Genomic DNA, 115,343 nt, shown 5'->3' on the forward strand with positions numbered 1-115,343 from the left:
ATTCGACCGTTGATCAATGGCATTCATGCGCTGGCAAAGGAAGAGCCTGTTCATGTCGAGACCAAGGGTATATTTAATGATCTGTCTCAAAGCATCAATTCAACATCTCGCATGCTTCAGGATAAGGATGATGCTCTTAAAGCGAGAGATGAAGCTCGATCCAACTGGATCGCAGGCATTTCTCACGATATACGGACGCCATTGTCCATGATTCTGGGTTACGCGAGCGAGTTGGAAGAGCAAGTGGATTTGCCAGCTGAGCAAAAACAGCAGGCATCCATTATTCGTCGCCAGGGTGAACGTCTGCGGTCACTGGTCAGTGATCTGAATTTGGTGTCCATGCTGGAGTATGAGATGCAGCCCTTGCAGTTGAAGTCGATTCGACTCTCTGTTCTGGTAAGACAGGTCGTGTCAGATTTTTTGAACAATGGCCTGGATGAACGTTATCCGATCTCGCTTCATGTTCAGGACGAAAGTCTTCAGGTTATGGGGGATGAGCGATTACTGTATCGTGCAGTAACGAACCTGATACATAACAGTATCAGGCATAACCCGGATGGATGTGCAATTGTGCTGGAAACGAGCCGTTCAGCGGAGGATTTATGTTGTGAATTTGTGGTATCTGATGATGGGATAGGAATTCCAAAAGAGTATCTGGACGATGTGGTGGTACTCCCTTATGCCGCAGGACGTGTACGGCCCTCCCGCCAGGGACATGGCTTGGGGCTTCCAATGGTATCAAGGATTGCAAAGGCTCATCGGGGAAGGCTTATTCTCACGAGTGACAGTGGGGAAGGGTTTAGAGCTGTATTGCAGTTGCCTGCTACTTAGAAAAACACCTGCCTTGGACAGGTGTTTAAAACTTTATACATGTAACAACGAACTATCGCAATTTTGTCATCGTCATAGTAAAAGTAATGTTTCTTGTCAAAATGACGCGAAAATCCAAAGAATGGATTTACAAAAAATAGCAAATTGTGCTAGGATGAATATAGGAAATAATTACATAAATTAAATATTTTGGGATTGTAAAGACTTGAATTCAACCTTGGTGTTTAGCTTTTTTTAAGCTATACATATAAAAAAAATTGAATGGAGGTTTTTTCAATGAAACAATTCAATCTCGAAGCATTGGGAGCAATTGAGGACATCAGTGATGATGAGCTGATGGTCATTACAGGTGCGGTATCTGTAATTGATGTTGAAGCAAGCGGCGGTGTATTCTGTACGGTAAGTCATGAATGTCATTATAATTCGGTTTCACCTTCTTCTTGGCTGACTTGTTGTTAATTTTTACTCTTATCTTCGGGCACATAGCTGATTTCAGTTATGTGCTTGATTTTGTTATATGAGGTTTTGGGCACGAACCATCCAATAGAAGGGGAGATAAAACGATGAACATACAGGAGCGGTTACATGACTCCCGGTGGAGTGATGCACTCTACTTAACGGAGAAATACAAGCAGTTTGTGCAGCGATATGCTGCCCAAGTTCCCAATGATCTCTTATTTAGCGAGGAAATTGCTGTTGATATAAATGAAAAAAATATAACTGCTGACGTTCAGCATGGGGACATGCCTGTGGAGCACACTTCCGAGTCGGGAAGGATGCAGAAATGGCTTGAAAAGTTTTTTCAGGACCAGGAGCTATTGTCCAATCGCTTCCAGGCTGAATCCATGAATATGGAGACGGTGCAGGCTATGTTTAACGATACAGGCTTCATGTACGACTTTGTGCAGATGCCCTGGCATCAGGAACTCTGCAGCACATTTCTGGAGAATGAGCATTTGGAGATCGAATATTTTATTGAGGGGAATACGGAAGAAATCCCGTTCTTTGAGTTTTCTAGACCCTTCCTGCAACGATCCATTCAGATCATGACGGACGGCTTGAATGATGGATATGAATGGCTGGACAAACGACGTGTTACTGGGCTTGTTCTGAAGACCGTCTCGGATAAAGTGTTCCACATGTCTGCCAAGACACTAATCTATGAATTAAATAAAGCGAGATTGCAAGATGAATTGAGAGGTGAGGATTCCCGGCAGCGGTATCTGCACTTTGTGAACCAGAACATGCAGTCCAGGGATCAGATTCTCTCCTTACTACTGGAATATCCTGTTCTTGCACGAGGACTTGTCGAGCACACTCTTCGGATCAGTCTGAATATGATGCGTGTTCTGGAGCGGCTGACAAGAGATCGTCGTGAACTGGAATCTTTTTTTGATTTCAAGCTGGATAAGCTGGAGGATATCGTATTTCTCGGGGATTCCCATAACGGTGGAGCTAGTGTATTGCGGTTGGCATTTGCCGAAGGGGTCAATGTCATGTACAAACCTAGGAACATGGCCATCGACACCGCTTTTGCCAGTCTGTTGCAATGGTTTAACGATCAGCGAATAGGATTACCCTTCCGTATTGCCAAATCGCTGGATCGCGCCGAATATGGCTGGCAGCAATTCATTCCCTATGAGGAAGTCACCAGTCTGGAGGGAGCGGAACGCTTTTTTGAACGGCAGGGGCAGTATCTCGCTATTTTGTATGCCGTTAATGCAACAGACATGCATATGGAGAACATTGTTGCTCAGGGCGAGCATCCCTTCTTCGTCGATCTGGAATCACTGTTGCATAATCAACCTTTCAAATATGAGGAGGAGAAGGCACACTATACAGCGCTGGAGAAGACCCTTTCGATATTGAATAATTCCGTGTTAAAAACGAGCATGTTACCAACGTTGGATTCCAACGCTTTGTATCACAGTGATCTGAGCGGACTTGCAGGGGATGTGGATCAGGTACTCAATACGTATGAGATTCATGATAAAAACACCGATACCATGAGAATCCAACGAAGCAAGGTGAGTGTGAGTCGATTTAGTCATTTGCCTTCATATGAACATACACCCATTAAACCTGAGCGATATATCCAAAGTTTGAAGGAGGGTTTCTATCGCATATACAGTGCTATTATGGAGCAAAAGGAGTCATTTATCTCAACAGTCCGCAATGACTTCCATGGTTGTGCTGTACGTACCATTGTTCGTCCGACCGTTACGTATTTTACGCTCATTGAAGCCAGTTCCCATCCGAAATATCTCAGAGACGGGTTGGATAAGAATCTGTTGTTCGACATGATGTGGATGATTGTGCGGCAGGATCGTGATCGTGAAAAACTGGTGAGATATGAGTGCCATGATCTATTGCATGGCGATGTACCCATGTTCCAGACGTTTATCGGTGAGCAAATGTTGTTCCACCACTACGACAACCAAGCGATTGACGGCGTGTTTTCCTCCGATATTTTAACGCAGACCGCGGATAAAGTGCGGGCGATGAATCCCAAAGACATGGATATGCAATGGGAGTTTACCGAGCGTACAATCCAGACTAAATATGTCCTGGAACGCTCATTCGCCATGGAGAAAAGCACGGAAAGCGTCCGACCGGAAATATTGAATGAACATCAAATACACATGACCAAAGAAGAATATTTGCAAGAAGCCGTGAGGATTGGGGAGTACATAAAAGATATTGCTATTATGGGAGATGAAGGTCTTTCGGTGTCATGGATCAGTATGGGTATGGATGCAGACGAGAAGCTGATCTACAAATCTTCCGAGTTGGGGTTATATAACGGGGTAACCGGTATTGCCTATTTCTATCTGTATCTGAGTCAGGAGACAGGTGACCACAAATATATGCAGATGGTTAATCTGTGCATTCAGACTGCCTGGGAAATGATTCGCAAAAGCATCGACAAAAACATCTCATTGTTCACTGGCTACGGGTCGCTTCTCTATCTGCTGGTGCATAAAGCTAACGTATGTTCCGAGCCGGGGATCAACCCGGATACGCTGGAATTACTCGATATCTTGGACGATATGATTGATAGTGATCAGCAATTGGATGTGATCTCAGGTTGTGCGGGCACATTGATGGCATGTGTGGACATGTATACGAGCTTCCAATCGCAAAAAGCGCTGGATGTGGCTGTGCGATGCGCAGACCGATTGCTGGATCTTGCCCAGCCGATGGATCAAGGTATGGCTTGGGTGACGTCAGCGATCAATAAAACGCCACTTAGCGGTATTGCACATGGCAACGCAGGTATCTGTCTGAGTCTGGCTCGTCTATACAGTGCTACAGGCAACAAAGCCTATCTTGAAACTTGTATGGAAGGACTGAAGTATGAGGAAGCCCTCTACAGCCCTGAAGTAAACAATTGGAAAGATCTGCGGTTCACCGATGGCAACATGCCGGAAGAACACTATGTTATGTACTGGTGTAATGGCGCACCCGGTCTAGGGATCGCCCGCGTAGGGATAGCGCAGCAATTGAGGTCATTGGGAGCTATGGATACGATAGAGACAGATATCCGCAGGGCGTTAGCCAAGACGATGGAAGAAGGGTTTACAGAAGTTAGCTATTCGCTCTGCCATGGGGATATGGGCAATCTGGAGCTGTTCCTTCTCGCAGCCGATTACTTGCAGGATGAAGAGTTGAAGGAGTTCTCGGTTCAGATGGCAAATTACATTGTGACACAGGTGAGACGTGATAACCATCATTGGAGATGCGGCATTCCGGGTCGTCAGCAAATCCCAGGACTGATGCTAGGGCTTGCCGGAATTGGATATCAATTGCTCCGACTGTACAATCGTGACCTGCCTTCAGTACTGATGATGGAAGGACCAAAGGGCAAGGGGATAAGGGATATGGCTCAGACATACGCTATGGAAACGGCGTCCGCTCAGCAGCAGATGACTACTATGGAGCAGTCATCCCATATGGGGCAACATCATGCCTGAACGGCCTGTATTCCGTCTGCGCCGGAAGAGACAACGCAAAATCCCTGTCAAACTGCAAATGAATCAATATGATTGTGGTCCCAGTTGCTTGCACATGTTACTCGCATATCATGGCTATGAAGCTGATTTCACCGATCTGAGGGAACGTTTTGCAATGCTGGGAAACGGCAGGGATGGTAGCTCCATGCTCAAAATGAAAGAGGTTGCTAAGACCTATCACTTGAAAGGGATAGCCAAAAAAGCGCCTGTTGAATCACTTAACAATGATTTTCTGCCAGTCATTTGTTTCTGGGAGGACAATCATTTTGTCGTGCTTGAGCGGATCAAGACGAGTGGGCACTTCATTATTGTTGATCCGGCTTTGGGAAGGCTGGTTATCAGTACGCAGGAGTTTGCGGAGAAATATTCAGGTATTTTTTTGCTCGTATATCCGGATGAGGGCTTTGTACCCTTGTCCGAGAAAAAGATTAGTAAAGTGGCGTACTTCAAGGATTTGATTCGCAGTAACAAAAAATATTTTGGTTGGACCGTTCTACTTGCTCTGGGGCTACAATTGGTTTCGGTGGCCTTTCCGTTCTTGATGCAGGTTTCGATTGATGCGGCCACTAGCGGTGAGGGCTACTCGTTATTTCCTGTCCTGATCACCAGCATTGTGCTGTTAACCCTATTTCAGATCGGTTTCAGTTATATGAAGGATATGTGCATCGTACGGCTTCAGGAATTGTTGGATTCCCAACTGACGACAAACTTTGTCTCTCATATGCTCAAACTGCCTTATCAATATTTTGAAATTCGTTCGCGCGGGGATTTGATGCTACGGATTAATAGCAATACGACCATTCGAGAGATTTTGTCCCAGAAGATGATCTCTACGCTGATCAATCTATTTTTAATTGTTGTGACCTTCACGTATATTGTAATCCAGTCCCGTTTGATCGCTTTTACACTGCTTGGTGTTGGACTGGTTCAAATTCTTGTTTTTGTATACACACGTAGCAGATTCAAGAAACTGACACAGACCCAAATTGTTGCCCAAAGTTTGGCTGGATCATTCATGACGGAAGTGTTGGAAGGCATCTCGACCATCAAATCACTTGGGATTGAAGAGCGTACCGGGGAAAAATGGAGAGCACTATTCATGCGTCAGCTCGCAACGGTCAAGGAAAAAGCTATTTTTCAGACAAGAGTAAATACCGTGACGAATACGCTGAGTTTTATGACTCCGATGCTCATTCTGCTGGTGGGACTATATCAGATTATGCAGGGGAATATGACACTTGGTATGCTCGTTTCATTCCAGTCCCTGGCCGCGCTGTTTCTGGGGCCGCTGAACTCGCTTGCTTTGATGCTGAACGAGTTCGTGATGGCGGATGCGCTGCTGGATCGAATCTATGATGTCATTCAAGCCGAGGAAAGTAATAAATTCAAGAAGAAAACACCGACCCTCCGAGATGTAAAGCTGAATGGGGATATTACAATTGATCAGGTCAGTTTCAGGTATACCGACTACGGGGAAGATGTGCTGAAAAATATTAATATTACGATTAAAGCAGGGCAAAGGGTCGCTCTGGTTGGCAAATCAGGCTCAGGAAAGAGTACCTTGGCGAAATTGCTGGTAGGGCTGTATACGCCCACACAGGGTAATATCTATTTTGACGGCGTGGTTGTAGAAGAACTGGAGCAGCAGGATATTCGCAGCCAGATCAGTATCGTGCTTCAGGATAACTTTGTGTTTAACAACACCGTGTATGACAACATCAGGCTACATGCAGAGGGTTCAACGCTGGAGGATGTAATGTTCGCAGCGAAGCTGGCGGATATTCATGACGATATTGAGAAGATGCCAATGAAGTATAACACACTGATCTCTGAAGCGGGTTCGAATCTGTCTGGAGGGCAGAAGCAACGTGTTGCTCTCGCACGAGCATTGGTAAGCAGACCCAAAGTTCTTCTGTTGGATGAGGCAACTAGTGCTTTGGATACTGTTACAGAAGCGACGATTGCCCATAATCTGAATATGTTGAAATGCACCCAGATTATCATTGCTCACAGACTCAGTACCATTCGAAGCGCGGACACCATATATGTACTGGATCAGGGTGTACTCGTGGATGCTGGAACACATGATGAATTGATTGGACGGTGTAAATCCTACAATGATCTCGTGTGTGAACAACTGGACGAAACCGGGGCCAGACAGTATGGATGAGGCTAGTGAGGATGATGTTGACGGAAGACAAAAGGCTTTCTTTTCTACACAATATGTGTTGAAGAGAATGCTTTTTTGTTATATATGGAAAATTCGAGAAGCTAAACTGATGCAAAATTCAGGAAATCGGGTAATATACACGCGAACACGCGTATGAATCATATTAGGAAGAAAGATACATAAAAACGATGCTCTCAGCCGATGTGGTCATGTTGATTTTGTACTATGATTCAGTTAACAGAAGCAGAAGGCATGGGTGAATGATCCTGATTCATTGGGTGCACATATACATTGAAATCATAAGAAGAAGGTGATTGGTATGAGGCCAATACAAAAAAAGGTATGTGTATTCTTAATAATTGTGCTATCTATCTTTATTTTGGGAGGCTGTCAGAACATGAAAGAAAGTGAGAAACAGGCACTTTTTCAAGAAGCAGAAGCGAAAGCGGTCAAATATTTCAAAGACAAGTATGAGATGAACGTTGTTATTACCAGCAAGGAGTTGCTACCCGAAATGGCACTGGACTCGATTGCAATGGAAGGGCATGTGGTAGAGCAGGAGGATCAGGAGTTCACTATTTCCTATGACTATAGTGATAAAAAAATCAAAAATTTTGGAATGAGCCCTGCCATCAAGGTAGCCATCATTGAGAAAGGCTACGATCCTTTTGCCAAGTAGATTGTATTGAATTTTGGGAGGTGAACATAACATGGGGGATACACCAAGAATTGATGATGAAACATACCGTCTGATGTCGGAACTGGCTTATGAAAATGCCAAAGCAGGTACTGAATATGCGAATCTACCAGGCTGGCAAGTGCTTGAGGATACGCATGGCAACGGTTATTCCGGGTTTGACGCAGTGACTTTTTACAATCCGGAAACGGGGCAGGCGGTCATTTCTTACCGAGGAACAGAAGGAAGTGCCGGATGGGATCGTAAAGGGCCTGATTTTCTGGCGGATGGTCAGATTGCGATCCCCGAACTGGGCAGAAAAATTGAACAATCTACCGATTTCACACCCGATTGGTTATCAGGTGGAATTCAAAAGGTAAAAGACGTCACCGGACTGACTCATTTGGATAATGCGGTGGGTGAGCTGGATAGACAGATTGATAAAAAGCTGAATCCTTTTCCAAATCAAATGTACGAAGCAGAAGACTACGCGAAGGATATGCAGAACAAATATAAGAATTTGGACTTCTCTCTGACAGGGCATTCATTAGGCGGCGGAAATGCTCAGTATGCAGCAGCGCATACGGGAATGACGGCAGTAACCTTTAGTGCGCCATCTGTAATATCCAGCTTGACTCCATCACTGAAACGTAAGGCAGAAGAGGGTGGATTCGATAATCAGATCGTAAACTTTGGTCACCCGGGTGACTTTGTCGCCAGTGGATTCTTTGGTGGCTATGATCGTCATGTGGGTTCCATGTATTACATCAACTCTAATTACAAGGACATGAATGACAACATGAGCATGGGAGATAAGATGGGTAACACCTTTGGTGGGAAGGAATACCACGACCTGAAGCAGTATCAGTTCGAGAATGGTTATATTTCCAATGATCTATACGACCCTACCACTGGTGAGAAAATCAATAAAACTCCCCGTGAACCTTCCAATATCATGACGGAGCTTGCGGATGTTATGCGTAGCTTTGGTGTGCAGACTAACAAGATGGTTGCAGGTGTTGGCTCAGTGGGGGGAGCTTCAGGTCTGATTCAGGTAACGCCGGAAGAACTGAAAAGTGTCGCTTCACGGTGGAAGCAAAATGCACAACAGTGCAATGCGGAGCTGAATCAGGTGCGAACCCGCATGGCCCAATATCTGCATACGAGCCGCAGTCGCAGACTGGAGCCAATTGTCACCCAATTGGACGCATCCATTCATGAGCTTGGCACATGGCATATGAAACACACCAGCCAGTTCCTGAACTTTATTGATGAGAAGGCGGATGCTTTCCGGCAGGCGGACGAGAGTCCGGTTCATTTTTAATTAGGATTTCTGGGTGGCTAGCGTTGATATCACGTACATAGGGGAGGGGAACACGAGTGGGTGGACAATTGCTGGTGGAATTGAATGATCTTCGGATTGCGGAAAAAGAACTTACACAGCTGCTGGCCCGTCTGCAAGCCGATGAGCAAGAAGCGCGGGCGCTATACAGTCGGCTGAACGATTGGAAAGGCCAGTCCGCAGATCATACAAGACAGCAGATTGAAGAGTTTTTTGCGGGCTTGTCCAGACGTATTCAATCCATTGAACAGCAGAAGAAAAGCTTGCTGCAATACATTGAGATCATGATCCAGACGGATCAGGAACGCTAAAGGGTGGTAAGGCTGATGCCAAATTGCGGATGGTAATCAGCGTGGATAAGAGTGTGACCGTGGAGCGGCATGATTAGTGCCTTAACCACGGATTGTAAAAAACATGGGTAGCCAATCAAAATGATGATAGCTAAAAAGCCTACGGCACATCGGGTTTGATCCCGTATGCCATAGGCTTTTTGTTATCTGAATTTTTCTCAGGTTTTCGTAAAACTGTAAGTTAGTTCTTAACGTTTTTTGCGACGTGTAGCCAACGCAATCCCCAAGAAGGACAGGATCAGGGCCAGAATGGATACGATCAATGTTGCTTGTTGAAGCTTCAGCGTACCCGGGTCTGTATCCGTGTTGTTTGGTTCACCTGTAACGGTGTCATTGAGTGCATCGCCCAGCGTGGTGTCATCGTTTGCTTTGCTATCGTCGGTAGCTGCATTATCTCCAGTGGCGCCTTCTGTACCTGCACTATCATGTCCATCGTTGGCATGACCTCCACCTGCCGCAGCATTACCAGCAGCAGCCGGATCTTCGCTAATCGTTGTGATACTGTGCGGGTTGGCATCACTTGGTTGGCCTGTCCATTCTACGATGCTGCCATCACTGTAGTATTGGAAGGCATCCCAAGCTATTTCAGCTTCCGCCTTAGGGTTCTGTGCAACGAAGTTGAACTGCTGGAATTGTCCTGCCAGAATGCCTTCGTTATCGCCGTCAATTTCCCACGTAATCGATGTTACTTCATTGGAATCGTTCTTCTCTGTGGTGATTTTCCAGCCTGCCAGTGGTTGATATTGCTTGAATGCAACACCTTCCGGAACTTTCATGGTGATTTTGGTTGTAGGCAGTTCTTTCTCGGATGGAATCTTAATCGTGTACGTCTGCCATGCACTTGTCTGTGCAACGGATGGGCTAACGGTAACATGAGCGCTAGCGAATCCGGCGAATAACATGAATGCTGCGGTACCTGTTGCGATAGTGGATGTTAGTTTGGAAATCCATGATGTTTTCTTCAAAATAAATAACCCCTCTCAGTTCTTATCATATATGATTCGGCCCATTTTCTTAAATGAGTGTCTACGTTCTGCAAAGGCCGTTTCGGTTACGAATTGTTCTTTCGATGACCGTTATTCCCGGAATTTATTGATCCAACTATATAAATTGAACTAAAGATGGTTTACACATGCACTCCGATGACAGAATAACCTTCCAATCGCTGTTATCCCCAGATTTTTTGATTCCCTTTTCTTAAAGGGGAAAATCTGGGGATAGCATATGCTTCCGAAGCAGCTTTCTTTCAGAAAGCTTTTAGGCGAACGCCTCGCTTCTTCACGCTATTTCTGTCCTCTCCGTTCTCGTGTAGACTCAGAAAGCTTTCAGCTTCGCTTCTCCAAAATCAAATTCGTTCCCTTCACTACATTTGCAGTTAGTAGAAACGCTCATTTTAAATTGGGTCACTTTTCAATATAAACGTTGTGTAACTATGGCTTGGCGGTGTCGATCTCAAATTCGGCATCCAGTGCATCCAACGTCTTGGTCAGGAGATGTACCTTGATATTCCAACGTCCAGGCATGGAGATGTAATCTTCAGCCTTGTACACACCGGTGTCGTTTTTCGGAATGGTAATCTCATAGATCCCCATATCCATGTCCAGATGTGTGAGTGACAGGGTGATCTGTTCCAGATCGTTAACGATACTTCCATCTGCCCGTTTCACATCGACTTCAAACTGATTCTCTCCCGTTACATTGGGACTCACCTGAAGTGTGATCGCCGAGCCGTCTTCTGTAGTCTTTGTCTCCTGATACGGTCCGACCGCAGCGGGTTGTCCTGGAGACAGGTGTGTCAGTACGGCAGCAAGAGCGAGAATGACAGCACCGGTGGCAAGTTCCGCTTTCAGGCTGCCGGATAATCTGCTTCCCGTTGCTGCTCTTGCCAATCTGGCATGACGCCACGCGAAGACAAGCATCACAATAAGCAGGGCGATCTTGCCGATCAGGACAAGGCCATAAGCTGTAGTGAACAAGGAAGTCAGCACAGGTGCTGGTAGAATAATCAGACTGCTGTATATCCCTGTAGCAACCAGAGCGGCTACGGCGCCAATTCCCCAGGCGGTAAACCTGCGAATAGCAACCCAGTAGACCTCTCCTCGCACCTTCGATGGCAGCTTATCCGCCAGTGGAGGCAAACATATCGCCATGGCAGTTAGTGCGCCAATCCAGAAAGCGGCACCGATCAGATGCACGAAGTCCATGGCAATCGCGAGAGCACGTTGATCCGCCGCAGCCGGATGTCCCGTCATGGCATGCGTGAACAGCCATCCAAGCACGAGCACAAGTGAGCCATAGGAAGACCAGATGCGAGCACGGATGGATCGATCGCGATCATATCCGGAGAGAATCGTGACGGCCAGCAGCATTACAATGAGTATTTGTAACATCCAGATCTGACCAAAGGATGTCAGCTTGAGCGCACTTCCGATCAGTGCCCAGCTTAGTTCGTTCAGAGCCACGCCAGATTCATATAACGTATTCAGTGGCAGGCTGACCAGAGCGGCAAAGGAAGCAGCAGCGTAGCTGATCCATAACAATCTGTAGCTGCCCGGAACGTCCATAGGTTCTCTTGTCATGGATGTCGGTGCGATTCGCAGCAGTAAGAATGCAAGTGTCCCCAGAATGACAGACAATCCGAGATACTGAATCCAGTCTGTCAGGGATACAATCCATTTCAGCGGCCCACCTGTTGAACCGGAACCGGATGTAAGATCACTCAGTCCGGCAGGAGAACCGGATGGTTCACCGATATGGAAAACATACGCCCCTTGAATTGGATGTCCATCGGCAGATACAGCTTTCCAGTTAACGGCATAAGTCCCGTTCCCGAGTCCAGCTTGCAGGCCAGTCTCCAGAATATGAGGGCGATCCACATCAATCTTTACATTTCCATCGTCTGCCTGATTGCCGTCAGGGCCGGTAATTTTGATATCATAAAAGGCCGTCTGCAAGGATTCGTTGAACTCCAGCGTCAGCCGCTCCGGAGCAGCTACGAGGATCTCATTTTCTCCTGGCGAAGCCTTAACAATATAAGCATGGGCAGATGCCCACTGTGGCATAACAAGGCAACATACGAGCAACAGACAGGTGACCAATGCCCAGTGCCGTTTGCCCCATTTCAGGGTAAAGCTTGTCAAAATCAAAAAATCATCACCCTCAGGTTATAGATTTGTAGTCATTCATGGTCCTTTAAACACAATCTAACCCATTATAACTTTGTCCAAAATGACTGCGTATGACTACATTGGGCTATAAAAAAACGATTTGGTCTACATAATTGTGACAAAAGCATGAATGCTATGTCATTTCTCACCTATGTCGGAAGCATCATTGACTCCGAATTAACAATGTTTATTTGCGAAGTTTACGTCCTGCAAGCCCGCTCTCTAGTGCGTAGCGGGTGAGTTGTACCCGGTTTTCAAGCTGGAGCTTCTGCAAAATGTTTTTGAGATGATTCTTCACCGTCTGGTCTGAAATACCGAGTTGATCGGCAATTTCCCGATTGGTATATCCCGCGGATACCCATTGCAGAATCTCAAGTTCCCGCGCCGTTAGCGGGTTATCTTGCACATCTTCACTGCGTGGTGCGGGGAACTCCTGCAAAATCCGGTAGGCCAGTTCCTTACTGAGCGGTGCGTCGTCACTGACGATGGCGCGCAGGTATTCAAGCCAGGTGGAAGGCGTTAGATTTTTGAGCAAATAGCCTTGAGCGCCTTGTTTCAGTGCTTCGAACAGAAACGTCACATCATCCGATACCGTGACCATAACAACAATAACATAAGGGAATCGCAGCTTGATCTGACGGGTGGCTTCCAGCCCATCCATGCCCGGCATCTGCACGTCCATCAGGATCAGGTCGGGCATCCATTGCCCGGTGAGTTCCAGCGCTTCCTGTCCATTCGAAGCTGTACCAATCACTTCAAACAGGCTGTCCTCGGATAAAATGCTACAGATCGCTTCACGCGCATGCGCATGATCATCAACAACCAATACACGTACATGTTCCATATTAAGCATGCTCCTTTCCTATCATCATTCGTGTATGCCCCGGTCTTGAATCGAGGGTGAAAGACCAACCCATCTCGGCAGCACGCTCCTTCGTAATTCGCAGTCCGTACCGATCCTTCAGATGAAGAGGATCTCCACTTAGTCCATTCCCATTATCCTGAATATAAATGAACCAGGCAATTGGGTTACCTTCCGCATGAACCTGAACGCGGGTAGCCTGCGCATGTTTGCGTACATTCAGTAGTCCCTCCCGGATACAGGCGAGCAGTTCCACTTGTTCCTTGGCAGAGAACGTTACACCCCTGAGGTCCCAATGAATCTGTGCACCAGGTACCGTTTCCTTGACGAGCACTTCAACCTGCGCATGTAGTGAAATAATTTCTGACGTTACCGTAGAGGAAGGAACAAAACGCAACTGGGCAATAGCTTGCCTTACATATGTATTGACTTCATGCACGGTTTTTTGAATCTCCTGGATCTCATGCTCATGTCCGCTGCCTGCCAGACTGCGGCCTGCTTTATCGGTCTTCACTGACAGCAGGAAAAGAGACTGAGATATGCCGTCGTGAAGTTCTCGCGCCAATTGGTCACGAGCTTCCAGCGCTGCTTTTGCTGCACGTTCCTGCTCCAGAGCAGCCCTGGCACCTTCGAGCATGTGGAACAAGCGGCTGAGCAGTGTCACGCTGACGAGGTAAACGATGAGGGGTGTTAACCAGTTTCCTGCATCCATCGAAAGGTATGGCATCAGAAACTGATGGCGAATGTATTCCCAGATGCCAACCGTGAATGTGGGGATCAGCAGAATCATCCATTTGATTTGTTTATAGGACATGAATTCAGAACTCCTTTGATCTAGGATTAGCTTAATTAGGTACTTTATTTATACAGGGATGGGACCATTATAACGCAAGCTTGTCCAAGACCCTAGTCTGTGTCTTTGGAGAAAGCTGGGGAGGATCAGGGAGTATTTAGAAGGATATCTAAGAATGACAAGGGGTGAAATATTGTCACGCTAGGTGAGGGTTGGTGTGACCAGCTGAGGGGGGCTGAGTCCGTTTTCCCTATCGGAGAAGGTCCTCTATACTTAATATAGAACGTGAATTCATTACAAAACATGTTAAGGAGTGAAGCAACAACATGAGTCAAGAAGTATTGGAACGTCGCAGTGAATTGCTCAAAAAGAACATTCATCAGATGCTTGTTCAAGACAATCAGCACGGTATCAGTCGCCAAGACAACATGTTTTTGCAGCAGATGATTAAAGAGCTGCATCAGACCTCACATGAGCTGAATACCAAATCTTAATGTAGAATCTGCACGAGAATGAAGTTGTCTGGTGTACGATTCATTCCATGAAAATGAAAATGGCGCTATCTCCGATCAGACCGGGGATAGCGCTTTTACTTTTTCTGGGCTTATAGAAGAAGTTCTGTTTATTTTACTGCAACTGTTGCTGAGCGGTTCTTTTCTCAATATATTGAATGAACAACTCGGCAAGCTCCGGATCGAACTGTGAACCCGAACATGAGCGTAGCTCCCGAATGGCTTCTTCCACGTTCTTGGTTTCCTGATACGGCCGCTCTGTCGTCATGGCATCAAAGGAGTCAATCACGGTCAGCATCCGGCAGAGCCGGGGAATCTCGTTACCCTTCAGGCCGTAAGGATAGCCTTTGCCATCATAGCGCTCGTGGTGAAGTTCAATATACGGAATCAGATCGGCGAAGCGATCGTTCGTGATCACCATTTTTTTGCCCCAGGTGACATGTCCTTTGATCGTTTCCCATTCTTCTGCGGTGAGCTTGTCCTTTTTGTTCAGAATGGACCAAGGAATCTCCAGTTTTCCGATGTCATGAATCAGTGCTCCCAGCACGAAGCGACGTTTTTCCGCATTGTCCAGTGCGAGCAATTCACTGATATCCAGTGCATATTTGTAGACCCGTTTGGAATGTTTAAACGTATCCATATCTTTGTATCTGAACAGATTGAGCTGCTGCTCGATGTCACGAACGTCCTGTACCAGATCAATCTCGTGTTCCATGCCATCATTGCTGCCGTGGCGGTGCACGTTGTTCTTGCCCTGTTTCTTCGCATAATATAGTGCTTTATCCGCCTGATCCACAAGCTGGGATTTGTTATACATATCCACCTGATAGGGTGCGACGCCAGCAGAGAAGGAGAGACAACCGTGTGGAAACACTTCAACGCCTTCAAACGGCGTGTCGTTCAGTTGTTTACGCAGCTTGTTCATGAACCTGTAGGATTCGTCCAACTCCATGCCTGGCATGAGCAAAGTGAACTCTTCTCCTCCATAACGAAAGGCGGTAACAGGTGTGCCTTCCGTCTTTCGCATTAGAAAATCCCCCAGCAGGGCTAGCAGACTGTCACCTTGAAGGTGGCCAAACCGATCGTTATACTTTTTGAAATCATCGATATCAATAAGTCCCAGACAGAGCGGGGTTCCCTGCGTTCGAGCGTTAGTCAGTTCGCTTTCTAACATGCTTTCGAAATAACTATGGTTGAACAGACCCGTACGTTGATCCGTGTTGGCCTTTTCCTCAATCGTCTGATACATCACGAACAACTGCCTGAATGCATGGGAGAGCAGAATGCTAAGACTTAGATACAACAACAGGCCAAGTACGCCATTGTGCACAACCAGAATTGTCAGGACCAGCGCCAGAATCAGCGTACACAGATAAACCAGCAGGGATTCGGTAACGAATGCCCGCTTCATCTGCTGTAATGCATCCTTTGTTGAGAAATGAAAGAATAAGCCAAGTGTGATCGTGTTGATGATGAAGTAGGCTGCGAGCGCTGCAAAATAAGGAATCAGGTTATAGCCGTCCAGAGTTCCAGATTGCCCGCCAGTCCACTCAAACACGGCAGCTGCTCCCGTAATCATGAGACTGTAGATGCTGAAATTAACAATGTGTTTCCACCAGGTTAGCTTGCGCTCTTTGATTAACAGGATGATGGAGACAGGAAGCAGTACGGATAAACTGAAAGCTCCGCCAAACATGAATATACAGGCAAGGTATACCGATGAATCCATGGATTGCTGATTGCCTTTGGGTGGAATCTGGAACGTGAAATAATCCAGAATTAACGCCGCACCCAGCATGGTGTAGACCATAACCCAATCCGCCGTGGTTAGATGAAGGTAAGACCACTTGTTCATGTATAGAAAAACACCGATCCCGGTACAACTAAGCAAAATAACATACATACTGCTTCGATCTGCCTTATGGATAAGGTTACGAATAAAGTTCATAAAAAATCTCCTGCTTGAGTTTAGTCTAATCTTGATGTGTATATAGTTGGTGTTCTTCTATAGGGATATACTATATAGATGTATAACATACCAAGTTGCCTGCCAAAAATCCAGACAGAAAAAACAGGCCGCTGGCAGCCTGTTTGTCTTGTTGGGTGGTATGGATACTAGCCGCCCAGCTTGTATCCCGAAGTTAACGCTACAACGACAGAAGCCACGATGATTGCGTTGATGACAATGCGGGAATATTTCACACCTTCAAATTTTTTCATGGAGAAGACCTCCCTTCCTTGGAGTCTACCTGTTTTCTTCAAGCCTGATGAGTTTTAGCAGGTTGCACAGCCTTTTTGTCCCGATTCACCATCATGTATTGAATAAAAAGGAATATGCCAATATTCATGACCACATCACCGATGCTGATGACCTGAGTCCGTGGGTAAGGGCTGGAGAGTGGGATGATATCACCGAGAAAAGGCAGATTTGTAGATGCATCCATCATAAAATGCTTTGATACGGCGCCGCCTTCCCGGAGCATGTCTACATAGTAGGGTCCCAGTACAGCGGAGGCTTCCACAGAAACAGGCATGCGCCCACCGTTTACAGCCATAACGGCAAAATTGAGAAATACCCCAATCCAGATGAGCATGAAACCGGTATGGTGTCTGTTGAGCCACAGGAAAGCGAGCCCTGTAATGTAGACGGCAGCAAAGAGATATCCATTAATGGATGCCACCCATTCGAATCGTTCCTGGAGATAGAAAATAAAGAACTGGATTAGCAGCAATACAGGGAAAATCCAGCCACTTCGCAGCTTGAGTGCTGCAAACTGGTTGAGCCCATGCCGCAACCCGCCCCGAAAAAATCCAACGATCAAGCCTAGTAGAATACCGTCATATACCATGGAGTAACTCCTGTTCGTGCGGAGATATGCAATATGATTGCGTGTTTGTGTACATAAAGGATTCGACCTTATATTGGTAATTCCTGCATGAGAAAAATGATTTTGTAGAAGAAATTTGCAAAATGCTGAACAAAAAACCGCCTTCACGAATCTAGGGGTCGAAACCCCTGTGAAATTCGGTAAGGACGGCTGCTTATGGTGCCAAAATACGAGCTTTAATTCGGTTGAAGACGGAATTTATTTTATTCAGATCCACCGTTCAGATAGTTGAAGAAAGGCTGGTCCACCCAGAAGTCATACGTCGTAATGTCCGCATCAGGTGCCAGCTTCAGGAAACCTTCCCGAATGGATTTGGCATTCTCTTTCAGAGAGAAGGACTGAGCGTAGTAATTGCCAAGCGCGATCTTATTATTGGAAATGACAGGGTAGTTCGCCAATGCGGTTGGTGAATAATACAGCGGTTGCCACCAGGAGCTGAGAATCAGTGGAGATGTACTGTCACTGTTCTTTTTGGCATATTTCAGCACAATGTCGTTGAAGCGAACTTTGTCTGCCACATTGTTGAACTCGAACTGGATATCATATTCCTTCGCAGAAGCAATATAGTTACCATTCTCGATCTGTGTCACTTTATAATCAGGCGTTTCCTTCGGCTCGCCCCATTCCTTCAAATAAATGAAGGCAGATGTCTTGGGTTGGAATTGCACATCAGCATCAATACCTTCGCTACGCAACAAACCAACCAACTGTACAGCATGTTGAATATTATCGTGGCCGTAAGTAAGTGTCAGTTCATCGATAAAGTTGGAATCAAAGCGGCTATCCTTCAGATTATAACCTGTTACGAGATCATCTCGCAGGGCCTGATCCACAATCTTTCTCAGCTCAGGTGATTCGATCAGATCCGCTGTGCGATATGCAGCATACAGTTTGGAATAGATGTCCGCATCGCCGGAACGCCCAATCTCATGTTTGTATTTCCCTTGACTGACCAATACGCGTCCAAGCAAAGTATCAGCGAAATCTTTACTTGCTACGCCACCCTTAAGGAGAGCGGGGTATAGGCTTTCAGGGATCAGGCCTGTATCGATCGCAGCAGCCAGCTCCTGTGCGGCTTGTCCCTGAACACGGTTTGGTTTAATGCCAACTTTGGCAAGTGCTTTGGCCGTTTTCTCTGTGGGATATGTATAAGCGAGTTCCTTGAATCCGGCTGCTTTCACCGCGATGAAGACGGCGGCATAAGTGCTCAGTTGATCCTTGGCACGTACTTCTGTACCCGTAAGAACCCCATTATTGTATAAGGCTACGGCAGCATCATATGAAGAATCACCAGAAGACAGATCGGTAAAGACAGGAGCGTTAGCTTCACTGTCACTTGCTTGAGTTGCTTCCGTGATGGCTGCAATGGCTTGAATGAAATCACCTTTGGTAATCTGTTGCGGCAATTGAATGTTGTATTTCGCTTGCAAGAATTGAGCAAAATCCGCTGCGCTTTCCGTGTAAGCAACTGGCGCCTGAGCTACCGGTCCTTTGACACTTTGTGAGGTGGTTGGTTTAGCCGGAGTTGCAGATGCTGCAGAAGCGGAAGCGGGCAAGCTAAGGCTGCCGAGTGTTACCGGAGCGGCGAGTAGGGCCGCCAACGTGATCTGGGTGATTTTTTTCAAATGAATAGCCTCCTTAAAATGGGTTGGAAAATAATCAGCTTTGGGTTATAATTCTGACAATTCCTATCAGAATATAATAATTGGATTGACTTTAGCACGGAGACGCGCTGGATGTCAACGGAAAAAAGCTTGATACAGAACGGTTTCCAAAGCTTGGTAGAAAGCGAATTGTCAATTATATTCTATTTGAGTGTATACGCTCAAAGATTTATTGACAAGGATCGACAGTATCCGCTAGGATAAGAAAAAAGAATGTTGAAAAGGGGTATTTTCAAAATGAAAAGAGGTTTATCGTTCGTCTTATCGATCATCATGTTGGCTATTTTGTTGGCAGCTTGTGGGAATTCGGCTTCCAAAGACGAACAATCCGCCCAAGGCAGTGATTCGGAGAAATCTCTTCGGATGGCCCTCGTACTTCCCGAAAAAATAGGGGTTAACCCTTTCTTTGTACAGATGGATGAAGGTTTCAAAAAAGCAGGCGAAGAATTCAAAGTAGATACCAAGACGATTGAATCGACAGACCCGGCAGCATTTGAACAAAATCTGCGTGCTGCGGTTGCCGAGAATTATGATCTGATTATTACAGCTACTTTCCAGGCAGAAGATGCATTGAAGAAAGTTGCAGCAGAGAATCCGGACAAGTCCTTTGCGATTGTAGATACAACCGTTGATCTTCCAAACGTTCGTAGCGTTGGTTTCCGTGAATATGAAGGGGCGTACCTGCTCGGCGCAGCTGCTGGATTGTCCACCAAAACAGACAAAGTCGGCATGATCGCAGCAATGGATGTACCATTGATCAAAAAATATACGGAAGGTTTCAAAGCTGGATTGGAATCCGTGAATCCGGGTGCAGAATTCCTCGTGAACTATGTAGGTGGATTTAATGACCCGGCCAAAGCAAAAGAATTGGCGCTGGTACAATTCGGCAAAGGCGCTGACTTCATCGCTGGCGCATCCGCTGTAGGGGATCTCGGCGTGTTCGAAGCAGCCAAAGAAAAAGGCTTCTACACTTCCGGTCAGGATACGGACCGTACTGTTGAAGACCCGGAACATATCGTATTGTCTCAATTGAAGTCAACGGATACGGTTGCTTATGAGACCGTGAAAGATTTCGTAGAAGGCAACTTCAAAGCTGGCGCTGTTAACTACGGTTTGAAAGAAGACGGTGTAGGCCTGACGTACGTTACACGTGACAGCGAATCTCCATTGAATGCTTTTGTCGGACAAGAAGTGATCGACAAGGTTAAAGCAATCAAGGATGATATCGTATCCGGCAAAATCGTAGTCAAAGATCCATTGCAACAATAGTTTTGAATGTTCTTTTCAATGAATGAGTGATGGAAATGATCAGCCGGCTGCCCGATCAGGCAGCCGGTTTTGCTGCTATTAAATGACCAGTATATGTTCAACTTATCGTTTACACGATTACGGCGATCGGAAGGTTATTCTGTCATCGTAGTGGCGAGTGTAACCTTTTTAAGTTGAACTGAGGGGAGCGAACGCAAGATATGCTGTTGGAGATGGAGCAGATTACGAAGAAATACGGCGGCTTCACCGCTAACCGGGACATCCGTTTTAATTTGCGTGAGGGAGAGATTCATGCCCTTGTCGGTGAGAACGGGGCTGGTAAAACAACCTTGATGCGTATGCTGTACGGTATGGAACAGCCCACGTCAGGCACAATCAAAGTCCACGGACGTGAGGTGAGCTTTGCCACGCCGTCCCAAGCGATGGCAAGTGGCATCGGTATGGTGCATCAGCATTTCATGCTGTTCCCTTCCTTTACGGTGGCGGAGAACATCGTGATCGGACGTGAACCGGCTAAGGCAGGCGCATTTGATCGCAAAAAGGCAGCAGCCCAAGTAAATGAGCTTGGCAGACAATATGGCATGCCAGTTGACCCATGGAAAAAAGTGTCCGAGTGCCCGCTTGGCATGCAGCAGCGTGTTGAAATTCTCAAGGTGCTGCATCAGGGCGCAGACATCATTATATTGGACGAACCTTCAGCGGTACTGACACCGCTTGAAGTGAAGGAACTGCTGGCGAATATGAAATCTCTCGCCAAGTTGGGCAAAACCTTTGTACTGATCACGCACAAGCTGCAAGAAGTCATGGATGTAGCCGATCGGATCACGGTGCTTCGGGATGGTCAGGTGACAGGCACGTTGGAAGCCAAAGATACACATGTGGAGGAATTGTCTCGTCTGATGGTTGGTCGTGAACTTGTGCGTATGGACAAGCAGCCATCGGTTCCAGCGGAAGCCGTGCTTCAGGTGGAAGGGGTTAATCTGTCCGGAGCGAAGGATCGTTCGGCGCTCAAGGACATCCACATGGAGGTACGAAAAGGTGAGGTCGTGGGTATAGCAGGCATCTCGGGTAACGGCCAGTCGGAACTGATTCAAGTGATTGCGGGACTGCGTAAGGCGGATAGTGGTCGCGTTATACTCTCCGGGCAGGATACAACCAACTGGCCGGTACGGCGCATTCGGGAGCATGGACTTGCTCATATCCCGGAAGATCGTTACATGTGGGGAGCGGCCAAGGATGCGAGTGTTCGCGAGAACGGGCTGATGGGACACCATCATCGCTTGCAGTCACGCGGTATTATCAAAGCCAAAGCAGCAAGAACAATGGTAGAGAGTTGGATCCAACAGTTCAGCATCAAGACGGGTTCTGCGGAGACCAAGGCACAGTTTCTGTCTGGAGGAAACTTGCAGAAGCTGATTGCTGCCCGTGAATTTGCACAGGATACACCGTTTCTAATTGCAGCTGAACCGACTCGTGGTGTGGATATCGGTGCTATGGAGACAATCCATGCTGAATTGCTGCGTAAACGCAGTGAGGGCGCGGGCATTCTGCTCATTTCATCGGAGTTGTCCGAAATTTTGCAATTATCTGATTGGATTATTGTCATGTATGAAGGCGAAATTGCCGGTGAACTGAGAGCAGAGGAAGCAACTGAGGAACAGATCAGCTTGTTAATGGCAGGAGGGAAAGAGCGGATATGAATCGGGTAAAAGAAACACTTCGCGGACTCGTACAGCCGCTGCTTGCCGTATTCATCGGTCTGATTGCAGGAGCTGTGGCGATTCTGATCGTTGGCGGTAATGTGGTGGATACGTATGCGGAGATGTGGAAAGGGGCCTTCGGCAACTTCTACTTCTTCACCAATACGTTGGCTCGTTCCACACCAATCATCTTGGCGGGGCTTGGCGTAGCATTGGCATTCCGTGCTGGATTCTTCAACATGGGAGCCGAAGGCCAGATGATTCTTGGCGGGCTTAGTGCCGCGCTCACGGCGCTCTATCTGCCAGGGCCAGGCTGGTTTGTGTGTATTGCTGCGATTGTGGCAGGTATTATTGCCGGGGGAATCTGGTCCCTGTTTGCAGGCTGGCTGGATGCACGCTTCGGGATGAACTTGTTGATCACAACCTTACTACTTAACTATATTGCCATTTATTTCGGGGGTTACATGGTCTCCTATCCATTTAAGGACCGCACAGGATCTGCAGCAATGGCTCAGACACCCATGATTGACCAGAGTATCTGGTTGCCGAAGTTGTTCCAGGGCATGGGGCTGCATGCAGGCTTCATTATTGCCATTGTAGCGGCCATTCTGATCTACTGGTTCACGCATAAAACGGTGACCGGTTACGAGATCCGCATGCTCGGCAGCAACCCGTCCTTTGCAACCTACGGTGGTGTTCGCCGCATTCGCATGATGATGCTGTCTATGGTCATCAGTGGTGGACTTGCTGGACTCGCGGGTGCGGGGGAAGTGCTCGGTACACAGTACCGTTTCCTTGATGGCTCGCTGTCATCGGCAAGTTATGCATGGAGCGGTATTATGGCCACGTTGCTTGCCCGCTCGCATCCACTCGGTACAGCTGTAGCAGCTATTTTGCTGGCTGCGCTACAGACGGGTGCCATGGGGATGGAACGGAACACGGATGTACCGCTGGAAGTTGGCAGTGTCATCCAAGCTGTATTGACGTTATTTGTATCAGCTCAGATCGGTTATTCATTCCTGAAGCGGAGAAAGGAGAAAAAGTCCAATGCAACAACTGTTTGATGCAGCCATGTTTGGCTCAACCTTGCGGATTATGACTCCAATCCTGCTTGCAGCGCTCGGTGGGGCTTTATGTTCTCGTGTCGGTCTGTTTAACGTGGGTCTTGAAGGACTGGTTCTGATCGGTGCGTTCTCCGCTATTGTCGGTAATTATCTGTTTGGCAATGTGCTGCTGGCGGTACTCTTTTCCATTATAATTGTGATGTTATTCTCGGCGCTCTTTGCCTTTATAAGCATTAATCTGAAAGCCAACGCCATCGTGGTCGGGATCTCGCTTAACTTCCTGGCTGCGGGGGTGACGACCTTTGCACTGCGTGCGATTTTTGATGTAAAAGGTGCATACTACGATAAAGACATGGTGGGACTTCCCAAGTGGGATATTCCGCTGATTAAGGACATCCCGTGGGTGGGTGATGTAATATCGGGACATAGTCCGCTGGTTTACCTCGGTATTGTGCTCGTGATTGCACTACAATTTTATCTGTTCAAAAGTGTATCCGGCTTCCGCCTGCGCTCCGTAGGTGAGAACCCGATTGCAGCACAGAGCATCGGGATCAAGGTACGTGGCATCCAGTATGGTGCCGTTCTGATGTGCGGTGTGTTGTGCGCTCTGGCTGGAGCACAGTTGTCGCTCGGTCAGGTAACGATGTTTACCGAAGGCATGACTGCTGGTCGTGGTTTTATCGCGCTGGTGGCAACGATGTTAGGGCAAGCGAATCCGCTTGGCGTCATGGGCTCCAGTGTGCTGTTTGGCTTCATGGAAGCATTGAGTATTCGTCTGCAAGGTTTCTCCCTGCCAACGCATTTCACATTGATGCTGCCGTATATTGTGACGCTGGTCGCAATGTTCTTTTTCAAAGACCGTACCTATGCACAGGATGCACTGAAAGCGGGCGGAAGCTCGCGTTAATTCTGAATGTCTATGTTAGAGACAGTAAAAGAAGGAGGAATTCCACTTGCATAACAAGGCTGAACGTTTGAAAAAAAGTAAAACCCCGGCACCCAAAACAGGTAACAATCACGGAGATCGACTGCCGCCAGGACAGATGCTGACGGAGAAATTCCCGATTCTGCATGAAGGGGAAGTGCCGGAATATGACCTGTCCACCTGGGACTTGAAGGTATTCGGTGAAGTAGAAGAGGAGAAGGTGTTCTCCTTAGCTGAGTTGCAGGCGATGCCACAGGTGAACACGGTGAGTGATATTCACTGTGTTACCCGTTGGTCGAAATTCGATACGCCGTGGGAAGGTATACGCTTCTCCGATTTTGTAAAACTTCTGGGGGTTAAGCCAGAGGCAAAATACGTCATGATCCATGCAGATCATGATTATGAGACAAATGTACCGCTCGAAGAGTTGATGCATGATGATGTATTGCTTGCATTCAAATATAACGGTGAGCCACTAACACCCAAGCATGGTTTTCCACTGCGTATGGTTGTGCCACAACTTTACTTCTGGAAGAGTGCCAAGTGGATACGTGGTCTGGAGTTTATGACAGAAGACCGGAACGGATTCTGGGAAGTGAATGGTTTCCACCATTTTGCCGATCCGTTCAAGGAACAACGCTTCTCGGGTGAAGATCTGCCGATTCCGGAAGACGAGTGGACGAAGAAGGAGTTTGATTAATATGTTGATGCCTATTTTGCAGATTCATTCGGAAGACATGCCGGCATATGCCATCGTCTGTGGTGATCCGGCACGTGCGGAGAAGATTTCCCGTAAACTGGAGCAGGCGAGAGAACTGGCGTTCAGTCGGGAGTATCGTACATTTGTTGGATTGTATGAAGGGGTACAGATCGCTGTGGTCAGCCATGGTGTAGGTTCACCTGGAGCAGCTGTCTGCTTCGAGGAATTGATTCGCGCGGGTGTAACAACTCTGATTCGTGTAGGTACAGCGGGATCGTATACAGCCGATTATCCTGCAGGCAGTGTGATTGTGAGTACAGCCGCTGTTCGTACGGATGGGTTGACTCGCCAACTGGTACCGGATGGTTTTCCAGCGGTAGCGGACATTGGGGTGACACAAGCGTTGATCGAGGCTGCTCGTGGGCAAGAAAGCACGGATGCTGCAACCTTTGCAGGCAAAGTGGGCGTTGGTATTACCGTAACACTGGATGCGTTCTTTGCAGGCGTGGAAGAGATCCCACATCGCAAATACAAGCAGGCTGGAGCACTTGCAGCCGAGATGGAAATTGCTGCGCTCTACATCGTCAGCACCTTGCGTGGCGCTCGCGCCGGAGCCATTGTCGCGATCGATGGATTCGCGGACAGTGATCTGGCAGCCGAGTATGATCCGCATACGGATGCAGTTGGACAAGCGGTGGAGCGCGAGATTAATGCAGCGCTACGCGCACTAGCCGCGCTTGCTCGCCAAGATCAGGTATAGGTTGGTTAAGGCAAGTATGCATTTTTGCTCATTGTTACAAGCAAAACAGTAGATGATGTCCATTTGAGGTGGACAATATAAAAAGGGCGTCCCGTAAGGTCATGAATATGACCCAAGGGGCGTCCTTTCCTTTTTAAGAGGGGGATGCAGGTACAGTAGCGAATTGTATTTGCATGGCATGTCATTAAATTAGGAGAGTGATTAAATATGGGCTGGAGTGAATTACGTGAAATTCCTAATGAATACAGCGATGAGGTACAGCGGATTGATGAACAACTTCTGAAACTGGTTGCAGCCAGAAAGGACATAACCGGAGCAGTCCAATACCAACCTCCTCAAAATATCATCGATGAATGGGTGAGCTTACTGGATATGAAGGAGGAAGATATCCGATATGTTCTCCGTAGCGTGCAACCGATGCCGCAAAGACATTACTTTCCAAGTGAACCTCTTCAATTGACGAGTGTGGTGCCGATTATGAAAAAAATGATCAAAGATTCGTGTGAGTATATGATCACGCATTCGATGCAATATGAAGGTGAAAGCCTCGTTTATGTGGAGATTCAATATAAGGGGAATGAAGCTGAGCGTATACAAATGGTTCCACATTTGGCTCTGGAAATATTCAGCGAACAGAGGCATATCACCATGAGACATGGCAGTCGTGGAGGAGGTGGGGAGACGCAAATTAGTTTCCGAGTGGTTCCTGCCCTTCCTTCTTCTCTGGAAAACGTTCGATTCTCCTTGATTCCCTCAATACCAGAAATGGAATACAAAGTAGAGGAAATCATTTTGGATAAACAGGTTGATTTCGATTAACGAAAGGGTTTAGAGATGGATTTAGCTTAACTTGGGGACGGCCTGTCCCTCGCTGAGAATGATAATGCAGAAAGTGGGCACGTTATATAAAGGAACATCAACATGAATACGAAAAAAGGGAGGACTCTATGATGACACAGAACAATCAACCTCAGGATGAGGCGGAAATTCGCAACAAGCTGGATGAAGACGGGGATTCCTTGATGGAGAAAAAGAAGATTTTGAGCGGAGTAGACATTGAGCCGCAGGCGGACGAATGGGCGGCGAAGCCATCACCTGTTGCTTTTAATGAAGGAAATGCTTCTTCGAAAAAATAAACAACATGAGAATCATATGGGCTTGATGGAATGAAGATAAATTTAGCGAAGCAGGTACCCTTATGGTATCTGCTTTTTGGTTGTATAATAATGTAAAATTCAGTAGACGAAAGAGTGATTGGGATGAGTACAGGTACGATTAACATCCGAAAGGCAGAAATGAGGGACTACTCTGGCGTGTCATTGTTGATGGATGAGCTGCACCAGCTGCATGTCGAGGCGCGGCCGGATCTATACAGAGCGTTGGAGACTAGAATGGAGAAAAAGGAGTTCATCGAACTGCTGGAAACGGACAAGCGTTACCTATATGTTGCCGAGTCTTCCGAAACGGGCTTGATTCTGGGTTACGGGAGCGCGCAGTTAAGTGTAATTCAGGATAACCCATTGATGGTGGATCGCAAGATGTTGTACATCCATGAACTTGTAGTGGATAACAAACATCGGGGCCTAGGAACAGGTAAACAGTTACTACAAGCATTCATCGAGTTAGGGAGAGAGCCTCAGGCAGAAAGTATGGAATTGTCCGTGTCAACGTTTAACTCTGGGGCACAGGCTTTCTATGAACAGATGGGTCTGGTCGTCCGCAGCAGCAGGATGGAGTATACCTTGTAAGATACATCGCTCTATTTAATTAGGAAGGATTCATCCATTTTTAATAAAATATCAGAATCCTCTTGAATACCCCCATGGGGTATGTTACTCTTAGAAAAGAACGAAAGAAAAGGGGTGTTCAGATGGATCATCAGAGCCATCCCGAGGAACCTTTGCAATCCTCCAAGTCAGATTCAACGGAAGCTTTGGCTACAGTCCATGAAGCAGTATCCTGTCATGCCGAGGGCAGTGATGGGAAGCATGTGCGCAAGAGTCACCATTCGCAGGAGATGAAGAGTAACCTGGTTTCTCGTTTGAACCGTGTGGAAGGTCAGATTCGCGGGATCAAGGGATTGATCGAGAAGGATACGTACTGTGATGATGTGCTGACGCAGATTGCGGCGGCTCAGTCTGCTCTTAATTCAGTAGGCAAACTTTTGCTTGAAGGCCATATGAAGAGCTGTATCGTTGAGCGTATTCAGGCTGGTGAACATGAGGTTGTGGATGAACTGCTGGTTACGATGCGGAAGTTAATGAAGTAAGCTGAATCAATTCACATATTTAATTTTATCATTTTAATATACCCCAAGGAGGAATTTAGAATGTCTAATGTTACGTTGAACGTTACGGGAATGTCTTGCAATCACTGTGTGAAGTCGGTTGAAGAAGCTGTGAAGAATACCGGTGCGAGTGGTAAGGTTGATCTGGCAGCGGGAACAGTAGCGGTGGAATATGATGAGCAGACGGTGAACGTGGATCAGATCAAAGCTGCGATTGAAGATCAGGGATACGATGTAGTCTAACGGGATCACAGGCTTAAACCGAACATGCTCATGGGCGAAAAAGAGGTCAGAGTACCTTTTCCCAAGAGTCAGGTTTAAGCCTAATTTTCTGTCTGATATATACCCCTCGGGGGTATAATGGATGCAACATACAAAAATTGAATCGACATGAAAGGAGCTGACATGATGGATAACTCAACGAATAAACCAATGGATAGATCATCCGAACCCACACCAATGCCACCTATGGCAGACGCACCAGGACTGAAGGCAACGCTGCACATCACGGGAATGACCTGTGCTGCATGTTCGACACGAGTGGAGAAGGGATTGTCCCGCATGGAAGGGGTTCAGCAGGCCAATGTGAATCTGGCCATCGAACAGGCAACCGTATCTTATGATCCAAAGACAACCAACGTGAATGCGTTGCGAGATAAGGTGGAAGCATTGGGCTACGGTACGGTGTCAGAATCGGTTGATCTGAACATCACAGGTATGACGTGTGCTGCTTGTTCTGCCCGGATTGAAAAAGGTCTTTCCCGACTACCGGGGGTATCTCAGGCGAATGTGAATCTGGCGCTGGAAACAGGGCATATCGAATATGCCGCTGGTGCATTGAAACCTTCGGATATTACCGCCAAGATCAAGCAGATGGGATACGGTGCTGAACTGCAATTGACACAAGAAGAGACCACATCGGTTCGTGAACGTGAGCTGCAACGCAAAAAGTGGAAATGGATGATATCTGCGTTGTTATCGATTCCTTTGCTGTGGGCAATGGTCGGGCATTTCTCGTTCACATCCGGAATCTATGTCCCAGATCTGTTCATGAACCCTTGGTTCCAGCTGCTGCTGGCAACGCCGGTACAGTTCGTGATTGGGTGGCAGTTTTATGTGGGAGCGTACAAAGCACTGCGCAACCGCAGCGCCAATATGGACGTCCTCGTCGCACTGGGTACCAGCGCAGCGTTTTTCTATAGTCTGTATCTGACGTTATCCAGTGGGTACTTACCTACTACAACCATGGACCATGGGGCAATGGGAACGAGCACAGCCGCCATGCCTTCGGTAGAACTCTATTATGAGACAAGTGCAATTCTGATTACGTTAATTCTACTGGGAAAATGGTTCGAAGCTGTGGCGAAAGGCCGCTCTTCACAGGCGATCAAAAGCCTGATTGAACTGGCTCCACGTGAAGCTCGTGTCATTCGTGATGGACAGGAAGTGATAGTTCCTGCCGAATATGTTGCGGTGGGTGATTTGGTCCTGGTGAAGCCGGGGGACAGCATCCCGGTGGATGGTATCGTTGAAGAGGGGCAATCCTCTGTGGATGAATCCATGCTTAGTGGAGAGAGCCTTCCCGTGGATAAAAAACCGGGAGATGCCGTTACAGGTGCTACGCTGAACAAAAACGGGGTATTACGACTACGTGCGACCCGAGTGGGATCGGATACGGCTTTGTCCCAGATTATTAAAGTAGTCGAGCAAGCTCAGGGCTCCAAAGCACCGATCCAGCGGATCGCAGATGTCATTTCAGGCATTTTTGTTCCGATTGTTGTCGGCATAGCTACGCTGACATTCCTGATTTGGTATCTGTTTGCAAGTCCGGGTGACTTCGCCGGTTCCCTTGAAAAAGCGATTGCCGTGCTTGTCATTGCTTGTCCATGTGCACTAGGGCTGGCAACGCCGACTTCTGTCATGGCTGGATCAGGACGTGCGGCTGAATATGGCATTCTGTTCAAGGGCGGCGAACATCTGGAGTCGGCACAACAGATTCAGACCGTGGTGCTCGACAAAACAGGTACAGTAACTCAAGGTAAACCGGTCCTTACCGATGTTGTCACGGCTCCGAATTGGACGGAATCTGATCTGCTTGAGCGAGTGGGAGCGGCCGAACAGAGTTCAGAGCATCCACTGGCAGAGGCGATTGTTGCAGGTATTCGTGCCAAGGGTCTGGAGCTAACCCCAACAGAGAAGTTCGAGAACATACCGGGATACGGCGTGCGAGCTTCAGTAAAAGGGCAGGAGATCCTGGTCGGCACGCGTCGTTTGCTTGCAGATGCACAGGTGAATGTCTCTGAGGAAACCGTTCAGCAGATGAACCGTCTGGAGGAACAAGGGCGTACAGCGATGCTGGTAGCGGTAGATGGTCAGTGGGCAGGGATCGTGGCTGTGGCTGACACCATCAAGGATACCTCTCGTGAAGCCATCGGTCGTCTTCAGGCGATGGGGATCGATGTCATCATGATTACGGGAGACAATGAGCGAACAGCTCGCGCTGTAGCTGAACAGGCAGGGATCGGTAAAGTACTGGCTGAGGTTCTGCCGGAGGGTAAAGCTGCGGAAGTGAAGAAACTTCAGGAGAGTGGCCTGAAAGTCGCGATGGTAGGTGACGGCATTAATGATGCTCCGGCACTCGCTACAGCGGATATTGGGATGGCGATCGGAACAGGAACGGATGTAGCGATGGAAGCGGCGGATATTACGTTGATGCGTGGTGATCTGAACAGTATTGCAGATGCCATTGAGATGAGCCGGCGCACGATGGGGAACATCAAACAAAACTTGTTCTGGGCACTCGGATACAACGTGATTGGTATTCCCATTGCGGCAGTTGGCTTCTTGGCTCCATGGCTGGCAGGGGCGGCGATGGCGTTCAGCTCCGTGTCGGTTGTCCTGAATTCGCTACGTCTGCAACGCATGAAGCTGAAGAGAAATGACTGACCTTTGTTTGGAGATATATTCAACGCCTCATTGTCAATGAAGTGAGGATGAATAAATACGCGGTTCGCTGCGGCGGACCGTGTTTTTTGTTGAGAAAAATACAGTTGAGTCGCCAGAAAGTAAGCCTGAATCGTTGGTATAGATGTTCTTTTCTTCGGGAAAAGGATAGCATAATGTTCTTTTGTGAAAATGGATCAATTGTATTCATGAATATAGCTTATATTTTCTGAATTTTTCAAAAAATGAGTTGACAATATGGGCATATTCACATAAAATTTAAACGATCGTTTGATTCAAACAACTGTTTAAATCAAATTAGAACTATTTGAGTAATGGAGGACACCTTTTATGTTACAGGCTTTACGTACATTGTTTAAAAAACCGCCAGTGATTGTAGGGATCGTAACAGCACTTATGTTCCAAGTGATCTTTAGCGTGATCTGGATGACCGCATATTCTGGAGTAAATGACCGTGCGAAAGAATTGACGGTTGCGATTGTGAACGAGGACGGCGAAATGTCCAAAGGAATCGCAGATTCGCTCGCAGGAACACTGCCTTTCCATACCGTATCCAATCTAAGTGCGGCTGAAGCGTTGGATCAGCTGAATCATCACCAAGTACACATGGTGCTGGATATCCCGGCTGGGTTTAACGAATTGCTTCAGACGGCTGGCTCAACCGCCGAGATTAAATACACCATTAATGAAGCGAACCCGGTTACGATCAAAAGCATGATGCAAGGTGTATCACAAAGTGTGACAAACACGATTAACAAACAAGCTACAGCACAAGGAGTACAGACGGTGTTAACCGCTTCAGGTGCGCCTGCCGATCAGGCTGCTGAAGCCGCTACAAACCTGACTACCCGAGTGGAAGGAACAACAACGTCCATCAACCCGGTTAACGGGATGAATAATCAGATGGTGCCAATGATGATGGTACTGGCTTCCTATGTAGGTGCCATGATCATGGGGATGAATCTCCAGACAGCCATGGGTATGTTGTCATCTACCTATTCCCGATTGACTTTGTTTGGCGCGAGAGTAGTCATTAACGTGGGTTCTGCATTGGTTGTTTCCTTGCTGGGATCATCACTGATCGTGGCATTGGGAGGACAGATTGCACAAGGATTCGTTGCATTCTGGTTGTTCCAGGCGCTCTTCCTGTGCACGTTCATGTTCTTCTCCCAGTTCTTCCTGATCTGCTTCGGACCAGCGGGAAGTCTGTTCAACATCATCTCACTGTCCTTGCAACTGGTATCCTCCGGTGCTATGGTGCCGCGTGAATTGCTGAACAGCTTCTATAGCGGCATTGGGCAGTACCTGCCTGCAACATACGCCGTTCAGGGTATTCTGAGCGTGCAGTTGGGAGGCCCAGGAGTTCAGTCTGCTGCGGGCTCTATCGTGATTGTACTGTTGGTTGCCGTTGCGTTGTCACTGGTCGTGACGTTGTTGAAAAAACAACGCATGCCAGCTATGGCTCCAAGCCCTGCTCAAGCAAACAACTAATACAGCAGATGTATACCATTGCATCATAGGATAGGACAAGCACCCCGATGATTTTCATCGGGGTGCTTGGTGTAATATAATAGACAAATGATTCGCTGGCTCCAGTCCTTGAGCTGGAGCGAATGAGATGAACGGACAAGAGGGAGCGGGACGGAATGACTGAACCGGAGTTGGATATCAAAACGAGGATATTGCTTGCAGCCAAGAAGCTTTTTGCACAGCAGGGGTATGACGGGACGAGTGTTCGTCAAATATGTGATGAGGCAGGTGCCAATGTGTCGCTGGTGTCTTATCATTTTGGCGGCAAAGAAAAGGTGTTCGAAGCATTATTTGAGCATTTCTTCCCTGGGCATATGATGAACGCGCTGGCTGAAGAGTCCATGTCCTCGCCTGTGGAAGGTATCCGACGAATTATTGGTGAAGTTGTGAAGTTCACGATGACGGATCGGGAGATGAGCGATATTGTGCAGCTTGAAATTACACTGCGGACACATCGTACAGCTACCGTATTTCGTTTTCTAGACCCTGTATGGACCCGAGTGAGGGAACTGTTGCAAGAAGGAAAAGACCAGGGATTGTTCCAGGTCGAGTCCGTATCTTATGCGATGCTTCAGGTTATGGGTGTGGCTTTAGCGCACAAACGGGCCAAGAATTCACGATTTGGCTTTGATTATCAGGATATGAATACAGACGAGCTTGCTGAGCAGACAATTGAGTTCGTACTACGAGGATTGGGAGTGAACAGCCATGAATGAAACCATTGATTTGATGATGAAACACCGCTCTGTACGCAAATTCAAGCCAGACCCGGTAAGTGATGAGCAGCTTGCAGCCATTGTATCTGCAGGGCAGATGGCTTCCTCTTCAAGTAGTGTGCAAGCCTATACCGTAATTGCTGTGACTGACTTAGAGCAAAAAGCCAAGCTGGCTGAATTGGCAGGCAACCAGGCCTATGTCAATGAATGTCCGGTGTTTCTTGTATGGTGTGCTGATCTGTATCGGCTGAGTGATGCTGCGAAACGTCATCTTCCTGAGAAGGAATCGTATGCCGATTCAACCGAGAATTTCATGGTAGCCACAATTGATGCTGCACTTGCTTCCCAGAACGCCGCTCTTGCAGCGGAGTCACTAGGGTTCGGAATTGTATATATAGGCGGGCTTCGTACCCGGATTGAGGAAGTAGCCGAGTTATTGGGATTACCGGAAGGGGTATTTCCGGTGTATGGCATGTGTATTGGTGTTGCAGATCAGGAAACGGGAATTCGCCCGCGTCTGCCACTGGATGCAGTTCTGCATCGTAATCGTTATAATGCCGAGCAGAGCATCAAAGGTGTTGAGCAGTATGATGAGACAACGACGGCGTACATGAAAGCACGAACTAACGGTGAACGAACGACTCCATGGTCCGAACTGATGGCGAAGCGCCTGACTGAGCCGACAAGGTTGCAAGTGAGACCGTTCCTGGAAGGCAAAGGATTCTTGAAGCGTTAAGTTGAACTGAAGGTAGTTACACTTGCCACTCCGATGACAGAACAACCTTCCGATCGCTGTTATCCCCAGATTTTTTGATCCAATTTTTGAGAAGGTGAAAATCTAGTGATAGCGTATGCTTCCGAAGTAGCTTTCTTTCAGAAAGCTTTTAGGCGACCGCTCTGCTTCCTCAGGTTATTTCTGTCCTCTACGTTCTTGTGTAAATGGTTAGTTCAACTGATATATAGTAAATTAGAAGTCAGTCGGTGGCGAAGCCGACTGGCTTCTTTGTGCTGTGCTGGCAGGACAAGCGAGTGTACTTGCTGTTACCTGATTGTAATCAAGTTAAGCCATAGAAACGCTTTGTGTTCTGATAAAAGAGACGGGCGGCCCGCTCGGTTCCCATGCCAGTGATCTCACTCCATGCCTGGATGACCTGTCTGGTCATGGCCGGGTGTGTCATTCGTCCCTGAAATGGTCCTTCGAAGGGCCAAGGTCCGTCGGTCTCGGCCATCACTTGTTCTGATGGATATTGCCGGGCGAGTTCACGAATCTCTTCTTCATACCGAATATCCGGCGTGAAGGAAATGAAATAACCGTTGTCCGCCATGCGCCTTACGGTTTGGCGAGAACCTTTGAACCAATGGAAATGAGCACGTCGGAACTGATATTGCTCCAGCAAATCACAGACGATATCCGCATCATCGTATACCGCATGAAGGACAAGTGGTTTGTTATGCTTTTTGGCAAGTTGGATGAAACGTTCAAGCAGTTCAATGTACCCGCTCTGATCGAAGCGTTGCCCTGCCTGCTCCGCTTCCTGACGATTGTAATAGGGAAGGCCAACTTCTCCTATGGCTGTGGCTTGTCCCATATGCTTCTCGATCCATTGGAAGAAGAGGTCCATTTCTGCAACGGACGGCAGTTCCTGTTCCGGATGGAAACCGAAGGCCGGATAGATGTTACGTGGATGTTGTTTTGCAAGCTCCAGATTGGTCTTGGCAGAAGCGAGATTCATGGACACGGCAATGACTGCTTCGACCTGCTGAGACGGAAACGATAGCAGCATCTCGCGTTGTTCGTCAGGGGTATACTGATCGAAGTGAATATGAGCATCAATTAATGGTGCAAAAGCTTGAGAATGCACGAGGGAATTCCTCCTTGTGTTCATTTATATTCTAACTATGTTACGCAGAATTTCTTATGGCGGATCACCCATTAAAGGAAATAAATAACTTAAAAACCCGCGCTATTATGATAGGCGGGCTTTCTGCTGTTCTTCTCTCATCCACTGAGCAATCTGCCGTTTACGCTCCAGGAAAGCGGATTCCTCCGTAATTTCTTCTCGTCTTGGGCGATCAAAAGGAACATGTACCTCGTGCAACACCGTTGCAGGTCGGTTGGATAATACATAGACCCGGTCTGCAAGTAGCAATGCTTCTTCGATATTGTGGGTGATGAACAGCACCGAGCGGCGGTTCTGTTCCCAGATATCAAGTAGCCAGCGCTGCATGTCGCTACGTGTCAGTGCATCCAGTGCACTGAAAGGTTCGTCCAGCAGCATCAGTTCCTGCGGACTGAGCAGGGCGCGCAAAAATGCAGCACGCTGCTGCATTCCGCCCGACAGCATATGAGGATACGCCTGCTCGAATCCGGCAAGACCCACGCTACTTAACCACTTACGAGCTTCCTCAAGTGCTTCGGCCCGAGGGGGTGCACTTGAGGCTACTTCACCAGCAAGCAGTACATTATCTTCAATGGTGCGCCACGGGAAAAGAGCAGGCTGTTGGGGCATATAACTGATCTTGCCACGCTGTCCGGTTACATTCTGACCGTTCATAAGTACTTGGCCTTCCTGTGGCTTCAGCAGACCGCCGATGATATGGAACAGAGTACTTTTGCCACAGCCAGAAGGTCCAACGATAGCAACAAACTCGCCTTGCTCCACAGTCAGGGACAGGCCGTTCAGAACCGGTAGCTTGCTGCGCCGTTCACGGAATGATGCATGAACATTAACAACGTCCAGTGCAGGTGGAACCGGAGCAGGAGTCGTGTTGGCAGGTCGATCAGGCGTAGCCGAGTTAAACTTTTCACCGTGCGTTGGCTCCATCGCGTGTGCTCCTCGTCCATGATGGACTTGTTCGTCCTGTTGCCGATTCATATGGTCATCACTTCCTAATATACAGATTACTTGCTTTACTACCGCTTCTGTGGCCGCCAGCGCACGAGCAGCTTCTCCAGCAGGGCAATGAACAGGAAGAGCAGCAAGCTGAGCGCGACAATAATCATGATCGCTACGAATAGGCGATCCGTACGATAAGCCGACTTTTGCAACATCATATAATAACCAATACCCTTGTCTGCACCGATCCATTCGGCGATGATGGCACCCATCACGCTATAGGTAGCGGCGATTTTGACACCGGAGAACACGGATGGCAGCGCATGGGGAAGCTCCAGCTTCCAGAAGATCTGGTGACGTTTCGCACCAGCCATGCGCATATAGTTCATCATCGCTGCATCTGTACGGGTCAAGCCGTCCATGGCCGCCACTGCAACGGGGAAGAAACAGACGAGGATGATGGTAATCAGCTTTGGCAACAGCCCGAATCCAAACCAGATTAACAGGAGCGGTGCGAGCGCAATGGTTGGGATATTTTGACTAAGAATAAGTAAAGGATACAGGGCTGACTTGAGAAAAGGGACCAAATGCAGCACCATCGCAATCAGTAATCCAACCGCTGTTCCAGCGGCGAATCCAATCAGCGTTAACTGAATGGTTGCGGAAGCGTGCATGCCAAGTCGTTCGGCCTGGGTTGCCGCTTCGCGGGCGATGTCGGACGGTGCAGGCAGCATCCATTTCTCAATATGGAAGATGGAGACGGCTCCCTGCCATATCGCTATAAAGAGAATAACCGCCACAATGGGCGGCCATACACTTTTGAAATAGGCAGGCATTAGCGATACTTCTCCGTCAGGGTATCCATGCTGAAGCCAGTAGGGCTATGGGCGATTTTGATCTGGGAGATGATGCTTGGGCTGCCAGCCTCCACAAGTACCTCGTGCATTTTACGTACAACTTCCAGCAGTTCCTCCAGTTCCCCCTCCATTGTGGTGTCGAGCGCGTTCACCTGATATTTCAGGCCAGATTGCTGAATAACTTCAATGGCGCGATCAACGTAAGGATAAGAGTTCTCGCCATTTGGCGTTTTGGGAATAACTTGAATGCTAAGTAGTGTGCTTGCCATGAGAGATCACGGCTCCTTTCGTGATATATAAAATGAACTAATGACTGTTACACTTGCCACTTCGATGACAGAATAACCTTCCAATCGCTGTTATCCCCAGATTTTTTTGATTCCCTTTCTCTAAAGGGAAAATCCGGTGATAAAGGCGACCGCTTCGCTTTTTCACGTTATTTCTGTCCTCTCCGTCCTCGTGTAAAATTTAAGTTCGTTTTATATGAGAAATTTTATTGGGGTAAGAACTCGTTTGTATATGCCTTGCTCACATCGATCTGTTCATCAAGCAGTTTTTTGCTAAACATCCAGTCGGTGTAGTTCTGCCACACTTCCTGTTTTTGTTCTCCCCAGCGCGGGGCGTCATCTGTGTACTTTGGACTAAGCCATTTCTGGCTTGCCAGTACCAATTCCTTATCCAGATCCGGTACGGCCTTGATCAGAATGTTGGCTGCGTCTTCGGGATGATCAATTGCGTATTGATACCCTTCGGAGGTGGCTTTCAGGAATGCTTTCACCAACTCAGGGTCGTTTTGGATCGTCTGCTCGTTTGTTACGAGGACAGGCGTGTAATAATCCAGTGCATCTGAATAATCCTTCACATATAACATGTCGATCGGTTCCCCGCGCAGTTCGGCTTCAATACCCGTCCAGGCGTAGAAAATCCACGCGAAATCAATATCCCGTTTTACTGCGGTGAAAAAGTCGGCATCACCCATATTAATGTTTTTTACTTTCGATACATCGGCTCCGTCGCCTTCCATAATGGATTGCATCACGGCTTCTTCGACTGGGGAACCCCAACCGCCATAGGTTTTACCTTCAAAATCTTTCGGTGACTTGATATTCCGATCCGCCGGAGCAGCGAAACCAGATGTATTATGCTGAATAACTGCTGCGATGGAGACGAGTGGAACACCCTGTGTGCGGGCTTGAGTTACACTCTCCTGATAACTTACGCCAAAAGGCACTTCATTCGAGGCAACCATTGTATCTGCGCCACCGGCACCTGGTTGTACAATCTCCACGTTCAAGCCTTCGGCCTTGTAAAAACCTTGATCTACAGCTGCATACAGGCCTGTATGATTCGTATTTGGTGTCCAGTCGAGCACCACTTTAATATCTTTCAGGGCGGCAGTGTCACCTTCGTTGTTGCTTTCCGTATTTGTGTTGCCGTTCTGCCCAGCTGGGGCAGCTTCTTTGCCACCACATGCGGCTACAGTCACCATAAGCACGCATAAGAGCAACAATCCCATCGTTTTACGCCATTTCATCTGTGGTCTCTCCTTCGGTATGTCCGGCCGATTGGCACGGGGTACTCCTTGGCTTCATATCCAATCATCTTGCATAAATCGACAGATTTATACCAGTTGAGATCTGGATGACGTTATTTTTGAACAAGTAAAACGTCCATCGATGTCATTCAAGGAAGCCAGACCGCGTTTAGCGGCAGTTTTTCTTGCAATATCAGGAAGGTGATGCTTCCAGTCTTATACTTTCTGATAGTAACAAAAAAAGCGCCCCGTATTCCGGGACGCGTGCAGGCGTTAGAGAGGTGGCGTTCAGCCATAGGGCTGTGCCATTTCGATATACTCCGATTCCTACGCTGGCATGATCCAGATCAGGTCTAAGGGTTAGTATCTTGGTGGGATACACTCTCAGCCGGCCAATTCCGACTCCCCTGGGAAACTATGAAGTTACGGGCATTACTAGGTGTAATTATAGGCCAGCGGGTGGAACGTGTCCAGTCATGAACTGGATAGGGACACGTATAAGTTATCAAACAGGCCGTTATACATATGTATAACAGCCTGCTTGGATGTGTTATTTTCAATAATTATCGTGGCGAATCATATAAGGCAATCTGACTGAGTGCAAAAGCATCGGATTTTGGGTCATAACCTACCTGTTTCTGAGTGGTTTCCAGATTCAATCGTTTAAACCGATTATTCGAGATCCCATGCAGTATGGTGAAGGGTTCCAGATCGGTAGTTGTAATTGCTTTGAACATCAAATCACACAAGTCAGCCGGACTAATATATGCGCTCATATCCCTTGCCTCCAGCACTGGTCCGTCCGGTTGAAAATCATCATATGCACCTATACGTATTGCTACACTTTGTAAACCTTCGGTATACGCAAAATAGGAAGCGAGCGATTCTCCAAAACATTTGCTAACCCCGTACAAATTCCGTGGGCGTGTTGGCATGTCCGGATAGACTTGAGCATCAATGGGATACCCCTCAATCGTCTGTGCACTGCTTGCAAGAATGACTCTTCGTACACCTTGGTCTTTAGCTGCACGGAATACATTAAATGTACCTTTGATATTGATGTCCAACAACGATTCATAAAATCCGGCATTCGGGGAAGGATCTCCCGCCAGATGTACAACCACATCCATGCCTTCGCAAGCATGCTGACAGGCTTCGGGGTCTGTCACATCCAGTGTCATGATCTCATGGCCGGTCCCTTGATACGTATGCAGTCTGTCGATATTTAAATCCGTTAGTCGCAGGTGAAATGCCTCTGACAAGTGTTGGGACAAGTCACGTCCAATTTTTCCGGCTGCGCCGGTAATTAAAATGTTCATAAATCAACTCCAATTCTTAGCGCTGGAAGAACTCAATCCATTCCTTTTCAGGTCCATAGATGAAGAAATAGCGATAACCGTTAGGCAGTGTGATAATCTCTCCGTCGATAAATTCGGCTTCGGTGGATTGGATGCGTTGGTACTCAGAATCAAGATCATGCACGTGGATCGCAAAATGGTGCACCGTACCTTCGGAAGGCAGCTTGTCGCTGTATCCTTGGATTAACTCAATCTCAGTCTCATTACTTCCATTAAAGCCAAGGAAGGCGAGCTTAATGATACCGTTGGTGTGGGTTACCCGGTCTTTCAATTCCAATCCAACAACCTCCGTATAGAAACGGAGTGTAGTTTCCAGATCACGAACGGCAATGCCGACGTGGTCAATGCGTTTTTGAAAACTCACAATCAAAAACCTCCTTATATATTGAAATTTTCTACCATTTTAAGGGATATCATAGAGCTGTACTACATGGTTGTCAAATCCAATTTTAAATTGGAAAAATCATAATTGTTCACAGAATGTTCACTTATGTGGAGGGTTTCCTTATCTCTATAATTACGAAGGTAAACAGAGAGGATGAGAGAATTGCCAACTAGCAAGAAGGAACAAATTATTTTCGGATTAATGATGTGTATAGGAATGGTCTTGGTCATGATGTTCTTCAATCTATGGCACAGTGGGTTACTCGGCAAGATGTCCCCGCTTGAAATACTGCTTCAATTCATATTATGTTTTGTCATTGCGTTTCTGGTGGAGTCTTTCATTGTTGGTCCTGTGGCGAGAAAGATTGCATTCTCCTTGCCCTTCGACAAGTCCAATAAGATTTTAGGTGTGCTCGTCATTTCATTTTTCATGGTGATTGGCATGGTTCTGATCATGTCCATGTATGGAATGATCTCGGCATATCTCGCTGATCAATTAAATGGGGGGTCATCCGTAATCCGCACGTATCTCCATACAATCGCTCGTAACTTCAGCCTGGCGCTTCCATATCAGTTGATCGTTCTGGGACCACTCGTCCGATATGTATTCGGTAAATTCATCAAGGATAACGGGCCTGTATTGCCTGTCGTTAATAAAAGTGTGTGATTTGGTTGACCATAAGTATTTCCTGGGCAATCTTATGCAAATGAATAAATCGAATTCTTTCCCTTGATTTAAAGTAATCAGAGGCAAAGATAGGATACTTTCCACCACGATTACAGCGCTAACGAATCGAGAACATCTTATTAGGCCAGTTTTTAGAGAATGAAAAATCTAACGAATCTCTGCGGCGTTATTATGCAAAAAACCTCCAAACGAGGAATTTAATTGAAGCTAACTATCTATAATAACGTCTCTAGGATTCGTTAGATTTCAAATATGCAGAAATGGAGGGGAATAGCGTGTGCTAGGTTCGTTAGAACAGAGTAACACTACAAAAAAATGCCCACCGTCAGGTCATGACAGTAGACATTACAATTTCTTTAATAGGTATTTCTAATCCTCAGGACTGGATCGACACAGAACTGTTAAGTCGCAGAATTCACTATATGTTTGTTCTGCCATTGATACGTGATTACGCTAATGACAAGCAGGCCAACTGCAAAGATCGCAAGCATCCATGCAGACTGATTAACCGCGAGATGATCAAGACTCCATCCCGTAGTCAAAGGCAGAATAGCACCACCAACCCCACCTGAGGCAATCAAAATGCTGGGTGTGGATTCTTCTGTTCCGGGCAGCAGTTTACTGGCGAAGACAAGGGCAATGGAGAATATCCCTGACATCGCAAGTCCAAGCAGTAAGATGATGAGAAATGCAGACCATATTTGGTTTGTAAATGGAAATACCATTAACAAGAGAACAGACGCAAGACAACTGTACAGGACATAGACGCGGTATTGGAATTTCTCTGCGATATAACCGGCGAAGAGCCGTCCCACGGACATGGCAATCCAGAAACAGGTGACACTAAGGGCTGCTCCGGCTTCCTTCATGTTCATTTTCTCAATCAGGATCGCCGGCATGAAGTTCGCAAGACTCATCTCTGTGCCAACATAGAGGAAGAAGAACAGGACGAATAATACCAGAAGAGTCCTGTTACGGCCACGATAGGTTGGACTGGATGTACTTGCAGATGCGGGATGCATCTCATCCGATGTCCCAGCACTGTGGGAATGTACTGAACCTTTATTTGAACTCTGTCGCTCTAGAAACTTATCGAGTTCACCGAATGATCCCTTCGCCCAGAATATAAAGGTCAGCGCTGCGCAGATGGCAACAACGAGAAATGACAGGCGCCAGTATCCAGCAGCAATCAGACCGCTGGCAATGAGCGGCATGACCATCGCTCCGATCCCGAATAACACTTCCAGTCGACTCATGGCAACGGCTGTATTGTCTTTGATTGCAGCGATGATAATGGTCCCAATAACAGCTTCAACCATTCCGAATCCAAAGCCGGCAGCGGGTGCAATGACGAACATCCAGCCCCATGGTGGCAGCAGCATGTAGGATAATTCTGCAATACAGAGCAACGCTGTGGCGATTAACAGGCCTCCCCGTTTACCAAAGCGTCTGTTCAGCCATGGAGATAACAATACACCACCCAGGAATCCGGCAAATTGGGCAAAGATCAGCGTTCCGCCTTGGCTATAATCTTTGCCGTAATGTTCAAGTGCAACCGGTAGAATGGAACCGAGCACAACGTGGGCAAGTCCAATCAGGAAATAGGACAGACATCCGATCCAAAGTAATTTTTTCATAAAGAACTCCTTCTACTTATATACATAAATTGAGGATCACAATAAAGCGCAATCTTGAAGACAAAGTCTATCATAACAGGACATGTTAAGTTGTGCCATGAATTCCTGATCGATACAGAAGGTTGCAATCTGGTCCGGCGTTCGTATATACTGAGACCAACAATTACAGATCGGACCATGCCGTTGAAGAGCATCCAACTCGGAGGCGTTTTCGCCAGGGGAGCGATATTTCCCCAAGTTAACCGGAACCGCCCGTTATCGCGGACCAAGAGGCTGGAAGCAGGATATCCTGATTCAGCAAGTTGGGTGGCACCGCGAGCAGAGCGCTCCTCGTCCCAAGGGATGAGGGCGCTCTTTGTATTTTTACAGCCAAAGGAGACGGTGACTATGTTAGAAATGAAATGGATTCGGGCACATGCAGAAGAGGTTCAGGCAGCGGCAGACGGGAAAAAAATCAAGATCAACATTCGCACATTGTTAGAGCGGGATGAGGAACGCAGGGCACTTTTGCAGGAATCGGAAGAAGGACGCAGATTGCGCAATACGTTATCCGCGGACATTGGCAGACTCATGCAAGCCGGGAATCGGGAACAGGCCGAGGGTTTGCGGGCTCAGGTGAAACAGATCAATGAACAGTTGGAACAGGTGGAAGCGAGGCTCGCCCCTGTGCAGGAGGAAGTAACCAAGCTACAATGGCTGGTACCCAATATCGTGTCCCCGGATACCCCCAATGGCTTGTCGGACGCAGACAATGTAGAGCTACGACGTGTGGGAGAGGTGCCAACGTTCGAGTATAACACCAAAGATCACGTGGAACTTGGGGAGTTGCATGATCTCATCGATATTCCCCGTGGAGTTAAGATTGGCGGTACGCGAAGCTATGTATTAAAAGGCGCTGGCCTGTTATTACATCGAGCAGTACAGCAACTTGCGCTTGATTTGCTTCTGAAGCACGGCTTCACACCGATGGAGGTTCCGCTGATGGTCAGGGAGGATGCACTGGTGAACACCGGATTCTTCCCAACCGGTCGAGATCAGGTCTATGAACTCGAAGGGGAGAACAAGTGGCTGGTGGGAACTTCTGAAGTGCCGCTGGTGTCGTATTATGCGGATGAGATTGTCGATGTTAAGGAACCGGTGAAGCTGGCCGCGGTATCGACGTGTTTCCGCAGTGAGGTTGGCTCCGGCGGACGGGATGTACGCGGATTATACCGTGTGCACCAATTTGCCAAAGTTGAGCAAGTTATTCTCTGTGCCCCTGATGCGGAAGAATCGGAACGCATGTTACAGGAGATTACAGGACACGCCGAAGAATTGCTGCAATTACTGGAACTGCCGTATCGTGTTGTCGCTGTATGTACCGGAGATATGTCGCAGAAAACGTACAAACAGTATGACATCGAGACCTGGATGCCAAGCCGCGGTGCATATGGAGAAACACATTCGTCGTCGAATCTGCATGATTTTCAGGCTCGCCGATCAAATATTCGTTGCCTCGATGCCGAAGGCAAGTTGGCGTATTGTCACACGCTCAATAATACGGCGGTGGCATCGCCGCGTATCCTGATTCCGTTGCTTGAGAATCATCAGCAGGAGGATGGAAGCATTCGCATTCCGGTAGCCCTGCGGCCATATATGGGCGGCGCCGAGAGCTTGATTTTGCCAGAGCAGGATGAAGTGAAGTAGAGAAGATAGGTAACGCTTTAGTAATTCAAAAAGGGGATGTTCCACACGTCATGTTGCATGTGACGATGGACATCCCCTTTTAAACGGTAACACTATTTAACGAACCGATCTCCTAATATTTTGTGCTGAATTTAACTGATCTGGTAAGTGCTTGAACCTCAGATATAGCTTGCTTCTTTGATTAAAATTTCTTCGTTTATGTAAGTAAATAAAATTATTTCTTAAATGTCAACGCAGCTTCCATTCACGCTCGTTAATGATTTCAATTTGTCCAGATTCAAGGGCGCGGCCTTCCCATATTATACAATGAAAATCATGAATTGTTCCAAGACTCTCACTTATGTTATTCAACTTTATGCAATTCATATCCGATATAATATAATAGAAGTAAAATATTGGATTATGGGAGATGGATATAGAAATGAGTAGAATCAAACTGGCGCTTCGAGGCACGCTTGCTCTAATTATGGTATTAACAATATTGGTCCCTTCGTTGGCCTTGGCGGCTACCGGTGACGTGAAATCGATTGAAATAACCAATAGCAGCCCGCAGAAGATGAGTGTTTCCGAAACAGCTACGCTTCAGGTGATGGCAACGGTAGAAGGTTTTGATAACAAACAGGATGTTACCGAAGGCGTGACTTGGTCCACCAGTAATGCAGCAGTCGCGACGATGGTGAAAGGCAAAGTCAAGGCTGTGGCCGCGGGCGAAGCAACCATTTTTGCAGAAGTAGACGGGTCTAAAGCCCAGTTGGTTGTCCAAGTGCAGGAGAAGATCAAAGGCATCAAAGCTTCACCGAAATCCTACAGTTTCGTTAAAGGCAGTGAAAGCACCCTTCCGAAAGTAAGCATTACCCGTGCGAATGGCAAGGAAGAGGATGTGACGTCTGAGATTGTGTGGTCCGTATCCACTTCTTCGGCTGTGCTGGAAAACGGTAAAATCAAAGGCGTTACACCCGGCAGAGTATTGCTGCAAGGCAAATACGGAACAACGATTGTGAAAGTCCCCGTTGCTGTGACGGATGAGATTACCAAAGTTGAGGTTACCCCTGCAACTATGCAGCTGAATATCAAGAAGTCCAAAGCGTTGAAGGTCATCGGGACCTACGCAAACGGCAAAACGATCAACCTTTCGAAACAGATCGTATGGACCTCTTCCAACACAAATGTAGCTATCGTGAAAAATGGAGCCGTTAAGACGCTGACAGAAGGACAAGCCACCTTGACAGGAACTTATCAAAATCAGACAATAAAAGCAGAGGTTACCGTTGTACCTTTGCTCAAAAAGTTGATTACAGGCCAGAAAAAACTGGTTTTGTCCCCACAGGGAAGTACAACGCTGAGTGTGATGGCACAGTATGATACGGGCAAAACCACTGTTGTGACCAACAGTGCGGTGTGGAGCAGCACAAAGCCGGGCGTAGCGACAGTAACAAATGGCAAGATCGTGGCTGTAGGCAAAGGTAAAACATCCATCACGGCCAAGTGGGGCAACAAAAAAGTGACGATCCCTGTTACGGTAAAATAAATCTTCATATTAATGAAACATCTTGCATGAATCAAAAGTTAGTTTCAGTACATGACACGTTAAAATCATCAATATCATCAAGGTAACAGACAACCAAGGGGCGTAGATATACGCTCCTTTTTTGGATATATAGAAATCAATATAAATTGAACTAAACATTTACACAAAACGTAGAGGACAGAAAGGACCTGAAGAAGCGGAGCGTTCGCCTTTATCACCGGATTTCCCCTTTATAAAAGGAATCAAAAAAATCTGGGGATAACAGCGATCGGAAGGTTGTTCTGTCATCGGAGTATGCAGTGTAAATATCTTTAGTTCAATTTATATCGCGAGATTAAGGAGTGAGCATGTTAATGACAGATCCATTGCAACCGGAAAACTGGCCTGACTGGGCGACAGAGGCGGTAGAGATTGCTCCGGCCAACCCCAATTGGGATGCGCAGGCTCAGGATGAAATCCGGCAACTCAAACGTCTTCTAGAGCAGTTTAATATTCATCAATTCGAACATATCGGAAGCACGTCCATTCCAGGGTTACCCGCCAAGCCCATTATTGATCTGATGGCAGAGGTACAGTCATGGGATGACATGGATCTGATTGCGGATCAGCTGAATCCGTTGGGCTGGAACTACGTTCCGCCTGAACTGGATGGACGGGAGTACAGACGATTCTGGGTCAGGGTTAAGGATGGCAAGAGAGCTGTACACCTTCATCTTATGCGCCCGGGAGAAGAACGCTGGGATCGTCAAATTCGGTTTCGGGATGTGCTGAGAAAACGCCCAGATCTGGTGGAAGCTTACGCCGTCCTGAAGACAAAGCTTGCTGATGAGAACAAGGAAGATAGGGAATCGTATACCGCTGCCAAAACGCAATTTATTTTACAAGTGCTTGATGAAGGCGTGTGATTGATTGAAAAGCGTACTTATCAGAGACAGGCTGATCTATTTCTTCGCAGTCATGATGACCATGGCGGCAGGACTCGCATCCAGACACTTCGGTGAACGATTGCCGGGTTGGGTGCATGAACATTTCGGGGATGCATGTTGGGCGGGCATGATTTATTTCGGAGTACGCATGGTGTGGCCTCATCGCAGCTTGGTATGGGCGATGTGTTTGAGCTGTGTATTCAGCTGGATGATTGAGTTCTCGCAGTTGATTCAGACGCCTTGGCTGATTGAGATACGCTCTACCGTATTAGGTGCTCTTATTTTGGGACATGGTTTTCTGGTGATCGATCTGATTCGATATACGGTCGGTATTCTGTGCATGGTTATGATAGATCGTTATTTCCTGAGAAATAAGATGGCTGGATCATGAACTCAAGTGAATCATGGAGGTGTGCTGCATGAATGTAGAAAAACTTTTTGCCGAATTGCCCGAATTCGAAACACAGCGGTTAAAACTGAGGCGGCTTACGATGGATGATCTTGATGAATATTATGCGTTTGCCTCTGATCCGCGAGTGAGTCAGCAAAGCTTGTGGAACTGCCATGAGACGGTGGAGGATTCAATTCAATATATTCAGCGGGTGCTGGATAATTATGAACGGAAAACGGTACATATCTGGGCTTTTGTTTTAAAGGAAACAGGGACCTTGATCGGGAGGGGTGGCATTTTTGATCTCAACGAACCCATGCAGAGTGCTGAACTAGGGTACGCGATAGACAGCAGTCACTGGGGTAAGGGGCTCGCAGCGGAAGCGATGCAACCCATCGTGGATTATTGCTTTCGGGAACTGGACTGCAATCGGTTGGAGGGGAAATGTAATGCAGGCAACATAGGCTCTGCACGCGTAATGGAGAAGCTGGGTATGTCGTACGAAGGTTTGCTACGCAAACAGTTGAAGATCAAAGGTGTATTTACGGATCAAAAATTGTACTCCCGTATCCGGGATGATCTATAATACTTCCAATGACTCATAGGGTACATCGCAGAAATTGAAGGAGGCAGAACCATGATCTATAGTATTATTTCCCGTTCGTTGTGGGAGCAAGTGTCAAAGGGGAGTGTGTATGCACCAGATAGCCTGGAGACGGACGGATTCATTCATTGTTCCACCAAGGAACAGATTCCATGGGTAGCCGGGCAATATTATGCAGGCCGCACGGATCTATTATTACTTAGTATTGATGAGAAGGCGTTAGAGCCAGAACTGGTGTATGAGGATCTCTACGAATTAAATGAACTATATCCACATATCTATGGAGAGCTCAATCTGGATGCGGTTCGCAAAGTCATTCCATTTGAACCGAATGCAGACGGCACATTCTCATTTCCTGAATAAAATAACATGTGACGTATCTTTCTGAACGTGATCAGGGGTCATATTACTTTTCCGAAGGGTGGTTAACGGATGGATATGAATCAGGTTTTTTTGGAGACAGCGGAGAAGCAATTCTTGTATTACAAGCAGCTCGGGGAAAAAGCCATGGCGCAACTGGAGTCCGAGCAATTGTTTCAATCTTGGAATGAAGACGCGAACAGCATTGCGGTAATCGTAAAACATCTATGGGGCAATATGCTGTCCCGTTGGACGGATGTACTGACAACAGATGGTGAGAAACCGTGGCGTGAACGGGACGCCGAATTCGTGAATGATATTTCTTCCCGGGAAGAGTTGCTCTCCAAATGGGAAGAAGGCTGGAATTGTCTACTCGAAGCCATTCGTTCGTTTACCCCGGAACAATTGTCTCATATCATATATATTCGGAATGAAGGTCATACCGTGATGGAGGCCATTATTCGGCAATTAGCACATTATCCGTATCATGTCGGGCAGATTGTATTTGCCGCAAAAATGCTCAAAGAAACAGCTTGGGACAGTCTCTCGATTCCGAGAAACGGGTCTTCTCAATATAATGGCGGCAAATTTGCCAAGCCGAAGGCACGCAAACATTTTACAGAAGATGAACTTCATATAGAAAAAGGTGAGGAACAACAATGACTCAAATTGCATTGATTCGCCATGGAAGCACAGCGTGGAATAAGGAAAAACGTTCGCAGGGACAGACGGATAATCCGCTGGATCAGGAAGGCAGGGAACAGGCAGTTTTACTTGCCGCGAGACTGGCCGAGGAATCCTGGGATGCCATCTATTCAAGTGACTTGGAGCGTGCAAGTGAGACAGCTCGCATCATTGGTGATCGCTTGGGCATTCAGGAGATTCATCTGGACCCTAGACTTCGCGAGATGGGCGGAGGACAGGTCGAAGGAACGACGGAAGAGGAACGGTTAGCCAAGTGGGGAGCGGACTGGAGTACCCTGGATCTTGGACGGGAGCTTGCAGATGCAGGGACTGTTCGAGGCAGTGCGGTGCTTGAGGATATTGTACAGCAGCACCCCGATGGAAGAGTGATTGTTGTCAGTCACGGGGCCGTTCTGCGGAATACACTGCGAGGTCTGGTGCCTGAACTGGATATTAGCGTGAAGCTCTCCAACACATCATTTACCCGGATCGCTAAGAAAGATGATACGTGGCAATGCGAACTGTACAATTGCAGCGTGCATTTGAATTCTTCCAGGGAGTCCTGATAGATGGATGCTCTGACGTTAAAACGCTAGCAAACTTTGTGGACAAAGGGGGAGATGGCGCATGACCAAACAGACGTATGCATGGACGGAGGAGATCCTATCTCCGCTGGGTGAGGTAGCGGTTATCATCCAGTGTGGAGATCAATTGTCTGACGCTGTGCAGCGCAGAGTGATGTCTGTCTGTGCTTTGCTGGAAAAAAACACTTTGCCAGCCATGATCGAATGGGTGCCTTCATATACGTCCGTTACGCTATTTTATGATCCGTTCATCTCCCCGTACCCCGAGTTATGCCGGATTCTGCTTCAGCAGTTGAATCAAATGAAGGAATCCGTACAAGACAACAAACCCAGAACGGTCACCATTCCCGTATGTTATGGTGGCGAGTGGGGCCCTGATCTGGACTATGTTGCCAGTGAACATGGACTGACCCCAGAAGACGTTATTGCGATTCATACATCCGGGGATTATCTCGTACATATGATTGGGTTTGCACCGGGTTTTCCGTATCTCGGCGGGTTGTCTGAACAGATTGCTACGCCCAGACGGGCAACGCCAAGGCTTCGGGTTGAGGCGGGCACAGTAGGTATCGGTGGCAAACAGACAGGAATCTATCCAGTGGACACACCCGGGGGATGGCAATGTATTGGACGAACGCCACTCCGATTGTTTCGGCCGGATGAGAACGTACCAAGTATGCTGGCAGCAGGTGATCGGGTTCGATTCAAACAGATTACGATGCAGGACTATCTGGCGTTGAAGCGGAAGGAGGGCGAACGATGAGTATTGAAGTGATTCGCCCTGGCCTGTTATCTACCGTTCAGGATGAAGGCAGAGCCGGCTATCGCCGGTATGGTATTCATCCTGGCGGGGTCATGGACTCCTTTGCAGCCAGAGCAGCCAATATGCTTGTGGGCAACTCCCGGCATGCGGCAGTGCTGGAGATGACGATGACGGGGCCAGAGCTTCGATTTCAGGAGAGCCAGCTAGTCTCATTATGTGGAGCTGATTTGACGGCAACGGTGGATCATCTGCCTGTACCTTTGTGGCGTCCTGTGCTGGTGCGGGCAGGAAGTGTACTGAAGTTTGGCCCATGTCGTCATGGTTTGCGTGGATATCTGGCGATTGCGGGTGGAATAGCTGTGCCTGAAGTGATGGGTAGTCGAAGTACAGACCTCAAGACAGGTCTTGGCGGTGTGGAGGGCCGAGCCTTGCACGTGGGGGATCTGTTATCCATAGGTGAACCTTCTGGTGAAGCGCAAGGTTGGATGCAGCGTATGGAGTATCAGGTAAAGGAGAGTGAGCGGGACCACCGAATATTGGCGCCTGCGTGGCTTTTATCTGAACGTGAAAGACCTGACTATTATGGGCAACCTGTTATTCGTGTGATGGAGAGCAAGGATAGTTTGCTGTTCAGCGAAGAGAGTCTTGCACAATTCTATGCCGAAAAATACGTGATTTCTTCGCAATCCGATCGAATGGGCTATCGCTTGCAAGGCTCCATACTGGAGCTGGATCAGCCCCTGGATCGGTTGTCTGAAGCCGTTACCTATGGCACAGTGCAGGTGCCACCGGATGGTCAGCCCATCATCTTGATGGCAGACCATCAGACGATTGGAGGTTATCCTGTCATTGCACAGGTAGCTCGGGTTGATATGCCAATCCTGGCTCAGGCTAGGCCAGCAACCCAAATTTCTTTTAAAAAGATTACGCATAATCAAGCCGGACAGTTGTATATGAAACAGGAAATCAATATGGAACTCATGGATAAGCTGATACGCAGAAGAATGGCAGGAATGGGGGGCACTTAATGAATACCTCGAAAACCTTGGATATCAATTGTGATCTGGGCGAAAGTTATGGTATATATCGCACGCTGTCGGACGAGGCCATTCTACCCTTGATTACATCAGCCAATATTGCCTGCGGATTTCATGCAGGAGACCCGGCTACAATGCGGCTGACGGTGGAGAGGGCATTGGAGCATCAGGTGGCAATTGGAGCCCACCCCGGGTTGCCGGATTTGCAAGGGTTTGGCAGAAGACGTATGGACATTACGCCACGGGAAGCATATGACATGGTGGTGTATCAGATTGGTGCGCTGGATGCATTTGTCCGGGCAAGTGGAGGGCGAATGCATCACGTAAAACCGCATGGAGCTTTATATAATATGGCCGCAGAAGATATGAAGCTTGCTGAAGGCATCGCCGAGGCGATCTATCAAGTGCAGCCTGATCTGTATTTGTATGGTCTGGCGGGCAGTGAGCTGATTCACGCTGCGGATCGCATCGGTCTGCGTAGTGTGAGCGAAGTGTTTGCGGATCGAACCTATGGGACGGACGGAAAGTTAACTCCTCGCAGCCAAGCTGGAGCCCTCATTGAAGAATCGGGACAAGCGATTGCTCAAGTGCTTCGGATGGTGAAAGACGGCGTGGTTGCATCCACGGATGGTACGTTGGTTCCCATTAAGGCAGAGACGGTCTGTATCCATGGTGACGGAGCATATGCTCTCGCATTTGCTCAAGAGATTCGTCGTGTGTTGGAATCGGAAGGCATTAAGTTATCCGCGCATACCACGGGATGATATTAATGTTCAGCAGAACAATAGTAGTATCAGGTTGTTCGGATTGAACTTTGAAATTTTGGAATGACAAGGAGTGAATGAACAGAATGAAACCCATACGCAACTCGGCAAAGGCTGTCATTGTGCAGGATGGACGATTGCTGGTCATCCGGCTGGAAGACCAATATGGTACCGCTTATGTGTTCCCAGGTGGAGGACAGGAGAAAGGTGAAGAACTCAAGGATGCGGTCGCACGTGAATGTCTGGAGGAGATTGGTCAGGCCGTGAATGTGGGAGAGCTGTTACATATCCGGGAGTATATCGGTAAAAATCATGAATTCGCCGAGTGGGATGCAGATATCCATCAGGTTGAATTTTATTTTGCGTGTAGCCTGATCGATCCGGAGGCAACCGTTTTTGAAGGCTCCAATCCAGATGACCACCAAGTCGCCGTGGAATGGATTGCACTTGAAGACCTGTCCAACATTCGTTTATATCCAAAAACAATTGGCGAATTGCTTCTTAAATCAGGCTCTTCTTCAATCTATCTTGGAGATCTGAATTAAATTAGCCATGAAGAAATATCGTGCTAACCCTTTTATGTAAACATTTTTATAAAGAACTTTTCCAATTTTGTCACGTTAACGTATCGGTTCATGGATTCACCATAGGTGAGGTGGGTACACTATAAGTACAGGCTTATTACACCTAACGTAAGTTGACTGTACTTATACACAGCAACGGAGCGGATAAAACCTAAAGAAACGAAACCTGCAAAGTTAAGTACAGGTTTCTGTTTGAACTTTAGCTTACCCACTCCTCAAATTGGAAGAACAGTAGACGTAGTGGAGGGGACGGAATCGATTCTGAGGAAGCAAAGCGTTCGCCTTTATCACCGGATTTTCCCTTTGAGAAAAGGGAATCAAAAAAATCCGGGGATAACAGCGATCCAAAGAACGATCCGTACCCGCAACGGCCGCCTACAAGAGTTCTTCAAATATCCCCCAAACCGAAAGGAGCACTTCCCATGAACCAGACTGAATTGGAACAAAACATTGTAAAAGCATTGGAAAACAACCCTTTTTGCAGCTTCTCCACTGTGGAGAATGGTAAACCAAAATCCCGCTATATGGCGCTTTTCAACGATGGACTGAACATTCATCTGGCAACGAACCGCCGTACACACAAAGTAGAGGAACTGGAGAATAATCCGAATGTTAGCCTGCTACTAGGTTATGAGGCTGGTGGTTCCAAGGAAGTAGTTGAGATTGAAGGAACCTGTGAAGTGACAAAGAACGAAGGCTTGCGTGAGCAAGTGTGGAACGACGAATTGAAGGCGTGGTTCGATGGACCTAATGATCCTAACTATGTCATTCTGGACATTACCCCGACTCGTATTGAATACACGGGGAAAGATCATGAACATCATGTGTGGGAACAATAATCCGAATATGAACATAACCTCTGCAAAGTAGCGTCCTTATGCGAAAATACGCGCAGAGTTTAATCCAACCGTGAAAGCCATTAAGGTTTCACGGTTTTTGGTATGGATGAATAACGCTGAATTGGATATACATGTAAGGCACATGTAATATACGTATTTCAAAGATAATAAGCACTAAATACCTACTAAAATGTTGAAAAAATTGTCGAAATCACGCATGATAATGTAAACTTACCTAGGTATGTGCGGGTAATGTAAAAAATAATGCTTTTCAATGACTGAACATTGCGTTATGATTTGGAATGTAAACGACAAGCACAGACATAAATAGATGTTCATGTGAGATAAACTTACCTGAAATTCCGATGCATGTCATCAGAGCGTCAGTACGCACAACCCATGAAATCTATCTTTTTTCTGCGCTCTTCGTTTGCCCATTAATGCATGATTCAATGTACATAACCGGGAGGGGTTATTTTGAAAATGAGAAAAAAAGTATTATCAAGCCTGACTGCCGCTTTGGTTGCATTAAACGTGCTTGCGGTATTTCCGGTACCTGTGTCGGCTGCGGATGCTGCCAAAGTTAAACTGCGGATCATGGAGACCACAGACATTCATACCAATCTGGTTAACTATGATTATTATTCCGACAAAGAGACAGACCAATATGGACTCGCCAAAACAGCAACACTGATTAAGAAAGCCCGTGACGAAGCGAAGAACAGCCTGCTGTTTGATAACGGGGATCTAATTCAGGGGAATCCGCTGGGAGACTACACTGCCAAAATTGATCCACTGAAAAAGGGTGAGACTCACCCTGTATATAAAGCGATGAATCTGCTCGATTATGATGCAGGTAACATCGGTAACCATGAGTTCAACTATGGTCTGGACTTCCTGGACATGACGCTGGAGGGAGCGAACTTCCCTTACATTAATGCCAATGTCTATGTAGACGATGGTGATGATGATGAGACAAATGACAAGAACTATTTCACACCGTATGAGATTTTGGATAAAAAAGTAACGGATGAGACTGGCAAAGAACATACGATTAAAGTGGGTGTGATCGGATTTGTACCGCCACAAATCATGCAATGGGACAGCGCTAATCTTGAAGGTAAGGTCATCGCCAAGGATATTATTGCTACCGCGAAAAAATTCATTCCAAAAATGAAGGCTGAAGGTGCCGACATTATTGTAGCCATCCCTCACTCCGGATTTGAGGATATCCCTCAAACGGATCTGATGGAGAACTCCGTACTGTACCTGAGCCAGGTAGAAGGCATTAATGCCATTCTGTTTGGACATGCTCACAAAGTATTCCCAAGTGCTGATTTTGCCGGCAAAAAAGGGGTAGACCTTGAGAAAGGGACAATCAATGGCGTTCCTGCTGTAGAGCCAGGGTTCTGGGGTGATCATCTTGGTATCATCGACCTGGATCTGGAACTGGTTGATGGCAAATGGAAAGTGGTAGATTCCAAAACGGAGGCTCGCCCAATCTATGACACAGCCAACAAAAAGCCACTGGTAGATGCGGATCAGGACATCATTGATGCGGTTCATGAAGAGCATGAAGGTACATTGGAGTATGTTCGTGGTCCGGTGGGCGAAACGACTGCACCTATCAACAGCTTCTTCGCTCTGGTTCAGGATGATCCATCCATTCAGATCGTAACGAATGCACAGAAATGGTATGTCGAAAAACATATGCAAGGTACGGAATATGAGAAAATCCCTGTATTGTCCGCAGGTGCACCGTTCAAAGCCGGTGGACGTTCAGGCGCTTCGTATTACACGAATATTCCTAAAGGCACCATTGCCATCAAAAACGTTGCTGACCTGTACGTGTATCCAAATACGGTACATGCTGTAATGGTTAACGGCGCAGAACTGAAAGAATGGCTGGAATGGTCTGCAGGCCAGTTCAACCAGATCGACCCGGCTAAAGGTGGACAACAACAACTGATCAACAATGACTTCCCAACGTACAACTTCGATGTTATCGATGGTGTAACGTATCAGATTGATGTGACACAACCAGCCAAGTATGACGGCAAAGCAACCGTTGTAAATGCATCGGCAAGCCGGATCAAGGATCTGAGTTTTAACGGTAAACCGATTGACCCAGCGCAAAAATTCATCGTAGCGACGAATAACTACCGTGCTTCTTCGTCCAAGCTGGCTAACCCGGACGGTAAACGTATCGTTCTGGCTGCACCGGATGAGAACCGTCAAGTGATCATCGACTACATCCGTGAGAATAAAACGATTAATCCGGCAGCGGACGGCAACTGGTCCCTGGCACCAATTAAGCCATCTGCTGGGTTAACCGCAGCAGCGCTGAACGATCTTGAAGTTGTGTTTGCTTCTTCCCCGGATGCAAAAGATCTGGTTGAAGCAAACCCGGCGATGTCTTTCATTGGTACAAATGATGATGGTTTTGCTGAATACGGCATGAAATTGACTGGAGAAGCAACAACAACTCCGAAACCAGGTACGGAGCCTGCTCCAACACCTACAAAGCCAACTAAACCTACGGAGCCGACTACTCCAACCAAACCAACGACCAAGCCACAGCCTGAGAAACCAGCGGGCGGCAAAGTGGTATATGTGGTGAAAAAAGGCGATAACTTGTACCGCATAGGTTTGAAATATGGTGTAGACTGGCGCAAGCTTGCGACAGCTAACCAAATCTCAAATGTGCATAACCTGAAAGTTGGACAGAAAATCGTGATTCCCGCTTCTTAAAGTTTAATAAGTTGAGGGAGACCGACAGTCATCAGACTGTCGGTCTTTTTTTCTGCAAATTTGAATATATTTGTTCCAAGAACCGTCATACAGGAAGTCATCAAAACAGTAGAGATTAATTTTAAGACCCATGATATAATATTTACAAACTTTGGGTATATACAAGTGAACATTAATGGACATGGAATCTAAATTGGCAAGGGGGGTCCTACATGAATTGCAGTGGCTGCAGTCCAATCTATCCTATAGAGGGCCAAGGTACCTTGTACTTGCGTCCCATTTCCCCCGCTTTGCTGGAAGCGCTACAAACGCCGGGAAGACTTATCGAGACGTCGGATGACATGATGTGGATGGATTTTTCGAATCTTGAGACGGTTCAGAATTTAATAAAAGAGATCGGCGAAATTGATCCGACATTACGTGATTCCCTAACCGTTCAGATTATGCCTATTTACGAACAGGTTAATGAAGAAAGCTGGATTAGTCTAACCATGCAGGAGTCCCGTTTCAAACATGCGGAGCTTGTTTCCATTATTCTGGAGCATCAATTCAGCAGTCATATGCAACCCATCGTTGATGCATCGGAGCAGATTATCGGATATGAGTTTTTGCTTCGTCCTGCTGAGAATGGAAAATCCTTTAGTTCCTATGAATTATTTGAAGTTGCGCGTGAGACCGGACTACATTCTTTTCTGGATCGATTGGCGCGTATTACTGCTATTGAGACCAGTGCCCTTTTTCTGCCGCATGGTGTCAAACGCTTCGTAAATTTCCTGCCTTCCTCCATATACAATCCCGAATATTGTCTGACACATACGTTTGAAGCGATTGAACGCCTTTCGCTGGACCCCAAAGATTTTGTGTTTGAAGTCGTGGAAACAGAGCAGATTCAGCATATGCCTATCTTGCAGCAAATCTTTGAGGTATATCGTTCCCGTGGAATGTCGGTTGCACTGGATGATGTGGGTGCCGGATATTCGACAATAGAGTTGATGAATCGGTTAGAACCGGATTTTGTCAAAATAGATCGAAGTCTTATTGATCGTTGTGATCAGGATTCGACCAAACAAGAGAAAATTCTTCATATTGTTGAGATGTCGAGTCGATTTGGAGGGCAAGTCCTTGCCGAGGGGATCGAACGAATGGAAGAGTTTGAATTCTGTCGTTCCATAGGTATTGAGCTTGCACAGGGCTACTATTTTGGTAAACCCTCTGCGCAACCCCCAGGCGGTCCTTACTCTAATACTTCATCTAATTCATGGAATAATTAGTAACCTGTACCTTGTACAAGTCGCTTCTGATCAGAGGTGGCTTGTTTGGCGTGCCTGCACATTTTTCTCTCAAATAAATACCCTCATTTAGCCGATATATAAGATAAGCCTTTTAGATTGATCCATACATACAAAGAAAGAGGGCATTTTTACATTTTGAGGGGGAGAAAGACATGAGTGAAACTCAGGATAATAAACCAATGAAAGCAGCGAAACCTGCCAAACCAAAACATAGTCAAAATAAAAAGAAGAAAAAGAAAGGTTTTGTCTGGAATATAAGGAACAAACTATTGGTCTCCTTCCTGGCCGTTCTACTCCTGCCAAGCTTGGCAGTCGGCTTAATCACACTAACGATGGCTGAAGATGGCGTACAAGGACAATTAGTGGATAGTGCCATGCAAAGTGTGAGCACTGCCAATACCATTGTAGAAAGCCAAGTGAATTACAAGATTCATGACATTAACTATTTCGCGGATGCTCTTGATCCGACCCTGATCAAAGGGGAGAACGATAGTCCCGAGCTTCAGTTGAAACTGGAGCAATATCTGGGCTTGCATCCCGATGCCATGAATATTTTTGTAGGAACAACAGACGGAGTCATGGTTCGAGGTAAACCAACAGCGAGCAGCACACGGGGAGATGCTTTTGACCCTAGGGAGCGGGAGTGGTACAAACTAGCGATGGAAAAGCCAGGTACAGCTGTTGTATCAGCTGTATCTGTTAATACCGATGGTGTTGCAGTTGTGTTTATCTCCAAAACATTAAAGGATCAATCCGGTGTCATCGGTTTATCTCTGGACCTGACAGACCTGCAAGAGCAGACATCCATTAAGGTGGGCAAAGAAGGCTACGTCATTATTATGGATGCAAACAAAAACTATGTCGTATCCCCTGTAGCAGATGCAGGTACGCCGGAAACGAGTGGCTTGCTGGATGAGATGTATGAAGGTCCAGAAGGTCAATTCGATTACGTGTTCAACGATCAGCCGAAGATGATGATTTTTTCAACAAATGAAGCAACAGGCTGGAAAATTGCAGGCACGATGCTCAAGAGTGAAGTAACTAATGCAAGTAAGGATATTCGCATGGCCACATTTATTGTTATTCTGGCGGCTACGTTCCTTACACTCCTCTTTATTATATGGTTTACACGCTCCATGCTGCGTCCAATTAAACGACTGCAGGAATCTGCCAGAGCCGTGAGTAAAGGTGACTTGACCGTGAAAATGGAAACAGGGCGTAAAGATGAAGTCGGAGAACTAGCGAAGTATTTTGAACGTATGGTCGATAACCTGCGGATGATGATTCTGGGCGTACAGGAAACGACAGAGCAGGTATCTGCTTCTTCTCAAGAATTGTCTGCCAGTGCAGAACAAACTACCAAAGCGATTGAACATTCAACACTGGCCATTCAGGAACTGGCTGAAGGTGCAGAGCAGCAGGTAAACAGCGTGAAAGACGGATCGGGACAGATGAGCCGAATGGCAGAAGATGTTCGAATGATGTCGGAGCGTGTGCAGTCGATTACGGCGAATATGCGGCATACGTCCGGAGCGGCTTCATCTGGGAATGAGGCAGCAGGACAGGCTGTGGAGCAGATGAACAGTATCCAGGAAACGGTGGAGCAGCTGGGGACGGTGGTTCAATCTCTGAATGCCCGTTCCGTTGAGATTGGTAGCATGGTTGATGTCATTGCATCCATCTCCAAACAAACAAACTTGCTCGCATTAAATGCTTCTATTGAAGCGGCAAGAGCGGGGGATGCGGGCCGTGGGTTTGCAGTTGTAGCCGGTGAGGTACGCAAACTGGCAGAAGAATCCGGAAGTTCGGCAGCGCAGATCGGTGAGGTGGTTCATAATATCCGTCAGGACATGGATGCCGCTCTAATCGCTATGAATGCGGCTCAGACCCGGGTAGGAGAAGGAATTCAGGCCGTGAATACGTCAGGACAATCCTTTGCTCAGATTCGGGAGGCGGTGGAAGATGCTGTTCATACATTGGATGACTTGTCCGCAACAACGAAACAACTGGAGAGCGGTGCATCCCACGTTGCCAAGGCGATGAGTGATATTTCGAATGTGACCCAGGAATCGGCTGCGAATACAGAATCCGTGTCGGCATCTTCGCAAGAACAACTGGCATCGGTAGAAGAGATTGCATCATCCTCGGCACATCTGAATAGCATGGCGGAACAATTACAAGGACTGCTTGGCATGTTCAAGATGGTAGAGGATACACCGAAGGATAAGGGAAACGATAAATCCTAACATTGGAACACCATAACTTACCACACAATTTATATTAAAAGAAAATAAAGATAGACAATGTTCCTGTTGCCCTGTATAAATATATCGTCTGGTCATTCCGCGCATAGAGCGGTGTAATCTTACAGTATAAGATTGAATTAACGAAATAATATATTGATACAGGGTACAGCAGGAGGCTCTATGGTATACGTAGCAATACTGATTTTTGTAGTAACGATCACCTTGGTGATCTGGCAACCTCGTGGATTGGGTATCGGTTGGACTGCCTCGGGTGGGGCATTACTTGCCCTGTTGTGTGGAGTCGTCAGCTTAAACGATGCCTCGGATGTGGCATCCATTGTATGGAATGCAACGCTGGCCTTTGTCGGCATTATTATGATTTCTCTCATTCTCGACGAGACGGGTTTCTTCGAATGGGCTGCCCTTCATATGGCAAGGCTGGCTGGAGGAGACGGTCGCAGACTGTTCTTCTACTCCATTCTGCTGGGAGCCGCGGTGTCTGCCTTGTTCGCGAATGACGGTGCCGCGCTCATTCTGACGCCAATTGTGCTGGCCATGGTGCGTGCATTGAAGTTTGATGAACGCATGGTGCTGGCTTTTGTGATGGCGAGTGGATTTATCGCCGATACCACGTCGTTACCGCTGGTCGTTAGCAATCTGGTTAACATTGTGTCGGCCGATTTCTTTGGCATTACATTTGTGGAGTATGCTGTACGCATGGTTGTGCCCAATCTGTTCTCAATCGTAGCGAGTACGGGGATGTTGTTTTTGTTTTATCGCAAAAGCATACCCCTTCGCTACGACATCTCCGCGGCACGTGACCCGAAGGAAGCAATACGTGATCCACGGATGTTCCGAATCGCCTGGTTCATGCTTGGGCTGTTATTGGTTGCCTATGCATCCAGTGAGTTTCTGCCGATTCCCGTGTCGGTTATCGTTGGCTCCGTTGCGTTGCTGTTCGCTTTGTTGGCACGCAAGAGCGAGGCTGTTGATCTGAAACGGGTAATCAAGGAAGCGCCATGGTCGATTGTGGTGTTCTCGGTGGGCATGTATATCGTCGTATATGGACTGCGGAATGCAGGGTTAACGGATCATCTGAGCCGCTGGCTGGATGCCATAGCAGAGCATGGTCTGCTGGCTGCTTCGCTCGGGATGGGCATTATCGCTGCTGTATTATCATCGGTGATGAACAATCTGCCGACCGTGTTGATTAACCTGCTAGCCATCCAGGGCGCGCATACCGAAGGTATCATTCAAGAAGCATTGATCTATGCCAATGTCATTGGTTCCGACCTGGGTCCCAAAATGACCCCAATTGGATCACTTGCCACATTGCTGTGGCTGCACGTGTTGTCCCGCAAAGGTGTAAAGATTACATGGGGTTACTATTTCAAAGCAGGCATCGTCCTCACGATCCCAACATTGTTGATCACGTTGGCCGGATTGGCGTTGTGGCTCTGGATTTTAGGTTAGTGCAATCGTATTTTACATTTTCAACTAGCACAGACCGTTAAGTGTCTGGAGTAGGTAGTGTTGTACGGATCGCGCTTATTGTTATGGATGTAGTGGTACTATACAAAAAAACCAACCTTTTTAGAAGGTTGGTTTTTTTGTGTTCTGTTTTCCTTCCCAAACGATTCTTAAATAGAATACTAACTTAGAATTTAAAAAAAGTGGGTATCATAAACGAATACACGATCACTTCCTAACTATTAGGAAAGAGTATAGGCTTGGTGGATATAAAGCGCTTGCATTAGTATGTGTGTAAGGAGGAAAGCCAAATGAGAAAACGTTACATTAAGCTATTAGAGCATTTAAAACAATCTGAGCATGATTTTGTGAGTGGAAGCGAATTAGCTAATCTATTTAATGTAACGACTAGAACGATTCGCAATGACATCAAAGAAATAAATGAAAATTATTTAGATAAAGCAATGGTTATTGGCAATACTCGCAAAGGATACAAATTAGTCGGGGATTTATCCAGCCTGTATAAAAATGAAGATGATGACGAAGAAAGAGCATTTCATATTATCAAAGCACTGTTATCGCAGACTGATTTTATTACGTACGAGGATCTGGCTAGAACGCTTTATTTTTCGACTCAAACGATCCGTAAAGACGTGCAAAAATTAGTGCAAACGATTCAAGCAGAAAAGCAGAACATCGAAATTGAAGCGATTATTTTCCAAGGTATCCGGCTTAAAGGAAGCGAAGTTGAGAAACGGATTTTGCTCAAAAAATTAGTCACTACCGATTGTCTTAAACACATGCCGATAGACGAAGCACTGCAATACTATTTTGGCGATTGGTTCAACGGATCTTCTATTCATTTTATCTACGCTTGTATTGAAGAAGAGGTGGCCAAGTATAATTTATTGCTAAGTTTTCAAGAATTATTCTCGATCTGTGTGAATGTTTTGATCAGTCTTAAACGAGTAAGTCTTGCACAAAAAATAACTGAACAGGATATGAGGTTGGATCATACAAGCTTTGAAGAATTAAAAATAGCCCAATCTATTTTGATCCGTCTGGCTCAAGAAATGGATATCCCTTTTGATGAATATGAGTATCAGTATTTAGGTTACCTGCTGATCGCATTGCAGATCTTACCTAAAAAAAATGAAGAAATCGGGCATGAACACGTGAATGAAATGGAACAAAAAATCAAATCAGTGATCCAAAAAGTTGGGGAGCAATATGGATTCATCAGCTACAAAAACCAAGAGTTACTTGATCGATTATTAGCTCATATTACCAAATTATTATACCCATTAAAGTATTATTTCCCTGTCGAAAATCCTTTTATTGCTCAAATAAAATCAGAATATACCAATGCTTATAATGTCGCAGTTGTGTTGGCAAAAGAATTGCAATTTTGTTTAAATATCAAAATACCTGAAAATGAAATCGGTTACTTGACGTTACACATTATGGGCATTATTGAGAACTCTCAAGATAACAGAAAACGGATTGCAATTATTTATGGCAAAAATCTATTAGTCGGCAAGCTATTGGAGCGTAAGATTAATCTCTATTTTCCGAATATTAGAATCGATAGTCTATTAGCTAATCATGAAATACATCTTCTTCCCGAAGGAATTGAAACGATTATCACAACGAGCGAGATTGCGGAACAACAGCAGTTAAATGTACAAAATATCATTCTGGTAAGTGAAATGATTACAAGTGATGATATGAAAAATATTTCGATTCAGTTAAATCGTGGACTACTCAAATATTATTTATCACCAGATGATGTTTTTTTCCTAAATGAAGACAATCCAATTGATTTGCTAAAAAAACTTACAGAACTAGGCGATATTCAGCATTTATATACCAGTATTGTGGAAAGAGAAAAAATGTCGAGTACCAATATTGGGAATTTGGTCGCGATGCCCCATCCATTTGATTGTGGAGATAACAAAAAACTACGTGTACTGGTAGCGATTAATAAGCAGAAAATGCTATGGGGTGATCAGATGGCGCAGATCATTTTTCTGTTTATTCCGCCGAAAAATCAGAAGGTGAATAACACCAAATTTTTCGAAGAAATTTACGATGTGTTTAAACAGACCAATATGACAGACAAACTACTTCATATCACCAATTACGATGAATTTTTGGAAGTCTGGTCTTCCAAATAAATCTAGGAGGAATTCAAATGTTAATTAATATGAAAGATTTACTTAAAGTAGCGTATGAAAATAAATTTGCAGTCGGATCATTTAATGTAGCCAATAGCGAGTTCGTCAAAGTGGTCATTACAGCCGCAGAGGAGCAGAATTCGCCTGCAATTATGCAGATTCACCCGAATGAAATTGATCTAGTCACTGATGGGTTTATAGCCTATGTGCGAGAAGCGGCATCCAAGTCTAAAGTGCCGTTTGTTATTCATCTGGATCATGGAGCGACGATCAAAGATATTACGCGTTCGATTCGCAATGGGTATACATCAGTCATGATGGATGCATCTCATTTACCTTTTGAGGAGAATATTGCGGCAACCAAGGAAGCGGTTGAACTGGCTCATCTGGTCGATGTATCTGTAGAAGGTGAACTAGGTACGATTGGGAGTAATGAAGGCAGCTCGGAAGGTGGAGCTGACGAGATTTTGTATACGAATCCAGAAGAAGCGGCGATTTTTGTAGAACAAACAGGTATCGATACACTTGCTGTCGCTGTAGGTACTTCACATGGTATTTATCCTCAATCCAAAGATCATTCGATCAAAATCGATCGTTTGAAACAAATTCATGAAAAAGTAAAAATTCCGTTAGTGCTGCATGGTGGATCAGATAATCCTGATGAAGAGATTAGAGAAGCAGTGAAGCATGGGATAGCGAAGATCAATTTATCAACCGATATGAAGCGAGCATTCTACAACCAATTAAGAGTGACACTCGATGCGAATCCGAATGCATATGAACCGGATCAACTGATGCCTGAGGCGACCAAAGCGGCAACAGAACTGGTGAAGAAAAAAATGGATCTGTTCGGTTCTACAGGTAAAGCATGCCTTTATAAACTGGGAGAAATTTAAGAGGAGAGATCCATCATGAAGATTTCTAATGTCTTAAAACCAGAAAATATCATATTAGATGTCACCGCTACGACCAAAGCAGAATTAATAGATGAATTGTCGCAAAAGTTAAACGATAACGGCTATTTAAGCGATATTGAGCAATTTAAAAAAGATATCTGGGCACGTGAAGAACAGGTTCCTACAGAAGTGGGATTCGGAATAGCCATTCCACATGCCAAGTCTACTGGAGTACAGTCCCCTGCCATTATTATGGGCAGATCATTAAGCGGTATTGAATATAGTACCGAATCATGTAATTTATTTTTTATGATTGCAGTCGATCAAAGCTCTTCATCAGAGCATTTGCAAACATTATCCAAAATTTCGACCTTTTTGATGGATGAACTATTTAGAGCGAAACTTATCCTTGCTCGAGATCAAGAAGAGATTGTCCGTTTATTTGAACAGGCAGAAGAACAAGATGCGCAGGCGCTTCATAGTCCTAAAAAGTATGCAGGCAAAAAAGTGGTTGGAGTTACAGGCTGTCCTACAGGAATTGCCCATACGTTTATGGCCGCGGAAGCATTGAAAAATGCGGCCAAGGAACTCGGTGTACACATTAAAGTGCAAACCAATGGATCAACAGGTGTTGGAAATCAATTGACTCCTGAAGATATTGCTGAAGCTGATGGTATTATTGTAGCGGCAGATGTTAAAGTCGATATGGATGTTTTTGGCGATCGTTCAGTGATCAAAACCTCTGTCAAAAATGGAGTCCATCATGCACAAGAGTTAATTGAAGATGCGATTGCTGGAAAAGGTGTCGTTTTGAATCAAGGCAACAGTAATCTTAAAGAAGCAAAAGAAAAAACACGCTTAAAGCAGCCTAAAATATACAGCCATATTATGAATGGTGTATCCTTTATGATTCCTTTTGTAGTCGCAGGCGGTATATTGATTGCGCTTTCGTTTATGTTTGGTATTCATGCGGCTGACCCAAATAGCCCGGACTATAATGCTTTCGCCGCTTTTTTAAGTACAGCAGGGGGTAGTGCTGCTTTTGCATTGATGGTTCCTGTATTAGCAGGGTATATTGCATATAGTATTGCTGACCGTCCAGGATTGGCACCTGGTATGATTGGTGGGATGCTGGCAACTATCGGAGGTTCCGGATTTTTGGGAGGTATGCTGGCTGGATTTATCGCCGGTTATACGATCATAGCTCTGAAAAAATTAGTCAAAGGCATTCCTGACTCACTGCAAAGCCTGTCACCTGTGCTGATCTTGCCATTAGTAGGTTCATTTATAACCGCCTTGATTATGTATTTTGTCATCAACAGTCCGATGGCTTGGATCAATGAGTCGTTACAAGGTTGGCTAAATGGTTTAACAGGTTCTAATGCTATTTTATTAGGAGCACTTCTGGCAGGAATGATGGCATCTGATATGGGAGGGCCGATTAACAAAACAGCATCTGCATTTGGACTGGCGATGTTCGCCAATCAAATCTTTGAACCTTCTGCTGCTCTGATGGTTGGAGGTATGGTTCCGCCACTGGGTATTGCATTAGCTACAACATTATTCAAGAATAAATTTTCAATCGAAGAACGTAATGCAGGCAAAGCCGCTTATATTATGGGTGCGTCGTTTATTACAGAAGCCGCGATTCCGTTTGCTGCAAATGATCCCTTGAGAGTTATTCCATCCAATATTGTAGGTGCAGCGATTGGTGGAGGAATGAGCATGGCTCTAGGTATTTCGTTACAAGCTCCTCACGGTGGAATCTTTGTTATTCCCATTGCGGCAAGTAATCCATTACTGTATATTGTCTGTATTTTAGTTGGTTCCATCATTACAGCTTGTATGATTGGATTGTTAAAGAAACCTGTATATCAACCAAAAAGTAATTCAAGCGACCCGTCAGATAAAAAAGCCTTAACAACTATGAAATCTGCATAAATTCTCTAACCAGCTGGTGCTCATGCACTGGCTGTGAGGCAGTTGTTTGTTCTATATAACGGATTGATTCAATATCTACATTAAGTATTTACACAAGGCCAGCCTTTTATAGGGCAGGCCTTCTTTGCATACTTCCCAGGCAGGAGATTGAAATGCCTGAGATTCAACGAGCGCTGACACAGCGAAGGGAACGGAACGATTGTGGAAAAGCGAAGCGTTCGCCTTTATCCCCGGATGTATTCCTTGGAAAAAGTAAATCATATAAATCCGGGGATAACAGCGATTGAAACAACGTCCGTTCCCGTAGCGACACTTCAGCGCCAAATTGAATCCCAGATATTTCAATATACAGCCGATATTTTTAACATTGCGTTTACAAAACACTGATTTTAAGATGACATACCGAAACTACAATGAGTAAAGAGTTGATGGTGAACAAACAAATTCACAAAACGCCATCACTACATTGGGGGAGGAAAACAAAACATGTTTAAAAAGTTGCCGTTTATTTTGATGACCTTAACGTTCGTACTGGTACTCGCAGCATGCGGATCGAAAAATGACGCTGGTACAGAGGGTGCCGCAAGCAATGGATCAGGAGAAGCTGCTACTGAGCTTAGCGGTAACATTCTGGCAGTCGGATCGACAGCATTGCTACCTCTGGTAGAACAAGCTGGACAGAAATTTATGGCAGTTGATGAATATAAGAACGTAACGGTTCAAGTTCAAGGTGGCGGTAGTGGTACTGGTTTGACACAAGTATCTGACGGACAAGCTACAATCGGTAACTCTGATGTATTTGCAGAAGAGAAACTGGAAGACGAAGCCAAAGTAAAAGAATTGGTTGATCATCAAGTAGCAGTAGTAGCTATGGCACCAGTTAGCAACAAAGATGCAGGTGTAGAAGATTTGACGAAGCAACAACTGATCGACATCTTCTCCGGTAAAGTAACAAACTGGAAAGACGTTGGCGGCGCGGATAAAGCAATTGTTATTGTAAACCGTCCGAGCAGTTCCGGTACTCGTGCAACTTTTGAGAAGTATGCATTGGGTGCAAAAATGGGTGATATCCAAGGTTCGATTCAAGAAGATTCTTCTGGTAACGTAAAAAAATTGGTATCTGAAACGCCAGGTGCTATTGGTTACCTCGCCTTGTCTTACTTGGATGACAGCTTGCAAGTGTTGAAATACGAAGGTGTAGAAGCAACAGTTGAGAACGTAGAAGCAGGAACTTATCCAGTATGGGCTTACGAGCACATGTACACAAAAGGTAAGCCAGATGCAGCAACACAAGCATTCCTGGACTACATCTTGAGTGACGAAATTCAACAAAACGACGTGACAGAACTGGGATACATTCCAATGTCAGGTATGAAAGTAAAACGCGATGCAGCAGGTAATGTGGTTGAGTAATCTTTGAACTTGCGCATACAGCGAAAGAGGCGGACTTAGGTCCCGCCTCTTTACGCGGTTTGCTCTAAAATAATCCCATATTTTGCATTAATTCTACTATAGAAGGATGGTTGTTATGGAACAGACCGAAGGGGGAACGGTAATGAATAACAAGTTGAAACCGCGCCGGCCCTTAAAAGAGAAACATTATTGGGAAGAGTGGACGGGACGGATCTATACGTCGATTTGTGTCGTTTTCCTGATCGTTGTCATGTTTTCCATTGTTTATTTTGTAGCGTCCAAGGGACTGTCCACATTTTTCCAAAATGGAATAAGCATCAGCGAATTCCTTGGTGGAAAAACGTGGAATCCGACCGGAGAACCTGCGTTCTACGGGGCATTACCGTTCATCACAGGTTCTTTCATTACAACCTTGCTTGCAGCATTGATCGCAAGTCCGCTTGGCCTGTGTGCAGCGCTCTTCATGACAGAGATTGTTCCGGGTAAAGGCAAAAAGATCTTGCAGCCTGCGATTGAACTCTTGTCCGGAATTCCATCCGTTGTATACGGATTTATCGGTCTGAGCGTCATCGTACCTTTGTTGCGTAGTATCTTTGGTGGAACAGGCGTCGGGATTGCAGCCGGATGTCTTGTTCTCGCGGTAATGATTCTTCCTACGGTGACAAGTATTATGGCAGATGCATTGTCCGCGTTGCCAAAAGGATTGCGTGAATCCTCCTATGCACTGGGTGCCACTCGCTGGCAAACCATCTACCGTGTCATTATTCCAACAACTTTGCCAGCTTTGTTGACAGGTGTCGTTTTGGGTATGGCCCGTGCCTTTGGTGAGGCTCTTGCTGTACAGATGGTTATCGGTAATGCACCGCATGTTCCAACATCCTTGCTCGAATCAGCTTCAACATTAACAAGTGTAATTACACTCAGCATGGGTAACACCACGATGGGTTCTGTTCATAACAATGCACTGTGGAGTATGGCGCTTGTCCTGTTGGTGATGACATTTGTCTTCGTCATTCTGGTTCGCCTGCTTGAAAGGAGAAACCGGGTATGAAAATGAAGGCAAAGACGGCAGATAAAATTGCAACATCCGTTATCGTTGTACTAGCCCTGTTCATTGTTATTCTATTGCTCGGTCTGCTTGGCTTCATCATGTATAGAGGCATTGGACATATTAGCTGGAACTTCCTTACAAGTGCACCACAGTTGCTTAAGGGTGGCGGCGGGATTGGTCCACAGCTCTTCAACTCCGTATTCTTGCTTGTTCTGACCTTGCTTGTTACCATTCCACTCGGATGGGGCGGCGGGATTTACATGGCGGAATACGCCAAACCAGGCAAGATTACCAGCTTCATTCGTCTGGTCGTTGAAGTATTGTCATCATTCCCATCCATCGTTATCGGTTTATTTGGTCTCTTGCTGCTAGTAAATCAATTTGGTCTTGGTTTCTCCCTGATCTCGGGTGCCTTGGCTCTGGCGATCTTTAACTTGCCACTGATGGTACGGACAACGGAGCAGGCCTTCCGGGCCGTTCCGAAGGAACAGAAAGAAGCAGGTCTGGCGCTTGGACTGTCCAAGTGGAAGATTATCACTTCGATTCTACTGCCTGTGGCATTGCCGAGTTTGATTACGGGTACGATCCTGGCATCGGGCCGGATCTTCGGTGAAGCAGCAGCGCTGATGTTCACCGCAGGTATGAGTAGTCCACCATTGGACTTTACAGATTGGAATCCGACGAGTCCAAGATCACCGCTTAACCCTTTCCGTCCGGCAGAGACACTTGCTGTCCATATCTGGAAAGTGAATAGTGAAGGTATTGGGCCAGATTCCAAAGAAGTGGCAGCAGGGGCATCCGCCGTGCTTGTCATTCTCGTGCTGGCGTTCAATCTAAGTGCACGCTGGATCGGTCGGGTTGTATTCCGCCGCATGACAGCTTCGAAATAAGGAGGAACCAACATGGCCATACCTTTTGGTACGGAACAGTTAAGCATATATTATGGACATTTCCAGGCGGTCAAGCAGATTAGCCTGACGTTTCCTGAAGCAAGCGTAACGGCTCTTATTGGGCCGTCTGGTTGCGGTAAATCCACGTTCCTCCGTTCGCTGAACCGGATGAACGACGAGATTGCCGGTTCCCGTACAGAGGGACATATCTGGATGGACGGTAACGATCTGAATGAGCCTGGAACCGATGTAATCAAGCTTCGCCAGAAGATTGGCATGGTGTGGCAGAAGCCAAATCCTTTTCATAAGTCCATCTACAACAATATCGCGTTTGGCCCCCGCTACCGTGGTACGAAGAGTAAGAAGGCACTGGATGAAATTGTGGAAAAAAGCTTGCGCCGTGCTGCGCTCTGGGACGAAGTGAAAGACAGACTGCATGAGTCAGCTCTGTCTCTCTCTGGCGGACAACAGCAGCGCCTATGTATCGCTCGCGCTTTATCTGTTGAACCACAGATTCTGTTGCTCGATGAGCCAGCATCTGCACTTGACCCGGTATCTACGGGTAAAGTTGAAGAGTTGATTACCGAGCTCAAGAAGGAGCTACGGATCGTTATTGTTACCCATAACATGCAGCAGGCGGCACGAATCTCGGATTACACAGCTTATTTCTATCTGGGAAGCATGATTGAGCACGGGGATACGGAGCATATTTTCACGAACCCGGACAATCGTCTGACGCAAGAATACATTATGGGTCGTTTCGGTTAATTGGATCATGGAGTGTAACATAGAGTAATAGACAAAGAGATTAAGAAATAATAGAGACAAAAGAAAGCACAATGCCTGGACGGTTGTTCGGGGGTTGTGCTTTTTTAATTTATAATTTTAGTGGGATTTTCTGTATGCGGGATAAACATTATGCTACGATATTTAGTGTGAAGAGAACGTTTACATGACTTCGAAGGAGATGTTGATAATCACTACGGATCAGATGTCTTACGACCATATGGCAGCTCAGATTATACAGAACTACACTATTGAGAAACCTGTCGTTTCATATATTCGTCATAATGAGAATCTGACGTATCATGTCATTGATGAAGCAAGCGGGCAGAAGTATCTGCTACGTATCCATCAAGCCGCATATGCAAGTATGACTGGCATTCAGCATACGCTTCCTGCGCTGGAGGCAGAGATGAACCTGCTTCATGAGTTAAACGCAACGACAGCATTGCGCGTGCAGCATCCGGTACGGAATGTATCGGGAGACTGGGTCACGGTATGGAAAAGTGAAGCGGGTAAAGAAATCTGCTGTACAGTACTGGAGTGGATTGAGGGAAGGGACATCCAGCAGGGAGAACGCCTGACAACAGAGCAGATCTATGATCTGGGGGCACAACTGCAGATGCTTCATCAATATGGGCGTGAGCAGAATCAGATAGATCGAACAAAGGTGCGGCCGGCATATGGCAATAGCCATGAGAACTTGGTCATGCTAGGGCAGCTAGAGGAAGGTGTCCGACTGGGGATTTTTACAACGGAAGACTTTGATCTGCTTCGTGAGACGTTTGAGAACATTAATGAGCAGTTAGAAACATACCCGCATCAAGCAGGGACATGGGGGATCATTCATGGGGATATTACTCGCAACAATCTGTTGATAACGGAGCAGGGAATTTCCATGATTGATTTTTGTCTACACGGTTATGGATATTATCTTTTCGATGCCGGAGGGGCAGCGCTTATGTTCAATAGGGAGGAACGTGACATATTTTTATCCGGTTATACCCAACAGATCGCACCACTGACGGATCGTGATATTCGATTGATGGAAGGGTTCATGTTGATCTTTACACTGGGTTATTATGCCTTTCAGATGGCGAATAAGTCGAGGCACGAATGGATGAAAGATCGCATGCCGAAGCTATGCAGCAAGTATTGCCGACCTTATGTGCAAAATGAGCGTATTTTCTATGAGTTGTGACGACATCTACTTGTTTGCTACATATACATAAAGGATGATCATGACCCGGCGAAGGCTGGCAGAGGAGGCATCCATGTATGGCTGTTTTATCAACAGGCCCCATTGAAAATAATGTTGTTGCGGGAAATGGGCGTCCTACCCAGAGAATTACGATAAGGCTGGATAATAGGAATACAATTAGTATTTATACAGTTCTTGTTCAAGGATATTATTTGGTAGGCGTACGTACATTATATATCGAAGAGTTGTTCAATGTTTTGCCTAATCAGGTAATAACCAAGGATTTTTATGCGGATTTGGACGGGTTTGAATTTGTTTTTACAACGGATGATGCTACTGTGGAGGATGTGCAGATTTCGGTCTGGGGGAAAAACCAGAATGGAGAACTGGTCACCGCCCATCGTCTCGTATCCGAGGAATTACTGGGGGCGTACAGTGGTATTTTAGGTGTAACTGGAGCCACCGGTGTTACAGGTGCAACAGGCGTGACAGGAACGACCGGAGATACTGGATCTACAGGTGCAACGGGAGTAACGGGAACGACAGGAGTCACTGGAGATACGGGAACAACTGGAGTAACAGGCGCAACGGGAGTAACAGGGGCGACTGGAGGTACTGGAGATACGGGAGCGACAGGACTGACGGGAACAACAGGGGTCACTGGAGATACAGGTGCAACAGGCGTAACAGGGACGACTGGAGTTACTGGAGATACGGGAGCGACAGGACTGACGGGAACGACCGGAGTCACTGGTGTCACAGGTTCAACAGGCGTAACGGGGACGACCGGAGGTACTGGAGATACGGGAGCGATAGGACTGACGGGAACGACAGGGGTCACTGGAGATACAGGTGCAACAGGTGCGACAGGTGTAACAGGGGCGACTGGAGTTACTGGAGATACGGGAGCGACAGGACTGACGGGAACGACCGGAGTCACTGGTGTTACAGGTGCAACGGGAGTAACAGGGACGACCGGAGTCACTGGGGTTACAGGCGCAACGGGAGTAACAGGGACGACCGGAGTCACTGGGGTTACAGGTGCGACAGGTGTAACGGGGACGACCGGAGGTACTGGAGATACGGGAGTGACAGGCGTAACGGGGACGACCGGAGTTACTGGGGCTACAGGTGCAACAGGCGTAACAGGGGCGACTGGAGATACTGGGGTTACAGGTGCAACCGGATTGACGGGAGCAACAGGAGTCACTGGTATAACAGGTGCGACAGGCGTAACGGGGACGACGGGAGTCACTGGTGCTACAGGTGCGACAGGCGTAACCGGAACGACTGGAGATACTGGGGTTACAGGTGCAACCGGATTGACGGGAGCAACAGGAGTCACTGGTATAACAGGTGCGACAGGCGTAACGGGGACGACGGGAGTCACTGGTGCTACAGGTGCGACAGGCGTAACCGGAACGACTGGAGATACTGGGGTTACAGGTGCGACAGGCGTAACGGGGACGACCGGAGGTACTGGGGTTACAGGTGCGACAGGCGTAACAGGGACAACCGGGACGGCCGGAGTAACGGGAGCAACGGGAGCGACCGGAGTCACAGGGGTTACAGGTGCAACAGGCGTAACCGGAACAACCGGGATGTCCGGAGTAACGGGAGCAACGGGAGCGACCGGAGTCACAGGGGTTACAGGTGCAACAGGCGTAACCGGAACAACCGGGACGTCCGGAGTAACGGGAGCAACGGGAGCGACCGGAGTCACTGGGGTTACAGGTGCAACAGGCGTAACCGGAACAACCGGGACGGCTGGTGTAACGGGAGCAACGGGAGCGACCGGAGTCACTGGGGCTACAGGTGCGACAGGTGCGACGGGAACAACCGGGACGGCTGGTGTAACGGGAGCAACGGGAGCGACCGGAGTCACTGGGGCTACAGGTGCGACAGGCGTGACGGGAACAACCGGGACGGCTGGTGTAACGGGAGCAACGGGAACGACCGGAGCCACTGGCGCAACAGGAGCTACTGGATCGACAGCAGCTTCTGCCCCTGCGGATTCTTCCTTGTTTGCTGATAGCCAGACCACGGCGTTGGGTCTTTCATTAGTAGCCGAAACGACGATTCAGACACTTAATGTACCTGTAGTGGCAGGTCAACGCGTGAAAATCGATAATAGTACACAAGTAGCAATAGTTGTAGGGTCTAACTGGAGTATTGCGTATAACATTAATCTGAGACGTAACGGAGTTTTAATTAATCAATTGCAACTCTCACGAACCGGTAATGCTTCGGGAACGTTGAGGTTTCTTTCCTCCAACACTTACGTGGATACATCCCCGACTACAACGACTAATGCATACACGATAAGTATCCAATTTACGACAACTAGCAACGTCACGAGTGCCTCAGCGGAAGTGAGAAATCTGAATGCTATTCGTTTCAGTTAAAATAGACATCGAACTTATGATAATTACACGTTACTTTTGTTGACATATATGATGTTGTACATTACTCTATGGGTATACTTGATCAAAAATTTAGAAATATACCAATTCGAATCGAATTAAGATAATACAGCGGATGATAACGAGCGGGAGAGACCTGAGTTAGCCGAGCAATATGGCTAGTGTTCAGGCACCGAAGGAGCAAGCTGCTGCGCACCCGGCGCAGTGGTTAATCTCTCAGGTAAATGTACCATCGTTGGACGCAACTCTGGAGAGTGCGCGAACTGCGCCACCCAAGGGGTATATGATCAGTCAGACCGGTGAACTTGTCTGTAATCGCAGGCAATGCACCTTGTCGTGAGACACTGCTGATCGTGAAACTCTCAGGTATCGAGGACAGAGAGAGGGCCTGGGGCCTTCTTCTGTCCTTTTTTGATGTCATCATATCCAAAATAAGGGACATTGTGGATGGAACTCCGGGATCGAAATGACGAATACATTTTACAAATATGAATCATGATTAATAATGGAGGGTTACAAGGTGCGATTTAAAGATGTTTTCTCAATTATTGGTCCGTCGATGACGGGGCCTTCAAGTTCACATACAGCTGGAGCGGCAAGGTTAGGGAGAATTGCTCGACAGTGGCTAGGATGTACGCCAGATCGTGCCCGGCTGACGCTGTACGGTTCATTTGCAGATACGTATCAGGGGCACGGAACAGATCTGGCACTGATCGGCGGTCTGCTGGATTATGTCACAGACGATCCGCGTATCCCGGATGCAGAGCAATACGCAGAGGAAGCGGGCATGGAGGTTGAGTTTTATACAAGTGGCCTGCCTGCTCCTCATCCAAATACGGTCAAAATTGAGTTGTGGCATGGAGAACGTGCCTGCTCCTTAATCGGTGCATCCATTGGTGGTGGAAGCGTATCCGTGCATTCGATGAATGATTTTCGTGTTCAGATTAGTGGTGAGTTTCCAACACTCGTTCTGCGACATGCGGATAAAGCAGGGGTGCTCGCATCGGTAACGTCCACGATCAGTTCATCCGGGGTTAACATCGGGTATATGCAGGTGGACCGGAAAGCCCGTGATGGCGAAGCACTTACCGCGATGGAAATGGATGGTGTGCCTAATCCTGATATGCTCAAGCGTCTAAAAGAGCTGGACCATGTGCTGGACATTCGTGTTATCGATTTGAAGAGAGGAGTTGATTCGGATGCGGTTTAAACATTTGCACGAGCTGAATACGATCTGTACAGCAGAATCCAAAACCATTGCTCAGCTGATGATCGAGGAGCAGGTTCAGGAGACCAATACACCGGAAGCGGATGTTGTGAAGCAGATGTCTGAATATTATCAGGTGATGAAGGAAGCGGTACGCAAAGGGTTAACGGAAGATACGACATCACGCAGTGGATTAACAGGTGGAGACGGCAAAAAAATGGCTGAGTACATTCGCAAGGGTGAGACTTGCTCGGGAGATGCTTCCGCACTTGCCATGGCGTATGCCCTGTGTGTATCTGAAGTGAATGCCTCCATGGGTCGGATCGTGGCAACACCAACAGCTGGTTCCTGCGGCATCATCCCCGGTGTTTTTATTAGCTCACAGGAGCGATTTGGCTGGACGGACGAACATTTGGTGAACGGGTTGTTCTGTGCGGGAGCGATTGGTTATGTTATCGCGAACAATTCATTTATCTCCGGAGCCGAGGGTGGCTGTCAGGCGGAAGTGGGTTCCGCTATCGGCATGGCTGCGGGTGCCATGGTTGAACTGCGTGGAGGTACACCGGAACAGGTCGTTCATGCCGTTGGTTTGGCGTTAAAAAATACACTGGGCCTTATCTGCGATCCGGTCGCAGGCCTTGTTGAAATCCCGTGCATCGTCCGTAATGGACTGGGTGCAGTTACGGCGCTGGCTGCGGCTGACATGGCCCTGGCCGGAGTGCGTAGTGCCATTCCGTCAGACGAAGTCATCGATGTCATGCTGGAAGTAGGCAGTGCAATGCCGAGCCGCCATCGGGAGACAGCCCAAGGTGGACTGGCCCAGACGCCAACCGGCCGCAAAATGATGCAAAAGCTGGCTAAACCAAAGGCAAAGCGTGCCGAGCCTGAGCCGGAGTCCCCTGCTGAAAATGACGTAGAAACTAAGGCATAAATCGGATTGATATGAATTAAATCTAACGCTAACTTGTGGAGCCTGCCTTTAGCCTTGATTATTAAAGGTGAAGAAGAGTCCTTACATGATATGAAAAGCCGGTACAAATCTTCCTGGTGAAGAGATGTATCGGCTTTTTTTGTCTTTTTCCAACGAAGAAAAACAAAAAAACATTGACGATCTATATATCGATTAGATATATTAATTGTTGTCATATATCAATACGATATATATAAGAGCGAAACAAAATTAAAGGAGATGGATAGAATGAAAGGTATTTTCCAGACGAGTCTGCTGTTTTTGAAAAACGGAGCCACCATTGTAGGTTTAATTACGGCTGTGCTGTTTCAGGTTTTTTTTAACATCATCTGGCTTAGCGGATACGACCAGGTTAACGAAAGAATGACTCAATTGGCTGTCACCATCGTGAATGAAGATGGGGTAGCGGCTGAACCGGTGGCCGAGTCTCTGGCAGCGGGCCTGAATTTCGAGGTCAAAACATCTGAATCGATGCAAGAAGCGAGACAGATGTTAACGGACCGGGATGTGTACATGATTATTGAGATTCCATCAGGTTTCATGCAGCAGGCAGAAGACTTGTCGAAGCCGATGGCAGTTAAGTATGTGATGAACGAATCAAACGTGGCTACCGTGAAAAGTGTGATGCAGAACGTAGCCGCACAAGTTACAGCGACATTGAACCGTGAAGTACAACAGGAGGTTATTCACGGAGTGCTGAATCAATCCGGTATGACTGCTGATCAGGCCGATGCGTTGGCGCTGGGGTTATCTTCACGTGTTGAGGCAGAGGTGGAGCGGCTGAATCCTGTTGATAATTTTGCTTCCTCGATGGTACCGATGTTGATTGTAACGGCTACGTTTACCGGAGCGATGTTGCTAAGCATGAATCTGCAGAAAGTTTCTGGTGAACTGAGTGGGCGAGCTGGGAAATGGGAGCGCTTCTGGGCACGTAACATCGTTAATCTTGGTGCGGCATTTATCGTTTCGCTCGTTGGTTCGGGGATGATGCACATTATGGGGGTATCATCAGCAGACGGTTGGTTCATGTTATGGCTGTTCCAGTTACTGATCACCATATCTTTTCTATTTATGGCTCAGTTGAGCCTGCTATTGCTTGGCAATGCTGGGGCTTGGTTAAACAGCGCGCTGTTGCCTCTATTGATGCTGTCTTCGGGATCAACGATTCCGCGAGATGTAATGCCTGAGTTCTACCAATTTATCGGTCATTATCTGCCAGCGACTTATGCCGTAGAAGGGATGATGAACCTTGTGCTCGGAGGAAACGGAATTGGCCGGGATGCGATGTTGCTCGCCGTAATCGGTGGTGTAACACTGACTCTGGGTGCGCTTTGCATCTGGATCAGACGCTCCGGCCCGGTACGTTCTGAAGCTCGTAGGGAGGACCAGCCTGCTGCTGTGCCTGTTGCTCTGAAAGCAACCGTTTCGTCATATGATCATTGAACAAGGGGTACTGATTGTGATACGTTAAGGGGAATGGAAAGGAGCGGTACACCGATGAACACGCAGCATGTCATCCTCGGAATACTGCACAATCAGCCAAGTTCCGGATACGAGATCAAGCAGTACTTTGAACAATATTTTTCATTTTTCTTTGATGCCAGTTTCGGCACCATATATCCTACACTTGCGAAGATGGAAAAGTCAGGATTGCTGACTAAGGAATCGGTGAAGCAGGAAGGGAAACCTGATAAGAACGTGTATTCATTGACCCCTGAAGGAGCAGCGCAATTTCACGCCTATTTAATGAGTCCTTTGGAAGCTGAGGTATTTCGTTCTGATTTTCTGATGCGGTTGTATTTCGGAGAGTTGGCGGATGAAGATACCGTAACGGGTTGGATATCCAGCCAGTTGAAGCGAAAGGAAATGTTATACGCTGAACTTCAGCGCCAGATGGAGGAATTCGGCGAACGTATTTCGCCTGCACAGCGTCTGTGTCTGCAAGTGGGGCTTGTACAATATGAGGCCACCATCCAGTTGCTCAAGGAACAGCTGGTTCGGCCAGAGTAATCCATGGCCATAATGAATAACGTCAAAATCAAATAGGTGCTCCACAGATCAGGAACAGATCTGGGAGCGCCTATTTCGTTTGATATGCCGATGAACTGAACAGACTCCAGTCTTGCATATGAGCAAGTATAGCTTGGTGTTTATATGAGACTAGTACTCAGTACGGCATATCCATACGCGGGCAATTCAATGGCGAGTACGCCATCTTCCTTGGCGGTACGATGGTTTCCGCCGAATAACTCGGTCCATTCCTCGTCACCGGCCTCCAGCTCGACAATAGCCGTCTCTTCTGATCGGTTGAACAGAACCAGAATACGTTCCTCCTCATTTTGCCGCTCAAATACCAGTTGGCTGCCATCGGGACGAGCCTGCAAGAAACGAACGGTGCCTTCTGCACGCAGGGCAGGATGAGCATGACGCAGGGAGATCAGTTTCTGATAAAAGTTAAACAGCTCTCGGTCCTGCTTTGCTTCATCCCATTCCATGCATTTACGGCAGCCCGGATCATGTTCGCCGTCCATGCCAATCTCGTCTCCGTAATAGATGCACGGAGCACCCATATAACTGAACTGGAATAACGCAGCCAGCTTCATCTTGCGCTGGTCACCTTCACACAGCGTGAGCAGCCGCGGGGTATCGTGGCTGTCCAGCAAATTAAACGCCACTTCGCTGGCCTGAAGCGGATAACGGGATAACTGTCGCCCGATGGAGTTTGCGAACTGTTCGGCGTGCATCGTATTTTTCACAAAGAAAGCATTCACGGCATCGGTAAACGGATAGTTCATGGACGCATCGAACTGGTCGCCTTGCAGCCAGGAGGAAGACTCGTTCCATACTTCGCCCAGAATATAGGCATCCGGATTAGCCGCTTTGACTACACGGCGGAAATCACGCCAGAATGCATCGTCCACTTCGTCTGCCACATCCAGCCGCCATCCGTCTGCACCCACTTCCTCGATCCAGTACTCGGCAACCTCCAGCAGATAGGCCTTAACCTCGGCATTCTCCGTATTCAGCTTTGGCATATGCGCTTCGAACCCGAAGGTCTCATACGTAGGAATGCCGTCCTTCACGTCCAGCGGGTATTCATGTACATGGAACCAGTCCTTATATTTGGATTGTTCTCCGTTCTTCTGTACATCTACAAACGGCGCAAATGTTTTCCCGGAATGGTTGAACACAGCATCAAGAAGTACGCGAATTCCGCGTGCATGGCACAGCTCGACCAGTCGTTTCACGGTATCTGCGTCACCAAAGTGCCGGTCTACCCGCAGGTAGTCTTCGGTATCGTATTTGTGATTGGTGGTGGCTTCAAAGATGGGGGTGAAGTAGATCGCATTAATGCCAAGATCGCTGATGTAATCCAGATGGTCGATCACGCCCTGAAGGTCACCGCCGAAGAAATTGAAAGGTGTAGGCTCACCACCCCACGGCTCTACCTTTTCCGGACTAATATCCGGGTTGCCGTTGGCGAATCGTTCAGGGAAAATCTGATAGAACACTGCATCCTTAACCCATGCAGGGGGTGTGAATACAGCTCCAGCATGAATATAAGGGAACTGGAACATACGACCCGGATCGTCTGGTTCTTTTTCCTGGAAGTCCGTCTCGGTCATCCAGATCTGTTCGTCTCCGTTTTTGAGCAGAAAAGAGTATTTCAGTCGGTGGTAGGGAGGTTTCACCTCACCCTCGAAGTAATCGAACATGGAGTCAGAGGTGAACTTTGTTAAGGGAACCAGTGCTTTGGTTGCATCCCACGCATATTTATCCCCGGTCAGGGCATGTACCTCGGTCAGATCATTCTTTTTGGCACGCAGGCGCAGATGGATTGTATCTTGGTCATAGGCATAGGCCCAGTTTCGTTTCGGTTGATGATAAATAGCTTCCAGAAACATAATGATTTCCTCCCGTCAGGTGTAGCACTGATATGTACTTGGTAGACTTGATTAATATGACATTCCCCACGTTAATGGATAAGCTATAATTAGCATGTATGGTAACGTAAAGGACTTCAACATTTGCTCAACAAGACATGAATCCATATGATATAGACAGCTTTTATCATGATGATGCTCAGATATATCATTAACCCATTGGGGGCAGAAAGGAAACGAATATTCGGATGAAAACCAAACTGTTATATATTGAAGATGATACGGAAATTGCGACTTGGGTCAGAGCCGATCTGGAGGAGCGCGGTTATGAGGTGGTATGGCTCGGCAGTGGTGAAGGCGCAGCGGAGGCTGCTGTCGGTTGCTCACTCATTATTCTGGATGTCATGCTGCCTGGGCTGGATGGATTTACGGTGGGCCAGCGACTGAAAAAAGAACATCCCGCCGTGCCCATTGTCATGCTCTCGGCCAGAACGTCCATTGACGATAAGTTGCACGGTCTTGATTTTGCCGATGACTATGTGACCAAACCATTTCACCCCGATGAACTGGCTGCCCGGATTGAAGTACAACTGCGTAAGGCAGGAACAGCGGTCTCATCGGATACAGCCCTGAAGCTGGATCATCTCTCCATCTATGAGAAGGACAACCGGATCGTCAATGAGGAGACGGGAGATGAGATTATTTTATCGGGAAAACAGTTCCACATCTTCGCCTACCTGCTACGACATATGGGCATGATTCGAACCAAAGAGCAGATCTATGAAGCCGTCTGGAACGAGCCCTATCTGGATGGGGACAAAACTTTAATGGTACATATTCGACATCTACGCGAAAAGCTGGAGCTTGATCCGGCCAATCCAGTAGTTATTCAGACAGTCCGTGGTGTGGGATATCGTGTGAAGAAGCCATGATTCGGTGGTTCAGAGAACGGAAGATCATGAAGGGAGAACGGAAGGGAGAACGAAGCATGGAGCAAAAGCAATCCGGGCGGCGCAAGCTTCGCTTTGGGCGGTCCTTGATGTCCAGATACATCATTCTGATCTTGGCGGCTGTATTATTTGTGCCCGTTGTGCTTCCGATCATATCCGTTATATATATTGTTGTAGTGAATAACACGGACACGAATATGAACCGTGCCGCTCCTTACGGTGATGTTACTAAGATCAGTAACCTCTGGTCACATGAAGCGAAGAACTTGGATGGTGCTTCGGATGAAGAGATTAAGGCCCGGTTGGAGCAATTACATGACTCGTATCCCAAATCTTCCATGTATCGTGTGAATGTGAGTGGTGAGACCCTCTTTATTCTTGGTGGTGAAGATGTAACGCTTCTGAAATCCACGTCGCCGGATGGCAGGACAGATACGACATTGAGATGGTCACTGGATTCCGGGCAAACGACAGAGACTTATATTCCAGCCTTATGGAATGTAAACAATACGGTGCAATTCATGAAAGTAGCTTCCTTTCGCGATCCACTGACCGTAGTTGCATATATTGGCGGAGCTGAGCAGGACAAAGGACAGGGATTCATGATCATTGAAGTGCCGCGGTCACTTCTGCAAATGAATCAGAGTAACTGGCCGATGGAACTCTTGTATCTTGGTATCGTAATGACCCTTATCTTTCTGATCTTCATCGTTATGTCGATTCTCTTCTTCGCACGCATTCGCAAACGACTTATTCGGTTGCAGACGGCCATGATGACCACAGGCAAGGAAGGCCTCCCGCTTCCGGTAGATATCCGCCGGTCAGACGAGATTGGTCAACTAGAGGAAGCCTTCAATCAGATGGTGCATCAACTGTCCGACAGCCGCCACCGTGAACGCGAGGAAGAACAATTGCGCAAACGTCTCATTGCGGGGCTTTCCCACGATCTGCGTACCCCGCTAACGGTGATTCGTGGACATATGCATGCTTTGCACAAGGAAGAGCTGAGCGAGCAAGGTGACCGTTCATTACATCGCATGGAAGCAAAGATGGAGGACCTCGGCGGGCTCATTGACAACATGTTATCCTACAATTTGCTCACGAGTGGGAAATATACACTGAAGCTGGAAGAGAAAGATATACTGCGGATCGTCAGGGAAACGGCGGCCGCCTGGTACCCAGTCTGGGAGAAGGAGCAATTTGAGATTGATATTGACCTCCCGGAGGAACCGCTGATCTGGCATATGGATGAACAGGGCATGCGTCGTATTCTTGATAATTTGTTCCAAAACGTGATCCGTCATGCCGACAGCGGGAAATATATTGGTATATCAACTCAGGAGATTCAGGGTGAGACGGCCATCGTTATTCAGGATCGGGGTCCGGGAATGCAACCGAATGCCGACACAAAAGGCACAGGTCTGGGTTTGTCCATTGTAGACCTGTTGATCCGTGAGATGGGTCTGCGCAAGAGGGTAGACAGTTCCGATACGGGTGTCCAGACATATATCTACAGTGGTAAGGGGAAACAGGGAAACAACAAACCGCTGAAATAGCTTTTTTAAACTAAACTTAAACTAGAGACTACTCTGGCTTTAACCTTGGAAGGTTACGATAGTTCTGAGGTGATCATACAGTGAGTGAAAATATTATTCAAACGGCTAATCTATGGAAAACATACCGGGACCGTGCAGCGGTCCGTGAACTTGATCTGCATATTAAAAAGGGAGATATCTACGGCTTCCTCGGTCCCAATGGCGCCGGCAAAACAACAACGATTCGCATGCTTCTCGGCTTGATTAAACCAACCAAAGGCGTGATCCGTGTCTTCGACAAGGACATCCGCAAGGATCGCATGGATATTTTGCGCCGTGTGGGCTCCTTGGTCGAATACCCGTCCTATTACGGACATCTGAACGCAGTAGAGAATCTGGAAACTTTGCGCCGCATTATCAATGTACCAAAATCCAGAATTGCTGAAGTGCTGTCCATTGTAGATCTGACCAAGGATGCCAAACGTTCAGTAAAGGGGTATTCCCTTGGGATGAAGCAACGTCTGGGTATTGCCAGCGCTTTGCTGGGTGAACCAGAGCTGCTGATTCTGGACGAACCAACGAATGGGCTTGATCCTGCCGGTATTCAGGAGATTCGGGAACTGATCAAACGCATGCCTCTGGAACACGGCATTACCGTTCTGGTTTCCAGCCACTTGCTGAGTGAAGTCGAACAGATGGCAAGTCGCGTTGGTATTATCCGTGAAGGCAAGATGGTGCTTCAGGATACTATCGCAAGTCTGCATAGTCAGACGGGTAGTTCTATCCGGTTAACGGTTTCCGAGCCGGAAGAGGCTATGAAGCTGGCAAAAGAACAGGGACAATTTGGTCATCAACAAGGTGCTGCATTAACGTTCCCTTATATGGATAACAGTTCAGTGGCACTGCTTGTGCGCCGATTAATTGAACAGGATCATGATGTGTATCGTGTAGAGGAACAGCGTCAGTCGCTGGAAGATCTGTTCATGCGGGTCATTGGCGAGGGGGCTTCCATATGACCGGGCGTGCATTATCGTCAGACTGGCTCAAGATTCGGGGGAAGGGGATCTGGTTTCTTGTCTTTCTGGCCCCTCTTGGATTGACAGCGATGCAGGCGCTTAATTTTGGCTTACGGTTGGACTATCTGAAAGAGCAGTATGCAGATAACCTGTGGGGCGGATTATTGGGCAATGTGGTTGTCTTTGTGCCCTTGTCTCTGATGCTGGGAGCAACCATTCTCAGCTCCATGATCGCTAATGTTGAGCATGAACAGGGATCGTGGAAACAGTTGCTCGCGATGCCCATTCCCAGACCAGCCGTGTATTTAGCCAAGTTCCTGCTTGCTTGTGTGCTGCTGGTGATCTCCTGCCTGCTGCTAACCGCAGGAATTGTGGGTCTGGGTCTGATCCTCGGATTCCATGCCAGCGAAATACCTTGGACACATGCGATCAAGCTGGGTCTATTGCCTTTGGCTGGTGCACTTCCGGTGTTGTCACTGGAGTTGTGGCTCACGATGGTTAACAAAAATCAGGCGCTTCCCGTCACGTTGGGCATCGTTCTCGCGATAACGGGTATGTTCTCACTCAGTATCTCACCAATCTTTCCGCTCGCATGGGCACAGATGGCCTGGAATGGGCCTAATCCATACCTGTATGCAGGCATGGGGGCAGGTCTAGGGTTATTAATCCTGTTGCTGGGTATGGTGCATTTTAGCCGGAAGGATGTGGCCTGATATGAGCTTTGCGACAACGTACTTCCGAATCTTGTCCGCTGAACGATTGAAAATGAGCAAATCGCCCATATGGCTCCTGATTCTGCTGAGTCCACTCATTGCGCTGCTCATCGGACTGTTGTCCACGCCATCGGGAAATTGGCAGGTATTGATGACCACGATGGTTTTCCTACACGGATTGTTATTGTTACCGATGCTGACTGGTGTGTTTACGTCCTTTGTCTGCCGTTTCGAACATGCAGGTGGAGGGTGGAAGCAGATGCTGGTTTTACCGCTCACACGTTCAGGTGTATATGCAGGTAAACTGACGATTGTACTCATGCTTCTGGCGGGCACGCAAGTATTGTTGCTGATGTCCATTCTGCTGGCAGGCATGTTTCACGGCATTACGATGCCAGTACCTTGGGGATTCTTGGTAGGCAAACTGCTGCTTGGCTTGCTGGCCTGTATACCCCTGGCTGCCCTGCAGATGTTCGTTTCATTGGTGTGGAGCAGCTTTGCCGCACCGCTCGCACTGAATTTTGCACTGACCATACCGAATATTCTCATTGTAAACTCGGCGACATATGGGCCGTATTATCCATGGGCACAACCAATGATTCTGATGACACCCGTGGACGGTGCAGGTTTCGGAGCCTACAATGTTCCACTGGTCACAATGCTGGCGGTTGTTGGAGGCAGTGCTGTTATTTTCATTGGAATCGGCATGATGTATTTTGCGAAAAAAGAAATCTGAATAATCCGTTACACCCTTGGTTATCGTAAGTCAAAATCCTCTTTAAGCAAAACATGCAAGCTCTATTGTATGTATGCTTCAGGAGGATTTTTTCTAATGTCTGACCCACCCATCATGAATGGTCAGCTCGCTAACGAATCTGAGGAGTCTTATTCAAGGATTTGAAGTGATCTCAGCAATCTAAGGAACCTGAGACATGTTATATCCAATGAAACAACCGTTTGCAGCGTATATGACAGGAGATTATGGGGATTGACGTGTCTGATGTTCCTTAAAATTTAAAAAGGGCACATGGACGCCAAATAAGGTGTCCTGAGTTCTTTAGAAAATTGCTTAGCCATTCGTCAGAATCAGCTGACTTGGAATTGAACTTCAAACTTGTTAGAGGCTTACATTGATCCTTGTATAAATTGTCTGCCTTTGCAGGCACCTCCTAAGTAAATCAAAATTCCAAGTATTACCTCACACATCGTGTGAATTGAATCATAGATTGCAAGCAAAATGAGACGAGAATCTGGTAAAATAAAAAAAGCTGTTTCTAGGCAGGCTTACATGGTTATTCGAGGGTAGGCCCATTTTAGTAAGGGATAATTAATCCCTGCTGTTAGATGAAGATATTGGCTGAGAAAAGAGGGGTAAGCCTTGGATATTAATAAAACGGAAACCCTGAAGCGCATTATTTCTGAGGGAAGTTCTTACCAATCACTGTTTTTTAACCATCCGGATGCCATTTATGTAATGGACATCCATGGAAACTATATTGATGCTAATCCCTCGGTAGAGCGGATATCTGGGTATACACTGGATGACTTGATTCGTATGAATCAGAGTGAGATCTGTCCTCCGGACAGTGAAAATTCACGCAAACAATACATTAAAGAGGTACTGGCTGGACGTTCAGTCAGTAATCCCATTACTTTTTATCATAAAGATGGTTCCCTGAAACAGGCAGAGATAACGTATGTGCCTATAACGGAGGGAAAAGAAGTTGTAGGAATCTATGGCATTGCCAAAGATGTTACCGATATCCTGGAAGTGCAACGTGAGCTTAAGGAGGCACAGGAGAAATATCAGGTGCTGGCTGACCATGCACAAGATCTGATTACAACTTGTGCTATGGATGGCGAGTTGTTATACGTTTCCCCTTCCGTGTACACCTTACTGGGTTATAAGCCGGAGGAAGTCATAGGAAAGTCCTTCAAGGATTATTGTTATTCGGGAGATTATCCGGACCCTATGGATCTTTCCAAGATCGGCAATGGCTGCAAGATGCGTGTGTTGCACAAGAAGGGACATTATATCTGGATGGAGACATTGGCGAAACCTGTTGCTGGAGAGCGTGGCAAGAGTGTCCAGATTGTAAGCATCAGCAGGGATATTACCCAGCATAAGGATGCGGAAAGACGTCTTCGGGAAAGCCGTCAGCGATACAGATCGTTGTTCGAACATAACCCGGCAGCTGTGTATTCATTGAATCTGGAAGGTAAATACAGCGCAGTGAACAGCAAACTGGTGCAAATGTTGGATATTCCGCGCAATAAGCTTATTGGCCAGTCTTTTTTATCCAATCTGGATAAATGCGAAGTGCAATATGGCAAACATTATTTTGACATGGTGAAGCAAGGCGAACCGCAATATTATGAGACCCGAATCGTCAATTCAAGTGGTCGGAAAATTGAAGTATCTGTTACGAATGTGCCCATTATTGTGGATAAGGAAATGGTGGGCGTCTATGGGATCGTGTCCGATATTACCGAGCGCAAGGAATACACGGAACGGATTCAGGAGCTCAGCAAGCAACATGAGCTGATTCTCAACACGGTTACGGAAGGAATATTTGGTTTGGATGCGGATGGAATCACCATGTTTATGAATCCAGCAGCAGCTTCGATGTTCGGTTATGAGGCGAAAGAATTCATTGGAAAAAACTCACATCCCATCATCCATCACACCCGTGCAGACGGAAGTCATTTGCCACAAGAAGAATGCCCGATCCACATGACCGTGTTGGATGGACGGATACGTTCAATCAAGGAAGATGTGTTCTGGCGTAAAGATGGCAGCAGTTTTCTGGTGCAGTATCAGGTGACGCCGATTATTGAACAGGGACAGATTCAGGGCGCGGTGGTTGTATTTAATGATGTGACTGGCGAACGTGAAATTGTACGTGCCAAAGAGACAGCTGAGCTGGCAGCTCAGGCCAAGTCGGAATTTCTGTCGATGGTTAGCCATGAGATCCGGACACCGATGAACGGGATCGTGGGGATGACAGAATTGTTGATCGGTACCGATTTATCGGAAGAACAGCGTGAATACGCCGAGATTATTCGAGACAGCGGCGATGCTCTGCTGAACATCCTTAATGATATTTTGGACTTCAGTAAGCTGGAATCCGGGAAAATGGCACTGGCTTATGAACCATTTGCATTACGCAAGATGTTGGAACAGGTTGCCGAACTGTTTAAACCGCGTGCAGATGAGAAACATCTGGAGATCAGATATCGTCTCAATCCGAGCATCCCTGAGTTCATGGTCGGTGACGCCATACGTATTCGGCAGATTCTGGTGAACTTGGTTGGCAATGCGCTCAAGTTCACAGATCAGGGAAGCATTGAGGTTGCCGTGGATATTATCAAGGGCAGAAAGCCTGAAGACAGTGTTCTTGATTTTGCGGTGCAAGATACGGGAATTGGCATCCCCGCTGACAAGCTGGATCAGTTGTTTCAGTCCTTCTCTCAACTACACCCGGTGATTAACCGGAAGTATGGTGGTACCGGACTGGGACTGGTCATCTCCAAGCGACTCGTGGAGATCATGGGAGGTAGTATCAGTGTCGAGAGCATAGAAGGGGAAGGCTCAACCTTCCGGTTTGCTGTTCCTGCGGCGAGTGTAGATGCTTCAGCAGAGCAGACAGCAAGTCAGTTCCATCATGATCGCACACGTCAGAGTGACAAGGTCGCCATGCGTATTCTGGTGGCGGAGGATCATCCGGTGAACCGGAAGATTTTACGAGAATATCTGGAGAAGCTCGGATACCACGCAGATGTATGTACTAATGGTGTGGAAGCAATTGATGCCATCTCTCAGAATGCTTATGATATTGTCCTGATGGATATTCATATGCCTGTGATGGATGGACTGAAGGCGACAGACCTTTTACACCGCCTAATTCCACAGGATCGCATACCTCCAATCATCGCAGTTACAGGCAATGCCAAACGTGAAGATAAGGAAGCTTGTCTGGAGATTGGTATGCGTGATTTTATTAGCAAACCGGTTATGCTGAGTGAGTTGAAGCGGGTGTTACAGCAGTGGGGGCCAAGGGACGAACCTCAGCTTGCACCAAATTGAACAACTACTCAAATCAATTATGAAATTGATTCATCTGGCTGTGAAAAATAATAAACGCAAACATGCCAATAAGACTCCTCGCATGGAGTGTTATTGGCATGTTTGCGTTGGCAGGCTTTTGAAGTTGAGCTGAAGCATACAACGTGGAGTTGTATACGAATGGCTTATACCAATGTCAGACGATTGATGTTACCTGATAGGATTTCACAGGAATTGTTGAATTTCTCACGTTCCGTTGCATCCAGATTCAATTCGATAATCTCTTGAATACCATTGCCACCGATGATTGCAGGAACACCGACGCAGACGTTATGTTGCTCGTACTCTCCATCCAGAATAGCCGATACGGCGATGATCTTGTGTTCGTCATTAAGGATGGAACGAGTGATATGCGCGAGGGCATTGCCGATTCCGAATTGGGTAGAACCTTTACGGGTAAAGATCTCCCAGCCGGCATCCTTTGTTTTGCGTGCAATATCCTCCAGATCCAGATGTTTGAAGCGCTCCTTGTGCTGATCCATAATGTGCATAATCGGTTTGCCACCGATGGTCACATGGGACCAGGCCACGAACTGGGATTCTCCATGCTCCCCGAGAGCATAACCATGCACACTGCGTGGATCGATGGAGAAGACTTCAGACAGCAGTGTTTTGAGTCGTGAAGAATCAATGGACGTGCCTGTACCGATGACGTGTTCGCGCGGGAGGCCGGATAATTTCCATACCATATAAGTTACTATGTCAACCGGATTAGCAGCGACGACAAAAATCCCGTTAAATCCACTGTTCATGATCGGGACCACGATGTCTTTGGCAATCGACTCCGCTTCCTCCAGAATATCCAGCCGTGTTTGTCCTGGCTTGGGATTCGCCCCGGCAGTTAAGATAATCACATCCATATTGCCACAATCGGCATACGTTCCTGCATATACTTTGGTGCGGTTATGTGTGAAGTCCATACAATGGGAAAAATCCAGTGCCTGTGCTACCGCACGGTCATACGTCCGGTCCACCATCATAATTTCCCTGCATATCGATTGATTAATCATGGAATACGCACAACTCGAACCGACAAGACCCGCCCCGATCACCGCTACTTTGCCTGATTTGCCTAACACTGCCGTTCAGCCCCCATTTAGATTGATATTTATCCGTTACTAATGCGTCCTATGTTAAGTATAGTCCTTTATTTTATGCTGGAATCCACTTCTACGTTACATAAGATAACACATGAAAAAGCTGTGCAGCAATGATATCCGCTATCGCGGGAGCGTATTGGAGTAACGGAGTTAACAAAATTGACATGAATAATTCATAATCATACGATTTGACGGCGTTTGCACCTGTGTATTCGACATGACAGCATTCATGTTCGTTGTCGGATTGGGGGTTATTTGTGCGGATCATATACCTGACAAAACTTCTTAGGAATCCGCAGAAACAGAACAAAACCGCCAAAGGGATTTGCCGAGAAGCTGACGAATACATACGGACAAGCAAAAGATAAGCATACTTGATCCATGAGACAGGTTGCCCCGATCCGATGACGGTTCCATAAAGGAACGCTGAAGCCATAATGTTTTTATCCAAGAATCAATTTCATAACTCACTAAAGGTATTATGAAATTGATTCCCAAAAGACTTCATTCCGGGAGGGAATTAATGATGATTGAAGAAGCAGGAGCAACGACGGAAACGGCCAAGAGCCTGGGCATAGGTGCCAGTACTCTTCGTAAATATGCGGCGGCACTGGAAGAACAGGGATACCGGTTCGAACGGTCCGCCAACAAATCGAGACTATTCAAGTCCGACGACATCGAGTGCATTGAACGCCTGATGACCGAACTCAGAGAGCATAATCTACCCCTGGCTGATGCTGTGGTGACTGTATTGGCTCCAGAAGTACCTGTAGCTGTAGTAGAAGTGGATGTACCGGTGGTGGGAATTGAAGGTCTGTCAGAGACGGAATGTGCAGCGACAGTCATGTCATCTGTACTCCCTGAAGAACCTGAAATAATGGGTAATCTGAGATCCTATGAAGGTCTGGGGCAACTGGTAAGTGAGGTGACCTATGGTGCTGTGGAACAACAGCAGGATGATCGGGTACAGCTGCTGCAACAGCGGGTCGATGAACTGGAGCTGACCCTTCAGCATCTGGCGGAGACACATATGGCGCTTCAGGAACAGATGGAGAAACAGCGTCTATGGATGAACGAGAAGCTGGAAGAGGAGCGGGATCGTGAACTCGTAACCAATCTGCGCAGTTTCCAGGGAAGAAAACGCAAACCCAAAGGAGTATCCCTGCGTATGTTGTTCGGGTTCCTGCCCAAGAAGCATAAGGAAGCTTGAGCAACAGGCATTTACCCATCGTGATTTTGCATTATGGGCCTGATATAATAAGCTCCATACAACATGAAGACTGGCAACGAACTGCTCAGTATAGATAAAGACTGAGTGGATTAGGAAGCTGGCGTGGGAGGATCTGTGGAGCTGCGACGAAGTTGGCAAAGATTGCTCGGACTATGGACGGATCGTCCTCGGCGGAAAGGCGCGACCATTGCTGAGCGTTATACAATACAGGAATTGCTGGGTATGGGGAGCTATGGGCTGACATACCTGTGTACAGATGACCAGAACGGCAGGGAAGTGGCATTGAAGGAGTCCAAACCTAGCAAGGGCAGACTCTCTGCGCACCTGTTGGAGCGGGAGGCGGACGTGATGAGACGTCTGCATCATCCGGCGATCCCTGATCTATTGGATGTGTTCACATCTGGGAGACGAAGTTATATCGTTACCGAGTATATTCGTGGACAGACGCTGGAAGATTGCATATTTGAGCAAGGTCTTCGATATACGGAGCGGGAATGTGTGGAATTGGCAGGTCAACTGCTGGCTCCAGTGGCTCATGTGCATGAGCAGGGATATATTCATGGAGATGTGCGAATTCCCAATGTTATTTTACGTGAAGGGACGGTGCATCTGATTGACTTTGGCCTGGCGAGACGCTTGGGGGAGCCGTTGTTGCCGGAGCTAAAGCGACGTATGCGTGAAGTCCCTGAGCCTGAAGATGAACCGGCTACACCGGATCATGATTTGCAGGATATCGGCCACTTTCTTCTCTTTATGCTGTATTCGGCTTATGAGCCAGAGAAGGGCCGTGAACCCGCCAGCTGGCAGGAGGAACTTAAGCTTACGCCGGAATTGCACCAGATGCTGGAGCGACTCCTTGGACTCCGGCCAAGTTATGAGGGTGGAGCGACGGAGTTACAGGCAGAGATCGAGAAAGTGTTGCTGAGATTACAATGAAATAGCTCTGTAGACCGACCTATACTAGTTATCCGTGACCTCTTCGTATGATATCTGCAGGGGTCTTTTTCCTTTTTGCTGAAAATGCAAAACGTATCAAAACAGTGGGTTAAATGATATAATGGATAACAATTACACGTTGAAGGAGGTGATTCATCTTATGCTTAAAAAACTGGAAGGCGATCATGCCGAATTATTCAAAACATGGTTTCATAGCAAAAAAGACACCATTGTGGATATTGAAGGTAAGCATTATTTAATCAAGCCGCTGGAAAACGTGGTTCAGGAAGAAATAGAAAGTGATCTGGAGCTCAAAGCTTTAATTATGCAAGCCAAAAAAGATATTTCTTCGGGTAGGGTCTACTCTACAGATGATATAATTGACGCAATTGAAAAAGGGAATTTATAGATGTTGATCCAGTGGACACCTTCAGCAAGACAGGCTCTCGCTCAAATCAGAAGTGTTCGTTTTACTCAGCAAAATTGATACATACTTATATAGAAACAATAAAGGGGTGTTCTGCTGGCCGTAAGTACGGCTGGCGAACACCCCTTTATTACATATTCATTTATTGTAGCGTCTAATAAGCTGGTGTGATCATTACTCTTTAAAAGCAGTCGTGAAAGCCGCTTAGCTGGAGCTATATTTTCTGCTTTTGTAATACCCGGAGCCACTGCGGCTGTCCCGGTATTTCACATCTGAAGAAGAATAGCGCTTGTAGGAACGCTTGCCTGAGGAGCTGCTGTGACGTTTATATGAGCGCCTGTCGGAGGAGCTATGACGTTTGCGGTGAGATGAAGATTTGGAATCGATAAGTTTGCCAATAATCTTTTTGAACATGAGCTTTCACCCTTTCGACTTCAACTGTTTTAAGCATATACGTGGCCAGATATGGAGGGGTTTCGATTTTTTCATGGATAATTGTATTCATTGGACAGGAGCTTGGCGTATAATAGGATGTTGCTGATTGCGCGGAATTTTTTATTTTGAGCGTTTAGCGTTACAATAGAGGACAGGATAAGATTTTAACGGACAGGAGCAGTTGTTATGATTACAATAAAGACCAAAGAACAGATTGAATATATGAAAAAAGCCGGAGAAATTCTCGCCGCATGCCATAGAGAAATTGCAAAGATGATTCGTCCAGGCATTACGACACAGGAGATCGACCAGTTTGCAGAAGCTTTTATGAAGAAAAATGGCGCTACGCCGGAACAAAAGGGATATAACGGGTACCAATATGCGACATGTGCGTCGGTTAATGATGTGATCTGTCACGGGTTTCCGGGAAAATATGCACTGAAAGACGGCGATATCGTTACAATCGACATGGTGGTTAATCTGAATGGCTGGCTGGCGGATTCGGCTTGGTCATATGCTGTAGGTGAAGTGACTCCGGAAGCACAACATCTGCTGGATGTAACCAAAAACTCTCTGTACAAAGGCATTGAACTTGCCGTGGTGGGCAACCGGATCGGAGATATCTCCAATGCGATTCAAGTGTATGCAGAAGGTGAAGGTCTGTCGGTTGTGCGCGAGTTTATTGGACACGGCATTGGGGAGAAGATGCATGAGGAACCACAAGTCCCTCACTACGGTCCGCCTCATCGGGGTCCGCGTCTCAAGGAAGGCATGGTTATTACGATCGAACCGATGCTGAATATTGGTACGTTCCGAAGTAAGCTGGATTCAGATGGATGGACTGCTCGTACTTTGGATGGAAGTCTGTCTGCCCAGTATGAACATACGATTGCGATTACGGCGGATGGTCCAGTGATTTTGACAGCACAATAATAGCCAAAAGCAGCTACAATGTGACGATATTTGCATATTTCAAGGCGGCCCACGTTTGTGAACCGCCTGTTTCGGTTTAAACTATTAAGAAGTGATAACACAGAGCCAGTGGTAAGTGATCTCAGCTGACAAGGGTTAACCTTGCGTCCACTTGGCAACAAGGAGGTAATTTTGGTGTCTTTAAATAAACAGATCGTACTTGCTTCTCGTCCCGAAGGTGCCCCATCCAGAGAGAATTTCAAATTCATTGATGCACCTCTTCCTGAACCGGAAGCTGGGCAAGTCCTGGTACGTACATTATATTTGTCGGTTGATCCATACATGCGGGGCCGCATGAAAGATACAAAATCCTATGCTGCACCGTACGCGTTAAATGAAGTGATCAAGGGTGGAGCCATTGGACAGGTTGTGGAATCTTCGGAACCGAATCTGCGCAAAGGTGACCTCGTATCCGGTATGTGGGGCTGGCAGCAATATGCCGCAGTGAATACGGCTGATCTTTCGCTAATTGATACCGAAGAAGCACCAATCACGGCTTACCTGGGTGCGCTGGGCCTGACGGGTCTGACGGCTTATTTTGGTATGGAGGATATCGGCAAACCGAAGGACGGCGAAACGGTTGTTGTATCGGGAGCAGCCGGAGCGGTAGGCATGATTGCAGGTCAGATTGGTAAAATTGTGGGAGCACGCGTGGTTGGTATTGCAGGCTCTGATGAGAAATGCGCTTATTTGAAAGAAAAGCTGGGCTTCGATGTGGTGTTGAATTACAAAAAGGAGCAGGATATGTCAGCGGCCATTGAACGGGCTTGCCCGGACGGTGTAGATGTCTACTTTGACAATGTGGGCGGGGACATCTCGGATGCAGTCTTGCGCCACATCAATCGGAATGCACGTATTCCGTTATGCGGTCAGATCTCGTCCTATAATCTGGAGAAGCCGGATATCGGGATGCGACCACAGACGCTGCTGTTAACAAATACAGCATTAATGAAAGGTTTCCTGCTGGGTGACTATACGAAATCCTTCAAGGAAGGCCGCGCCAAGTTGGCGAAATGGATCAAGGAAGGTCATATCCAGTATGAAGAAAACATTGTGGACGGGTTCGAACAGACGCCGGAAGCATTCATGGGTCTTTTCTCGGGAGATAATCTGGGCAAGCAACTGGTTAAGGTTGCAGATCCTGAATAGATATTGAATGGTTTACATGTACAATTAGGTTGAAAACGAAAAGACACGTTCTGCACACCGAGGGTGCAGCAGAACGTGTCTTTTTTATCTGTAAATCTATGCGTGGTCTATGTAGGTGACTAGTGTTCGGCGACCAGCACTTCTTTGTAGTGTTTGTACATATATACACGCCAGCGTACAATCATGCCAAAAGCCAGCAGGAAGAACAATCCGCCTGTTTGCGGAATACTTACATATCGCTGAATGACTTCATGCAGGATCAGGCGTACGGCCAGCAATCCAAGCAAGATAAATGCAAAGCTGCGAGAACGTGTGGCAAAAATTTCTTCACCTACTCGTTCAAACCGTGTACTGCGAATGAGGGGATAGGAGAAGAGGAACCAACCCACCAGAAACGCAATGAATGCCCAGAGTAGAGGAACATGAGTCTCCGGTACAACAAACATGAGAAATCCTGTGCTCATGCCGAGCGGAGGAATAAGGATTTTACGAATGGTCACCGGTCTGTGACTGGCTTTCATGCGGATGAAGATGGCAAGCAGTGCCATGACAAGCATGCCCACGGTTGCTCCGATTTGCAGGTAGTACGGACTGATTTGAGCCACGTAGAACTCCCTCTTTCTGGAATAATATGTTATCCGGAGATCCGGAACCCAATACGAATTGCCGGAATTTTCAGTTCCTATTATATCACAAACGCAGAAAGCCGATAGAAAGCTTAGTGTATCATATACCCGATATGTATTCACAGGGTGTATTTGAAAATTTTGTATTATTGTGCCCGTTGTAAGGCCGTTTATTCGATTAAGGGGAAATCATGCAATGATTGGACAACAATGGATGTATATCAAGCTTATCGGCTCACATCATAGAGGGTGGCTTGCAGGTAATACAGATTGGTTAGTACATGTGGTCAGCCTCATATGTGCAAGTGTACTAGCTTTTTTGCTGGTTATCTACAGTTACATCTTATGGATGAAATATAGCAGTAGACGCAGGGAAAAGGTTAAGACGGTACTGATGCAGGAATTACTTTCCGAAGATTCGGTGTTACAGCAGTATCTGGGCCAAGGACAAGTGAAAGCTGACTTAATGAATATGAGTGGAGATCAACAGAGTGTTTTGCAGCAGCTGTTATTGCAACGGCTTGCTCAAGGTCCGGAAGAGCACGAGATTCTGCGAGTTCGTCTGTTATCCTGGCAAGTCTTTGGAAGTTCATACCGGTCGGTTCTGAAGACGGGAAAGTGGAGTGAACGGGTCAACACGTTGTTATATATTGAACAGTTTCATATGATAGAGCTTCTGCCCAGGTTAGAGGATATGCTGCGGGTTACTTCCTGTACGCCGCTTGAACGCTTCATCATATTGCGCATATATGCCAGAACCGGTTATTTCAGAATCGTGAAGGAATTGATGCGTGAGCAATATGTATGGTCCGATACGCAGTATCTGCAGATTCTGCTGTTGCTTACCGATTCATCCTGGACTCGTCTGAAGGATCATTTTAAGGATGTACCTTACCAGGTCCAGTCTAATATCGTCCATGCCATTCGTATTCGAGATGACCAGACGGAGGGTGCCGTTGTACTACTGGAGAAGCTCATTCTTGGAGAGGATGCGTTGCTGCGTACCCATGCTTATCAGGCATTGGCTCAAGTGAGCAGAGGTCGCGAAGAGTTGCTGAAGGGGCTGTTGCTGGTATGGAACGCATCTGGTGAGGAAAGGCAACGCTCTGAAAGACTAACCGTGACCCAGCTTATGGGTACTGTTCATGCGGATGCTTTTATTCCTAGACTGAAGGTAATGATGGGTGATCCTTCTTTTCAGATCTGACAGGAAGCGGCGAACTCTCTTGCCCGGTACGAGCAGGGACTTGAAGAGCTCCGGGATACGGCTGTAAACCATCCGGATAGATATGCAAGGCAGATAGCGGAGGAAACGCTGGAAAGGATGCAGTATGGACGAAAGATGGATTGAGATGCTGCGGAGTTTTGTTTTGGCATGTTACGAGGGGATATTTATCTATCTGGTGTTAGCAATTGTGATGTGTAGTGTTCTGGTCGTTGCTGCCGCTCGCACATTGATCCGCCGGAGGGATCTGGACCCGCTGCAATATCATGAGATGTTGGATGAAGAACTGGCTCCTGCAGTATCCCTGCTTGTTCCGGTGCGGAATAGCGAGGATACGATCGTACAGCGAATCAGTTGTCTGCTGGATATGCAGTATGCACGTTATGAGGTTATTATCATTAATGATGGATCAGAGGATGAGACCATGCGGCGTCTAAAAGAAACCTATGATCTGATGCCCATTCGGAGTAAAGTTCATTATTCGGGACTCGGTCAGGAGACGGCTCAGATTAAATGTGTCTACCAATCCAGATTACATCATCGTCTGGTTGTGATCGACAAGGAGTATGGGGGACGAATGGACTCCCTGAATGCCGGTCTGAATATCTCGCAATATCCTTATATCGCCTCTGTTGGACCCAGGACAGTTCTGGAACGGGATGCATTGGTGAAGATTATGAAGCCCGTTATGGATGCTCTCCCAGGAGAAGAGGTCGTTGCTTGTAGTGGACGAGTAGATCTCATGGCCTCCAGAAATACGAATCAAACGGATTTAACCCACAACGGCGCAAGAAGGACGGGCAGTACGTTGTTGGTAATGCAGACCATTGAATACGTGCGTGCTTTTCTGATTAGCGGTGTGGGCCTTGTTCGTTATAATATTAATGTGCTTTTATTTACGTCTGAAGTATTCGGTATATTCAAAAAGAACCGGGTGTTGGAAGTTGGCGGTTACAAGCGCGATGACCAGGTCGCTCACATGGAACTGGTGATGCGGTTACAGAAACATATGAAGCAGATCCGGGAGCGTGGCCGTATTATATATATTCCCGATCCGATCTGCAGGGTAGAAGTACCCGGTACATGGCGTCAGCTGTGCAGACAGCGTATCGGTTGGCACATGCAGCTTGCAAGCAGTCTATGGACTCAGCGGAGCATGATCTTCAATCCGGCCTATGGCTGGATGGGGATGGTATCCATCCCTTATTTTATTTTGATCGAATTGTTGGGGCCTGTGTTGGAACTGGGAGCGATCGTGCTGTTCATTGCAGGCATAGGGCTACAGTGGGTGGATATTAACCTATGCATCATTCTCGTTCTGCTACTGACCCTCTATGGTTCCTTGTTGTCCGCAAGTGTGGTGATGTTCGAAATATGGTGTTCACGCAAGGCATATACGTCCCGAGAGGTGACACGTCTGCTGTTGTATGCATGTACGGAGACATTCTGGTTCAGACCGCTGAATAACATATCCCGTATATATGGCATGTTGCAGGCTATGGGATTGCGGAAGGCAGAGGAAAAGGACAGCAGACATGGATTAGGGTAATCTAACGATCGATCCTGACAATACCTTGGAACAGAGCAAGGAGGAATACGCTTCATGAAAAAAAGTTACAGGCCAGCCACGATGTGGACGTTGGCTTGTTTTACAGTGGTATCGGTGGTGCTGGTTGTCCCATGGATTATGTGGCAATCCCAGGCCCCGGTTTCACTGAACATCATGATTATTGACAAGAGCAGACCGGACTTGTCCTATCAGGGGCACAAGGGGTTGGTTTGGCTTCTGAATCAACAGAAGATTGTACAGCACACAGGGGAATACTACTCGTATGAAGAGGATTATTACGGTTATGATCTTCAGAACGGGCTTCCACGGATGAAGCAACTGCTGCCTGATGAGGTGACAGATACGGATCTGATCTATCTGACGGCGAATCGGAGTAGTCTGTCTGCACAGAAGAGTGAAGGGAAACAAGGCGGAATCTATGAAGGATTAACGATATATGATGTGCAGAAAATCCGCGAGGCTGCGTATAAAGGGGTAACGATTGTTGCCGAATACAGTGCATTGGCAAATACGGCTTCCAAGATGACAAGAGAGCAACTATACCCCATCTTGGGTGTGGACAGCAGTGGATGGCAAGGGAAATCGGTATCTAATCTGCAAAGTATAGAAGAAGTACCCCGTTGGATTCGGACGAACTATGAGCAGCAAGAGAAGAAGAAATGGTCTTATCACGGAGCGGGTATGCTGCTGATCCATATGGATGGACAGGTCATGGTACTGGCGAAAGGTCCGGATGTGAAGACAGGCAATATACAGATTGCATTTACACCGGAAGGTAGTGATTGGAGCGGCATAACCCAGGATATACATTATAGTGGCTGGTTCGATATCATTGTGCCGCAAGAGAAGAACTCCATACTGGCCTGGTATAAGACGGATCTGACGGAGACAGGTGAGCAGAAGCTGGTGGATGCAGGAATTCCTGCGGAATTTGCTGCACTGGTCCGGTACGACGACTATAATCGGTCGTATTACATGGCAGGGTCCTTTGGAGAGATGAAGCATTATTCCTTCTGGCGCCGAATCCGGGGATGGGAGGTCGTCCGGTCCAAACTTACGCCAGATCAGAAAGATATTCCGGACATGTTCTACTGGAAAGTGTACGTGCCCGTGATGAAGCATATTTTGAATGAAGTGCAGGATGGACGGCAGCAATGGCCATAGATAGATTATCGAGAACCGTTTCGATGGAAAAAGGGAAGCCAAAGTCCATTCCACCTTTCGAGAGGAACGGGAGATGTACATAATAGAGAAGTGCGTGTTGTGAGTGGCAAAAGTGTGGTTGAGAGACAGGGCGGATCAAGTAAGGATCAGATTGCCAGGTGAAATGGGACTGGGACTGGGTCGATTGAATACGTTTCAGACCCTTTCCACCATGAACAATGGGAGTTGTAGCTAGATCCGAAACAAGAATTATCCCGCTGCGGCGTACATGTAGTGAGATCTATTAAATGATTCGTATTAGGACACGTATTAAAACAAGTACTAAAGTGTGCATCACGACCAGGGTAAGATCCTTATCTAGAATCGCAACAATGTGTGCACTGAACTGTAGCGTGATCTATACATGAATAGTAATAAAACATGTACTACTATGTGTATTGCGAGCAAGGTAACATCCTTATCTAGTCATGTACCTGCATCCGCTTGATCAATACAATTTGGAGCATGATCGCTCCGTATTTAGAGACCATAACACAATGTGTGTCTGGACTTATGCGCCAATATGATGAGTGGACGAGTGTCTATGGCATCGTGATCTGAAGCACCGTACGTAGCACATTCTAACGAACTCAGCACATCTTATATGTCCTAATTTGGTACGTTGGTAAATGTAACGAATCACAGACACGTTAAATGACGGAATATACTCATTATTTCTGTCCCGCAGCCAGTTTTCTGCGAAATAGGACGTGTGGAGTTCGTTAGTTGTTGTTATTCGCTCTAATCGCCGCTATAGAGTGTCCTCGGTTCGTTAGATTTTGGTCAGAGGACACCGATCATGGCATCACGCAACCGAGGCGCCCCTTTTTCTTTTGTATTAAAAGAAATTGTAAAGAAAGAAATTATAAAGAACACAAGCCGATGAAAGATGAATTCAAAGTGGATGTTAATGTGTTAAAAGTCATTGGCGCAACTATAGCATTATTACTGCCAAATCTATGGGATGTACCAGTACACGGCAATGTAAAAAGGACTGCAGATCCTATGCAGTCCTTTTTCATGATGCAATGCGTGGCTTAACTAGTCCTGGTGAAGATGCCGGAGTCCGTGCAGGAAGGCGGATACGGTCAGACGCAGACTTTCGTCCGGATCAAAGTCCATGCCGAAGCCGCCCTGTGCCTCAATGGAGGCAAATCCATGGCAGAGGCTGCGCAAACCACGAACGGCGTGCAATGCTTCCGCTTCGGTTAGCGGGTAGGGCTGCAAGCTGTGCAGCAGCAACTCCAGTGTGGCTGTGCTGGCCGCGGCGAGCTGTGGCTCTTCGCGGTCCGGTGCATGAAATGAGGCTTCATAGAGCCCAGGGTGCTCGCGAACGAAGCCAATGTATGCCGCAGCGATGGCCTGAATGGCATCATCGCCAGTTCGGTCAGCGATAGCCGCGGTTAATGCGCGGCTAAGCTGTTGCACGGACATCAGCGCCATTTCCTGGCGAAGCCCGGGAAGTCCGCTGATGTGGTTGTAGAGCGACGGCGAGCGCACATCCAGCCGCTGTGCCAACGCGGCCAGTGTCAGCGCCTGAAAGCCGTCGCTGTCAGCAAGCTGGGTGGCAGCGCTGAGCAGAGCGCCGCGATCCAGCCCTTGCCGGGGGCTCATAGTTGCCCCCCGGCAAGATCAAACCGCTGCTGTGCATCAGCGGTTGCCGCGCGCATGGCGGCCGCGGGCTGGCGCAGCATCCGTCCGTGGCCTACAGCCAGCACGGACGGTTCCAGCTCCGCCAGGCGCTTCGCGCTGGCCAGAGCCGCTTCGCGGTTCCACGTCGCCAGCGCGGGGAACGGGAAGAGCGGGCGCACGCGGCCGGATACGGCAAGGCCGCCTTGCAGCTGGTACGCGTCGCCAGCGATGAGCACGCGGCTGCGCGTATCCATGAAGGACATATGCCCCGGCGTATGTCCTGGTGAGGCAACGGCGACCAGTGAACCAATCTGGTCACCGTCATCCAGCAAGTGGTTTGGCTGGGTGCGCACCGCTTTGGGCTTAGGCACGCCGCCGCGTACCGGGGTTTGTGGCTCACCAGGAAGAAGGGAAGTATCACCCGCCAATAGCCGGGCATCCCGTCTGGAGATGAAGACCTCGGCTTGAGGCAGTGCCTCTTTGAGACGATCCAATGCACCAATATGGTCGCTATGCGCGTGAGTCAGAATGATCTTGGTAATGGGCTTTCCAAGGGACTGGGCAGTTGCCAAAATCCCCTTAAGACTGACCGGTATTCCGGCATCAATCAGGGTTAAACCATCTTCCTCTTCAACCAGGTATACGTTCACAGGGAAGAGTCTTGGGAAAAAAGTAACTTGAACGACATCAAATTCTCGGGTAATACGCATCGTTAAACCCTCCTAAAAACTAATGGTATTAGTATAATAACTAATGGGATTAGTTTTAGCAATACCTGTTGTTTAATTTATTCAAATAAAAAAAATTTAAAATAATGATGCACTTTACAAAAAAAGCGTTTTCAAATTGGGGATTACCGATTATAATAATCACGTAAGCCCTTTCATATGTCTATCTTATTGGAGCCCTTCGCGTAGCGGAAGGCTCACTTTTTTGTTCTTTTTGGATTAAAATGAAGACGGGATGTTCATCCTAGCTTAATTGTGTTGATGAGCTGTAAGTATTGGTATAACAGGAAAAATCACGTTTGATCTCCACGCTGGGTGAAAGTTGACAAACATAACTGTTATTCATATAATGACAGTTATACTTACCTTGAGTTGGAGTTCATCGGTGTTGTAAGCCGGGAAGGAGTAAGTTATGAACAGTGAATTTACCATAGCGGTGCATTGTCTTGTTTTTCTGTCGATGAGAGATGAGTGTATGGCCAATAGTGAAGATTTGTCCCAGAGTGTGGGTACACACCCGGCCAGAGTCCGTAAGGTACTTAGTGTTCTGCGCAAGCATGGTTACCTGACGACCAAGGAAGGTGCTCATGGTGGGTACTTGCTTAGCCGTCCGAGTGAAGAGATCAAGCTTGGAGAATTGTACAGACTGGTAGCTGGTGGTTCACTCGGTCCCAACTGGTGCTCAGGGGAGTCCGGTTCATCATGCGTGGTATCTTCCAATATGCAGGATGTGATGGGGAACATTTATAATGGTGGCGAAGAGGCGCTCAGCGCTTATTTTGATCGTATATCCATTCAGGATGTGAAAGAACGCATAGGTCATGGGGAAACGTTAAACTTATCGCTGAAGGGATTATCTGCAAAGGAGAAGTCCTGACGGAGTCCACAACGAATGGTCCTCCATGAATAGGGTCTTGGTTTAGTCAGGCATGGTGGACAAGTTACGGCATGGGCGTATGCTCCGGTGAAAGATCCATTGATGTTCTCAAGCGATTCCGGGCATAACCTGAACACAGATGAGGAGAGATCGTCTGCGCTGATGTTATTTTCGGAAGGAAAATCCCTGGTAGAGTAAACTTCGAGATCACCTTGCGAAAGTAAAAGAAGTATAAACAAACTAGATTCTGGGGAGTGGAACACATGTCAGGCATTGAAAAAAATGAAACACTTCGCGTTATTAGCGAACGCCATGCTGTCAAAAAGTACGAAAAAGGTTTTGAATTGCCTGAAGCTGATCTCAATGCGATTCTGACAGCAGCTGCGGAAGCACCATCTTCATGGAACCTGCAACACTGGAGATTCCTCGTGATTGAATCCGAAGCAGACAAAGCGAAATTGCTGCCAGTTGCTTACGGTCAAAGTCAGATCGTGGAAAGTTCGGTTACGATTGCTGTTCTTGGAGATTTGGAAGCAAACCGTAACACCGTAATCTACGATCAAGCTGTTGAAGCAGGCGCACTGACTGCTGAGGTTCGTGACGCATTGGTTGGACAGATCAACGGTGCTTACCAAAGCCCGCAAATCGCTCGCGATGAAGCGATCCGCAATGCATCTTTTGCTTCCCAAAATATTATGATTGCTGCACGCTCCCTGGGTTACGATACATGTCCAATCGGTGGATATAATCCACAAAAACTGATGGAAACATTCAACATTCCTGCACGATTTGTGCCAACGTTGTTGATTACTGTAGGTAAAGCTGCACAGCCAGCTCGCCCATCAGGACGTTTACCGTTGTCTGAGGTAGTTGTTAAAGGTTCTTTCTAAGTTAGAAAGTTAAATCTGATGATTGCATCAGTGATATAGGTATAATACAAACGGCCGCACTTTCCTGTTGAGGGAAGGTGCGGCTGTTTGGCATACTGCTTCCACCAAGGAAGTATTACTTCTCAGGTGTTTCCGGGATTTGTGGTGCATGGAACGATTCCATGTACTCGATTGCGTTATACATCATCACTGCTGCTTCGGCGCGAGTAATCGTTTGTTTGGGATTGAAGTTTCCGTCGGCATCCAGTTCATTGATTTTGAGAACGAGTGAACGCTGAATGGCACCTTGATACTCTGGCGTCAGCTCCTGTTCGTCGGTAATGTCCACAGGTTTGATATTAATCATCGGCAGACCGCCTTTGGCTTCGATGCCTTGCATCAGGAACAGTGTGAATTGTTCACGAGTAAGCGGTTTGGACGGATCGATACCCTGTGACATCTGAATGCCATTATATTGTGCGCGGATAAATGCATCACTGTACCATACGCCATCTTTTACAGCAGAGAAGTAGTCACTTGGTACCGGCATTTTGATAAAACGAATCGTGTCCAGATTCAGATTCAGGCCGTCCGCAATCAGTTGAATGCCCTGAGCGGTATTTAACTCCAGTTCAGGTTTGAACAAGCTGTCACTCACACCTTTGATGAAGCCATCTTTATGGAGAGATTCGATTTTGTCTGCGCCTGCGATACCTTGAATATCCGTGAATTGGGCCTGCGCAGCGTTGATCGGGCCTGCACTTAGAGACAGCGTGAGCAGAGCTCCCGCAGTTAATGTAGCAAGTATATTTTTTTTCATGATAGGTTCGCCTCACTTTTCCAGGGATGATCCCTTTATATAAAAGTTATTTGCCCCTATAGACGACCCTTCTGTTCAAAAGGTTGCTGCAATTTTCCAACTGAAATTCATAATCATCTGGATAGGGCTAAGAGAAGGCATTGTCTCTAACCTTTGGATTTATTTCGATAATCGGTGGGTGAACGTCCCATCATTTTGCTGAACAGACGGGAGAAGTAGTACGGATCTTTGAATCCAAGCTCGGAGCTGATCTGCTTCACGGTCCAATCGGTAAAATCCAGATAGCGGCAGGAATGCTGAATCTTCAGCCGCAGGAAATAATCGATGGGCGAATGCCCCGTAGCTTGCTTGAATAACTGAGAGTAATGAGGGACAGACAGCCGCGCGTGAGCCGCCAGTTCCTTGAGGGTGATTCCATTCTCCAGGTGCTCCAGCATATATTGAACGGATTGTTCGGCCGCACGTTTGCTGCTCACGATCCCACCATCTGACCCTGTCGTCTCCGGTCCATAAGCGAGCATGCCCAGCATATAGCCAATAATCTGGGAGGCATACGTCATCGTCTGCATGGAGTAACCCGTCTCAAGTGCGCCGTAACATTCATGGAACAGCTCAAGCCATTTTTGAGCCTTGGCCGGTGGCATGGTAGTAATATGATGAGTTAACAAGGGTTCTATGTAGTCTAAAGCGTGTTCCCCACGCAGATGAATCCAGAAGATGCTCCATGGTTCAGCTGCGTTGGCTCCGTACACATGAGGGACATGTGCAGGTAATATAACGAGGTTTCCCGGGCTGACATCATAAGTCTTGCTGCCATCCATCGTATACCAGCCTGTGCCTTGGGCACAGTACATCAGAATGTGTGATTCACAACCATCGGGACGATCACGGTAATGATGCTCCGCCTCGTGAAAGTAACCGATATCGGTAACATATAATCCGGACGTGACCGGATAAGCTGCGGTTTCTTGCAGCAGGGAGTCCGGCAGCACAATGAGTTTTTGCATACGAAATCCGTCAGATTTACGCAGTAGGGGGGGGCTGTTGTTAGGTCTCATACTTTGTATTATGGTGAGAGGTGATAAGGGAGTCAATGCCAGATATGAGATCGCTCACTGGGGTTGTTCTCGATTTAGAAAGCCACGTTACAGGAAGTGAAGCAGTTGCTCGTGAATTGGGTAAGTACATACCAGTGGGAAGAATCAGAACAGTGAATATACAGGATAAGGGAGAGATTTAGATATGGAGCCAGTCAAAACACAGGAAACGCTTTTCTACACAGGTACGTATGCGTCAGCGGATGAACCCGGAATATTCCTATGTGCGTTGAATGCGGATACAGGAGAGATGCGAATCGTCAATCACATGGATGGTGTGGATAATCCGTCTTATCTGGCGCTAAGCCCGGATGGAAACTGTCTGTATGTGGCGAGTGAAACGGACGAGGGAGAGGTGTTGGTCTATCGGAGAGATGCGGCAACAAGTGAGCTGCACCTGATGGATCGAAAACAGACCAGAGGGGCTTCTCCATGTTATGTGTCTATCTCCAAGGATGGTCAGTGGGTGTTCTCATCCAACTATAGCAGCGGCAGTGTCAATGTATTCCCGGTTGGCGATCAGGGGACGCTTGGTGAGATGAGTGCATGGGTGGAGCACACGGGAAGTGGAATCAACGAAGAACGCCAGGAAGGGCCGCATGCACACTCCATTCAACCCGATCCGTCCGGGCAGTATGCTGTCGTATGTGACCTCGGTCTGGATCAGATCATTGTGTATCGGTTGGAAGAGGGACGTCTGGTTACCCATCGTGAGATGGATCAGCCACCAGGCGCAGGGCCAAGGCATCTTGTGTTCCATCCCAACTCGAAGTGGGCTTATGTGATCAACGAATTGGACAATACGGTTACGGCATTCCTGTACGATGAGCGCAGAGGGGAGTTCACTACGGTGCAGCACATTTCCACACTTCCAGAAGGGCATAAAGGAGAGGGTACGGCTGCAGACATCCGTGTATCTCCATGTGGACGTTTCCTGTATGCATCCAATCGGGGAGATGACAGCATCGTGCTCTATCATATTGACCAGGAGAGCGGTAAGTTGGAAGCCGTAGAGTGGACGTCCACGATTGGGCAGACACCGCGTAACTTTAATATTTTGCCAGGTGGGATTCTGGTCGTGGCGAATCAGGACAGCAATAACCTCGTAGGTTTCCAGATCAGTGAAGAAGACGGACGCCTGACGCATAACGGGTTCAAGCTGGAACTGCCTCGTCCGGTATGTATTGCTCCTGTGGTATAAAAGTTGTAATACGGTGAAGTGAACGTGGAATATTACATCTAAAGAGTGGTCTATAAGCTGTAAAATCATGGAGAACACATGGTTTTACAGCTTTTTTAGTCTTTTATGCGAACATGGGAATCGTCCCATATCCGTGAGTCAGTTGATTGCGACTCCAGTCGACTGAAGCAATCGAAGAACGGGCAACGGCTAGCCAAAGGATAAATCCTTTGGCTTTTTTCATGTACCACCATCCAATTACTAAATTAGACCTATAGATGGAATTATATGTTTAATTTAAAATAAATATATTAAAGCGCTTACATAAAAAGATGGCGCTACAAGGGCATCGGGCTTACCAAACCAATTGGGGAGGCAATTGTTTATGGGGAATCGATCATCATTGTGGAAGCGCACATTACGTACAGTCGGAGTATCGTTACTGAGTTCAGCGTTACTGGTTACTTCGCTTGGCCTTGGTAACACGCCGGTAACACATGCAGCGGGAGCACGGCAGATGGAATATCTGGATCGCGGTGTGGTGGCTGTGAAGACCGGGGCAGGTGTGTTTGTCAGTTGGCGGCTTCTGGGAACGGAAGGATCGAATGTATCGTTTAACGTCTATCGAGATGGAACCAAGGTGAACGCTACGCCCATAACAAATAGCACCAACCTTCAGGATGCAAGCGGGACAAGCAGTTCCAAATATACAGTTCGCGCTGTCGTCAGTGGAACGGAGCAGGCTGCTTCAGCGGTAGCAAGCGTATGGGGCAATAACTATCTATCTGTACCGCTCAGTGTACCCGCAGGTGGGACAACACCCGATGGAGTAGCCTACACCTACAGTGCCAATGATGCCAGCGCAGGTGACCTGGATGGTGATGGTGAGTATGAATTGATTGTGAAGTGGGACCCTTCCAACTCCAAGGATAACTCCCAGAGTGGTTATACCGGGGAAGTGTTTATCGATGCCTACAAATTAAACGGGACACGCCTCTGGCGGATTAGTCTGGGCAAAAACATCCGTGCCGGCGCTCATTACACCCAGTTCATGGTGTATGATCTCGACGGTGACGGCAAAGCCGAAGTTGCGATGAAAACAGCCGATGGCACCAAGGATGGCACTGGCGTGGTCATCGGGGATGCAAGCAAGGATTACCGCAATTCCAGCGGTTATGTGTTGTCTGGTCCCGAATTCCTGACGGTTTTCAATGGGCAGACTGGCAAAGCGCTCTCCACGGTGAACTACGAACCGGCGCGTGGCAATGTATCCAGTTGGGGGGATAACTACGGCAATCGGGTGGACCGATTCCTTGCCGCCATTGCTTATCTGGATGGAGAGCGCCCAAGTCTGGTCATGGCGCGTGGGTACTACACCCGCACAGTGCTCGTGGCTTATAACTGGCGGAATGGACAGCTGACCAAACAATGGACATTTGATTCCAATACCTCCGGTAACTCGGGTTATGCCGGGCAGGGCAATCATAATCTGAGTGTGGCGGACGTAGACGGAGATGGGAAAGACGAGATCGTTTATGGTGCCATGGCAGTGGATGATAACGGCAAAGGATTGTACACAACAGGACTTCATCATGGCGATGCCATGCATCTGAGTGACCTCGACCCGGACCGCCCTGGACTTGAGGTATTTCAGGTTCATGAGACACCGTCCAATGCCGGCGTTGAGTTCCGTGACGCAGGTACAGGCCAGTTAATCTGGGGAGTCAAAACAACAAAGGATATTGGACGTGGCATGGCGGCAGATATCGATCCAAGATATAAAGGCGCTGAAGTATGGGCAGACGGCAGTCTGTACACAGCCAAAGGGCAGAAACTCGGGACAACCTTGCCGTCCTCCACGAATTTTGGCATCTGGTGGGATGGGGATCTGCTCCGTGAACTGCTGGACAGCAACCGAATCGATAAGTGGAACTATGCTAACAGCACAACGATGAACCTGCTCACCGCTTCCGGCGTATCTTCCAATAACGGAACCAAGTCTACGCCGAATCTGCAGGCCGATCTGTTCGGGGACTGGAGAGAAGAAGTGGTATGGCGGACGAATGACAGCTCAGCACTGCGGATCTATACCACTACAGCAGTTACGGACAAACGCATCTATACGCTGATGCATGATCCAGTGTACCGTCTTGGCGTCGCTTGGCAAAATGTAGCCTACAATCAACCGCCACACACCGGTTTTTATCTGGGAGAAGGCATGAGCACACCACCGGTACCCAATATCCGGTATGCGGGCAGATGAGGAATGGATAAGGTGTGGCCGTCCAATTCCGTTTATGTTTACAATAGCCAGCGAAGTATGGGATTCGCTGAAGGGAGCAACGGACGCTGGTTCGTTGTTCCTCTTTTTTTTGCCAATAGGCCAGAAATCCGGTAAAAATCGGAAAAAACGTTTGACAGGTATATAGACTGCCTTTATTATACGTATATAACTTACTAAACAGGTAGGAATAATAAAAATGAATCTGTTTTCATTGTGAAAACGGTCATTTACAGACAGATGCAACCATGCAACCTGAACAGAATAACGTTCTCACCGTATAGACGGAGGAACACCGCAGCGCATCCTTTCCAGATGGAGCATGCACGGCCTTAAGCCGGCATGACTTTATGGGGAGAAGTGCGCGGGGGTTCCTCCGTCTTCTTGTTTTTTACGGGGCGTTTGATCCTGTTCAGCCGGCCTGAGGTAGTCATGCAGATCTATATCGGGGGAGTGTTATTTATGAAAAAGAGAATTCATAAGGGTATTTTGGTTGGTCTGGCACTAGTATTAACAGGAGTTCTGGCAGCATGCGGATCGGATAGCGGCGGGTCCAGTGCGGCAGGAACATCGGGGGGAGCGGAAGGCGGCACAGAAGGGGCCAAGGCCATCGAACTGCTGAATGTTTCCTACGATCCAACGCGGGAACTCTATGAGCAATATAACAAAGCGTTTGCAGCGCATTGGTTGAAAGAGAAAGGCCAGGAAGTGACCATCAAGCAGTCCCATGGGGGATCGGGTAAACAGAGTCGTTCTGTTATTGACGGACTGGATGCAGACGTGGTGACGCTGGCATTGGGATACGATATTGATGCGATTGAAGATAAAGGTCTGATTAATGAAGGCTGGCAGGATAAATACGAGCATAACAGCTCTCCGTATACTTCTACGATTGTCTTCCTTGTACGTAAGGGTAATCCAAAGGGCATCAAGGACTGGGATGATCTGATCAAAGGGGATACGCAAGTCATCACACCAAATCCTAAAACGTCCGGCGGGGCGCGTTGGAATTACTTGGCGGCATGGGGATATGCCCTTAAGCATAATAACAATGATGAAGAGAAGGCGAAGGAATTTGTTGGTGAATTGTTCAAACATGCGCCTGTGCTGGATTCGGGTGCTCGCGGGTCTACGACAACGTTTGTTGAACGTGGCATCGGTGATGTGTTGCTTGCCTGGGAAAATGAAGCTTTCCTATCGGTAAAAGAGCTGGGTCCGGACAAATTCGATATTGTCGTGCCTTCGGTTAGTATCTTGGCTGAACCACCAGTTGCGATTGTGGACAAAAATGCAGACAAAAAAGGAAGCCGCGACGTGGCGGATGCCTATCTGAAATATTTGTACAGTGAAGAAGGACAGACGATTGCTGCTGAAAATTATTACCGCCCAACGCTGGACAGCGTGGAGGAAAAATTCAAGGATCAGTTCCCGGCACTTGAGCTGTTCACGTTGAAAGATGTATTCGGCACATGGCGGGATACTCAGGCCAAACATTTTAATGACGGTGGCATCTTCGACCAGATCTATGTTCCAGGCAGCTAAGTTTGCTCTGTTCAATGAACACCCGATCAATCGCGCTGTGAGCGGCCAACCAGCCTTACCGGCTGAAGGCAGAGAGGATGAACGTGCATGAGCAAGGTGGTTGTGGCGCGGAGACGCACATTGCCGGGATTTGGATTAACGATGGGTTACAGTGTGTTCTACCTGAGCCTGGTTGTACTTATTCCACTGGCTGCGCTGTTATTTAACTCAACAGGACTGACGTGGGCAACCATGATTGAGGTTGCGACCAATCCCAGGGTGCTGGCTTCCTTCCAGGTCAGCTTCCTGACCGCAGGTGCAGCGGCGCTGATTGATCTCGTGCTGGGGTTACTCCTGGCATGGGTGCTTGTTCGGTATGAATTCCCTGGCAAAAGGCTGTTTGATGCGGTCATTGATCTGCCTTTTGCCTTGCCGACAGCGGTAGCAGGGGTTGCTCTTACGGCGATCTATGCCGGCAATGGCTGGATTGGGCAGTTTGTAGAGCCTTTGGGCATCAAGCTCGCCTATTCACAGGCCGGGATTACGCTGGCGCTGATGTTTATCGGAATTCCGTTTGTAGTTCGCACGGTGCAACCGGTGCTGGAGGAGCTGGAAGCTGAGGTGGAAGAGGCGGCTGCCACACTGGGGGCAGGAAGATGGCGGATATTCCGCACGATTCTGTTGCCAGATCTGATTCCACCGTTGCTGACCGGGTTTGCTCTGGCATTTGCCCGGGGTATTGGCGAATATGGCTCGGTTGTATTTATCTCAGGTAATATGCCGATGAAAACGGAGATTGCTCCCTTGCTGATCATGGCCAAGCTGGAGCAGTTCGATTATGCAGGCGCTACAGCTGTAGCTTTGCTGTTGCTTCTGGTTTCTTTCATCCTGCTGCTGATCATTAATTCCTTGCAACGTTGGAGCCGGAAGGCGGGCAGAGCATGACGATGAAGCATGATGGAATATGGATATTAAAAGACGTCACTCACCCAAACCAAAGGAGGTGCAGCATATGGCGGGTTCTGTCCCACTAAGCCCTGTTCCACCCGTAAAGACCGGGCGTGGAACTAACCGTGCAACAACGGAAGCTCCATGGGTCAAATGGTTGTTGATTGGACTGGCAAGCCTGGTACTCATATGGCTGCTTATTTTGCCACTGGCCATTGTGCTCATGGAGGCGTTGAAGCAAGGCTGGGGTGTGTACATCGCTGCTCTTACCGAGCCGGATGCCATGTCTGCACTGAAACTCACGTTATTGGTTGCGGCGATTACCGTACCGCTGAATACCATATTTGGTGTGGCTGCTGCATGGGTCATTACCAAGTTTCAGTTCAAGGGCAAGGGACTTATGATCACCCTGATTGATCTTCCTTTTTCAATATCGCCTGTGGTGGGCGGGTTGATCTTTGTATTAGTCTTTGGTTCGAATGGGTGGTTAGGGCCGTGGCTGTCCGAACATGATATCAAAATCATTTTTGCGTTGCCAGGTATTGTCATTGCAACGTTGTTTATTACCTTCCCGTTCGTAGCGAGGGAGTTGATTCCACTGATGGAGGACCAGGGAACCCGGGAAGAAGAAGCGGCGGTTACGCTAGGTGCTTCCGGGTGGCGAATCTTCTGGAGTGTAACCTTGCCCAACATCAAATGGGGGCTGCTGTACGGCATTATTCTGTGTAATGCGCGTGCCATGGGCGAGTTCGGAGCAGTATCTGTGGTGTCTGGACATATCCGCGGGGAGACGAATACGCTGCCGCTACATGTCGAGATTTTGTATAACGAATATCAATTCTCAGCTTCATTTGCCGTAGCTTCCCTGCTCCTGATTCTGGCTCTTGCCACGTTGCTGCTCAAGAGCTGGCTTGGACACAAAGCCGTTTCAGAAAAGTGATTATGAGAAGAAGAAAATACAGATTGACAGCTACTGGAAGCCCTGCTAATGTATAAACCAAGTATATAGGTTGGATAAGAATGATTTATAAATCCGTTGGATGACAGCGTACTTAGGAATATGGCGGGCAATAGCCCGAGAAGAGGAGGCGGCTCTATGGCTAAGCCGTTAAAAGTGGATGAGGTATGGTTGGACCGAATTGCCGGACAGCTGAATGACATGGAGTTTGGTTCATTGCATATCGTGGTGCACGAAGGTCAGATTGTGCAGATGGAGCGGACCGAACGCAAGCGTTTTGAAAACACGCCCTCAGGCAGCGCCTCCAAATCCGGAAGCACGGCACGAAGCAGTTCAGCCCGTTCACTACGCGGATCAAATGCGAGTGCGAAGGGATAGAGAGTGACGTGAGGGAAGCGAAGATAGGTGCATAGGAACACATGTAAAATCCAGAAACTCATGGGAAATGCATGTTCCAAACCCTCCTACCTATTGGGCACGACTTGTCTCCATATGCTCCTTATACCAATGATTCGCTTCAAGCAGCACCTGTTGCCCACCTGCATCCATGAATTCTTCCACAAAGGTATCGAAATACCCCACAGGCTGATCGCCAGTGATGATGGAGATGTACGCTCTGTCTCTCATGCGAATCAATTCAGATGAATATTGAATCAGGGCAGGGGTTGCAACCTCCAGGCGATTATAGATACCATTCTCCGTCAACCCTGCAGATGCAGCCCACTGTTCACGTTTATCCGAGGGTGTACCTGGAACCGTCATGCCGATACTTGAGCCGATCATATTAATATAATTCTCCATTCTGTTGTATGGGTAAAGTAAATGGAACGAGCTTGAATCTTCAGCGCTCCAATTCCAGTGTTTTCCTGGAAGGCCATACTCCATTTTGATCTGCTCCTCCGGATCGGGGTTGGCACTTACATAATCGAGTATCTCCAAAATTTTCTCCAGTTTTCCCGGCTCCTTTGCAGCCTCAGCTCCTATAGCAATAAAATTCATCAGCAGATTGTTCCCTTTTGAACCGCTATGTCCATCAGGACCAATAACAGGAGAACCAAATACAACCTCTGCAGTTGCGTTTTTCTGTAACAGCTCATTAACATTGAACGAGGCTCCCACGGGGGTTTCTTGGCCATTTTCATTAAGGACACTGTAGTCTCCCTCTTGATTCCAATGATAATAGTTGCCCATCGAGGTCATCCCAATTTTTCCATTAATAAAAGCATGGGATAGATGTTTATAGCCGCCTTTATTTTCGCCGGTTATGAACTCAGGGTCGATAATCCCGTCCCGATACCACTTTTGCATATAAGTCAGGGCTTTTTTCATCTCAGGCTCCAAAGCGCCGATCACGAGTTGGTTGTTTTTTTCATTAAAATACAGTTGCTCGGTGAAAACGGACTGTCCAAAAGCGCCAAACACCACATTTAAGCCCTCTCTGGATAGGCCATACGTATCCTGTTTACCATTTCCGTCCGGATCATCTTTGGCAAAAGCATACATAACCGTTTCAAATTCATCTAATGTCTTTGGCACCTCCAGACCAAGCTGCTTAAGCCAGTCCTCTCGGTATACAACAGGGGTTCGATAGATGTTGGTCTGATTAATAGCCGGAATTCCATATAAGCCACCGTTTATTTTTCCATACTCTAAATAACGTGAATCATAATCGCGAATTCGCTGTACGATATTTGGCGCATATTGTTCAAGAACTTCCGGGGGAATTTCCGCTAAGACCCCTTGCATTTGATACTTAAGCAGATCATGCGGTTGTCTGATCCGGAACAGATCGGGTATTTTCCCTTGAGCAAGCTCCAGGTCCAGCAGTTCCTCGTATCGCTTGTTCTCAAGATTCCACACCTCCAGATCGACATCAAACCGATCCTCAATATAGGTAATCATCTCGGCGTCTTCAGGAACAGGGATATTTTGATGCATGGTCCAGGATATCGTATACTGCGGTGCTGTATCCTTCTCAGCGCTTGCTAGATGGTCTTGCTGTTGCACTTGTGCTGTTTCTCTTCCTAAAAAGGTACACCCACTTGTAAATACGATAAGGAGGAGCATTGCGGAATATAGACATAACTTTCTTGAAAGGTTGATGTTCATAGCAGTTCCTTTCCTGATTTCAAATTCTATATAGGTTTAATCAAAGAATATTTACACGGACACTCCGATGACAGAACAACCTTCCGATCGCTGTTATTCCCAGATTTCTTTTGATCCCTTCTCTAAAGGGAGAAATCCGGGAATAGCGTATGCTTCCGAAGTAGCTTTCTTTCAGAAAGCTTTTAGGCGAACGCTTCGCTTCTTCAGGTTCTTTCTGTCCTCTCCGTTTTTGTGTAAATGTTAAATTGATCCTATATAGATCCCTGCTCCATTAGATTGCGCATGAAGTTTTTTGGCGTACAGCCGTGGATTTCTTTGAACTTCTTAATGAAATAAGCAGGGGTTCGGTAACCGACAGTACTTGCGACCTGCTCAACTGTGATTTCACGCTGTGTCATGAGTTCCCGTGCGCGTTCCATTCTCTGATTCGTAACATATTCGGAATAAACAATCCCGGTTTCTTCCTTGAAAAGTTTACTGAGATATTTAGGGCTGATGAATACTCGCTCTGAGACATGATCCAGCGTGAGATCGCCTGATAAGTGCTCGTGAATATAGGCTTTGACAGCCGAGATGGTATCCACACTTCGTACCTCGCTTCGCTTCTCCATCTGCATCACAAATTCGGTCACGAGATGAATCATCCATTCCGAATAGCGGTTGATATTGTAGAACAATGAAAATTGCTTGTACATATTCAATGAGCTCGCCTCGGTGGGTTGCAGGCGCACCTGATTAATACACTCAGCGTAAATAGATACCGTTTTTAATAAGATGATCCGACTGTATTCGGCTGAATAGGGGCCTTCTGTTATTGTCGCGACCAATTCCTGAATGGCCTGAACCGTACCTTGCACATCCCGAGTTTGCAATTTCTTTTCAAAGTTTACGAGGTATGACTCCGGGATCTCCAGACTGCTGGCTTCCCTGTTCAGAAGATCAAGATCCTGAATGGCAGACTGATCGGGAAAGAAGTAGCTGTATCGAATCAGGGTATTCGCCTGATGATAGCTTGTGTGAATCTTCGTGAAGTGCTCTACCCATCCGCCTAACGATAGTACAAATTCCAGACCAAATCTGCTGCTCGCCTCAGCGTGAATAAAGTCTACAATGTGATCAGAGAGCGGTTCTTCGGGTTGGTTGGTACAGATGATTACGGCTATTTTGTGATCCTGCAATTCCTCTGCCAGCAGTTGAGTTCCATCCATTTCTGCGATCTCCAGTTGCTGGATCATCGTATACAACGTATGCTGCAACTGTCGTGGCTGCAGATCCTTCCACTTCTC

100 protein-coding genes and 2 riboswitches (2 of these 102 running past the window's edge) are annotated in these 115,343 nt (G+C 47.2%); of the genes, 76 read left to right on the forward strand and 24 right to left on the reverse strand.

All coding sequences use genetic code 11. The annotated features are described in order from the left end of the window. The 7 genes from MHH25_RS02205 to MHH25_RS02235 all read left to right on the forward strand — a co-directional run. A protein-coding gene (locus tag MHH25_RS02205; RefSeq protein WP_340019009.1) for a HAMP domain-containing sensor histidine kinase crosses the window boundary here: on the forward strand, positions 1 to 831 show its 3' portion. The gene continues 552 nt to the left of window position 1, outside the view; only the last 831 of its 1,383 coding nucleotides appear in the window; its start codon lies beyond the left edge, outside the window; the stop codon is at positions 829 to 831. Positions 832 to 1,107: 276 nt separating this feature from the next. Further along, on the forward strand, positions 1,108 to 1,290 hold the full coding sequence (locus MHH25_RS02210; RefSeq protein WP_036616672.1) for a type A2 lanthipeptide: 183 nt from the start codon (positions 1,108 to 1,110) through the stop codon (positions 1,288 to 1,290). 104 nt (positions 1,291 to 1,394) lie between these two features. Next, on the forward strand, positions 1,395 to 4,805 hold the full coding sequence (locus tag MHH25_RS02215) for a type 2 lanthipeptide synthetase LanM family protein (RefSeq protein WP_340019010.1): 3,411 nt from the start codon (positions 1,395 to 1,397) through the stop codon (positions 4,803 to 4,805). Beyond that, positions 4,798 to 7,014 (forward strand): peptidase domain-containing ABC transporter, encoded by a 2,217-nt coding sequence (locus MHH25_RS02220; protein WP_340019011.1) that lies wholly within the window; start codon positions 4,798 to 4,800, stop codon positions 7,012 to 7,014. Before MHH25_RS02215 ends, MHH25_RS02220 begins: the two co-directional genes overlap by 8 nt. Before the next feature lie 397 nt (positions 7,015 to 7,411). Then, entirely contained in the window at positions 7,412 to 7,693 is a 282-nt protein-coding gene (locus MHH25_RS02225) for a hypothetical protein (protein ID WP_076319547.1), read from the forward strand. A gap of 31 nt (positions 7,694 to 7,724) precedes the next feature. Beyond that, positions 7,725 to 9,014, forward strand: coding sequence for a hypothetical protein (locus tag MHH25_RS02230; protein ID WP_036616678.1), 1,290 nt, complete (start codon positions 7,725 to 7,727; stop codon positions 9,012 to 9,014). Positions 9,015 to 9,070: 56 nt separating this feature from the next. Next, the gene (locus tag MHH25_RS02235; RefSeq protein ID WP_017691024.1) at positions 9,071 to 9,343 is read left to right on the forward strand and encodes a hypothetical protein; all 273 of its coding nucleotides are present in this window, start codon (positions 9,071 to 9,073) and stop codon (positions 9,341 to 9,343) included. Positions 9,344 to 9,570: 227 nt separating this feature from the next. Here the strand turns inward: MHH25_RS02235 and MHH25_RS02240 are convergent, their stop codons facing one another. The 4 genes from MHH25_RS02240 to MHH25_RS02255 form a co-directional block, all read right to left on the reverse strand. After that, on the reverse strand, positions 9,571 to 10,347 hold the full coding sequence (locus MHH25_RS02240) for a YcnI family protein (protein WP_036616680.1): 777 nt from the start codon (positions 10,345 to 10,347) through the stop codon (positions 9,571 to 9,573). Between the two features lie 465 nt (positions 10,348 to 10,812). Beyond that, on the reverse strand, positions 10,813 to 12,528 hold the full coding sequence (locus tag MHH25_RS02245; RefSeq protein WP_340019013.1) for a copper resistance protein CopC: 1,716 nt from the start codon (positions 12,526 to 12,528) through the stop codon (positions 10,813 to 10,815). Between the two features lie 208 nt (positions 12,529 to 12,736). Beyond that, positions 12,737 to 13,393 (reverse strand): response regulator transcription factor, encoded by a 657-nt coding sequence (locus MHH25_RS02250; RefSeq protein ID WP_036616682.1) that lies wholly within the window; start codon positions 13,391 to 13,393, stop codon positions 12,737 to 12,739. Between the two features lies 1 nt (position 13,394). Next, positions 13,395 to 14,225, reverse strand: a complete 831-nt coding sequence (locus tag MHH25_RS02255; protein ID WP_076319546.1) for a histidine kinase — start codon at positions 14,223 to 14,225, stop codon at positions 13,395 to 13,397. A 305-nt stretch (positions 14,226 to 14,530) separates the two neighbouring features. On the opposite strand from MHH25_RS02255, the gene MHH25_RS02260 reads away from it, so the two are divergent. Then, positions 14,531 to 14,698: a hypothetical protein gene (locus MHH25_RS02260; RefSeq protein WP_017691019.1), complete on the forward strand. Its 168-nt coding sequence runs from the start codon at positions 14,531 to 14,533 to the stop codon at positions 14,696 to 14,698. Positions 14,699 to 14,831: 133 nt separating this feature from the next. Here MHH25_RS02260 and MHH25_RS02265 read toward each other — a convergent pair whose 3' ends face one another. The 3 genes from MHH25_RS02265 to MHH25_RS02275 form a co-directional block, all read right to left on the reverse strand. Further along, on the reverse strand, positions 14,832 to 16,664 hold the full coding sequence (locus MHH25_RS02265) for a diguanylate cyclase (protein WP_051449905.1): 1,833 nt from the start codon (positions 16,662 to 16,664) through the stop codon (positions 14,832 to 14,834). A gap of 310 nt (positions 16,665 to 16,974) precedes the next feature. Further along, positions 16,975 to 17,565 (reverse strand): DUF5317 domain-containing protein, encoded by a 591-nt coding sequence (locus MHH25_RS02270; protein WP_036616686.1) that lies wholly within the window; start codon positions 17,563 to 17,565, stop codon positions 16,975 to 16,977. Between the two features lie 242 nt (positions 17,566 to 17,807). Then, positions 17,808 to 19,229 (reverse strand): hypothetical protein, encoded by a 1,422-nt coding sequence (locus MHH25_RS02275; protein ID WP_339196652.1) that lies wholly within the window; start codon positions 19,227 to 19,229, stop codon positions 17,808 to 17,810. Positions 19,230 to 19,505: 276 nt separating this feature from the next. On the opposite strand from MHH25_RS02275, the gene MHH25_RS02280 reads away from it, so the two are divergent. The 15 genes from MHH25_RS02280 (at position 19,506) to nfsA (ending at position 33,919) form a co-directional block, all read left to right on the forward strand. After that, the gene (locus MHH25_RS02280) at positions 19,506 to 20,537 is read left to right on the forward strand and encodes a BMP family protein (RefSeq protein ID WP_036616691.1); all 1,032 of its coding nucleotides are present in this window, start codon (positions 19,506 to 19,508) and stop codon (positions 20,535 to 20,537) included. A gap of 200 nt (positions 20,538 to 20,737) precedes the next feature. Continuing rightward, positions 20,738 to 22,237 (forward strand): ABC transporter ATP-binding protein, encoded by a 1,500-nt coding sequence (locus MHH25_RS02285; protein WP_340019014.1) that lies wholly within the window; start codon positions 20,738 to 20,740, stop codon positions 22,235 to 22,237. Beyond that, on the forward strand, positions 22,234 to 23,301 hold the full coding sequence (locus tag MHH25_RS02290; protein WP_036616697.1) for an ABC transporter permease: 1,068 nt from the start codon (positions 22,234 to 22,236) through the stop codon (positions 23,299 to 23,301). Before MHH25_RS02285 ends, MHH25_RS02290 begins: the two co-directional genes overlap by 4 nt. After that, positions 23,285 to 24,208, forward strand: coding sequence for an ABC transporter permease (locus MHH25_RS02295; protein ID WP_017691011.1), 924 nt, complete (start codon positions 23,285 to 23,287; stop codon positions 24,206 to 24,208). Before MHH25_RS02290 ends, MHH25_RS02295 begins: the two co-directional genes overlap by 17 nt. A 46-nt stretch (positions 24,209 to 24,254) precedes the next feature. Further along, the gene (locus MHH25_RS02300) at positions 24,255 to 24,926 is read left to right on the forward strand and encodes a sulfite oxidase-like oxidoreductase (protein ID WP_074093221.1); all 672 of its coding nucleotides are present in this window, start codon (positions 24,255 to 24,257) and stop codon (positions 24,924 to 24,926) included. 1 nt (position 24,927) lies between these two features. Continuing rightward, the gene (locus tag MHH25_RS02305; RefSeq protein WP_100528173.1) at positions 24,928 to 25,686 is read left to right on the forward strand and encodes a nucleoside phosphorylase; all 759 of its coding nucleotides are present in this window, start codon (positions 24,928 to 24,930) and stop codon (positions 25,684 to 25,686) included. 207 nt (positions 25,687 to 25,893) lie between these two features. Next, positions 25,894 to 26,505 carry a hypothetical protein gene (locus MHH25_RS02310; RefSeq protein WP_340019016.1) on the forward strand — a complete coding sequence of 204 codons (612 nt, stop codon included), beginning with the start codon at positions 25,894 to 25,896 and terminating at the stop codon, positions 26,503 to 26,505. Positions 26,506 to 26,633: 128 nt separating this feature from the next. Continuing rightward, positions 26,634 to 26,822 (forward strand): hypothetical protein, encoded by a 189-nt coding sequence (locus tag MHH25_RS02315; RefSeq protein WP_244898276.1) that lies wholly within the window; start codon positions 26,634 to 26,636, stop codon positions 26,820 to 26,822. 123 nt (positions 26,823 to 26,945) lie between these two features. Continuing rightward, positions 26,946 to 27,434, forward strand: a complete 489-nt coding sequence (locus tag MHH25_RS02320) for a GNAT family N-acetyltransferase (protein ID WP_340019017.1) — start codon at positions 26,946 to 26,948, stop codon at positions 27,432 to 27,434. A 122-nt stretch (positions 27,435 to 27,556) separates the two neighbouring features. Next, positions 27,557 to 27,955: a metal-sensitive transcriptional regulator gene (locus tag MHH25_RS02325; RefSeq protein WP_340019018.1), complete on the forward strand. Its 399-nt coding sequence runs from the start codon at positions 27,557 to 27,559 to the stop codon at positions 27,953 to 27,955. 60 nt (positions 27,956 to 28,015) lie between these two features. After that, positions 28,016 to 28,216, forward strand: a complete 201-nt coding sequence (locus tag MHH25_RS02330) for a copper ion binding protein (protein WP_017691004.1) — start codon at positions 28,016 to 28,018, stop codon at positions 28,214 to 28,216. 225 nt (positions 28,217 to 28,441) lie between these two features. Next, a complete protein-coding gene (locus MHH25_RS02335; RefSeq protein WP_340020436.1) occupies positions 28,442 to 30,919 on the forward strand; it encodes a heavy metal translocating P-type ATPase in 2,478 nt (825 codons plus the stop codon). Positions 30,920 to 31,267: 348 nt separating this feature from the next. Continuing rightward, positions 31,268 to 32,428 (forward strand): ABC transporter permease, encoded by a 1,161-nt coding sequence (locus MHH25_RS02340; protein WP_036673157.1) that lies wholly within the window; start codon positions 31,268 to 31,270, stop codon positions 32,426 to 32,428. A 155-nt stretch (positions 32,429 to 32,583) separates the two neighbouring features. Beyond that, positions 32,584 to 33,183 (forward strand): TetR family transcriptional regulator, encoded by a 600-nt coding sequence (locus tag MHH25_RS02345; RefSeq protein WP_340019019.1) that lies wholly within the window; start codon positions 32,584 to 32,586, stop codon positions 33,181 to 33,183. Then, positions 33,176 to 33,919, forward strand: a complete 744-nt coding sequence (nfsA, locus tag MHH25_RS02350; protein WP_101314877.1) for an oxygen-insensitive NADPH nitroreductase — start codon at positions 33,176 to 33,178, stop codon at positions 33,917 to 33,919. Before MHH25_RS02345 ends, nfsA begins: the two co-directional genes overlap by 8 nt. A 319-nt stretch (positions 33,920 to 34,238) precedes the next feature. Here the strand turns inward: nfsA and MHH25_RS02355 are convergent, their stop codons facing one another. The 7 genes from MHH25_RS02355 to MHH25_RS02385 form a co-directional block, all read right to left on the reverse strand. Further along, positions 34,239 to 35,069 carry a TatD family hydrolase gene (locus tag MHH25_RS02355; RefSeq protein WP_340019020.1) on the reverse strand — a complete coding sequence of 277 codons (831 nt, stop codon included), beginning with the start codon at positions 35,067 to 35,069 and terminating at the stop codon, positions 34,239 to 34,241. 81 nt (positions 35,070 to 35,150) lie between these two features. Continuing rightward, entirely contained in the window at positions 35,151 to 36,059 is a 909-nt protein-coding gene (locus MHH25_RS02360; RefSeq protein ID WP_340019022.1) for an ABC transporter ATP-binding protein, read from the reverse strand. Positions 36,060 to 36,097: 38 nt separating this feature from the next. Beyond that, on the reverse strand, positions 36,098 to 36,856 hold the full coding sequence (locus MHH25_RS02365) for an ABC transporter permease (protein ID WP_340019023.1): 759 nt from the start codon (positions 36,854 to 36,856) through the stop codon (positions 36,098 to 36,100). Continuing rightward, positions 36,856 to 37,146: a thiamine-binding protein gene (locus MHH25_RS02370; protein WP_017690996.1), complete on the reverse strand. Its 291-nt coding sequence runs from the start codon at positions 37,144 to 37,146 to the stop codon at positions 36,856 to 36,858. Before MHH25_RS02370 ends, MHH25_RS02365 begins: the two co-directional genes overlap by 1 nt. Before the next feature lie 224 nt (positions 37,147 to 37,370). After that, positions 37,371 to 38,411: an ABC transporter substrate-binding protein gene (locus MHH25_RS02375; protein WP_340019025.1), complete on the reverse strand. Its 1,041-nt coding sequence runs from the start codon at positions 38,409 to 38,411 to the stop codon at positions 37,371 to 37,373. A 306-nt stretch (positions 38,412 to 38,717) separates the two neighbouring features. Next, a riboswitch (TPP riboswitch) is annotated at positions 38,718 to 38,830 on the reverse strand. A gap of 144 nt (positions 38,831 to 38,974) precedes the next feature. Continuing rightward, entirely contained in the window at positions 38,975 to 39,730 is a 756-nt protein-coding gene (locus MHH25_RS02380; protein ID WP_340019026.1) for an NAD(P)-dependent oxidoreductase, read from the reverse strand. 16 nt (positions 39,731 to 39,746) lie between these two features. Further along, complete coding sequence (locus MHH25_RS02385) at positions 39,747 to 40,133, reverse strand: VOC family protein (RefSeq protein WP_340019027.1); 387 nt, start codon at positions 40,131 to 40,133, stop codon at positions 39,747 to 39,749. 174 nt (positions 40,134 to 40,307) lie between these two features. Between MHH25_RS02385 and MHH25_RS02390 the strand changes: the two genes are divergently transcribed. Continuing rightward, complete coding sequence (locus MHH25_RS02390; protein ID WP_340019028.1) at positions 40,308 to 40,820, forward strand: hypothetical protein; 513 nt, start codon at positions 40,308 to 40,310, stop codon at positions 40,818 to 40,820. Positions 40,821 to 41,242: 422 nt separating this feature from the next. Here the strand turns inward: MHH25_RS02390 and MHH25_RS02395 are convergent, their stop codons facing one another. After that, positions 41,243 to 42,478, reverse strand: coding sequence for an MFS transporter (locus tag MHH25_RS02395; RefSeq protein WP_340019029.1), 1,236 nt, complete (start codon positions 42,476 to 42,478; stop codon positions 41,243 to 41,245). A gap of 387 nt (positions 42,479 to 42,865) precedes the next feature. On the opposite strand from MHH25_RS02395, the gene serS reads away from it, so the two are divergent. From serS to MHH25_RS02545, 30 genes are all read left to right on the forward strand, one after another. After that, positions 42,866 to 44,164 (forward strand): serine--tRNA ligase, encoded by a 1,299-nt coding sequence (gene serS / locus MHH25_RS02400; RefSeq protein ID WP_340019030.1) that lies wholly within the window; start codon positions 42,866 to 42,868, stop codon positions 44,162 to 44,164. Between the two features lie 421 nt (positions 44,165 to 44,585). Next, positions 44,586 to 45,692 carry an Ig-like domain-containing protein gene (locus MHH25_RS02405; protein WP_340019031.1) on the forward strand — a complete coding sequence of 369 codons (1,107 nt, stop codon included), beginning with the start codon at positions 44,586 to 44,588 and terminating at the stop codon, positions 45,690 to 45,692. A 353-nt stretch (positions 45,693 to 46,045) separates the two neighbouring features. After that, positions 46,046 to 46,597 (forward strand): GrpB family protein, encoded by a 552-nt coding sequence (locus MHH25_RS02410; protein WP_340019032.1) that lies wholly within the window; start codon positions 46,046 to 46,048, stop codon positions 46,595 to 46,597. 4 nt (positions 46,598 to 46,601) lie between these two features. Beyond that, on the forward strand, positions 46,602 to 47,009 hold the full coding sequence (locus MHH25_RS02415) for a DUF2809 domain-containing protein (RefSeq protein WP_211085635.1): 408 nt from the start codon (positions 46,602 to 46,604) through the stop codon (positions 47,007 to 47,009). A 28-nt stretch (positions 47,010 to 47,037) separates the two neighbouring features. Then, a complete protein-coding gene (locus tag MHH25_RS02420; RefSeq protein ID WP_340019034.1) occupies positions 47,038 to 47,595 on the forward strand; it encodes a GNAT family N-acetyltransferase in 558 nt (185 codons plus the stop codon). Between the two features lie 51 nt (positions 47,596 to 47,646). Beyond that, on the forward strand, positions 47,647 to 47,976 hold the full coding sequence (locus MHH25_RS02425; protein WP_036616752.1) for a DUF952 domain-containing protein: 330 nt from the start codon (positions 47,647 to 47,649) through the stop codon (positions 47,974 to 47,976). Positions 47,977 to 48,045: 69 nt separating this feature from the next. Further along, on the forward strand, positions 48,046 to 48,636 hold the full coding sequence (locus tag MHH25_RS02430) for a DUF1572 family protein (RefSeq protein ID WP_340019035.1): 591 nt from the start codon (positions 48,046 to 48,048) through the stop codon (positions 48,634 to 48,636). Then, positions 48,633 to 49,223, forward strand: coding sequence for a histidine phosphatase family protein (locus MHH25_RS02435; RefSeq protein WP_340019036.1), 591 nt, complete (start codon positions 48,633 to 48,635; stop codon positions 49,221 to 49,223). Before MHH25_RS02430 ends, MHH25_RS02435 begins: the two co-directional genes overlap by 4 nt. A 61-nt stretch (positions 49,224 to 49,284) precedes the next feature. After that, complete coding sequence (gene pxpB, locus MHH25_RS02440) at positions 49,285 to 50,004, forward strand: 5-oxoprolinase subunit PxpB (protein ID WP_340019037.1); 720 nt, start codon at positions 49,285 to 49,287, stop codon at positions 50,002 to 50,004. Beyond that, positions 50,001 to 51,032: a biotin-dependent carboxyltransferase family protein gene (locus tag MHH25_RS02445; protein ID WP_340019038.1), complete on the forward strand. Its 1,032-nt coding sequence runs from the start codon at positions 50,001 to 50,003 to the stop codon at positions 51,030 to 51,032. The genes pxpB and MHH25_RS02445 overlap by 4 nt, the downstream gene beginning before the upstream one ends. After that, positions 51,032 to 51,805 carry a 5-oxoprolinase subunit PxpA gene (locus tag MHH25_RS02450; protein ID WP_340019039.1) on the forward strand — a complete coding sequence of 258 codons (774 nt, stop codon included), beginning with the start codon at positions 51,032 to 51,034 and terminating at the stop codon, positions 51,803 to 51,805. Before MHH25_RS02445 ends, MHH25_RS02450 begins: the two co-directional genes overlap by 1 nt. Before the next feature lie 86 nt (positions 51,806 to 51,891). Then, positions 51,892 to 52,350 (forward strand): NUDIX domain-containing protein, encoded by a 459-nt coding sequence (locus MHH25_RS02455; protein ID WP_339285239.1) that lies wholly within the window; start codon positions 51,892 to 51,894, stop codon positions 52,348 to 52,350. Between the two features lie 461 nt (positions 52,351 to 52,811). Continuing rightward, positions 52,812 to 53,228 carry a pyridoxamine 5'-phosphate oxidase family protein gene (locus MHH25_RS02460; protein WP_074093246.1) on the forward strand — a complete coding sequence of 139 codons (417 nt, stop codon included), beginning with the start codon at positions 52,812 to 52,814 and terminating at the stop codon, positions 53,226 to 53,228. 483 nt (positions 53,229 to 53,711) lie between these two features. Next, complete coding sequence (locus tag MHH25_RS02465; protein WP_340020437.1) at positions 53,712 to 55,979, forward strand: bifunctional 2',3'-cyclic-nucleotide 2'-phosphodiesterase/3'-nucleotidase; 2,268 nt, start codon at positions 53,712 to 53,714, stop codon at positions 55,977 to 55,979. Between the two features lie 212 nt (positions 55,980 to 56,191). Continuing rightward, positions 56,192 to 57,250, forward strand: a complete 1,059-nt coding sequence (locus MHH25_RS02470) for an EAL domain-containing protein (protein WP_340019040.1) — start codon at positions 56,192 to 56,194, stop codon at positions 57,248 to 57,250. Positions 57,251 to 57,423: 173 nt separating this feature from the next. Then, positions 57,424 to 59,517 (forward strand): methyl-accepting chemotaxis protein, encoded by a 2,094-nt coding sequence (locus MHH25_RS02475; RefSeq protein WP_340019041.1) that lies wholly within the window; start codon positions 57,424 to 57,426, stop codon positions 59,515 to 59,517. Positions 59,518 to 59,697: 180 nt separating this feature from the next. After that, positions 59,698 to 60,990 (forward strand): arsenic transporter, encoded by a 1,293-nt coding sequence (locus MHH25_RS02480; RefSeq protein WP_340019042.1) that lies wholly within the window; start codon positions 59,698 to 59,700, stop codon positions 60,988 to 60,990. 308 nt (positions 60,991 to 61,298) lie between these two features. Then, complete coding sequence (locus tag MHH25_RS02485) at positions 61,299 to 63,164, forward strand: PRD domain-containing protein (protein WP_340019043.1); 1,866 nt, start codon at positions 61,299 to 61,301, stop codon at positions 63,162 to 63,164. 17 nt (positions 63,165 to 63,181) lie between these two features. Continuing rightward, on the forward strand, positions 63,182 to 64,060 hold the full coding sequence (locus MHH25_RS02490) for a ketose-bisphosphate aldolase (RefSeq protein WP_340019044.1): 879 nt from the start codon (positions 63,182 to 63,184) through the stop codon (positions 64,058 to 64,060). Between the two features lie 15 nt (positions 64,061 to 64,075). Then, entirely contained in the window at positions 64,076 to 66,001 is a 1,926-nt protein-coding gene (locus MHH25_RS02495; protein WP_340019046.1) for a fructose-specific PTS transporter subunit EIIC, read from the forward strand. 486 nt (positions 66,002 to 66,487) lie between these two features. Then, positions 66,488 to 67,414 (forward strand): phosphate ABC transporter substrate-binding protein PstS family protein, encoded by a 927-nt coding sequence (locus MHH25_RS02500; RefSeq protein WP_036673206.1) that lies wholly within the window; start codon positions 66,488 to 66,490, stop codon positions 67,412 to 67,414. Positions 67,415 to 67,556: 142 nt separating this feature from the next. After that, positions 67,557 to 68,465: a phosphate ABC transporter permease subunit PstC gene (gene pstC, locus MHH25_RS02505; RefSeq protein WP_100528178.1), complete on the forward strand. Its 909-nt coding sequence runs from the start codon at positions 67,557 to 67,559 to the stop codon at positions 68,463 to 68,465. 2 nt (positions 68,466 to 68,467) lie between these two features. Further along, positions 68,468 to 69,355, forward strand: coding sequence for a phosphate ABC transporter permease PstA (gene pstA, locus MHH25_RS02510; RefSeq protein ID WP_036673245.1), 888 nt, complete (start codon positions 68,468 to 68,470; stop codon positions 69,353 to 69,355). Positions 69,356 to 69,367: 12 nt separating this feature from the next. Next, positions 69,368 to 70,123 carry a phosphate ABC transporter ATP-binding protein PstB gene (gene pstB, locus MHH25_RS02515; RefSeq protein WP_036616781.1) on the forward strand — a complete coding sequence of 252 codons (756 nt, stop codon included), beginning with the start codon at positions 69,368 to 69,370 and terminating at the stop codon, positions 70,121 to 70,123. Between the two features lie 184 nt (positions 70,124 to 70,307). Beyond that, on the forward strand, positions 70,308 to 71,339 hold the full coding sequence (locus MHH25_RS02520; protein WP_051449909.1) for a phosphotransferase: 1,032 nt from the start codon (positions 70,308 to 70,310) through the stop codon (positions 71,337 to 71,339). 77 nt (positions 71,340 to 71,416) lie between these two features. Continuing rightward, complete coding sequence (locus MHH25_RS02525; protein ID WP_340019047.1) at positions 71,417 to 73,744, forward strand: collagen-like triple helix repeat-containing protein; 2,328 nt, start codon at positions 71,417 to 71,419, stop codon at positions 73,742 to 73,744. Between the two features lie 134 nt (positions 73,745 to 73,878). Next, positions 73,879 to 74,003, forward strand: a riboswitch (glycine riboswitch). 279 nt (positions 74,004 to 74,282) lie between these two features. Then, positions 74,283 to 74,972 carry an L-serine ammonia-lyase, iron-sulfur-dependent subunit beta gene (gene sdaAB, locus MHH25_RS02530; protein ID WP_036607511.1) on the forward strand — a complete coding sequence of 230 codons (690 nt, stop codon included), beginning with the start codon at positions 74,283 to 74,285 and terminating at the stop codon, positions 74,970 to 74,972. Next, complete coding sequence (gene sdaAA, locus MHH25_RS02535) at positions 74,962 to 75,900, forward strand: L-serine ammonia-lyase, iron-sulfur-dependent, subunit alpha (protein WP_036672202.1); 939 nt, start codon at positions 74,962 to 74,964, stop codon at positions 75,898 to 75,900. Before sdaAB ends, sdaAA begins: the two co-directional genes overlap by 11 nt. 267 nt (positions 75,901 to 76,167) lie before the next feature. Continuing rightward, positions 76,168 to 77,382, forward strand: a complete 1,215-nt coding sequence (locus tag MHH25_RS02540; protein WP_340019048.1) for an ABC transporter permease — start codon at positions 76,168 to 76,170, stop codon at positions 77,380 to 77,382. Positions 77,383 to 77,436: 54 nt separating this feature from the next. After that, positions 77,437 to 77,949 carry a helix-turn-helix transcriptional regulator gene (locus tag MHH25_RS02545; protein WP_051449824.1) on the forward strand — a complete coding sequence of 171 codons (513 nt, stop codon included), beginning with the start codon at positions 77,437 to 77,439 and terminating at the stop codon, positions 77,947 to 77,949. A gap of 140 nt (positions 77,950 to 78,089) precedes the next feature. Here the strand turns inward: MHH25_RS02545 and MHH25_RS02550 are convergent, their stop codons facing one another. Next, positions 78,090 to 79,844: an alpha-glycosidase gene (locus tag MHH25_RS02550; RefSeq protein WP_340019049.1), complete on the reverse strand. Its 1,755-nt coding sequence runs from the start codon at positions 79,842 to 79,844 to the stop codon at positions 78,090 to 78,092. Positions 79,845 to 80,071: 227 nt separating this feature from the next. Between MHH25_RS02550 and MHH25_RS02555 the strand changes: the two genes are divergently transcribed. The 6 genes from MHH25_RS02555 (at position 80,072) to MHH25_RS02580 (ending at position 88,124) form a co-directional block, all read left to right on the forward strand. Further along, the gene (locus MHH25_RS02555; RefSeq protein WP_017690959.1) at positions 80,072 to 80,755 is read left to right on the forward strand and encodes a response regulator transcription factor; all 684 of its coding nucleotides are present in this window, start codon (positions 80,072 to 80,074) and stop codon (positions 80,753 to 80,755) included. 56 nt (positions 80,756 to 80,811) lie between these two features. After that, on the forward strand, positions 80,812 to 82,329 hold the full coding sequence (locus tag MHH25_RS02560) for a HAMP domain-containing sensor histidine kinase (RefSeq protein ID WP_076329670.1): 1,518 nt from the start codon (positions 80,812 to 80,814) through the stop codon (positions 82,327 to 82,329). 80 nt (positions 82,330 to 82,409) lie between these two features. Then, positions 82,410 to 83,324: an ABC transporter ATP-binding protein gene (locus MHH25_RS02565; protein WP_036607503.1), complete on the forward strand. Its 915-nt coding sequence runs from the start codon at positions 82,410 to 82,412 to the stop codon at positions 83,322 to 83,324. Next, the gene (locus tag MHH25_RS02570) at positions 83,321 to 84,037 is read left to right on the forward strand and encodes an ABC transporter permease (protein WP_036607500.1); all 717 of its coding nucleotides are present in this window, start codon (positions 83,321 to 83,323) and stop codon (positions 84,035 to 84,037) included. The genes MHH25_RS02565 and MHH25_RS02570 overlap by 4 nt, the downstream gene beginning before the upstream one ends. Before the next feature lies 1 nt (position 84,038). After that, positions 84,039 to 84,773, forward strand: coding sequence for an ABC transporter permease (locus tag MHH25_RS02575; protein ID WP_192135546.1), 735 nt, complete (start codon positions 84,039 to 84,041; stop codon positions 84,771 to 84,773). Between the two features lie 642 nt (positions 84,774 to 85,415). Next, positions 85,416 to 88,124 (forward strand): PAS domain S-box protein, encoded by a 2,709-nt coding sequence (locus MHH25_RS02580; protein ID WP_340019050.1) that lies wholly within the window; start codon positions 85,416 to 85,418, stop codon positions 88,122 to 88,124. A gap of 164 nt (positions 88,125 to 88,288) precedes the next feature. Here MHH25_RS02580 and MHH25_RS02585 read toward each other — a convergent pair whose 3' ends face one another. Further along, on the reverse strand, positions 88,289 to 89,242 hold the full coding sequence (locus tag MHH25_RS02585; RefSeq protein WP_036607494.1) for an L-lactate dehydrogenase: 954 nt from the start codon (positions 89,240 to 89,242) through the stop codon (positions 88,289 to 88,291). A 544-nt stretch (positions 89,243 to 89,786) separates the two neighbouring features. Between MHH25_RS02585 and MHH25_RS02590 the strand changes: the two genes are divergently transcribed. From MHH25_RS02590 to MHH25_RS02610, 5 genes are all read left to right on the forward strand, one after another. Continuing rightward, positions 89,787 to 90,473 carry a hypothetical protein gene (locus MHH25_RS02590; RefSeq protein WP_340019051.1) on the forward strand — a complete coding sequence of 229 codons (687 nt, stop codon included), beginning with the start codon at positions 89,787 to 89,789 and terminating at the stop codon, positions 90,471 to 90,473. 135 nt (positions 90,474 to 90,608) lie between these two features. Further along, positions 90,609 to 91,430 carry a protein kinase gene (locus MHH25_RS02595; protein ID WP_340019052.1) on the forward strand — a complete coding sequence of 274 codons (822 nt, stop codon included), beginning with the start codon at positions 90,609 to 90,611 and terminating at the stop codon, positions 91,428 to 91,430. 160 nt (positions 91,431 to 91,590) lie between these two features. After that, positions 91,591 to 91,839, forward strand: coding sequence for a hypothetical protein (locus tag MHH25_RS02600; protein WP_036672183.1), 249 nt, complete (start codon positions 91,591 to 91,593; stop codon positions 91,837 to 91,839). Positions 91,840 to 92,478: 639 nt separating this feature from the next. Beyond that, positions 92,479 to 93,225, forward strand: a complete 747-nt coding sequence (map, locus tag MHH25_RS02605; RefSeq protein WP_036607489.1) for a type I methionyl aminopeptidase — start codon at positions 92,479 to 92,481, stop codon at positions 93,223 to 93,225. Positions 93,226 to 93,399: 174 nt separating this feature from the next. After that, a complete protein-coding gene (locus tag MHH25_RS02610; RefSeq protein WP_036607487.1) occupies positions 93,400 to 94,413 on the forward strand; it encodes an NADP-dependent oxidoreductase in 1,014 nt (337 codons plus the stop codon). Positions 94,414 to 94,532: 119 nt separating this feature from the next. Here the strand turns inward: MHH25_RS02610 and MHH25_RS02615 are convergent, their stop codons facing one another. Beyond that, the gene (locus tag MHH25_RS02615; protein ID WP_176873064.1) at positions 94,533 to 95,018 is read right to left on the reverse strand and encodes a cytochrome c biogenesis protein CcdC; all 486 of its coding nucleotides are present in this window, start codon (positions 95,016 to 95,018) and stop codon (positions 94,533 to 94,535) included. A 217-nt stretch (positions 95,019 to 95,235) separates the two neighbouring features. On the opposite strand from MHH25_RS02615, the gene MHH25_RS02620 reads away from it, so the two are divergent. The 3 genes from MHH25_RS02620 (at position 95,236) to MHH25_RS02630 (ending at position 98,998) form a co-directional block, all read left to right on the forward strand. Further along, positions 95,236 to 96,246, forward strand: a complete 1,011-nt coding sequence (locus MHH25_RS02620; RefSeq protein ID WP_340019054.1) for a hypothetical protein — start codon at positions 95,236 to 95,238, stop codon at positions 96,244 to 96,246. A gap of 124 nt (positions 96,247 to 96,370) precedes the next feature. Continuing rightward, positions 96,371 to 97,813, forward strand: a complete 1,443-nt coding sequence (locus MHH25_RS02625) for a glycosyltransferase family 2 protein (protein WP_340019055.1) — start codon at positions 96,371 to 96,373, stop codon at positions 97,811 to 97,813. Between the two features lie 54 nt (positions 97,814 to 97,867). Then, positions 97,868 to 98,998: a hypothetical protein gene (locus MHH25_RS02630; RefSeq protein WP_340019056.1), complete on the forward strand. Its 1,131-nt coding sequence runs from the start codon at positions 97,868 to 97,870 to the stop codon at positions 98,996 to 98,998. Positions 98,999 to 100,078: 1,080 nt separating this feature from the next. On the opposite strand, the gene MHH25_RS02635 is transcribed toward MHH25_RS02630, so the two are convergent. Then, positions 100,079 to 100,651: a TetR-like C-terminal domain-containing protein gene (locus tag MHH25_RS02635; RefSeq protein ID WP_036607476.1), complete on the reverse strand. Its 573-nt coding sequence runs from the start codon at positions 100,649 to 100,651 to the stop codon at positions 100,079 to 100,081. Then, positions 100,648 to 101,379: an MBL fold metallo-hydrolase gene (locus tag MHH25_RS02640; protein ID WP_340019057.1), complete on the reverse strand. Its 732-nt coding sequence runs from the start codon at positions 101,377 to 101,379 to the stop codon at positions 100,648 to 100,650. The genes MHH25_RS02635 and MHH25_RS02640 overlap by 4 nt, the downstream gene beginning before the upstream one ends. A 430-nt stretch (positions 101,380 to 101,809) precedes the next feature. Between MHH25_RS02640 and MHH25_RS02645 the strand changes: the two genes are divergently transcribed. Both MHH25_RS02645 and MHH25_RS02650 read left to right on the forward strand, forming a co-directional pair. After that, positions 101,810 to 102,274 carry an Rrf2 family transcriptional regulator gene (locus MHH25_RS02645; RefSeq protein WP_047840338.1) on the forward strand — a complete coding sequence of 155 codons (465 nt, stop codon included), beginning with the start codon at positions 101,810 to 101,812 and terminating at the stop codon, positions 102,272 to 102,274. A 263-nt stretch (positions 102,275 to 102,537) separates the two neighbouring features. Continuing rightward, on the forward strand, positions 102,538 to 103,164 hold the full coding sequence (locus MHH25_RS02650; protein WP_036607468.1) for a nitroreductase family protein: 627 nt from the start codon (positions 102,538 to 102,540) through the stop codon (positions 103,162 to 103,164). Positions 103,165 to 103,279: 115 nt separating this feature from the next. Here MHH25_RS02650 and MHH25_RS02655 read toward each other — a convergent pair whose 3' ends face one another. Both MHH25_RS02655 and MHH25_RS02660 read right to left on the reverse strand, forming a co-directional pair. After that, complete coding sequence (locus tag MHH25_RS02655; RefSeq protein ID WP_282319572.1) at positions 103,280 to 103,963, reverse strand: S-layer homology domain-containing protein; 684 nt, start codon at positions 103,961 to 103,963, stop codon at positions 103,280 to 103,282. 146 nt (positions 103,964 to 104,109) lie between these two features. Then, the gene (locus MHH25_RS02660) at positions 104,110 to 104,970 is read right to left on the reverse strand and encodes an AraC family transcriptional regulator (protein WP_051449821.1); all 861 of its coding nucleotides are present in this window, start codon (positions 104,968 to 104,970) and stop codon (positions 104,110 to 104,112) included. 235 nt (positions 104,971 to 105,205) lie between these two features. Between MHH25_RS02660 and MHH25_RS02665 the strand changes: the two genes are divergently transcribed. The 6 genes from MHH25_RS02665 to MHH25_RS02690 all read left to right on the forward strand — a co-directional run bounded on the left by MHH25_RS02665 (position 105,206) and on the right by MHH25_RS02690 (position 112,326). Beyond that, the gene (locus tag MHH25_RS02665; RefSeq protein WP_100528619.1) at positions 105,206 to 106,261 is read left to right on the forward strand and encodes a lactonase family protein; all 1,056 of its coding nucleotides are present in this window, start codon (positions 105,206 to 105,208) and stop codon (positions 106,259 to 106,261) included. Positions 106,262 to 106,757: 496 nt separating this feature from the next. Continuing rightward, the gene (locus tag MHH25_RS02670; RefSeq protein ID WP_340020438.1) at positions 106,758 to 108,503 is read left to right on the forward strand and encodes a rhamnogalacturonan lyase; all 1,746 of its coding nucleotides are present in this window, start codon (positions 106,758 to 106,760) and stop codon (positions 108,501 to 108,503) included. A 480-nt stretch (positions 108,504 to 108,983) separates the two neighbouring features. Next, entirely contained in the window at positions 108,984 to 110,063 is a 1,080-nt protein-coding gene (locus MHH25_RS02675; protein WP_036607530.1) for a sulfate ABC transporter substrate-binding protein, read from the forward strand. Positions 110,064 to 110,150: 87 nt separating this feature from the next. Then, positions 110,151 to 110,987, forward strand: a complete 837-nt coding sequence (gene cysT / locus MHH25_RS02680) for a sulfate ABC transporter permease subunit CysT (protein WP_127547780.1) — start codon at positions 110,151 to 110,153, stop codon at positions 110,985 to 110,987. 67 nt (positions 110,988 to 111,054) lie between these two features. Continuing rightward, positions 111,055 to 111,930: a sulfate ABC transporter permease subunit CysW gene (gene cysW / locus MHH25_RS02685; RefSeq protein ID WP_036607456.1), complete on the forward strand. Its 876-nt coding sequence runs from the start codon at positions 111,055 to 111,057 to the stop codon at positions 111,928 to 111,930. 156 nt (positions 111,931 to 112,086) lie between these two features. Then, complete coding sequence (locus MHH25_RS02690; protein ID WP_036607453.1) at positions 112,087 to 112,326, forward strand: YezD family protein; 240 nt, start codon at positions 112,087 to 112,089, stop codon at positions 112,324 to 112,326. Between the two features lie 90 nt (positions 112,327 to 112,416). Here MHH25_RS02690 and MHH25_RS02695 read toward each other — a convergent pair whose 3' ends face one another. Together MHH25_RS02695 and MHH25_RS02700 are read right to left on the reverse strand one after the other, a co-directional pair. After that, on the reverse strand, positions 112,417 to 114,057 hold the full coding sequence (locus tag MHH25_RS02695; protein ID WP_340019060.1) for an extracellular solute-binding protein: 1,641 nt from the start codon (positions 114,055 to 114,057) through the stop codon (positions 112,417 to 112,419). A 251-nt stretch (positions 114,058 to 114,308) separates the two neighbouring features. After that, a protein-coding gene (locus MHH25_RS02700; protein ID WP_340019061.1) for a helix-turn-helix domain-containing protein crosses the window boundary here: on the reverse strand, positions 114,309 to 115,343 show its final stretch. Its footprint extends 1,287 nt past the window's final position; only the last 1,035 of its 2,322 coding nucleotides appear in the window; the start codon falls outside the window, past its right edge — the gene reads right to left on this strand; its stop codon occupies positions 114,309 to 114,311.

Origin of the sequence: Paenibacillus sp. FSL H3-0457 (genome assembly GCF_037981725.1) — a bacterium.
Taxonomy (GTDB): Bacteria; Bacillota; Bacilli; order Paenibacillales; family Paenibacillaceae; genus Paenibacillus; species Paenibacillus amylolyticus.

Excerpts from the sequence above, each read along its gene's own strand:
- MHH25_RS02210 (WP_036616672.1), top strand. The coding sequence starts at position 1,108 with ATGAAACAATTCAATCTCGAAGCATTGGGAGCAATTGAGGACATCAGT.
- MHH25_RS02215 (WP_340019010.1), top strand. The coding sequence starts at position 1,395 with ATGAACATACAGGAGCGGTTACATGACTCCCGGTGGAGTGATGCACTC.
- MHH25_RS02220 (WP_340019011.1), top strand. The coding sequence starts at position 4,798 with ATGCCTGAACGGCCTGTATTCCGTCTGCGCCGGAAGAGACAACGCAAA.
- MHH25_RS02225 (WP_076319547.1), top strand. The coding sequence starts at position 7,412 with ATGAAAGAAAGTGAGAAACAGGCACTTTTTCAAGAAGCAGAAGCGAAA.
- MHH25_RS02230 (WP_036616678.1), top strand. The coding sequence starts at position 7,725 with ATGGGGGATACACCAAGAATTGATGATGAAACATACCGTCTGATGTCG.
- MHH25_RS02250 (WP_036616682.1), bottom strand. The coding sequence starts at position 13,393 with ATGGAACATGTACGTGTATTGGTTGTTGATGATCATGCGCATGCGCGT.
- MHH25_RS02255 (WP_076319546.1), bottom strand. The coding sequence starts at position 14,225 with ATGTCCTATAAACAAATCAAATGGATGATTCTGCTGATCCCCACATTC.
- MHH25_RS02260 (WP_017691019.1), top strand. The coding sequence starts at position 14,531 with ATGAGTCAAGAAGTATTGGAACGTCGCAGTGAATTGCTCAAAAAGAAC.
- MHH25_RS02265 (WP_051449905.1), bottom strand. The coding sequence starts at position 16,664 with ATGAACTTTATTCGTAACCTTATCCATAAGGCAGATCGAAGCAGTATG.
- MHH25_RS02270 (WP_036616686.1), bottom strand. The coding sequence starts at position 17,565 with ATGGTATATGACGGTATTCTACTAGGCTTGATCGTTGGATTTTTTCGG.
- MHH25_RS02280 (WP_036616691.1), top strand. The coding sequence starts at position 19,506 with ATGAAAAGAGGTTTATCGTTCGTCTTATCGATCATCATGTTGGCTATT.
- MHH25_RS02285 (WP_340019014.1), top strand. The coding sequence starts at position 20,738 with ATGCTGTTGGAGATGGAGCAGATTACGAAGAAATACGGCGGCTTCACC.
- MHH25_RS02290 (WP_036616697.1), top strand. The coding sequence starts at position 22,234 with ATGAATCGGGTAAAAGAAACACTTCGCGGACTCGTACAGCCGCTGCTT.
- MHH25_RS02295 (WP_017691011.1), top strand. The coding sequence starts at position 23,285 with ATGCAACAACTGTTTGATGCAGCCATGTTTGGCTCAACCTTGCGGATT.
- MHH25_RS02305 (WP_100528173.1), top strand. The coding sequence starts at position 24,928 with ATGTTGATGCCTATTTTGCAGATTCATTCGGAAGACATGCCGGCATAT.
- MHH25_RS02310 (WP_340019016.1), top strand. The coding sequence starts at position 25,894 with ATGGGCTGGAGTGAATTACGTGAAATTCCTAATGAATACAGCGATGAG.
- MHH25_RS02315 (WP_244898276.1), top strand. The coding sequence starts at position 26,634 with ATGATGACACAGAACAATCAACCTCAGGATGAGGCGGAAATTCGCAAC.
- MHH25_RS02320 (WP_340019017.1), top strand. The coding sequence starts at position 26,946 with ATGAGTACAGGTACGATTAACATCCGAAAGGCAGAAATGAGGGACTAC.
- MHH25_RS02325 (WP_340019018.1), top strand. The coding sequence starts at position 27,557 with ATGGATCATCAGAGCCATCCCGAGGAACCTTTGCAATCCTCCAAGTCA.
- MHH25_RS02330 (WP_017691004.1), top strand. The coding sequence starts at position 28,016 with ATGTCTAATGTTACGTTGAACGTTACGGGAATGTCTTGCAATCACTGT.
- MHH25_RS02335 (WP_340020436.1), top strand. The coding sequence starts at position 28,442 with ATGGCAGACGCACCAGGACTGAAGGCAACGCTGCACATCACGGGAATG.
- MHH25_RS02340 (WP_036673157.1), top strand. The coding sequence starts at position 31,268 with ATGTTACAGGCTTTACGTACATTGTTTAAAAAACCGCCAGTGATTGTA.
- MHH25_RS02345 (WP_340019019.1), top strand. The coding sequence starts at position 32,584 with ATGACTGAACCGGAGTTGGATATCAAAACGAGGATATTGCTTGCAGCC.
- nfsA (WP_101314877.1), top strand. The coding sequence starts at position 33,176 with ATGAATGAAACCATTGATTTGATGATGAAACACCGCTCTGTACGCAAA.
- MHH25_RS02355 (WP_340019020.1), bottom strand. The coding sequence starts at position 35,069 with ATGAACACAAGGAGGAATTCCCTCGTGCATTCTCAAGCTTTTGCACCA.
- MHH25_RS02360 (WP_340019022.1), bottom strand. The coding sequence starts at position 36,059 with ATGAATCGGCAACAGGACGAACAAGTCCATCATGGACGAGGAGCACAC.
- MHH25_RS02365 (WP_340019023.1), bottom strand. The coding sequence starts at position 36,856 with ATGCCTGCCTATTTCAAAAGTGTATGGCCGCCCATTGTGGCGGTTATT.
- MHH25_RS02370 (WP_017690996.1), bottom strand. The coding sequence starts at position 37,146 with ATGGCAAGCACACTACTTAGCATTCAAGTTATTCCCAAAACGCCAAAT.
- MHH25_RS02375 (WP_340019025.1), bottom strand. The coding sequence starts at position 38,411 with ATGAAATGGCGTAAAACGATGGGATTGTTGCTCTTATGCGTGCTTATG.
- MHH25_RS02380 (WP_340019026.1), bottom strand. The coding sequence starts at position 39,730 with ATGAACATTTTAATTACCGGCGCAGCCGGAAAAATTGGACGTGACTTG.
- MHH25_RS02390 (WP_340019028.1), top strand. The coding sequence starts at position 40,308 with ATGAGAGAATTGCCAACTAGCAAGAAGGAACAAATTATTTTCGGATTA.
- MHH25_RS02395 (WP_340019029.1), bottom strand. The coding sequence starts at position 42,478 with ATGAAAAAATTACTTTGGATCGGATGTCTGTCCTATTTCCTGATTGGA.
- serS (WP_340019030.1), top strand. The coding sequence starts at position 42,866 with ATGTTAGAAATGAAATGGATTCGGGCACATGCAGAAGAGGTTCAGGCA.
- MHH25_RS02405 (WP_340019031.1), top strand. The coding sequence starts at position 44,586 with ATGAGTAGAATCAAACTGGCGCTTCGAGGCACGCTTGCTCTAATTATG.
- MHH25_RS02410 (WP_340019032.1), top strand. The coding sequence starts at position 46,046 with ATGACAGATCCATTGCAACCGGAAAACTGGCCTGACTGGGCGACAGAG.
- MHH25_RS02420 (WP_340019034.1), top strand. The coding sequence starts at position 47,038 with ATGAATGTAGAAAAACTTTTTGCCGAATTGCCCGAATTCGAAACACAG.
- MHH25_RS02425 (WP_036616752.1), top strand. The coding sequence starts at position 47,647 with ATGATCTATAGTATTATTTCCCGTTCGTTGTGGGAGCAAGTGTCAAAG.
- MHH25_RS02430 (WP_340019035.1), top strand. The coding sequence starts at position 48,046 with ATGGATATGAATCAGGTTTTTTTGGAGACAGCGGAGAAGCAATTCTTG.
- MHH25_RS02435 (WP_340019036.1), top strand. The coding sequence starts at position 48,633 with ATGACTCAAATTGCATTGATTCGCCATGGAAGCACAGCGTGGAATAAG.
- pxpB (WP_340019037.1), top strand. The coding sequence starts at position 49,285 with ATGACCAAACAGACGTATGCATGGACGGAGGAGATCCTATCTCCGCTG.
- MHH25_RS02445 (WP_340019038.1), top strand. The coding sequence starts at position 50,001 with ATGAGTATTGAAGTGATTCGCCCTGGCCTGTTATCTACCGTTCAGGAT.
- MHH25_RS02450 (WP_340019039.1), top strand. The coding sequence starts at position 51,032 with ATGAATACCTCGAAAACCTTGGATATCAATTGTGATCTGGGCGAAAGT.
- MHH25_RS02455 (WP_339285239.1), top strand. The coding sequence starts at position 51,892 with ATGAAACCCATACGCAACTCGGCAAAGGCTGTCATTGTGCAGGATGGA.
- MHH25_RS02460 (WP_074093246.1), top strand. The coding sequence starts at position 52,812 with ATGAACCAGACTGAATTGGAACAAAACATTGTAAAAGCATTGGAAAAC.
- MHH25_RS02465 (WP_340020437.1), top strand. The coding sequence starts at position 53,712 with ATGAGAAAAAAAGTATTATCAAGCCTGACTGCCGCTTTGGTTGCATTA.
- MHH25_RS02470 (WP_340019040.1), top strand. The coding sequence starts at position 56,192 with ATGAATTGCAGTGGCTGCAGTCCAATCTATCCTATAGAGGGCCAAGGT.
- MHH25_RS02475 (WP_340019041.1), top strand. The coding sequence starts at position 57,424 with ATGAGTGAAACTCAGGATAATAAACCAATGAAAGCAGCGAAACCTGCC.
- MHH25_RS02480 (WP_340019042.1), top strand. The coding sequence starts at position 59,698 with ATGGTATACGTAGCAATACTGATTTTTGTAGTAACGATCACCTTGGTG.
- MHH25_RS02485 (WP_340019043.1), top strand. The coding sequence starts at position 61,299 with ATGAGAAAACGTTACATTAAGCTATTAGAGCATTTAAAACAATCTGAG.
- MHH25_RS02490 (WP_340019044.1), top strand. The coding sequence starts at position 63,182 with ATGTTAATTAATATGAAAGATTTACTTAAAGTAGCGTATGAAAATAAA.
- MHH25_RS02495 (WP_340019046.1), top strand. The coding sequence starts at position 64,076 with ATGAAGATTTCTAATGTCTTAAAACCAGAAAATATCATATTAGATGTC.
- MHH25_RS02500 (WP_036673206.1), top strand. The coding sequence starts at position 66,488 with ATGTTTAAAAAGTTGCCGTTTATTTTGATGACCTTAACGTTCGTACTG.
- pstC (WP_100528178.1), top strand. The coding sequence starts at position 67,557 with ATGAATAACAAGTTGAAACCGCGCCGGCCCTTAAAAGAGAAACATTAT.
- pstA (WP_036673245.1), top strand. The coding sequence starts at position 68,468 with ATGAAGGCAAAGACGGCAGATAAAATTGCAACATCCGTTATCGTTGTA.
- pstB (WP_036616781.1), top strand. The coding sequence starts at position 69,368 with ATGGCCATACCTTTTGGTACGGAACAGTTAAGCATATATTATGGACAT.
- MHH25_RS02520 (WP_051449909.1), top strand. The coding sequence starts at position 70,308 with ATGACTTCGAAGGAGATGTTGATAATCACTACGGATCAGATGTCTTAC.
- MHH25_RS02525 (WP_340019047.1), top strand. The coding sequence starts at position 71,417 with ATGGCTGTTTTATCAACAGGCCCCATTGAAAATAATGTTGTTGCGGGA.
- sdaAA (WP_036672202.1), top strand. The coding sequence starts at position 74,962 with ATGCGGTTTAAACATTTGCACGAGCTGAATACGATCTGTACAGCAGAA.
- MHH25_RS02540 (WP_340019048.1), top strand. The coding sequence starts at position 76,168 with ATGAAAGGTATTTTCCAGACGAGTCTGCTGTTTTTGAAAAACGGAGCC.
- MHH25_RS02545 (WP_051449824.1), top strand. The coding sequence starts at position 77,437 with ATGAACACGCAGCATGTCATCCTCGGAATACTGCACAATCAGCCAAGT.
- MHH25_RS02550 (WP_340019049.1), bottom strand. The coding sequence starts at position 79,844 with ATGTTTCTGGAAGCTATTTATCATCAACCGAAACGAAACTGGGCCTAT.
- MHH25_RS02555 (WP_017690959.1), top strand. The coding sequence starts at position 80,072 with ATGAAAACCAAACTGTTATATATTGAAGATGATACGGAAATTGCGACT.
- MHH25_RS02560 (WP_076329670.1), top strand. The coding sequence starts at position 80,812 with ATGGAGCAAAAGCAATCCGGGCGGCGCAAGCTTCGCTTTGGGCGGTCC.
- MHH25_RS02570 (WP_036607500.1), top strand. The coding sequence starts at position 83,321 with ATGACCGGGCGTGCATTATCGTCAGACTGGCTCAAGATTCGGGGGAAG.
- MHH25_RS02575 (WP_192135546.1), top strand. The coding sequence starts at position 84,039 with ATGAGCTTTGCGACAACGTACTTCCGAATCTTGTCCGCTGAACGATTG.
- MHH25_RS02590 (WP_340019051.1), top strand. The coding sequence starts at position 89,787 with ATGATGATTGAAGAAGCAGGAGCAACGACGGAAACGGCCAAGAGCCTG.
- MHH25_RS02600 (WP_036672183.1), top strand. The coding sequence starts at position 91,591 with ATGCTTAAAAAACTGGAAGGCGATCATGCCGAATTATTCAAAACATGG.
- map (WP_036607489.1), top strand. The coding sequence starts at position 92,479 with ATGATTACAATAAAGACCAAAGAACAGATTGAATATATGAAAAAAGCC.
- MHH25_RS02620 (WP_340019054.1), top strand. The coding sequence starts at position 95,236 with ATGATTGGACAACAATGGATGTATATCAAGCTTATCGGCTCACATCAT.
- MHH25_RS02625 (WP_340019055.1), top strand. The coding sequence starts at position 96,371 with ATGGACGAAAGATGGATTGAGATGCTGCGGAGTTTTGTTTTGGCATGT.
- MHH25_RS02630 (WP_340019056.1), top strand. The coding sequence starts at position 97,868 with ATGAAAAAAAGTTACAGGCCAGCCACGATGTGGACGTTGGCTTGTTTT.
- MHH25_RS02635 (WP_036607476.1), bottom strand. The coding sequence starts at position 100,651 with ATGAGCCCCCGGCAAGGGCTGGATCGCGGCGCTCTGCTCAGCGCTGCC.
- MHH25_RS02640 (WP_340019057.1), bottom strand. The coding sequence starts at position 101,379 with ATGCGTATTACCCGAGAATTTGATGTCGTTCAAGTTACTTTTTTCCCA.
- MHH25_RS02645 (WP_047840338.1), top strand. The coding sequence starts at position 101,810 with ATGAACAGTGAATTTACCATAGCGGTGCATTGTCTTGTTTTTCTGTCG.
- MHH25_RS02650 (WP_036607468.1), top strand. The coding sequence starts at position 102,538 with ATGTCAGGCATTGAAAAAAATGAAACACTTCGCGTTATTAGCGAACGC.
- MHH25_RS02655 (WP_282319572.1), bottom strand. The coding sequence starts at position 103,963 with ATGAAAAAAAATATACTTGCTACATTAACTGCGGGAGCTCTGCTCACG.
- MHH25_RS02660 (WP_051449821.1), bottom strand. The coding sequence starts at position 104,970 with ATGCAAAAACTCATTGTGCTGCCGGACTCCCTGCTGCAAGAAACCGCA.
- MHH25_RS02665 (WP_100528619.1), top strand. The coding sequence starts at position 105,206 with ATGGAGCCAGTCAAAACACAGGAAACGCTTTTCTACACAGGTACGTAT.
- MHH25_RS02670 (WP_340020438.1), top strand. The coding sequence starts at position 106,758 with ATGGAATATCTGGATCGCGGTGTGGTGGCTGTGAAGACCGGGGCAGGT.
- MHH25_RS02675 (WP_036607530.1), top strand. The coding sequence starts at position 108,984 with ATGAAAAAGAGAATTCATAAGGGTATTTTGGTTGGTCTGGCACTAGTA.
- cysT (WP_127547780.1), top strand. The coding sequence starts at position 110,151 with ATGAGCAAGGTGGTTGTGGCGCGGAGACGCACATTGCCGGGATTTGGA.
- cysW (WP_036607456.1), top strand. The coding sequence starts at position 111,055 with ATGGCGGGTTCTGTCCCACTAAGCCCTGTTCCACCCGTAAAGACCGGG.
- MHH25_RS02690 (WP_036607453.1), top strand. The coding sequence starts at position 112,087 with ATGGCTAAGCCGTTAAAAGTGGATGAGGTATGGTTGGACCGAATTGCC.
- MHH25_RS02695 (WP_340019060.1), bottom strand. The coding sequence starts at position 114,057 with ATGAACATCAACCTTTCAAGAAAGTTATGTCTATATTCCGCAATGCTC.